We start from the raw sequence: 115,343 nt of genomic DNA on the forward strand, positions 1-115,343 counted from the left end.
CTTTTCACGCTTTTCCACCTTCCTAGGCAATTCTAGGAATTTTTCCTAGCCGATCTAGGCAACCATCTCATGTGCCTCACAAAACCACTCTCTAGAATTCCGCTCAGTCAAAGGTAACAAGAGCACATAACGGTCTCCGTTGTGTTTCTAAAACAATTACAAGAGAGTTCATCATGTTAAAATTCCTCGAACAGGTGCGGAAGCCGACCCTCGATCTTCCTGTCGAAGTTAGAAGAAAGATGTGGTTTAAACCGTTCATCCAATCTTACTTGGTCGTATTCATCGGCTACCTAACCATGTACTTGATTCGTAAGAACTTCAATGTCGCGCAAAACGACATGATCTCAACTTACGGTTTGAGCATGACAGACCTAGGTCTTATTGGCCTTGGCTTCTCCATCACATACGGCATCGGTAAAACCGTTGTGTCTTACTACGCTGACGGTAAGAACACCAAGCAATTCCTCCCTTTTATGCTGATCCTTTCTGGTCTTGCAATGCTTGGTTTCAGCTTCAGCATGGGCGGTGGTAGTGCAAGCCTGTTCTTGATGGTGGCTTTCTACGCTCTAAGTGGTTTCTTCCAAAGTACTGGTGGCCCTTCTAGTTACTCAACCATTACAAAATGGACACCTCGTAACAAGCGCGGCTCTTACCTAGGCTTGTGGAACATGTCGCACAATGTTGGTGGTGCGGGCGCAGCGGGTGTTGCTCTTTTCGGTGCTAACTACCTATTCGACGGCCACGTAATCGGCATGTTCGTGTTCCCTTCTATCATCGCGATCATCGTCGGCTTTATCGGTATGCGCTTTGGTAGCGACTCTCCAGAAGCTTACGGTCTAGGTAAAGTAGAAGAACTTTTCGATGAAGCAGTGAGTGAAGAAGACACCGCCGCTGAAGAAAACCAGATGACCAAAAAAGAAATCTTTGTTGAATACGTTCTTAAAAACAAAGTTATCTGGCTACTTTGCTTTGCCAACATCTTCCTTTACATCGTTCGTATCGGTATCGACCAATGGTCAACGGTATACGCGTACCAAGAGCTTGGTCTGTCAAAAGAAACGGCAATCTCTGGCTTTACTCTATTCGAAGTCGGTGCGCTTGTGGGTACTTTGATGTGGGGTTACTTATCTGACTTAGCAAACGGTCGCCGCGCATTGGTTGCTTGTGTGTCTCTTGGTTTGATCATCGTATCGCTTGAGTTCTACCAACACGCCACTAGCGAGTTCATGTACTTAGCCTCTCTATTTGTATTGGGCTTCTTGGTGTTTGGTCCGCAACTTCTTATCGGTGTTGCCGCGGTTGGTTTTGTCCCTAAAAAAGCAATCAGTGTGGCTGACGGCGTAAAAGGTACTTTCGCTTACCTAATCGGCGATAGCTTTGCAAAACTAGGCTTGGGTATGATTGCAGACGGTACACCTATCTTCGGCTTAACAGGTTGGAAAGGTACCTTCGCAGCCCTAGATACCTCCGCCATGATTTGTATTGTTTTACTTGCTTTCGTCGCTATCGCGGAAGAGAAGAAGATTCGACACGCGAAGAAGCTTCAACTTGCACAAGACCAAGCCTAACTTCTCTGCGCGCTTTACTTCGGTAAAGCGCGTAAGATCATTAAAAAGCATGGTTCAATTCAGTATCATTAAAGATTTTTCTATTGGCTCCTGTTGGAGCTTATTGTTGTTAGTCGTCTGCTCTATTTGGTTGTAATAATGATTCATGTTGCTCTAGTTGATGATCACGTCATCGTGCGTTCGGGTTTCGCACAATTATTAAATTTAGAAAGTGATATTACCGTTGTTGGTGAATTCGGCTCTGTCGCAGAAGCACGCACAGGCTTGCCTGCGGTACACCCACACGTCGTCATCCTAGATATTTCCATGCCAGATGAAAGCGGCTTAAACTTTCTCAGCGAAATACCAACTGGCATTGCCTGCGTGATGCTTAGCGTACATGACTCCCCTGCGATGGTGGAAAAATCACTAAAGCTAGGTGCAAAGGGCTATCTTAGTAAACGCTGTAGCCCAGACGAACTTATTCAAGCCGTGAGAACCAGTGCTTCTGGTGGCTGTTACCTCACATCAGATATTGCACTTAAACTTGCAACGCCTAGCGACAACACCACCTCTCTATGCCAACTGACAAAACGTGAAAACGAGGTATGTCAGCTACTTGCTACTGGGTTAGATGTCAAGTCAGTCGCGGCAGAGCTTGGCTTGAGCCACAAGACCGTGCATGTTCATCGTGCGAATGCCATCGACAAACTCGGCGTGAAAAACAACGTTGAGCTCGCCAAACTATTTTCTCAAGAGTCCTTTTAATGCGAGCTTATGCTGTTACCACCATTTGCGGACTTTTTGTTATGGCTTGCGCCTGGTTCTGCTTATGGGTGATTGCCTATTACTTTGTCAATGATCCAGAACTAGCGATCTTATTGTTTCCTTTCGCTTTACGATTAGGCGTCGCCCTGCACACTCGCACCGCTTATTGGCCAACGATTTATCTTTCAGAGTGGGGGCTTTCCATCGCACTTGCGATCTTACTGGGTCAACCGCAGTGGCTTACCGTGCTGATTGCGAGCATTGCCAGTATCCCGGTCACTCTGATTGCGAAAAAATACTACTACGGAGACCAAAACCGCCATTTAGCCGTGATGAGCGTTGTCATTATCATTAGCGCGTTTATTAATGTGATGGCCGTTGGTTTTCACGTTCCTTCGGTTTACATGGTGTGGCTGGCTAGCATTTCTGGAGGCTTGCTCGTGGTGCCTATGTGCTACTTGTTATGGAGTTATTTGTTCCAAAGTCGTTGGTCTCCGCTTAGCTCTCTCCTACTTAGTAATGCCGTTGTATTTCAGGTGCGTCATATCGTGCTTTATGCGCTGCTTTTGATCGGCAGTATTTTGGTGCAAACCAGTTTGCCTGAAGAGCTAAAACGATTTGCGCCATTTTGTATGGCGATTCCAATCATCGTGCTTGCTCTGCGTTACGGCTGGCAAGGTGCCCTACTCGCCACCATGCTCAACAGCATTGCGCTGATTGCGGCTCGCAGCGGCGTATCAAATCTAGAAATCACCGATTTGTTATTATCTCTCTCGGCGCAAACCATCACCGGCATTATGCTCGGTTTAGGGGTTCAGAAACAAAAAGACCTCAATCACAAACTGCGCGGCGAACTTGCACGCAATCAGAATTTGTCTCGCCAGCTTATCAAAGCGGAAGAATCCGTAAGACGCGATATTGCGCGCGAGCTACATGACGAAATCGGCCAGAACATCACGGCAATCCGCACACAAGCCAACATCATTAAGCGGGTAAATAACACAGAAACACGCGTGGGTTGCGCCGACATGATCGAAGGGCTTTCCCTCAACGTGTACGACACCACTAAGCGACTGTTAAGCAAGCTAAGACCAAAAATGCTGGATGATTTGGACTTAAAAGAATCCGTCGAGCAACTAACGCGAGAAATGGAGTTCGCCAATCACGGAACCAACGTTCAACTGAACTGGCAGGGCGATTACACCAGCCTGAGTGACACACTCAAAGTCACCCTATTCCGTTTATGCCAAGAATCATTAAATAACGCAGCCAAGTACGCAGAAGCGCAGTTGATCAATATTGAACTGACAATTGGAGAAGCTGCGGTGTCACTGATGATTCACGATGATGGTGTCGGCTTCAAAGTTCAGGACAGCATGAAAGGCATGGGCGTTCGCGGCATGCAAGAGCGTGTGCACGCGTTAGGTGGAAAAATGGTTATCTACTCCACCAGCGATCAAGTGATCGGCACACAAATCAGCATTACTTTACCTAAGGTGTAACTCAAGATGTTTGGATTTTTACGTTCACCTAAATTTACTCAACCGAGTCTGAGCAACGAGCAAATCGACCAGCGTTACCGCCATTGGCGTTTGCACATTATGTTGGGGATGTACATCGGCTACGCAGGTTTCTACTTTACCCGTAAGACCTTTAACTACGCCGCACCAGCGATGATTACCGACCTTGGCTTAGATAAGGGCGATTTGGGTCTAATCGGTACGCTTTTCTACATCACCTACGGCTGCTCGAAGTTTATTTCTGGCACGATTTCAGATCGCTCTAACCCTCGTTATTTCATGGGGCTAGGCTTGATTGCTACAGGTCTGGTCAACATCGCGTTCGGCTTTTCTAGCTCACTCGCGGCTTTCATTACTCTGTGGATCTTAAACGCCTGGTTCCAAGGCTGGGGCTGGCCTTCATGCTCCAAGCTGTTAACCACTTGGTATTCACGCTCCGAGCGTGGCTTCTTATGGGCGATTTGGAACACCGCACACAACGTTGGTGGCGCGCTGATCCCTATTTGGGTGGGCTATTTAACGTTGCACTACAGCTGGCGTGAAGGCTTTATTCTACCCGGCATCATCGGTGTATTACTCGGTCTATTCGTTTGTTGGCGATTGCGCGACAAACCCACAACAATGGGCTTACCAAGTGTCGGACAATGGCGCAACGACGCACTAGAACTTGCGCAAGAAAATTACGGACGTGGCCTCACCTACCGCGAAATTCTGAAATCGTACGTATTTAACAACAAATACATCTGGCTGCTCGCGTTCAGTTATGTGTTGGTTTACATCGTCCGAACCGCAATAAACGACTGGGGAAACCTGTATTTAACCGAGCAGCATCACTATAGCCTGATTAACGCCAACGCTGCTCTGTCGATGTTTGAAATCGGTGGTTTTGTTGGTTCATTGGTTGCGGGTTGGGGCTCAGACAAACTCTTTGGCGGTAACCGTGGGCCAATGAACTTGCTGTTCGCGATTGGGATTTTCTTATCTGTCTCTGCGCTTTGGCTGATGCCTCTGACCAACTTTGCATTCCAAGCGGCGGGATTGTTCTCCATCGGCTTCTTTGTCTTTGGGCCACAAATGCTGATCGGTATGGCGGCGGCTGAGTGCTCTCACAAAGATTCTGCAGGCGCGGCAACAGGATTCGTGGGCTTGTTCGCCTACATGGGCGCAGCATTGTCTGGCTATCCACTGGCGTTAATTCTTGAAGAATATCATTGGACGGGTTTCTTCATCACCATTTCAGTTTGTGCAGCCGTCATTGGCCTTTTGTTGCTGCCATTTTTGCAAGCGCAACCATCACGAAAACCACTCGAACCAAAACCTCGGTTGTAAATCGACTTATCGCCCTTCGGGCAAATTGGCGAGTGACCTAACCGCGCTCGCCATCCTTATTTAACGTATCTCTGCTCAATTTTTCTTCCGATTCAGTTCGGAGGGTTAACTATGGGAAAAATTCATGAATTTGAACACTATTTCATCGCATAGCTTCTTTCAAATGAACAACAAAATCCAAAACTACGCTTGGGGAAGCACCTCTTCTATTCACGATTTGTTTGGCTTTTCTAACGAAACGAATGAGCCTCAAGCAGAAGTATGGATGGGGACTCACCCAAACGGCTGCTCTGAAGTTCAGATTGAGCAAAACACGCTGCCTTTGTCTGAACTGATCAAACAAAACCAACCCGCTTACTTATCAGCAGAAACCGCAGCGAAATTTGGCGACCTGCCCTTTCTGTTTAAGATCTTAGCGGCCGAACACGCACTGTCGATTCAAGTTCACCCAAGTAAACAAGATGCTGAAATAGGTTTCGAAAAAGAGCAAAGTGCTGGCATCCCACTAAACGCGAGCCATCGTAACTACAAAGATCCAAACCACAAACCTGAGTTGGTATACGCACTGACAAGTTACCAAGCCATGAACGGTTTTCGCTCGTATGCCGAGATTATTGAGGCATTTAGCCTTTGTGATATCGATGAGCTACGCGCGCCATTAGATGCATTCAAACGCGAAATCAACTCACAAGGTTTGCGAGATTTCTTTGTGCACATTCTGACCATGGAAGGAGAAACAAAAGAGCGAGCACTGAAACAGCTTCTTGCCCACGCTTCACGTCAATCGGAGCAAGGCACTGACAGCGACGTTTTCCAGCTCATCTTGGATCTATCCACTCAATACCCCGGCGATGTCGGCTTGTTTGCGCCATTACTGTTGAATGTCATCACGCTGCAACTTGGCGAAGCGATGTTCCTGAGCGCAAGAACGCCACACGCTTACATTAAAGGTACGGGATTAGAGATCATGGCGAACTCAGATAACGTTTTGCGTGCAGGACTCACGCCGAAACATATGGATGTTGAAGAACTGGTTAAATGCACAGACTTTGTGCCTAAGCCGTTTAACAGCCTTATTCTTGAACCCAATGCAAATGGTTGCCAGAGCCTTTACCCCGTTCCAGTGGCAGACTTTAGTTTCTGCATTCTAAACCAACCGAACAATGAAGTGGTTGAGGCAAACAGCGCAGAGATTTTGATGGCGATTGATGCCGACCTGACACTCATCAGTGATAACGGTGAGACGTTAACCGCCGCGAAAGGACAATCGGTATTTGTTCCTGCTTACGTTGGCCATTACCGTATTCAAAGTGCGGGATGTGTGGCTCGCGCCTTTAACTAACTTCTGAATAACGGATTCAAGCTAGCGTCTGACCCAAGGGACTGGGTTAGACAATTTATTCCTCTCATAGATTGAGCCTGTCCGGTTTTAAGACACTCATTCTTACACCTTATCGACTCAAAGCCGCTGCGGTCTAAACCATCTAAGTTCTCTGAGAACCATAGATTCCTCTATTCACTGCAACATTCATTGTCAAAACCCATTTATTTCCGGTAAATTCGCCGCTCCAATATCAAATCACTTGGATAATAAAAGCGCTTGCACAGTGGTATTTGTTGCAAAACGTATAATCAACGTTGTAATCAAAGCCTCAATCACTACAATCTTTGGTTCGATTTTTCAGTTAACGTTTGTATGCCGAAGTTAAACCAAGATAACCCTGTTCAAAGCTCCGCCCTTTCCGATATCGAAACCAGCAGTAAGATTCAATCGGCATTAGAACCGAAGTTTCACAAGCCAGAGAAACGTCTCTGCTTAAGCCCTGGCCTATCGGATAAGCATTTGGCGCGCCGTTGGCAAGTATTGGAACACGTGACCAATAAAGATCATCTTCTTGATCCTTTCACACAGTCACATTGCGACGCTTACTCCAACAACATCGAGCACTTCATTGGTACTGTCAATGTGCCGGTCGGCATCGCAGGTCCTTTACGCGTCAACGGTTTGTATGCGAACGATGACTTTTTGGTTCCGCTCGCAACGACAGAAGCCGCGTTAGTCGCTTCCTACAACCGTGGCGCAAATCTTATTACCGCCGCTGGTGGCGTAAGCGCATTGTTACTGAGTGAAGGGGTGAGCCGAACACCAGTGTTCGCCTTTAATAACCTTGCAAGCTCTGGCCAGTTCGTCAGTTGGGTTGTTACCCAGTTTGAAGTATTTCGTCAAATTGCGGAATCCACCACCTCACATGGCAAACTCAAAGATATCAATGTAAATATCGAAGGAAACCACGTTTATTTGGTCTTTGAATACGTGACCGGTGACGCTTCCGGACAAAACATGGTGACCATCGCAACAAACGAAGTGTTCCATCATATTTTGGCGACCAGCCCAATCAAACCAACTCAAGCATTCTTGGATGGCAACTTATCAGGCGACAAAAAACCAAACGCGCACACGCTGCGCTCGGTACGCGGTAAGAAAGTATCCGCCGAAGTGACCATTCCAGCAGAGTTGGTGGAAAAATATCTGCATACCACGCCGGAGTCTATGGTTCAATTTGGCAAAATGACCACGGTGGGCGGTTTACTCAGCGGGACAATTGGCGTCAACGCGCATTACGCAAACGCTCTTGCCGCGCTGTACATTGCTTGCGGTCAAGATGCCGCTTGTGTTGCAGAGTCTGCCATTGGTATCACTCGTATGGATGTGGACGCTCAAGGCAACTTGTACGCGTGCGTAACCTTGCCAAACATCATGGTGGGAACGGTTGGCGGGGGCACTGGCCTTCCTACGCAAAAAGCATGTTTGGATATTTTAGGTTTGCACGGCAACGGCAAAGCGAAAGCCTTAGCCGAAGTCGCAGCTGCGCTTTGTCTGGCTGGCGAACTCTCGATTGTTGGCGCATTTTGTGCCGATCACTTCTCCCGGGCTCACCATAAACTTGCTAGAAAATAATCCTTTTACTTTGTACACGAGAACACCCATGCGGTTTTCTCTTGTGCCAATAAAACAACTTTATTTATTAGCTCATAAATTAGTTTAAGTTATATTGCAGACTTAATGATTGCATCACTCTCACGTTGACCGCATTATTGCAGTATCACCACACATTCCTCGCTATATCACTGTTTGACCCTATTCTCACGCGATATTAAATATCAGTACGTTACCTAAATAAGTATCAAAAACATCTAGCACTAAAGTACCAAATTCATAGATTGAGTTTTTTGTTAGTCACTTATAGAGACTATACTCGTTCCTGCAGCTGCTTGATTTTCCTAAATTTATTATTTAGCTCAAATGAGCTTAATCACTCCCGTTAAATGGATTTAAGTCGTTCCCTCGGGTAAGCGAGTTAACTATGAGACGTCAGAAACAAAATGAAATCTCTTGTTGGGTACTAGGGTTGATTATCTTATTACTAAGTTACGTCCCTTCAGTACCAGCAGAAATGGAACTAACGCCCTCCGATCAAACCGTTGCGCGTTTCCTCTATCAGAGCACTTTTGGGCCAACATCAACATTAATTGATGAGGTAGAAGAAGTCGGGATGGAAAGTTGGATATCTCAACAAATCCACCTTCCTGCCACCTATCATCAACCGCTCTATCGGACACCTTTTTCCAAAGGCGCACAATCCAATCGAGAAAACGCTTGGTATCAAATTGTTATTACTGCTGATGATCAACTCAGACAACGCATGGCGTATGCATTAAGCCAGATCTTAGTGGTCTCTCGCTATGGCGGTGTTCTTTCCAATAAGCCCACTGGTCTAGTCGACTACTATGATGTATTGATTGCTAACGCTTTTGGCAACTACCGAGATTTATTATATGACGTTTCCATTCATCCTGTTATGGGCAGCTATTTGTCCATGCTCGGTAGCGCAAAAGAGAACAACACGACGGGGGCATTACCTGATGAGAACTTCGCTCGAGAGTTGATGCAGTTGTTCACCCTAGGCTTGTATGAACTGAATATCGATGGCAGTAAAAAGCTTGATCGTACAACGGGTAAGCCTATCCCCACATATACCCAAACGGATATTCAAGAGCTCGCTCGAGCATTAACTGGGTGGAAAAATGCCGATTTAGCGTTTGTTGAACCGATGCGAGTCATCAGCCACCGACACGATGGTGGCGAGAAACGATTGCTTGGTAACACAATTCCTGCTGGTTTAACTGCGCAAGAAGAGCTTTCAAAAGTGATCGATATTTTGATGTCTCATCCAAACATGGCGCCGTTTGTTTCTAAGCTACTTATCCAACGTTTTGTAACTTCGAATCCAAGTCCGGAGTACATCGCACGTGTTGCTTCGGTATTCAATAACAATGGCAAAGGAGAAAAAGGAGATTTAAACGCGGTCATTCATGCCATCTTGCTCGATTCTGAGGCTCTAGGCATGACAGATACCCCGCCAATAAAAGTGAAAGAGCCAATACTGGTCCTAACTAATTTTCATCGAGCAGCGGGTTTTACAATCAAATCTACACGTTACGAAGACGCTACTACGATGATGAATATCGCCAATCAAGGACCTCTTCGTTCTCCTTCCGTATTTAATTTTTACTCTCCTGACTACCAACCATCTAACGAGTTTACGGAGTCTGGTATTAGCTCTCCGGAGTATGAGCTACTGAACTGGTCTGTTTATACCGATTTGGTCAACTATATGTTGACCAGCACTCGCAGAGGCGGCGGTGATTCCTACACTCTCGATCTCGGCGAGTTTTATCTTCTTTTGGATGATCACGATGCCTTAGTCGAGCTGGTTAACGCACGCTTCTTTGCTGGAACGGCCTCGGCGGAATTAAAAAAACTCATGCTCACCGTGTTAGATGAATATCGTGAGGACTATGTGCCAACAACAAAGCTCGCCTTGGTGATTTTTACCGCCATTTCCGGCGATGAATTCTATATTCAGGATTAGGAGTGGATTATGGATATTTCACGACGACATTTTATAAAAAGCACTGCATCGATGGGCGCTTTAGCTTCGCTTGGTCTACCGGGTTATTCTCTCGCGGCGCCATCTAATGACTTTCGAGCATTAATATGTGTCTATTTAGCAGGTGGAAACGATGCGTTCAACACTGTACTGCCGTTGTCTGACGCGCACTATAACCAATATGCCAAAGTCAGAGGGGCTCTTTCTGTCGCCAAAGACGACATACTCCCTATCAATTTGCGTACCACCGATGGCTCGGATAACCTAGTAGAACTTGGCTTACACCCCAAACTAAAGGCGCTGTCTTCAATTTTCGAACAAGGCGATGCCAATATCGTGCTCAATAGCGGCATTCTCAACCATCCCGTTACAAAACAAGCGATTGAGCTAGGTGAAGCGTCACTTCCCGAGCAACTGTTTTCCCACAATTCACAAACTGACGCTTGGTTACTTGGTGGTATGCAAGAATCTAGCAACTTGGGTTGGGCAGGAAGAATGTTGGACGTATTAACTTCTGAATCAGAAATAACCCCGCTATACAGTGTGCACGGGAACTCGCTTTGGTTACGCGCGATGGAACACCGCCAAACCGTGCTGAAAAAAGACCGTGCGGTTCAGCTTACCGCGATTGATAACCCGCTATACAAGGGGATCTATGACCAACTGCTTTCTCATCAAACAGAGAATCCGTTTAGTGGTCACTTTAATTTGATGGTTGATGAGTCGATGATGATGAGCCGCGTGCTAAGCGAGCAACTCAATCATATTGATGACGCGCCGCTGTTCACCTCATCAACACTCGGCAAGCAGATGCAAACCGTCTATAAATTGATCGCAAGCCAAGATGTGTTAAAGCAACAACGACAAGTCTTCTTCGTTAAACACTCTGGCTACGACCTACACGATTCTCAATTAGTTCGACACCCCGTACTACTCGAAGATCTAGCGACTAACCTCTTAGCAATGTATCGTGCGATTACGCGGTTGGGGCTAAACAAGCAAGTCACCTCTTTTACAATGTCTGACTTTGGTCGACGGATGACAAGCAACGGTAACGGCACCGATCACGGTTGGGGTGGTCATCAACTATTGATTGGGGGCGCGGTGAATGGTCAGCGACCTATCGGCACATGGCCTGAACTAGTATTGGGTGGTAACGATGACTATTCTCAAGGTCGACTCATACCCCAAATTGCAGCTGATCAAGTGGGCTCAACCCTCGCGCAATGGATGGGCGTGAGTGATAACGCGGCATTGGAATACGTGTTCCCGAATATCCGCAATTTTGCTAGCTCAAACCTTGGTTTTATGGCTTAAGCTGCTTTAATGAGCTCTTAATTAACGTGTCATGAAAAAGGGAGCATTTACGCTCCCTTCTCAATATCATTCCCGCTGAGTGTCCGTTACGCTTCGTCGCGACGGCGCTCGTTACACAGCTTAATGGCACGCTCAAGTAATTCTAGCGCGGATTGCTCACATTCAGGCAGAGCCGCATCACTTTCACCAATTGGCGTTACGCGGTCACCCCATTTCAATACTGCCGCCCCCCATGTCAAACCTGCACCAAATGCAGCAAGAAGCATGTTATCACCTGGGTTAACTCGGCCTTGCTCTACCGCTTCACATAATGCAATTGGCACCGTCGCTGCAGAAGTATTACCGTAGTTTTGGATGTTCACAAACGCTTTGTCGTGTGGGATCCCAGATAGGTCACATAGGGTTTGAATAATACGAATATTCGCTTGATGAGGAATAACAACGTCGATTTGGTCGGTAGTTAACTGTGATGCTTTAAGCACGGTTTTCGCAGCTAGCCCCATGCCTTTTACCGCACGTTTGAAAATTTCTTGTCCTACAAAATTGAAATCCCAGTAACCGTTGTCTTCCGCAAAGCGATCCATACAAGTACCAAACTTTGGCACGGATAGAATATCGCGACCTTTAGCGTCACAACCAATTTGAGATTGCAGTAGACCCGTTTCTTTTTCTGTTCTTGATAACACAACGGCGCCCGCGCCATCACCAAATAGAACAGCGGTATCTCGCATGGCCCAATCGATGTAGAAAGACAATCTTTCCGCGCCAATAATGATCGCGTTGCGATAGTTACCTGATTGAATCAAACGTGTGCCCGTTTCAAGGCCGTAGACAAATCCCGTACATGCGGCATTTAAATCAAAGGCCGCCGCAGAACGAATGCCCAAGTTCTGCTGTATTTTAGATGCGATGTTTGGAATAAGTGAATCCGGAGAACAAGTCGCCACAATGATTAAATCAACGTCGCTTGCGTCAACGCCCGCGCGCGCCAATGCGTGTTTGGCAGCAACGGTTGCCATGTCTGAAGTATTTACATGGCTAATACGGCGGTTTTCGATACCGGTGCGGGTACGAATCCACTCATCTGAAGTATCAAGGAAAGTGCTAAGATCATCGTTAGAGAGCACGGCAGGAGGTACACATTTCCCCCAACCTGTAATTTCAGCGTAGTAATTTGTCATCGCAGACCTATTTATTGTTGTATTTTAATAAAATTTCTTAGAACCTTAGGCTCAAATACAAACCTGCTCTGCGTTATTTCGGCAGGTTAAAAAATAAGTATACAAATAATGAGGCTGACTGGTAAGTCATGTTTTCATCAATACGTAATTAAGGAAGAAGTCATGTCATCGTTTAAAACTCGCTGCCCTTCATGCGGCGGTCTGAATCGTGTCCCTAATGAGCGTGTTGCAGAACCTGCAACTTGCGGTAAATGTAAAAGTGCACTTTTTGATGGCGCGCCTATCGAGGGAACGCAAGATAACTTTTCTGCTCTATTACAAAGTGATACGCCTGTTGTCGTCGACTTTTGGGCCCATTGGTGTAATCCGTGCGTCGGTTTTGCCCCTGTTTTCTCGGATGTCGCTCATGAACAAGCAGGAACGGCTCGTTTTGTAAAGATTGATACAGAAGCACAACAAGCGCTCGCTGCACAATTTGGCATTCGAAGCATTCCTACCATCATGGTTTTCAAGAACGGTCAACGCGTTGATATGATCAATGGTGCGCTGCCTAAGAGTCAGTTTGATCAATGGTTAAATCAAGCACTTAATAAGTAATCCTCCACGCCAACCTCACTGGTAGGTTGGCGTTTTTATGCAACTTATCGACCTATCTATTTAACAAATATTATTTGTCGAAACGACTTAAATTAATCATTTTACTTGCCTAACTATTAGCCTCATATTCGCGCCGAATAACCCATAGATTTCATTTAACTTATAGGCGCAAAACAGTGGAAAACACAGTCGTTCCTGCAGCATCACCACGAGTTACAGTTCCAGTCGTCGCACTGTCTCTTTATGCGGTGGCTTCGGGCTATTTAATGAGCTTGATCCCTCTCATGCTCGGTGAATACAACATCTCAGCAGATTATGCGAGTTGGTTGGCGAGTGTTTTTTATGGCGGCTTATTGGTTGGCGCGATGTTTATTGAACGTGTCGTGCGTCAAGTTGGTCACCGCAAAGCGTTTATTGGCTGCTTAGCGGCATTCTCGCTAACGATTGTCACGCTACCCATTTTTGCTAATGGGTTAGTGTGGCTTGCTGCTCGTTTTATCGCAGGTATTGCCGTTGCGGGCGTTTTTGTCATTGTTGAATCTTGGCTAATGTCTGGCGACGAAGCATCACGTGCAAAACGTTTGAGCTTGTACATGCTATCGCTTTATGGCGGTTCTGCATTAGGCCAATTTGGCATTGGTGTACTTGGCGTAAGTGGCGGTGTTCCGTTCATTGCAATCACAACGCTGATCCTAATGGCGATGTTGGTGCTGATGTTTATTGAGTGTGAACAACCAAACAGCCATGAATCAACCGCTTTGTCATTTAAGCAAATTGCCAAGCTAAACCATGCTGCAATTATTGGTTGTGTTGTATCAGGTTTGACCTTAGGCGCGATATACGGATTAATGCCTGTTGAGCTAACTAACCGTAAAATCAACCATCAAGACATTGGTACATTGATGGCACTAGTGATCCTAGGTGGCATGTTGGTTCAACCAATGGTGACCACATTGAACAAATACATGAGCCGCACAGTGCTAATGGCGTTCTTCTGTATTTTGGGTATTTTTTCGATCGGTTTGACCTTTATTTCATCGTCAGCCGTGGTATTAGCTGCTGCTTTATTCTTTTTAGGTGCAGCTACTTTTGCCTTGTACCCAATTGCGATCAACTTAGGTTGTGAAGGACTTGATGAGCGCTTTATTGTCTCTGCCACACAAGTCATGCTGTTCAGCTACAGCATTGGCTCTGTTGCTGGCCCGGTTGTGGCTGATAAATTTATGGGCCAAGAACATGGCTTACTAGGCTACTTGTTTGCCGCTTTGGTTGCGACTGGCGTATACATGCTACTTGCAGCGAGCAAAACTAAGCAGCGTATGGCCGCTGGCCTCTAACCACGCAACTTCTACTCAACGAAAACGAGGGCATGTCGCCCTCGTTTTTTATTCTTCGCTTTTTTGTTTAGATAAACGTTTGTGACGGTTTGACGCGTTCGCTACAGGTTTTTCCGGTACCGCGCGCTTTTCATGAAGTAAATGACGAACCGCCAAGATGGGATGTTTCAGTAGCATTCTGGGGCCAGAGTAACGCATCACCAAACGCATTTGCTCTTTCGGATCCGGTTTATAACAGTGAATCGGACACTTGTTACACGTCGGTTTATTCTCTCCATAAGGACAGCGGTCAAGACGAACTTCTGCGTATTCAAGCAGCTCACGACATTCTGAGCACAAGTCACTTTTTGTTCCATGGTGATCGTGACAGTAAACCTCTACCATGGCTTTTACCGTCTTAAATTCAGTGGCGAGCTTGCCAAGTAAAATATCGCTCATGAGCTTCCAAAAATCACAACGTCATTGTGTAAAGTTCTAACGTTCGACCATTATCGTATTGCTGCTCAACTCGTTCAAACTCAAAGCCCAGTTTTTTGAGCAAACTTATACTACGAATATTGTCATTGTTGGTGATGGCAGCCAACTTATCGAGTTTCATTCTCTCTCGAGCATATTCCAGCACCGCGGTTGCCGACTCGACTCCGTAGACGCAACCATAAGCAGAAGGTAAAAAACCATACCCAAGGTCGTAGTGTTGCAATGTGTCACGTTTAACTAGCCCACAAATACCGATCGGTTGTCCATCGTCTTTTTTCTCTACTACGAGTAAACTCACACCTTTAACTTTTTGCATGCGTAGCATGTTTTCTTTTATATAACGCGCCGCTTCATATTCAGTACGAATTTGTTTATCTCCGACAAAACGGTAAAAGTCTGGGTGGTTATAAAGTTCTAATATGAATGGTGCATCATCTACACTCACAAGACGTAATATCAAACGTTCAGTGATCAGTGTTTTCATTTTGACTCCATTAAAACGCGAGAGATGATTGGACATAGAAACGTACTTGAATCTTGCGACCGACGTAAGGGCTTATTTAGTTGTAACTTGATAAAAAAATAACTATCCTGCCCCGCTAAATTAAAGGACCACCACCATGAACCGCAAGAAGAAAATCAATCAGATCTTAAAAGCGAAGCAGAAGAAGCATAACGCTAAGCTACATAAGAGCAATAAGCCGCGTTATATCTCCAAAGCTGAACGTGCAAAAATGGAAGCTGAAGAGCAAAACCAAGCTTCGGAAAGCACGGAAAATGTTGTAGGCACAGTGCCGACAGATCAAGCCTAAAAGAAAAGCCGCTTTATGCGGCTTTTTTGTTTATTGTACGGAGAGAATTGACTTTAATATTCAACACTGTAGTTCAGTGTGAATGTGCGACCTCTTCCTTTGTAGTCGTAAGCTGCTGCATCGTAGTGTGCCGCATAAAGAATCTGCGCACGTTGACCCCAAGCGGTTGTGTAGTTTTCGTCAAATAGGTTTTGAATACCAAAGCCTAACTGCCCAACAGGTAGTGTTACATTACCCAGAAGATCAAACGTGGTGTAGCCCTCCAACTTATTGTTGGCGTCATCTTCGTAATCAAACATCGTCTGACTTTGTAGACGAATCGAGTACGAATCTTGGTAGTATGCAGCCCATGCATTAGCCTTAGACGTACTGGCTTTACCTGCGCTCAAATCTTCCCATTTACCATCGGTTTTCAGCTCAGAAACTACGTAGTGTCCTGATGCCCCTAACAGGATATCGCGGGTCACCCAGTAATTGATGTTTGCTTCTGCACCGTAAACACGCTGCTCGTCGTCAACATTCGTAATCAACAACGTTTTTCTATCATACTTGATGGAGTTGTCGGAAAGCGAGTAGTAGCCTGCCGCCTGAAGCGCAAGAGAGTTGGTATCAAGACGGTAACCGATCTCATAGCTGTCCGTTTTAATACCTGACATTTTTGAGTCAGACACATTAATGCTGTTGTTCAACGCATAGTGCCCGTTTGCATCCACAGCGTCATAGCTGCCTTGACCATAGTACTTCGCAGGGTCAGCAAGTTCGAAACCTTGGGAGAAGTTTGCCCAAAGTTGAGATTCATCATTAAGCTGATAAATGGTGCCCAAATTAAACAGACTTACAGAGTAGTCGGTGCTGCCACCCGGTACCGCATCCGCTGACACCCCCTTACCCGAGGCAATCTTCTTTTGTACGCTATAGGCAACAAAGTCATCAATCTTGTTGTCCATGTATTGATAGCGGTAGCCTGCTTGAACGGACCAATCTTGATTAATTTGATAGTCACCTTGAACAAACATTGCGTAAGACGTTACATCTACACCTGGGTAACGACCAACTTCGGCGTACGTTTTATTAATCAAGTTTCCAGAGTTGTTTGCAATGCTTGGTTCGAATAGAGCTTGATTGCTCTCAAAACGGTCTAAATACGCATCAACACCATAAACAAGGTTGAATGATTCCCAGTTTTTTGCCAGTGCCAAACGTCCAGCAAAAACCTCTGTCTTTTGCTGAGAAGCACCTTGGTAATAAGGAGTAAACGTTTGGTCTTCACTTCGGTAAGATAACTCGCCAATCAGTTGATGGCCGAATACGCTGTCGTGAGCGTAGTTCGCGCTTAAGAGAACTCGCTCTGTACCGTGTTCACGATCGGAATCGAATCCCTCTCGTACATCAACAAATTTATTGTTAACAATGTACAAGCCGTATGGCGAATCTTGCTGGCTGTCATAGTATTGTGCGAGAAGGTTTAACTTGCTGGCTTCGGAGATTTGAATCTCTGTCGATCCCATCACATCAAGCGTCGAGTTGTATTGCAGAGAACCTTGGGAAATATCTGGGGTGACAATGTCGCCATTTGCGTCAAATGCACCTTGTGTCTCGGTGTACACAACCGAACCCCTAGCGGCAATTCGATCGTTACCACCGGAAATAGACTGGGCTAATTTGTAATCAAAATCGTCGCTGCTGTTAAAACCTGTAGAGCCACTGACATACGATTCAAATGACAAGTCATCGGAGTAAGCTTTCTTGGTGATAATGTTGATAACACCACCTGTAGCGCCAGCACCATAAATGGAGGTTGCACCAGATAGTACTTCAATTCGCTCGATGTTGAATGGGTCAATCGCATCAAGCTGACGACTAATTGGGCGAGAAGACTGCAGTGAGACACCATCAATCATCACCAACATCGCTCTGCCACGCAGGTTCTGGCCGTAGTTAGTTCGACCACCCGTACCAACGTCTAACGAAGGAATGGTTGCAGAAAGAATGTCACCAAGTGTCTTGCCCGCGCGATATTGTTGGGCAATTTCCTCTTGCCCTACAAACCAAACCGTTCCTGGAATATCAGAGATCGATTTCGGCATCACACTGCCCACGACCACCATTTGTTCATCACTTGGTGTTGATGTTTGTTGAAGTTCTTCCGCAGCTATTGAGCTAACTGCGTATCCACTGCTCATCGCAAGTACGATGAGATTAAGAGAAAACGTCCTTTTTATCATTGTATTTATCTTTTGTTGTCAACAAGAGCATGCAATGATACTTATTCTCACTCTCAAATCGAGCACTGTTACATAAGTTAACCAAATGTTAATTAGGATTATGCTTGCTCATAAACTGTCGATTTTTTTCTAAACGAGGACAATCTTCACAAAGCTTTCTGCCTTCACACTTATAGACTAAACAACAGCTTTTTCTGACCAATTTGAGCGGCTGATCCAGTGACGTCTCATAAAGTGAATGACTATTGTTGGCATCTAAACCCAATGCCTGTAACCACAAGATGGCATGCTCACGCAATGTCGTGTTGGTCATTTGCGGAAAACGCTGTTGAAGACGAATCAAACAAGCCATGATCCCATCCGACATCAATTGATAAGTGAAACCTGGGCGAATGCGCGTCCATTGACTCATTTCTTTTTGGTAGAAATCGAACAACTCTCGAATTTGACGTCCGGCCTCTTTTATTAATTCTTCTGGCTTACCATGTATATGTGTTTCGTCAGCGAATCGATATCCAGACACAAAACAAGGCTTGAGGTGCTGCGCCATCTCACAAATGTTTGGCAACGTGTGGAAACCGTAAATAGAAATGAACGCAACATAAACAGGCTGCCAACACAACAAATCCCACGTTCTCGTCAACCAATACGCTTTCCCCGCTTCCGGATGAGCCTCAGACAACTGTTGGTAAAGGCCCTGAATGATCGGATTGATATCGTTTTTGATATGAATAACTTCTTGCCCTATTTCGCCAATATCACCGTGAAGGTAAGGCGTAATCTCACTCGAAGTTTGAAATAGTTGCGGGAAAAATTGCTCAGACATGATGGTTTATTTTTGGTGTAGTCATTCTGACACCTTTATACCCAAGCACCAATCGCAATGCAAACTATTATCTTTTGTGTTCGCATGGCAAGAGCCTATTCTCATGTGTGGTTTATGTCTCTATTTTCAAGCTCTTTGCGCCTGTAAGGTCTGGTTACGTATGCGATGAATAGCAACAAACTCTTAAACCTCTTCGCATTTAGCGCTGACATGATCGCAAAAATACACAGCATAAAAACACCCTGATAAAACTGTGTTAACAGTTTCCCTGTGTAGCGTGAGTTATTGCCAATAATTGAATATTGCTGTTTCTTATCCAAAGGAGTGTGAACAACATGAAGTATTTTCTTTCTGAATATCGGGACAATGTAATTAAGTAATTTGGCTATATAGCCCCCTGTTTTGAATAAGGAAATCCACATGTTGTATCTTGAGTTTCTATTTTTGCTCGTGATGCTGTATATCGGCTCACGTTATGGTGGTATAGGCCTTGGGGTCGTATCTGGTATTGGTTTGGTGATTGAAGTCTTCATCTTTAAGATGCCACCAACCTCCCCTCCTGTCACCGTTATGTTGATCATCTTAGCGGTGGTAACATGTGCATCCATTCTTGAAGCGGCTGGTGGTTTGAAATACATGCTGCAAGTTGCCGAACGTGTGCTTCGTAAAAACCCAAAACGCGTCACCCTGATCGCTCCTTTTGTTACTTACTTTATGACCTTCTTGCTCGGTACAGGTCACGCGGTTTACTCCATCATGCCAATCATTGGCGACGTTGCACTGAAAAACGGCATTCGTCCAGAACGTCCAATGGCAGCCGCTTCCGTCGCTTCGCAAATCGCGATTACGGCCTCTCCAATTTCAGCGGCAGTGGTTTACTACTTGGCCCAGCTGTCCGATATTCAACACGAGATCACTCTGCTTTCTATTCTGCTCGTTACTGTTCCAGCGACGCTATTCGGTACGTTGCTGATGTCACTTTACAGCCTAAAACGCGGTAAAGAACTGGAAGACGATGAAGAATACCAAGAGCGTTTAAAAGATCCGGTGTGGCGTGAAAAGATCCTCAACACCACTGCAACGTCTCTTGATGAAGTGCTACCAACAAGTGCTCGTAACTCTGTGTTGCTGTTCATCGCTTCTATCTTGGTTATCGTCGTTATCGCGATGTGGCCGGACATTCGTACCATCGTGGATGGCGCGAAACCAATCAGCATGGCCGTTGTGATTCAAATGATGATGCTCTGCTTCGGCGGTATCATTTTGCTTGCAACCAAAACTGACCCACGTGACGTACCAAACGGCGTAGTATTCAAATCAGGTATGGTGGCTGCCATTGCTATCTTCGGTATCGCTTGGATGTCAGATACTTACTTCCAATACGCAATGCCTCAGTTCAAATCTGGCATCGTTGAGATGGTAACCAACTACCCTTGGACGTTCGCGCTTGCGTTGTTCATTGTATCGGTTGTGGTGAACTCTCAAGCAGCAACGGCTCGTATGATGCTGCCTGTTGGTCTTGGCTTGGGTCTGGATCCGGCACTGCTTATCGGCCTAATGCCTGCGGTATACGGTTACTTCTTTATTCCGAACTACCCTTCAGATATCGCGACAGTGAACTTCGATACGTCAGGTACCACTAAGATTGGTAAGTGGTACTTCAACCACTCATTTATGTCGGTAGGCTTGATTGGTGTGATTGGTGCTTGCTGTCTGGGCTACTTGTTAGGACAAATGATCATTCCTTCATAATTAGCCAAATCAACAATAAATTAGAGGCGAGTCATTGTACGTTAGCGTACAGCCTGAATGACTCGCCTTTTCTTTGTCACGTTAGTGATTACAATAAGAAGTCATCATCAATCGCGACAAAGTTATCTGCACAATCAATCAGAGTTTGGGATGTTAGCTTAGGCACACCATAAACGGTCACCGTTTTATTGAAGCGCTTCTGAATTCGTTCCACCAGAAGACTAAAGTCCCCATCTCCAGAAACGAGAATCACTTCTTCAACTTCAGGGGCAATTTCAATCGCATCAAGAGTAATACCGACATCCCAGTCGCCTTTCGAGCTGCCGTCACGACGCTGAATATAGGGTTTAAGCATTACCTCGAACCCAACACCGCGTAAAATGTGATGAAACTGACGCTGTTTTGGATCGTTACTCGCGATGGCATAAGCACGGGCACTCACCACCTCTTTCCCTTGTGTGGCAACATACCAAAACTGGTTGTAATCAAAATTACTGCGATACGCTTCGCGACAGGTGTAATACACATTCTGTACATCAACCAAAATGGCGATCTTTTGTTTTCTTTCTGAATTCATCTTTTCTACGCTTGTTTTATTTGCTGCCTACCCTAAGTCAGTTTTGGAAAAAGCACAATGAGCCAATTCCACTAAACTTAACGTATAAACGGTATTTGGGTTTCTAGGGGAACTGTCATGGGCGGAAAGTTACTAGTGATACTACTTTCTTGTATCTTGTCATCGACAGCATTCGGTTATCCAGCACATTCAAAGTACTGGCCGCATCGGAGTGTGCTTTACTTCGCTCCAGAAAACGATGAATACGTTAAACAATTCTTACTAGAAACACTCATGAATGAGTGCGAGTTGGAAGACAGAGACGTGGTCACATTAGTCATTACAGAACAAGGTTACACGTCTCCAGCTTGGCTCAAAGAAGAGTTTGATTTGAAAATGCTTGCCAAGCTGTATGAAATTGAAAAAGGCTCACATACCGCAATTTTACTTGGTAAAGATGGCCAAGAGAAATACCGATGGGGCGCAGAAACGGATTGGCCATTTATCAACAACTTGATTGATCAAATGCCAATGCGTAAGCAAGAAATGCAGAGACGTCATAGCCCCTGCAAAATCTAACCATTAGACGAACTTATTTTCTAAACCAGTCTAGTTTGTTGTGCAACTGAGTCACGCTGCCAACGACGATCAATGCTGGACTGATCGCCTTCTCAGCCAATTCAGAAAGTTCGTTCAGTTTTCCTTGGAACACGCGCTGCTCTGGACGCGTACCATTTTCAATAATGGCGCATGACATCTCTGGATCTAATCCATGAGTGATCAGGTTATCCATGATATGACCGCTTTGCTTCAAACCCATGTAGAACACAAGTGTGTTGTTAGATTGCGCTAGTGAATGCCACTCAATTTCTCGACCGTCTTTTTGCACGTGACCCGTAATAAATTGAACACTTTGCGCGTGGTCACGATGCGTTAATGGAATACCCGCGTAAGCTGTTGCACCCGCCGCAGCGGTGATCCCCGGCACCACTTCGTATTTGATGCCATATTCTGAAAGCTCTTCTAACTCTTCACCGCCGCGTCCAAAGATGAAAGAATCACCACCTTTTAGGCGCACAACGCGTTTACCTTCTTGTGCTTTTTGTACCAAGATTTGGTTAATTTGATCTTGAGGTACACAGTGAAAGTCCAGTTTCTTGCCTACATAGATCATCTCAGCAGATGCGTGAGCCAGTTCAAGAATGTCTTTCGACACCAATCGGTCATACACCACAACTTCAGCCACTTGAATGGCTTTCAAACCTTTGACCGTCAGCAAGTCTGGATCGCCCGGACCTGCACCAACTAAAGAAACAAAGCCGCTGTTTAAAGATGAGTTCGCAGTAGTCATATCAACGCCTATCGGAAATTTGGATATAAAGAGTAACACTCACGTTATTAATTTAAGGTTTAAACTACCCCAAGGAGTTATTACTTTTTATAGCCAAATCAATACAATATCTATTGAAAGTTAAATGAGTTGAATAGCCCTACCCGCAAAAGATAGGGCCATATAAAGCGGTTTATTTTGCGATTGCAGGTTCTGCTTTTACTTCTTCTTCAACTACGTTGATAGAAGGCGCTGTTTTCGCATGAGTTAGATACAGTGGCAGACAAGTCATTACGAGACCACCAACGATGTTACCTAAGATGGTTGGGATAAGGTTGAAGTTCAACCAAGTCGCGATACCAAAATCCGCACCTAAGATCATACCCAGTGGGAATAGGAACATGTTTACCACGGTGTGCTCGAATACTAGCGCGAAGAAGATGAAGATTGGGAACCACATCATCGCTACACGACCAGATACTGAACGTGCCGTCATGTTGCCGATCACGCCTAGGCACACCATTAGGTTACAGAAGATAGCGCGTACAAAACACGTGATCCATCCGTCCATACCCATGTTTTCAAAACCAAGGCTACGTGCGGTAGAAACTGCCACAAATTTCTTCGCTACTGCGTTCAGTTCTAGAGAGAAGTTACCGGTTAGTGAGATAGCCACTAGGTAAGCCACAATTAGAGAACCGATAAGGTTACCCAAGCCTACAAGACCCCAACAACGGAAGATACGACCCCAAGTGATACCAGGACGGTTTGCAAACTTAGCCAAAGGAGCAAGACCAAAAACACCTGTGACAAGGTCGTAACCCATCACACTGAGAATCACAAAGCCCACAGGGAAAACAAGCGCCCCCACAAGGCCAATGCCCGTTTGTACAATCGCGGTAATAGCAACCACCACTGCAAGAGACAGAATAACACCTGCCATCGTGCCGCGAAGCAGAAGATCTCGAGTGCTGGTATTAATTTTCGCTTCACCCACGTTGATCATGGTTTGCACGAATTCAGCAGGTTTAAAGTCTGTAGACATGAATGTGTCCTTATTCAAAATTGAAAGTTAAAAAGTTAAAGATTGAATAGAGAAAGGCTTCCCGTTGACACCCACTGCTGTCGACATCATCTCGCTTCCCTGTTCCCCAAAGATGACGCTTGGAAAGCCTTTGTCTATTGAATCTAAGTACTCAGTGCATTCCCTCCCCTTAAGGAGGAGGGAATGCAAACCAAGCTTATGCAGAAATTTCTACTTCACCGTTGGTTACGCGCGTTTTGTACGCTTTCACGTTAAAATGCTCGTCTTCCATACAAGCACCTGTTTTCAGGTTAAAGCGTTGCTTTTTAAGTGGGCTTGCTACCCAGAGTTCGCCTTGGTGCTCACAAATCAAACCGCGAGAAAGCACGTTTGATTGGAAGAACGGGTCTGTGTTGCTGATCGCCAGCACTTCTTCTGCTTGTGTTGGGCGGAATACCGCAACTTGCTGACCATCAACCAGTGCACAAACGCCAGTGCCCGGTACGATGTCGCTGATTTGGCAAATCTTTTCAAATGACATAATCAACCTTCCCTTATGCTTCAGTGATCGCTACGTGTAGGATGTCGCCTTTCGCTTCAGGGTGTTTTTCCGTGAAAGTTGCCGGGCGGTGCTGTTCACGCTCTTGTACAAACATAACGTTGTCATCGCGCTTGTCAGAGTTGATGAAGTGTGCGAAACGAGTCAGTTGTGATTCGTCGTTGATAGTCGCAGTCCACTCACACTCGTACTCGTCTACAAGCTTCGCTACGTCAGCTTCTAGTTGAGCGTTGATGCCAAGTTTGTCGTCAACAATCACTTCGCGTAGGTAGTCAACACCACCTTCCATGTTTTCCATCCAAACTGATGTGCGTTGTAGTGGCGCAGCAGTACGGATGTAGAACATCATGAAGCGGTCGATGTACTTGATTAGCGTTTCTTTATCTAGATCGCTTGCTAGTAGGTCTGCGTGACGAGGTTTCATGCCGCCGTTACCACAAACGTACATATTCCAACCTGCGTCAGTCGCGATAATGCCAAGGTCTTTACCTTGTGCTTCCGCACACTCACGAGTACAACCAGAAACACCGAACTTCATCTTATGAGGCGTACGAATGCCTTTGTAACGGTTCTCGATGTAAGAGCCTAAACCAACAGAATCTTGAACACCGTAACGACACCATGTTGAACCAACACATGTCTTCGCCATACGAAGTGCTTTCGCATACGCTTGACCTGTTTCGAAACCAGCGTCGATAAGCTTGCGCCAGATCTCTGGAAGATCGTCTTTTTGAGCACCAAATAGACCAATACGTTGAGCACCGGTTACTTTGGTGTATAGGTTGTATTCAGCAGCAACGTTCGCTAGCGCACCCAGTGCTTGAGGTGTTACTTCACCACCCGCCATACGTGGAATGACAGAGTAAGTACCGTCCTTTTGGATGTTACCTAGGAAGTTATCGTTCGTGTCGTGAAGCTTAACCAGTTGTGGCTTAAGGATGTGCTCACCCCAGCAAGACGCCAAAATAGAGCCCACAAGTGGTTTACATACTTCACAGCCGTAACCTTTACCGCATCTCTCCAGAAGCTCATCAAACGTTTTGATCTCTTCAATACGGATTAAGTGGAATAGCTCTTGGCGTGAGTAAGCAAAGTGCTCACAAACGTCGTTCTTCACTTCAATACCAGATTTAGCAAGCTCTGCGTTTAGAACAGAAGTGACTAGAGGAATACAACCACCACAGCCTGTGCCAGCGCCAGTCACTGCTTTGATGTCGCCCAATGTATGGTGGCCATCAGCAACCGCTTGTGCGATCTTGCCTTTGGTTACATCGAAACATGAACAGATCACTGCGCTTTCTGGTAGAGCGTCTGCACCTAGTGCTGGTTTCTCAGCGCCTGCGTGTGCAGGAAGGATCAATGCGTCTGGGTGTTCTGGTAGGTCGATTTCGTTCAACATCAATTGAAGCAGATCGCCGTAGTCAGACGTATCACCCACGAGTACTGCACCTAGCAGCTTCTTGTTGTCTTCAGAAACGATAAGACGTTTGTAAACTTCTTGCTCTTCGTTTTGGTAAACGTAACTCTTACAACCTTCAGTACGACCGTTCGCGTCACCGATTGAACCTACTTTTACACCAAGAAGTTTCAGCTTCGCAGACATATCAGCGCCTTCGAATTTGCTTTCTGTGTTACCTAGTAGGTGATCAACCGCAACGGTCGCCATCTTGTAACCCGGAGCAACAAGGCCGTAGAACATTTCATTCCAAGACGCACACTCACCAATCGCGTAGATGTTCTCATCAGAAGTCTGGCAGTGGTCGTTGATGGCAACACCGCCACGAGGGCCAAGTTCTAGCTCCATTTGGCGTGCCAGTTTGTCTTGTGGGCGAATACCCGCTGAAAATACGATGAAGTCTGTTTCTAACTCAGTGCCGTCAGCAAAACGCATAACGTTGCGAGCACTTTTACCTTCTGGCGCAATCTCAAGCGTATTTTTGCTAGTATGAACGTTCACACCCATACGCTCGATCTTTTGACGAAGTTGGTTACCACCAGCAAGGTCAAGTTGCTCAGCCATCAGCTTTGGTGCGAACTCAACAACGTGCGTTTCTACACCCAATGCTTTTAGTGCGCCTGCCGCTTCAAGACCTAGAAGACCACCACCGATAACCACGCCTGATTTGCTGTTTTTCGCACACGCTTCAATCGCTTTTAGATCTTCGATCGTGCGGTAAACAAAACAGTCTTTGCTTTCATGACCTTTGATAGGCGGGACAAATGGGAATGAGCCTGTAGCAAGAATCAGCTTGTCGTATTGAACTTCACGGCCAGTGCTTGAGTAAACAATGCGGTTTTCACGGTTAATGTTAATCGCACGTTCACCGATCAACATATTGATGCCGTGTTTCTCGTAGAAGCCTTCTTTCACTAAAGAAAGTTCATCTGCAGTGTGGTGAGAAAAGTAAGAGGAAAGGTGCACACGGTCGTATGCGACACGAGGTTCTTCACAGAAAACGGTAATCTCCATATTAGAGATATCAGCTTTCTCGACTAAGTCTTCAATATAACGGTGCCCTACCATACCGTTACCGATGACTACTAGCTTCAACTTGCTCATTATAATTCCTAAGGGTTAGGTTCTTATCACTGAGCTCATTGTTAATTGTGAAAGAAAATTAATACATGATGTAAATCAATTACAATTTCAAACTACCCTAAAGGGGTAGATGAACGTTTTTATCTTGATATTGAAGAGTAAAAGGTAATTTATTAACGGATGTTGGTAGTTTTTACAAAATGAGATAACCGCAGTCATGCTCACAAAGGGCTATACAGTTTTGGCTTTTACAGAATGGCAATGATTGTCGAGTTAAACCACGCTAACGATAAACCCTGCTTTGTTTAAAAACAAAGCATTCGTTTTAACCTAGCAGTTTCAAGGCTATTAAAGGTGAACAACTGAAGTGACTGAAAGTTTTAGAAAAATCAAGTCTCACAACAAAAATCTTTTACTAGCTAAGTCGCACTATAAAGACTAGAATCTGATTTAGTTCATATGGAATAAAATCCATATGATTGATACCGTAATTGACATATAGAGTGCCGTCCCATGTTTGTGAGGCGGCCTTTTATTTGGGAGTCATAAAATGTCAGAAAACAATTCTATCTACATTTCAAGCTTAGATATGAACCGAATCACGGCTTTGTTGGATAAAATGCCAAACATCGCGGCGGAGCTTGTTGAGCTAGAAGCAGAGCTAGACCGTGCGACGGTTCTTGAGCCAGAACAAATGCCAGATAATGTGGTCACGATGAACTCAACTGTAGAGTTTAAATTTGCAGGTGAAGATAGAACCATGACAAAGACACTGGTTTACCCATCTGAGCTGAAAAGCAGTGATGATATTTCCATTTTTGCGCCCGTAGGCAGCGCACTGATCGGTTTGTCTGTTGGTCAAAAACTTGAATGGCCAATGCCAAATAATCAAGTGAAGACAATTGAAATTGTCGATATCACCTACCAGCCTGAGCGTTGTGGTGCACTAAACCGCTAACCCTCAGTAGTCCCGGTGCAAAGGCCTCATTTATGACTTTGCACCAGGAGAGCCCCTCGCTTATCCCCTATTTCCCTCTTTGTTTTTCCAAGCATTTACTTTGCTGCTCTTAAGTAACATCACCGATTCTTTATTATTTACCGCATATTCAATACTTATATCTCCAAGCTCAATCATAGAAATTGCAAAGTATTTTTCGTATATTGTCGCTCCGAAAACGACGTAAATTATGCGCAAAATGGAAGAATATCTAACTCGAATTGCCGTCTTAGAAAAAGAAAATGAAGAGCTGAAGCGGAAAAATGCGCGACTACAAGAAAAGTTGAATGCTGCACTCGACAGTAATGGACTGTGTTTGTGGGAGCAGCATATTCCTTCAGGTACTTTGACGATATTCAATATGCAGTGGGGCAAAATGCTAGGTTATCAGCCCCATGAGTTAACCGCGACGGTTGAAACGTGGAAAAACAATCTCCACCCTGAAGATTATGATCTTGCGGTGGGTGCATTTGAAGATCACCTAGCTGGCAAAACCGACCTTTATGAGGTAGTTCATCGCATGATTCATAAAGACGGCAGTGATAGTTGAGTCTACGATCGAGGGCGCATCGTCGAGTATGGTTCTGATGGCGAACCACTACGCATGATGGGCACTCATATCGATATTACAAAAGAAAAGCGATATGAGCAGCAACTGGCTAAGTTAGCTTCGAGTGATCCATTGACCGGACTGTTAAATAGAAAAGCAATTGAGGAAAACTTTAATCATCAACCTCAAACCAAGCCGTCTCAGCAGTCTGCCTTAGTGTTTGTTGATATAGATAATTTTAAAGCAGTTAACGACCAGCTAGGCCATCATACTGGTGATACTCTCCTCATCAATATCGCCAATAGCTTAACAGAGCTTGCGCCAAGCAAGTCTCAAGTCGGACGCATAGGAGGAGATGAGTTTGTCGTTTTAAGCTCTTATTCAAATCAAGAAGAAATATCTCAACTTTGTGATCGACTCTTAAGTTCCATCATTCCTGCGATAAATCAGGACTTAAATAAAGTAACGATTGGAATGAGCATCGGTGTTTGTCTATTTGATAAAGGAAAACAACAGTTTAATGAAGTTTATCAAAAAGCCGATCATGCAATGTATGAGATAAAGAAAAATGGCAAAAATGGCGTTGCCTATATCCAGATATAATAAGTCTCTTGTTTTTCTAAATTAATATTTCTTTAATTTGACAATTTTCTCTATGGAATTGATAGCGTCTTATTTTAATAATTTATTTATATAGGAAACAAAAGAAATAACAAACAATTAAGAATGTTGCATATTACACGGTGTAATATTATTACTGTCTTTGTAACTGCTTTTGTTGCATACAATATTATTTCTTATTATTTTTATAAAAACCACTAATAAGAAGTAGTTAAACATTATAATTCATAAACTTATAAAAACCGAAATGCATGGTTGAATTTTAACCACCCCTTCTGCTAATATCTCGCCTCGTGTTTAAAAGTAATAAACATACACAAATATAAAACAAACTTTATAAAACATAATGCACACTTGATAATTACTGGTTCTATTTGGGTAGAGCTCGGTATTTATTTAAAACATTATGAATTTGTAATTTCATTTAATATCAAAATATTAAGTAGGTATATAAATTGAAGAAGGTCATCCTCCCTCAATTGGGCTTTGTTGCGTCAAATTTACGCTTGCTAGCTCTTGGCTTTGTAACCCTCGTGTCAGCATATTCTTTTTCATCAGAGGCTTATGCTGAGCAAGTGGCTAGTGGTGAACAAAAAACATTAGTTGTACTCGTCAATTTCCAAGAAAACCCTCAAGAGATCCCGATCTCTAAAGAAGACGCCCATCATGTTGTTTTTAATACCGTTAGCGACTTCTATTCGCAAATGTCCCAGGGGCAACTTTGGCTATCTGGTGATGTTGCTGGAACATTCATCTTACCGATATCAAACCAAATTTGCGATGATGATGCTGTAGCAGCGGAAGCCAACAAAATGGCTGAAACTGCGGGATATCAACTATCAAACTATGACCGTTTTATCTACTTAACAACCAAAACTGGATGTGCATCAGAAGGCTCTGGTAGTCAAGGAGTAACTCCCTCTAGAGCGTCAATAAATGCGGTTTTCGAGCCTCGAGTTATCGCCCATGAATTAGGACATAATTTTGGATTGCATCACGCTTCCGCACTCGACTGTAAAGACGGTACGTTGGCTGGTGATTGCCGTGTCATAGAGTACGGTGATAGCTACGATACAATGGGTAACTACGATATGGGTTACTTTAGCGCCTTCCAATTGGAAAACTTAGGGTGGCAGACCTCCCCTGCTCAAATCATTTCTAGTGATGGTGTTTACTCTATTGATGCCTATGAAGATTTTGAAAGTACTTCATCAAAAGTTTTAAAAATCCCAAGAGGTACCGATCCAATTACAGGCCAGCGCCAATGGTTTTACGTTGAATATCGACAAGCTCTTGGCTACGACAGCTTTTTACGTGACCGTTCGTACATCGTATACCGCCAAGATGTGACAGAAGGTGTGGTTGTGCGCCTAGCGACAGACGGTGATCTTAAAAGTAGCCGCTTGCTACACATGAAGCCTGACTCCACTTTCAAACAATTATTTGGGAGTAATGACTGGGAAGACCCTGCTCTTCCAATTGGTGGAACGTTCACCGATCCCAAAACAGGTGTGTCGATTACTTTGGAAAGTGCTAATGGTCAAAACGCACAGATCAGTGTCATATTTGGTGGTGAATCCGGGCAATGTGTTGCGACATCGCCTCTACTCTCTCTAACCCCACTATCAGGTTCTGATGCAAATGCTGGAGAAACGTTAGCGTATAATCTTAAAGTGACGAACCAGAACAATACAGAATGTGCAGACGCGACCTATACAACGGCTTTAAGCGTTCCTGACGGATGGAATTATGACGCAAGCGCCTTGACGGTTCCTTCCGGCATGAGTGAAGAAACGACGGTCATGGTTACGTCAAACAGCGATGCTCAGCCGAACTCTTATAGCATAGCCGTTGACGTTATAGATGCTGAAAATGAACAATCAGCCAAAACCGAGCTATCTTACACAGTGTTGTCTGAGTCGACGTCACCACTTGAGGCGGTGAATGATAGCGTAACGATCAGTGATAAATCCGTCGTTCGCATCGAGCAGTTAAATAATGACTCGTTTGAACAATCGACCTCTCTTGCCATTACGGTCGCTAAGCCAAACAAAGGCAGCGCCCGTGTACTGAGTGATGGCTCCATTGAATACACACCTTCGAAGAAGTTTAAGAATAATGATTCATTTACTTATACGATCAGTGACGGTCAATCTTCTTCAACCGCGACGATTAGTATCACCTTACAATCGACTTCTGGTGGGAATGGTGGTGGAAACGGTAAAGGGAAACCGAACTAAATCACGCAATTCATATGAAAAAGCCTGGAGAATACTCCAGGCTTTTTATTCACAAGACGTCAATTAGTTGCTTGGTGCAGGACAAATATCACAGTCTGCAGAAGCTGTATTCGTCGCTTGAGTATTATCGATTTTCAAGAAACCAACCGCTGTCACAGTATCACGGAAAGATTGCGTTTCTGCATTGCTAAATGCCGTTGGGATATAACTACCAGTATAAGACTGACATTGATCCGAAGCGAGTTCGATATTATCCACTACTGTCACGTCATCAGAAGCATCCTCAGGCGTACCTGAGTCATCCACAACAGAAACATTCACTAAAGTAAGTCCAGGCGTTGTGTTACATACCATTCCCGAGAAGCTCACTTCTGCAATGATACCGTTTTCAGTAAGTTTGAAGCCGCTTTCACATGATTTCGTTACACTAATCATTGGAGACAAGCTCAATGACTCACATGGATCACTTGCGGTATCACTAATGGTCGCTTGGCCACCCGGAGTCGCAGCTGCTGTGACTTTCACCGTATTAGTTAGACCATTGCTTGTACTTTCAAAACTGCCGCTGTATGAAGCACTGTCACCTGAAGCAATGGCACCTAAGCTATGTGTAGTACCTGCTTCTAAATCCTCTACAACAACATCGTAGAGCGTACCGACACCATCATTAATCACGTCGCCGCTGTATGAGTAAACGTAACCATCTTCTGTTTCATTCACGACCGCTTGATTACATGTTTTAGTGATATCAACACTACACAACTCAAAGTCACCAACCACAAAGTCTTTCAACTGAGCGGTAATACTGCTTGATGCTCTTGTTTCGGCTGCAAACGAGCTAAAACAGGTGTCTGTTTGTAGAAGTTCAGTAAGGTTTACACCACCTTCAAAGAAGGTTTCTGGAGGGAAGACATTTTCGACACCACTTTTTGGCGTATACGCCCATGGTGCAGGTGAGTCAGTTGTATTGGTTGAAGCACACACATCTTGCGCGCCTGGTGAACACAGTGCATTTGTCTTAACTTTCAAACGTAAGTTTGTCGCAGCACACTGACCATCTTGTGGATTATTGTTAGCAGCTTTCGCACAAGTTGTGTCCCATTCAAGAACCAAAATTTCAGGGCCATCGTTTGCCCCTTGCAAATAATTCACCTGAATCAAAAGGTCGCCAGCAATATGTTGACCAGTGAATGTACCGTCTGGGTTTGTACTGACTGAGTCTTGATAAAACCAAAAACCTAAGAAGGCATCACCGCTGTTACCAAAGCGGTCTGCACCAAAGGTGAGTACAAGGTCATTATTAATGTTGTATGCCGCTGCATACGCATGAAGAATGTCCCCTTTATCAAGTACCGTACCAGTCTTCCAACCGAGTTCCGGTATGTCTTTGATGTCTTTATTACCACCAGTAAAGGTTGTATCCGGTGTTGCCGTGTCATTCTCAAAGCTAAATACTAATGCTCCACCACTGTTTGGCGGCGTTGACCAGTCATCTGGAGCACCTACTCCAGAGTCATCTATCGCATTAGCATTTGCTTCTAACTCAAATACGCCATCTGTTGGTGTTGCAAATGCAGAGCTACCTATAAGCAAGCTTGTAAATATTGCATAAAGAAAGCTCTTCATCGTATGCCAGATACCTGACTTACAAGAATTCATAACCTACTCCTTAGAACGCTTCTAAAGCTAGACGAAGGTCCCTATGTCATTAATTGCCTTTTAAGAAAAAGTGAAAGCGAGATACAACTTTCGTTTCGAGCTCGTATAACGCATAGAGCATGCCACTACTTAAGGTTATGATTTTATTAAACTAAATATTTTCAACAGCGAAGAGAATGAACAGAGTGTTCAATTTTAAAGAAAGAGAAAGAAAATAAAAGAGACAAAAAAACCTACGATAACAAAGATATATACGTGTTCTAGGATAATGTTACAGATTGACACTTTATTGTTTACACCTGTGACAGATGCGCAAAAGCGACGGTATTGAAACTGTCCATTATGAAAATGAAATAGACGCTTAGTCACCTGCTCCCACTAATGTGAAGGTGATGTGTAACACCTGTGTGCATAGTGTTACACCCTTTACACATCTAATTGAATACTCATTTAACTAAAACATATTCAATCGTTTAGCGAATAAGTTTTAGCTCAACCATTTATGAAAATATAAACAAACTGTTCACCCCTCTGTACAAAAATAAAAAATAATCAACAAATACAAAAGGTTAAATATGGAACACTCTATGCTAGTCAACTGGCGCAGTTTAACTCTGTGAGAAAACTATCACGTATGTGGGCTCAAGGACGTAGCGAGCCCACTTACACAAGGAGGTTTTATGAAAACCATATTTAACTCTTGGTGGGGCAGTAAGAGTTACCGTTGTTCCACTTTATGTAGCCAGAATATACTTACAGCGATCAATATCAGCAGCATGTTTAAGCTGTTTACTTGGGTCATAGCGGTTAGCTTAGTGCTGAGCTCTCAAATTGTTTACGCATCCGCTGGCGACCCTTCAAGCCGAGGCGTGCAACCAATATTTGTTGAAGGGAATAACACCTGTCAACAATTACTTCCAGAGATCGATGGTTTGATAGAATACAAGCTTGAGCCAGTTACAGACGGCACTTTCGGTGATGGCATGCTTGAAGTGGTTATTGATGAACAACCTGGGGCAAAAACCTTCAGTTGGGATCAAGGTGATAGCCCTGTGATTATGCAAGCTATCTTTGTTAAAGGTGGTCCTGACGGAAACCTATATAACTACTTCACAGATGGATTATTGTATCAAGATGATGCCTTGCTGCATTCACCTGTAGGGAAAAATGGTAGATACTATGGCTTAAGTCATATTTCATTCTGTTACACACCAGGCGTACCAGACATTAAAATCACTAAAACTTGTACATTTGGTGATGTTGTCAATGGTAACACTTTGAAATACAACTATAAACTCACTGTAGAAAACACCGGTGACTTTGCATTGTATGATGTTGTGGCAACAGACACTACAGCCGTTGACAACGATATGGCTGCTGGTGACCATGTGTTCAATTTAGCTATGCTCGCCGTTGGACAAACGCAAGAGTTTAATGGTTCGTTTATTATTGACCAAAACGGTATCACTAACTACGCAGAAGTAAGCGCAGCACTTGAAACTGGTGGTGGTGTTGCGGTTTCTGACAACGCAGATTGGGAATGCCCAAGCCAAAACATCCCTGGTTCATTGTCTCTAGAGAAAGACTGTAGTGTCGTCGTCGTGAATCGATTTGAAGATACTGGTATTAATGAATACGGTCTTCAAGTCAATTACAGTGGTAGTGTATGTAATACCTCCAATGTCACCATTGACGGCATTGTCGTAATCGACAACAAAGACTCGAATCCAATCCAGGTTGGTATGCTTGCGCCTGCTGAGTGTTACGACTTTACTGGTAACTACGAGCCAATCCCAGGAGATGGTGAAGGCCTTCCATTACCGGGTGAAGAGGTCAGAGCGTTTACAGATACTGTGGATGCGAGTGGTGAAACTATCTTCGGTAATGTTGTCGTAGAAGCGATAACAGCGTCTGCAGAATGTACGCTATGTCCAACTTGTCCAGAGCCTGTTAACTGCCCTGAATAAGGTCTACTTACAACTTAATAAAACAACGCCTGACGTTAACTCGTCAGGCGTTTTCTTTCGAACTATATCGTTCTATTTATTCTTACCTTTCCCATTGTTACCAGAGTTGCCAGAATCGCCACCAGATGAGGACTCTAACTTCACTGAGACCTGAGCGGTCGAGCTGCTTTGACCATCACCTATGGTATAGGTAAAGCTGTCGTTATTTTTGAATTTCTTTTCAGGTGTGTAACGTAGGGTGCCATCTGATAACAGCTCTAGTCGCCCCTTGCTTGGTCTAGTAAAAGAAACCACGTTTGCAGAGTTTTGCTCTCCAACAATATCGTTTGCCATCACATCGATAGTCACCGACTGTTTCGAAGACATAGTCACCTGATCATCAACAGCAACGAGCTCTGGTGATGGCGAGATTTCAGTAGTTACAGAGTAATTCACGGATGCTGCGGTTTGCACACTTGAGTCCTCTCCGTGTGTCACGATCATATTCAAAGCATAGTCTTTATCACTAGCGTCAACCGAAGATACGACTGATATCATTACTTGTCCGGTTTCACCTGCTGCTAGCGTGATTGCATTGCTGCTTGCTTTCCAACCAGTTGGCACTGACGCGTTTACAGAAAAACTGCTCGCTGAACAATCTGCACTATCTTTGTTAGTAATAGTGACCTGATATTGAACCTCATCGCCGGCTGCAACCGAGTTGTTTGTTGCAGCTTTCGCAGTCACTGATGGAGCATTAACAGTACAAGTCCCGATATTACCGTTGTCAGAGCCGTCAAAGACAACGCTTACTTCGGCGATGCCGTTCGCTGCACTCACCAAACTCAATGTTACACCTGAGTCTGGGTCAGTATAGCTACTACCGACCGGCATAGATGGGTCAAACCAGTCATTTCGGCCAAAAACCGCACGATATTCAGAATCAGTTTTAAAGTGAAGCAGATTACTGCTGCGCCCATCGCCTTCTACAGCGCTTCGAATGATGATGCCATCCGTAACGTCCCCACGATAGAACGAGTAAGAACGAGCATCTAAAAAGTCGTCAAACCCAATAGACTGGCGGTATTCAATGTAAAACCATTTTTTTGCACCTGTAGAAGGATCAGTACCACGAGGTACTTTTATCGTAACTGGCTGATCACTAGTCGTCTCGTAATTCGCGATGGAGTAAGTACCATTTTGAGTAACTTCCAGTGTCTTTGAAGCGTGCTCTCCCTCTAGCCATCCTAGTCGCTCGCGCTGGAAAGTATTCAAATAGCCGATGTCTGGACCACCCATTACATCATAGGTATCACCGTATTCACGCAACGTACAGTTGTCTGAAAGTGTATGTTCGCCGCAATCAAGTGCACGAGAGTGATGCAAACCAAAGTTATGTCCAAGCTCATGAGCGATGTTCATCGGAGAAAAATCACCATTGATGTGCGCGCGTGAAGGCATGCCATCAATAGTTGCCGATCCAGCGACACCACATGCCGTTTTTGTCATCAAGTAAACAATACGATCGTACTCTTCAAGCTTCACTCCCGCAGCGATGGCTTCTTGATCCGCTGCATCTTGAACAGCGGTAAAATCACAAACCTGATTAGACAACGGTAGATTAAACCAACCCACGACTTTCCCAGATAGCCACATTTGCTCAAAAGAGCTTTCACGGTAGAAGTCATTCACTGTGCCAAAGATTAGATTATTTGCTTCTGACAAAGTTAATGGCTGCTCATTTGGGTTTTCTTTGAAGTTCAGCAGGATAACCAATGTATTTTGCTGTCCCGTCGTACTTCCTGCTGCACTGGCGTAATGGATGCTCTGTAAACAAGCGAATATTACTAATAAAAATGACAACCCTTTATTTAGGATTGTTCTATTTATTTTAATATTTTTTATCACTGCTTCACCTAATTTTAAATTAATAACTAGTTCAACTTCCCGCCAATATAAGCAGAAATGGTAGGGTAAAATAATATAAATTTTAGGCAATAAAATGCCCTAGCCTATAAAGCCAAATATGTTCCTATATACATCAACATGGTTATAAAAGGATAACCACCAAAAATATAAGAGCCGGAATCATAGCAAAGCAACCGGTCAAAATTCAACCAGAGCGATAAGTAATTTAGGTTAAGTTTGTGTAATAATAAATTTGTCCATTTTTGTCAGTTACTTAAAATAACCTTATGATTGTTTTATATGAACAAACTTTGTATTCAACAATGACTTTAATAAATCACTTGCACTACAGCCAATTTAAATCATTAAAAATCAAACAAGTAGAAATTGAACTAAAACAACCTCAATTTCATCGCATGAAATTATAACCTTTAAATTCATTAACTTAATAACGAGTCATTCGAATAATATACCTCAACAACTCTTGAGTAATATTATCCATCTTTAATTGTTAAATTTACGTTAAATTAAAGTGGTGAAAAGTTTTTTGCTCACCTAGTTTTATACTCGATTAAAAGACAGACTGAGCGATACAGTGCAATATCAACTAGAGACATATAGAGAAACAAGCAGGATATATGTGCAACTTTATTTTCAATATTGAACTAATATCACATTGATAATATAACGCTATAGATAGCAATTCAGGAAAACCAGTTAAAGGGTGATTAACTGATAATTGAGGTTGGTATTTGTACAAAAATTAATTATTCAATAATAAATGTGTATTAGAATAGTTTGACAATACCAGATAGTAAAAAACCGGCACAAGGCCGGTTTTTAGAAATAGTGGAGGCGCCTCCCGGAGTCGAACCGAGGTCCACGGATTTGCAATCCGCTGCATAGCCACTCTGCCAAGGCGCCTTTCTGATTTTGTATCTCTGTCACCAAAGATTTTGATGGTGCCCCGGGCCGGACTTGAACCGGCACAGCGCGAACGCCGAGGGATTTTAAATCCCTTGTGTCTACCAATTCCACCACCAGGGCAACGCAATCATGCGATGGGTTAGACACCATCTGTCTCTGCGGCCTTTGCCGTGAGAACGAGGCGTACTTTAACGGATTAATTTATCTGGTCAACAAAAAATTAGTCTTTTTTATTCAAATGGTTAAAAAGCCAACTCAAACGAACAAAGGGCGATCATTTTGCTCACAAGAACATCAGCATGCTTTGCTCTCGTTTACTTTGCTTCATCACTTCATGTCAATGAGGAATCGACAAGTCGCACAAATTGGCAGTATGGGTATAAACTTAACTCGTACTGCAGGGGACAAATAAGCGCTCATCATGTTTCGAAAGTCATCATTTCAATTACCGCTACATACTGATTCCGAACTCGACTTCGTAGTGTCCCACTTCTTACTTACTGAATTTGATTATGCACGCTCTCTGGAACAGGGGATCGTCCATGACTTGGACCCTGAATATACACACCAGTATCGCGTCACACTAAGGCGCATACGCTCACTATGCGTACTACTTCGCGAACTGATACCTCCTTTTGAACTGCGTATTTTGAAACCTCATTTAAAAATAATGATGAAGAAAACAAATAGGCTGCGTGATTTGGACGTATTTATCTTGGACAAAAGCCAATACATTGAAATGCTCCCAAACCATAAACCCTCTCTTGAGCAGCTTTTTGGCTTTATAGAATCCGAACGTGCTTACGAACAGGCAAAAGTTGCGCGTTGGCTAGCGACACAAGAATACACTATGCACTGCACTTTGGTCAGGAATAGTCTGCTGCGAAGTACAAAGCACGCACGAGTGGATAACAACGCACCTGCGTTACTCTTCGCAAGCCAAAAAGTCTCCGAGCAACTTAAAAAGATCGGCAAAGCACGGAGCAAGATCTCGGACAAAAGTTGTGACAACGTGATTCACTCGATGAGGATAAAGTGCAAAGCGCTGCGTTATTTGCTAGAAGGGTTTTCCGCACTCTACCCTTCCCCACAGCACAAAAACAACGTGAAACAATTAAAACTATTACAAGACAAGCTCGGTGATTTTAACGACACTTCAAGTCAAATTGAATTTTTCACACAGCTCAAAGAGGCAGTAAACCTCAATAAAAAAGATCGTAAGACCCTGAAAAAGCTGCTTAACGTGCTTAGTGAACATTACGATACTTCGCGCCAGACCATCTTAACGCACTTAGACCAATTTGAGGCTTTCATCCACGATACCAACACACAAAGCCTCTACCAGCACTAACCTAGGTTCACGTATTTTTAATATTCATTAATTACAGTCAGTCGTTAGGCTCCATAAAGAAAGATAACGTGAAACCATTAAAACGATACCAATATGAGCGCTATGCCGTACTCTGTAATCTCGCCTATCCTCGCGTCTTCAGACAAACTCAATACGGATTCGATCCTAATGGGCAACGAGTCATTAGAAATGAACACGGTAAGATTATGATTCGCGTGCTCTGGAGTAAAAAACAGAGTGAAGTGGTCGTAGTAATTAAAGGCTCACACAGTATCAGTGATTGGTTGTTAAACTTCGCGATGTGGACGAGAAGCTGTCGACGGTTGGGACTGAATTACCGCATTCACGCGGGTTTCTATCATCTTCTGTTTCAAGAAAGTTTACCGAGCCGAAATGAAGATCGGTTGGGGTTGACCGTGCTCGAGCGCCTCGAAGGTATCGTTGTACCGCTCATTCTTAGGGGAAAAAGAATCACCATTACTGGTCACTCTTCAGGTGGCGCAATTGGCAGTGTTTTTGCCGACTATATTGAGAAAAAATACCCAAAAAGCATTAAACGCGTCGTGACTTTCGGTCAGCCCGCAGTTGGAGATTGGACCTTCAAAAAACGCTACCGTTTGGGGCACAAAACTTACCGGATTTGTTGCGATATCGACATCGTGACATTCATGCCGCCAGTGCCTTTTCTCTATTGGCATGTAGGCAAAATGTTATGGTTGTATAACGGGAGAATATACGAGAATACGCCAACGTTCATTCGACTTGGCCGTTCTCTATTTAGTTGGTTAATGCGACCATTCTCTTATCACTTTATGAGTAAATACATCCGCGATAAAGACTTCTTTGACGAACGCTGAGCTAAGTACCCTAAAACTATGATGTACAGGCACTAAAAAGCCGGACTCAGCCGGCTTTACGTTTTTGTGGTGAATTACAGAGAGGCAATTTCTTTTTCAAGTTGATATTTGCTATCTGTGACTATGCGCTCTAACACTTCAACGCGTCGCTTCAAGTCACCAATTTGCTTGTTAAGGTTATCTTGTTCTTCTTGGCTCATCGTATTACGTTCAGATATCTCCAAGGCTCTTACTTCTTTACGATGATTCAAGATTAACTTAATTATCCCGCCCCCAAATATGGCACCGAACACAATAGCCACAACCAATACATCAGCAATAGATTCCATTCTTCATCTTCCTCTAGATAATGCTCAAATATAAGTTACTCATTTGTTATATGAATATCAAATAACGTATTGATTCACTGCAAAGTTTCATCAAAATTTGCCTGTTCTGTATCAAAATCACAAGAATGGATTACTCAACGCTAACCCAAACCGAGACAGATCCACCATTTACAGGGAACTCAGCCCACCCGTTCGCATCTGTCCAAATGTCTTCAGTTCGGATGCCCAACTTGTCGACATAGCGTGTACTTGGCTTGCCCGTAAACATCCACTTCGAGCCACCTGGTCCATCACTCATGATCACTGCCATTGAATGTGGATGTTCTGCATCGCCCTCGCGAGTCCAGCCAATTACATCCCAATGGTCGAGATAAGAATGTTGTTTGCCATACGCATAGTCTTTACGCAGTGTTACGAGCTCTTCGATGTAAGGCACTTTGACCATATTGATGTCATGCCCTTTATCACTGTACTGCGCGCCGTAGTAATCTGCATAAAACACGGATGGATAACCTTCTTCACGCAATAAGATAAACGCGTAAGCGAGCGGCTTAAACCACCAATCAACCGTCGACTCCAACGCCTGCAAAGGTTGAGTATCATGGTTTTCTACTAAGGTTACCGCTTTGACTGGATTGTCCTTCATCAGCGTACCATCCATGATTTGACGCATATCGTAGCTACCACCCGATTTAGACGCATTGTAGAAGTTCATATGTAACGGTGCGTCGAATAGAGACATGCTGCCAGAAGTTTTGGTGATAAAGTTATGCAGCTGATTCACATCGTAGTTCCAGTACTCTCCGACCGTGAATAGTTCTTTCCCTGTTTTCCAACGTAGGTGATCAATCCATTCTTGAAGATATTGGTATTTGATGTGCTTCACCGCATCCATTCTAAAGCCATCAACACCAGTCATGTTGATGTACCACTCACCCCAATCTTTCAGTTCTTGTTTAACTTCAGGATGATCCATGTCTAAGTCAGCATACATAAGGTAGTCGTAATTCCCCTTTTCAGAACTGACTTCCCAATCCCATGCCTTACCTTCACCTTTGAATTTAAAAATGGCTTTTTCTTTACCTGCATCGTCCCAGTCCACGCCATCAAAATGGTACCAAGTCCAATGGAAGTTAGAGTACTTGTCGTTGCGTCCAGGGAAATCAAACTCCACCCACGCTTCAATCCATTTATCACCAAGTTCAATGTTGCGGTTGTTCCAATCTACCCGCTTAGTATCAACCCAAGATTTCCCATCTGCACCACCACGGTGGTTAAACACCACGTCACCATAAACCTGGATATTGTTATTGTGAGCGGCATTGATAGCACTAAGGTACTGATCTTTCGTGCCGTATTTGGTGCGCACTGATCCTTTTTGATCAAACTCCCCCAAGTCGTACATATCATAAACGCCGTAGCCGACATCATTACTGCCACCCGCTCCTTTGTATGCAGGTGGTAGCCAGAGCGCTGTGAATCCGTTTTCTGCTAGCGTTGGAGCGTTATTTTCCACTTGAGTCCACAGTGTGCCATCGTTAGGCACATACCAATGGAAATACTGCATCATTGTGCCATTCTCAGCAGCCAATGCAGATGAACTTAGCAGCAAGGTTAAAGGTAAAATAGTGCGTTTTAATTTAAATGTTTTCATTATTTTTCTCTCACGTTAAGGACTAAAATCCTCCTTTCTGCTCATACACACCAAGCATTGCCAACGGTCACGCTAGCCAAGTTGCTGCCTGTGATACAAAAAATTCGGATTACAATCGAAGAGAAATTAGCACCAATCACCCTATACAATTATTGAGTTATTTAACATTTATAAAATCAATGACTAGTGCATTGAAAATATTGAATGGTGATCAAAACATGGGAGGAATTTAGAGAAGCGTGAACAAGTATAGAATGATGGATTTAAAGCGAAGAAAGCCAGTCATTTAAGACTGGCTTTCGAAATAGTGGAGGCGCCTCCCGGAGTCGAACCGAGGTCCACGGATTTGCAATCCGCTGCATAGCCACTCTGCCAAGGCGCCTTTCTGATTTTTATATCTCTGTTACCAAAGATTTTGATGGTGCCCCGGGCCGGACTTGAACCGGCACAGCGCGAACGCCGAGGGATTTTAAATCCCTTGTGTCTACCAATTCCACCACCAGGGCAACGCAATTATGCGATGGGTTAGACACCATCTGTCTCAGCGACCTTTGCCGTGAGAACGAGGCGTACTTTAACGGATTAATTTATCTGGTCAACAATAAATTTTATCTTTTTGATTTAAGTGCTTAAAAAGCGTTCCAGACGGTACAATTGGCATTCAATTAGGCCAAGAAACACTCGTTAGCTTTCATCAACTCTAAGTCACACACATGTTGATGCCCATAACTGCTTAGCTTGTAAACGCCTGACTAACGCGGATCGTAGTCACCACTCTCTTCAGCTCTGTAACATCTGTAACAATTGGAGCCCCTACTCTTGGCACTGTTTCACACGAAATATCATATTTTGTTACCGATAACTTTGCATCGAATGTGGTCGTACCTTTATAAAATCATTGACATTTTTTATTTTCAAAAAAAGCTCAATTCATTATCGAAAATATCAATAAATAATGATAGCTTACACTCGTTGCAGTAATTTAATGGACATATATCACATATAAGGACGTGGTTTACTTTGGCGACACACCATAAGAAAAACAAGGTATATCACTAATGTCTATCAAGAATCTTTCTATAGCGAAAAAGATATCGCTATCGTTTTTACTCATTGCCATCGTCAACATTGCGTTTGGCGTATTTTTATCTACAGAGCTCAAAAGCATTAAATCTGAGCTTTTAAACTATACCGATGATACGCTTCCTGCTATGGAAAGAGTAGATTCGATCCGAGATCACTTGTCTCGCTGGCGCCGAGCTCAATTTGCTGCGTACACTTATGAAGACGCAGACCAAGTCAAAACTAAAATTTCTAACAATATTAGAGAACGCGAAAAGATCACTAGAGAGCTCAACGCTTACGGTGAAACGATTTGGCCTGGTGAAGAGCAACAAACTTACCAGCGCCTTATGCGTCAGTGGAAAAAGTACCTGGTCACTATGGATCAGTACAACGAAGCGATGCTAGCTAACGACAAAAGCAAGGCCCACCCTATTTTGGCGAACTCTTTACCTGCTTTCGAAGCGGTTGACTCTGAGCTCGGTGAACTGATCCGTCTACTTAAAAATGCTATGGACAGTAACAAAACTCATATTCTTTCTTCTGTAAATGGATTGAGTAACTCGTCAATTGCGAGCAACGTGATTATTCTACTTATCATGGTAGGCATGACGTACGTGCTGACACGCCTTATTTGTGGCCCACTAAAACTTGTTGTCGAGCAAGCAAATGCCATCGCAACAGGTGACCTATCAAACGACATCGATCGTAAAGCCATCGGCAATGACGAGCTAGGTGAGCTGGCAGATGCGACCACTAAGATGCAAGATGACTTGCGCCAAGTTATCGACAACGTGATTGCTGCGGTCACACAGTTAAGCAGTGCAGTAGAAGAGATGAATCAAATCTCTGATATTTCTGCGTCTGGTATGAAAGATCAACAACTGCAAATCACACACATTGCTACGGCAATGACAGAAATGAAAGCAGCAGTAGCCGATGTTGCACGTAATACTGAAGATTCAGCGAACCAAGCTAACGAAGCAAACCGTCGTACGCAACACGGTGTTCGTGAAACGCAAGGCATGGTTGACGCGATTCATGAAGTTTCAAACGTAATTGGTGCTGCGGGCGATACTGTGGCAGAGCTTGAACAGCAATCGAATAAAATTAACGTTATTGTTGATGTTATCCGTGACATTGCCGATCAAACCAACCTACTTGCGCTTAATGCAGCCATTGAAGCTGCGCGTGCTGGTGAGTCTGGTCGCGGTTTTGCCGTGGTTGCGGACGAGGTTCGAACGCTCGCAGGCCGTACGCAAGATTCAACCAGCGAAATTACGTCGATCATTGAACAGCTACAATCGCTTGCAAAAGACGCGAAATCTGCAACAGAACTTTCTAGAACCAGTATCTCAGAATGTGCAGAGCAAGGCATTCAATCAAAACAGCTGATGAGCGACATTGAACACTCGATTTCTGATATCTCAGACATGGGCACCCAAATCGCCACGGCTTGTAACCAGCAAGACTCTGTTGCAGAAGAGCTTAACCGCAGTATTGAAAACATACACTTGGCATCTCAAGAAGTATCACAGGGCTCAGAGCAAACCGCACAGGCTTGTCGTGAGCTAAGCCAGCTGTCAATTTCTCTTAAAGATGTAATGAGCCGCTTTAAACTGAGTTAAACTCAGTTGATACCTTAGTTGATATTGAATCAACCTCGATTTGCACAAATTGAGTGCAATCACTGAGGTATATTGAATCATGATCTTCAAAAACGCTCCAAAGCACTACTTGGAGCGTTTTACTTCGTCAGGTACTTTCCCCAAGTACTCAATAACATAACCAATACAAAAAACGCGTACGGAGACTTTATGCGCTTAAATAAAACCTTACTATCACTGACTATCGCTGCTGCAACCGTTGCTCCTGCGATGCAAGCTACTGCTGCCCCTCTTCAAATTAGCAACACTGTAGTAAAAGCAGAGCAAGTTCAAGGCGCTAACGCTTGGCTGGAAATAAACTTAGGTCAGTTCCGCGATAATATTGAGCAGTTTAAATCGCACATGGATGGCAAAACGAAAATCTGCGCCGTGATGAAAGCCGACGCATACGGTAATGGCATCGCGGGCCTGATGCCAACCATTATCGAACAACAAATTCCTTGCGTTGCCGTTGCAAGTAACGCTGAAGCACAGACCGTTCGTGATAGTGGCTTTAAAGGTCAACTTATGCGTGTACGTTCGGCGGATATTGGCGAGATCGAAGCTGCAATCGACTTAAATATTGAAGAGCTGATTGGCACTGCAGAGCAAGCCAAAGTACTGTCTAAGCTAGCAGAGAAAGCGGGTAAAGAAATCAAAGTTCACCTTGCTCTTAACGACGGTGGTATGGGACGTAATGGCGTTGATATGACGACAAAAGCGGGCAAGCAAGAAGCGCTAGAAATCGCTCAACAAGCTGGCGTTAATATTGTTGGCATCATGACTCATTTCCCTAACTACAATGCAGACGAAGTTCGTCAAAAGTTATCTTCGTTCAAAGACAGCTCTGCATGGCTGATTAAAGAAACGGGCCTAAAACGCGAAGATATTTTGCTGCACGTGGCCAACTCTTACACTGCACTCAATGTTCCTGAAGCACAGCTTGATATGGTTCGTCCTGGTGGCGTTTTATATGGTGATCTGCCAACCAACCCTGAGTACCCTTCTATCGTGTCTTTCAAAACACGCGTGGCATCCGTTCACCACCTGCCAAAAAATAGCACTGTCGGTTACGACAGCAGCTACAAAACGAGCAAAGAAAGCCTAATGGCGAACATTCCTGTTGGTTACTCTGATGGCTACCCACGAAAAATGGGCAATACAGCAGAAGTACTGATCAATGGCCAACGAGCAAAAGTGGCGGGTGTTGCTTCAATGAACACCACCATGGTTGATATTACAGGTATCAAAGATGTTGAGCCTGGTTCTGAAGTTGTACTGTTTGGCTCTCAGCAAGGCAAAACGATTTCGGCAGCAGAAATGGAAAAACATGCAGAGGTTATCTTCCCAGAACTATACACGGTTTGGGGTGCTGCGAACCCTCGTGTCTACGTAAAATAAACCCTTTCAGTTGTTCGTAACAGAACGAAAAAGCGAGCCTCGTGCTCGCTTTCCTACTCATATACTAATCTGTAACAATCCGTGCTCTTCTCAATTGAACAGAGCTTGCTATTTGCGTTGCGTTACTTTCCTTGAGCCCTAGTAAGTGACAAATCCTCTAAACCCTTCATCTTAAAATCGTTCAGGTATACTTGTTTTTTATATAGCACTTAGTGTTTGAAAGCCCTTTCAATTGATGTTAAACATGAAGTTTACAAAAGAATAACAAACGCATTTATAAGGCACTGCCCTTTTTGCCTGCTGGCTAGGTATCTCTATGACAGAAAATACTCAACATCTTCAGCGTTCCTCATCAGAGCTGCACGAATTTACTCGGGTCGACGTGTGGAACGGTTTCACCCAACTTTTACCTCTGTCCATGTTTGTGGTCATATTTGGCCTCGCATTCGGTGTTGCCGCCGTACAAACTGGACTAGATGTATTTCCCACTATGTTGATGAGCACACTGGTCTTCGCCGGTGCTTCACAATTTGCCACGCTAGAAATGTGGGGAGCAGAAGTACCTCTGATTCCAGTACTTATTACTGTATTTGCTATTAATGCTCGTCACCTCTTGATGGGCGCTACGCTTTATCCATGGTTACGACAACTCCCACCGACAAAACGTTACGGTGTAATGCTAGTGGCATCAGACGCGAACTGGGCAATGGCACTCAATGCATTTGGTAGAAAAGAACCAGGTTTTGGTTTGCTTGTTGGTGGCGGCTTAGCAATGTGGTCGTTTTGGATTGTTGGCACCTGGGTCGGCATTTATTTTGGTAGCGCAATCAAAGACCCGGTGGGCCTCGGGCTCGATATGGTTATGGGATGCTTCCTGCTGTCTATGGTGGTGGCAGGGCCGAAAGACTTAAGAATCTTTGCGATTTGGGCCACAGCAGCAGCCTCTTCTATGTTGGCGTATTGGTATTTACCAGAGAATAGCCACGTAGTGGTTGGCGCCATTACTGGTGGAGTCTTAGGTGCTTGTTGGAAGGAGAAAAAAGCATGAACATCGAAACGAGCGTAGGTGGAACACTGCTTATCATCATCGCTATGGCGTTAGTCACGCTCATAACCCGCTGGGGCGGAGTATATGTCATGTCATTCATTCCAATTAGCGAACGGGTTCAACGTTTCATTACTGCGATGTCAGGTTCCGTATTGGTTGCCCTTTTAGCCCCACTAGCGGTTGAGGGTGATTACGGTGCTAGAGCAGCACTTTTTTCTACTGCTGTCGTCATGTTCATCGTGAAAAAGCCTCTGCCCGCAATTGCAGCTGGCATCATCGCAGCCGCCGCGGTACGCGCTATTTAACCGTTGTTTCGACGTCAATACCAGTCATCAATAAAAAGCCCCAAAACACGAAGCCCTGATGTCACGAGTGTCATCAGGGCTTATCTTATGCTCATTATTTTAACGATGATCAACGATATTAATCACGGTGAGATAGCAAATTACGCACAGCAGTTACAATTGCGCTTGTATTTGTCCATTTTGCCAATACCAGGGTTAAAGGTGTTGGTTGGATCTAGCTCGTGGTAAAACTTCTGCAGCGAATTTTCAGCTTCGTACAAGTGACCCACATTATGTTCTGCTGGGTATTTAGCACCACGGCTATTGAGGTGTTCTAGCATCAGCTTTTTCATCAACTTCGTGTCGGTCCCTTTTTTGAAAATGTAATCTTGATGGAATACATAACACATAAAGTGACCATAATAGAGCGCTTGAACAAGGTTCTTACTCACCTCTTCCGGTAAAGTTTCTAGCCACTCTTCATCATTACGTCGCAAAGCGATATCAAGTGCAACGATGTCTTCTACGTCTTTTCGGTGAATCGTCTCGTAACGAATTGCTGCACCTGCTGCTGCAAAGCGATGTAAATAAGCTTTTTTACCCTCTTCCGGCGTACACTCGAAGAAATCACAGTCATCTTCAACAGCCCAAACTTCATTGAGGTATTTTTGCGCCTCAGCAATACCACTATCACTCATTTTTAATACCAGGTGATGCTCATACTTGTCGCGGAAATCCAGCATTCGTTCTGGTAAATGTTGTGGGAACAACTTACTCGCGTAGTACAAAATGGTGTCTGGCAGGTATTTACTAACAAACGGGACGCGCTCTAAGACATTTTCTACTTTAGCTTTAAGTGCAAACATTTTTGGCAGCTTATCTGTGCCTAGCAAGTCGATGGATAAAAAGACGTCTTTGCCGTACTTCTCTGCCATGTTGAAGATATCTCGATGCAAGTATTCTCCCATCTCAGGCAAGTTCTCAAACGTAGATAAGAAATCTTTTCGCAGCTTCGTCAGTTTCGCAGGATCATTGGTGCCAAGGTAAAAAACCTGCTCTTTTTCGGGTACTGGGTAGCTATCAACTCGAACGGCGAAAACACCCAATTTACCAGCGCAGCCACTGGCTTCAAATAAACGACGTTCATCGGCATTAAAGCGAGAAGGAATGTCAGAAGTCACGTCTCGAACACGTTCATCGTATTCTTTGTCTGATGCCATTCGCTCGTCATGAATGATCTTAGCTGGGTCAAAGTTTCCTTCTTGCAGGTTTGTCAGAATTTCTTCTGGCGTTTCACCTAAACCTTCAATACCAAGGTGATTAACCAGGTGTAACTGGCCTTGCTTATCGACCTGCGCATAAATCGCCAACTCCGTGTAAGCAGGACCACGCTTGACTAACGCACCGCCTGAGTTATTGGCGATACCCCCAACCACAGTGGCACCTAATGATGAAGAACCGATGATAGAGTGCGGCGCTCGGTTCACCGCCTTCAATTCTTTTTCCAATGAGTGCAAACTTGCACCAGGCAAGCATACTGCCTGCTTACCGCCATCTAATAAGTGAATCTTCTTGATTTTGGTAATATTGATCACGACCACATCACGGTCATAATCATTACCACTTGGAGCTGAGCCTTCTGTTAAACCTGTTTTGGCAGCCTGCATAATAATAATGCAGTTTGCTTCAACGCACTGTTTAATGATCTTCCATTGTTCTACAAGAGTATTAGGAAACACGATAGCAAGCGCAGTGCCACTACCTGAGCGAAAACCCGAACGGTAGTATTTTGTTTTAACCTCGTCGGTTAGGACATTTTCTTCCCCAACGATAGTTTTAAATTCGTCAATCAGCTGCTTTTGTTTCATATCCGTATCTCTAGTTATTGTACTTCGCTCACATCACCGTTTAGTGACGGTAATGGGCGTTTGAGCCACTATAAGCAGTCCATTTCTCGGCGTCTATGTCAGGCAGGCGAGCAATACTTAACCAACAGACAACAAACAAAATAATTCTTTTATTTTTCTGTCACTTATCTTTCACATTCGGAAAATTTAACGCAAGAAACAGACCGTTTCTTAAAAGAAACAATAGCAAAACCATTTGTTAACAGTTGTGCGCAGCATCTTGTTATCAATATTAGTGATAAAACAAGGAGAAGGCTTAAGCTTCTAAATTTATAAGAATTATTAGAAATGAAGATGGAAACAATAACTCAACACCAACATAACGATTGGTGTTGAGTTATTGTCTTAAAATCGATGATTTTGACTTTGAAAGCTGGTGTATAGATGATCAATGAAGATCTTAATTTTTTCTGGCTGTTGACGAGTGTAAGGATACACTGCATAAATACCCAAACATTTGGCGGTTTCGTCTTTGAACAATTGAATCAGGCGGCCTTGCTTTAAGTCTTCATAAACCAAGACACGTGGCACATAGATGATTCCCTGCCCCAACAGTGCGACGTTTCTCAATACCGAAGAGTTGTTGGTACAGAGGTTACCGTCGACTGTAATTTGATACACCTCGTCTCCGTCTTTAAACGCCCACTCACGCGCCCCGGTTTCTTGGTAGGAATAAACCAAACAATTGTGCTTATCCAAGGCTTGAGGTTGCTTAGGAATGCCATGTTTAGCAAGGTATTGAGGTGACGCACAAACAATCCAATTCGCATCCACCAGCTTTCTTGCAATCAGACTAGAATCTGGCAACACACCCGTTCTAATTGCCAGATCAAAACGTTCATTCACGATATCGACGAAACGATTATCTAGATCCATATCGATATTGATGTCAGGATATTTCTGATTAAACTCATTGATCACTTGAGGAAGAATTAACTCACCAGAGATAGTGGGTACAGAAACTTTAATGTTTCCAGATAAATTCTTACCTAACCCCACAATGGATTCTTCTGCCGTTGCCACCGCTTGATAAACGGCTTTTGCATGAGTAAAGAACGCTCGCCCTGCCTCCGTCAACGTTAACGTTCGCGTTGTTCGGTAAAGAAGCTGTACACCAAGCTCTTGCTCAAGCTTCGCGATGCGTTTACTGACAACCGATTTGGTCAATGACATGTGTCTTGCTGCAGCGCTAAATGAGCCTTGCTCGATCAGGTGATAGAAAATGATGTAATCGTCGGTATTTCTCATGCGTCTTCGTCAAATCCTTTGGAGACCGACATTTTAAACTGATATTGGTCAATCTGCGAAATATCGGGTCACACTTAACAGCATAACTGGTGACAGAAACAAGTGTTATACCCACAGTTCAAGAAATTGGGATGGCGTAAATTTATCAATATTCAGATACAAAAAAACCAGCTTTCGCTGGTTTTAAGTTGATGCATTTGGCATCGAGATACCGCAATTGCCATATCTTAATAATAATTTGGAGCGACACACGAGGTTCGAACTCGTGACCTCAACCTTGGCAAGGTTGCGCTCTACCAACTGAGCTAGTGTCGCATTGATTCTCGAAAGCCATTCACTCTCAAAAGAATAATGGAGGCGCCTCCCGGAGTCGAACCGAGGTCCACGGATTTGCAATCCGCTGCATAGCCACTCTGCCAAGGCGCCTTTTTTACTTCGCTTCAGGGCTCTTCCCCGTTGCGTTGGTGACTACTTTACGGATTGAGAGAAGATAGTCAAACAAAAGTCTTTCATTTTCTGTTTGTTTGATTTCTTTTAAGCCAATTAGACCAAAGTTCGATCTTATCGGCTTAAAACGAAGCAATATAAATCTAGCTTTCTGTACGTTTTACTCAATAGAATTTCAATTTCACTTAATAATTACCGACCCGTTTAAGCAACCTGCCCACAACATTAGGATGATAAGACCACGTGTGATCAAACATCGACATCAATGCTGGGTTTCCGTATTTAGATAGGCTGATCGCGTGAAAACGGTTTTTCTTCGCTTTAAGCGCATCCACTTTGGCAAGCAACTCGTCTTGTTGTTTTGGCGCGATAAAGTCGGAAATGACCACCATATCGGCATTTTTGTACTTATCACCGCTCATCAAGTCGATAGATTTGATCAAAGTTGGCTCTAAGTCTGTACCACCATGGAAGCTATAAGTTAAAAAGTCCGCCGCCTCGCGCAGACCATCTTGTTTGGTTAGCTCGTACGTAATGTGTTCCGTCGAAAAAATAATGACATAGCAGTCACGTTGCTCCGCTAATGCGATTTGCATCAGAGCATAAGCCATGGCTTTGGCGCATTGCTCAGGAAACCCGCTCATGGAGCCGGACGCGTCCACACACACAATAAACGGTCCTTTTTCGATATCTACCGCTTTGTTGTCAGGTCGGTGAGCTTTAACTTTACGTAACGTGCGCGATTTGCCTTGTGTACGGTAGTTCATAAGTCGTTTATCGACTAAGTGTTTATAGAACACGACCTCGAGTTCAGGATACGCCAAAAACATCGTTTCGTTGGGAAGTAGCTTATTTAAATCATCGCTTTCGTGAATGCCGACAATATCATCTGTCGCTTCATCACTCTTCTCTTCGATCATTTGTAGCTCTTCAGTAGGCGCGCGGTTAAGTTCGGGATCATTCACTTGCCCCGCCATACGGCCAAGTTGCTCGGCTATTTCTTGCAAGCCTTGGTGCTTCTTCAGAAACTCCGCATGGCGTTTCATCACTGTTAAGTCAGTTTTGCTCAACTTGGCAGATGCCATATCCCATAAGCGCCCTACACTTTCAGCATCACCCGACTCCGTGACCTTATCCATATTACGCATGGTCTCCATACGCTGATACAGGTCATTCAGCACTTTCTCTTTATTGGCCTCAAGCTCGCTTACTTGCGCTTGCTTAATCGCATCGGCTAGGCTTTGGTACCATTGATCACAGAAGTAATGTGGGAACATGGGATTATTCATCCCCTTGTTCTTCTCCATCATTCGGCGAGCCTGCATATAAAAAGCGGAGTGCCACTCAAGCTTTTTAATCACATCTTCGATGTTTTCGAAAAACGCCTCTTCATCCCAGTGAATGACCTCTTGATATAAAGACAGCTCTTGTTGGAAACGCTCTGTCTCACATACCTTGGTAATCCGTTTTTTAACACTGCCTCGCCACTTTAATAAGTGGCCTTTGACTGAAGATTTAACGCCTCGGTTTTCCGCCATCATCATGACTTGTGAACGCGCCATTAAATCATTAACTGCGCTATCGATGATGCCAGAGTCGGCTACCATCAGCGCGAGGTTAAGTCCGTCTGCACCTAGCATGTCGTCTCCTTATGAGAAAAACTGATGTAAGTTTTTAAAGCGTTGAATAACTTTCTCGCTTTCAGCTTGGATAGACTCAAGTCTCTGACTGACCTGCTGCAGACTCGACTCCATTAGGCGTGGTAGTTCAGGATCAACAAAGCTATGCGGAAGCGCATCATGGAAATTCGCTTTTACCTTGCGCATATGGTGCTCTGCTTCACTGAGTTGATTTACGGCTTTTTCACTCTGCGTTAACCACTTTTGGTAAAGCTCTACATCCAAGCCCTCTTGAGTCACTAAGCTCACCAGAATGCCTCGGTTTGCGATATCACGGATAACTAGGTTATTTGCGGCATCAACATCAAATCGTAAACGACACATGTTGGTGTTTTGATTGACGTAGCCATACACATCACCGTGTCCCTCTTTGATGACTCGGTCTAGTTCATCTTTTGGCACGTAAACCCAGCGGCTATCGCCTTTCTCTGACTCTGAAACCGACATGTTGCTTTGCAAAATAACCAGTTTAACTAAGTTAACGGCTGCGCCAACTTTGTAGGTCTTAGCTTTAGAGGTATCAAAACGCATGGTTTCTTTGCGCAGAATACCCGTTGCCGCTTCAGACGTTAACGTCATGCGGTAGGCATCTTCAAGCTCATGCTGAACATCGACCAAAGACTCGCGACAGTATTCAATTTCCTGTTCGGCGTCTTGTTGGTCAAATGCATGTTTTAGGGCGAACTCTTGGACCACTTCGCGTACCACGTCTCGCGATTCAGGGCTGTTCCATAAACAATCTTGCAGCAACAGTAGATCAAGTGGGTTGATTTCATCGCGTCCATTAAAAAACGCGCTCGCTTTTAGCAATTTCACGGCTTTCTTCCAGCGGCGGTCAGACACATACATGTCGGTATTAGCGACATCGCCAAACTGAGCTTCGACTTTGCTTTCTAACATCGTTTTAAGCTGGAAAAGCTTCTCGAATGCATTATCGGTTAACGTCAGCTTGTCGAGCTGCTGTTGCCATTGATGATATTCTTCATCTGTTATTGCTAGCCCTTCTGGCACTTGTGCCTCTTGTGACGTGCCTACCGTCAACATCGACTTAAAGTTTTGTTTATTCTGAATTCGATTCACAAACACGCGCACCAACATGCGGTCATAGAGTGCATCCAAACCGCTGTCTTCATCTGGCAGTTCATTGGACGCCGATACCAACAAACGCATTGGCACACGCTCAATATCGCTGCCATTTTTGAACGTTTTCTCATTGACCACTGTCAGCAATGTATTCAGAATGGCGGGGCCCGCCTTCCAGATTTCATCTAAAAATACGACTTGTGCGGTTGGCAAATACCCTTTAGTTAAGCGAACATAACGACCGTTATCTTTGAGTTCTTGAATACTCAGTGGCCCAAAAACTTCTTCAGGTGTTGAGAATCGAGTCATCAGGTATTCAAAGTAACTGCTATTATCGAACGCTTGGATAAGTCGCTTGGCAATTAAGCTTTTTGCAATGCCAGGTGGGCCTAAAAGAAAAACACTTTCACCAGCAAGTGCCGCAAGGAGGCAGAGCTTGATGGTATGTTCGCGTTCATAAACGCCATCCGTTAACGCTTTAGCCAACTTGTTGATGCGTTCTGAGAGAAGCGCTTTTTCGGCATTTGAGGCAAATAAGGTTTGTGTCATACGTTCTCCGGCTGCTGAACTGGTATTGCGTTAACATTTTTATACACTTGTTATAACTTTGTTACAAATGTATTTTGTTGAATTCCCCTTATAGCAGATGCTTACCCCCTTCTTTAGCCAGCAATCAAAGTTTCCATTTATGAGACATTGCTCACTTAAAGTACAAACGCTTTCGTCGTGTTGCAGTATTTTTTGCTTTTGTTTCCCACCATTTGTGGTTAATGTCGAAAAACGTCAAAAATGCGGTAACAGCTAGGGTTTATAACTGCATGAGCAAGATAATTCATAAATGGAAGCAAATTTCTCTGATTGAAGAAGACGTTATGCTTCCTACAGGACAGACAATTACGCACACCACAATCCATCATCCGGGTGCTGCGGTGATTCTCCCTATTACAGCGGAGGGTGAGATTGTCCTTGTCCACCAATTTCGTCCTTCACTTAATAAATGGCTTCTGGAGCTCCCTGCTGGTACAAGAGAAGGCAATGAAGACCCTCTCTGCTGCGCGAAAAGAGAGCTAGAGGAAGAAACGGGCTATAGTGCAGAAAAATTCACTTCTCTCGGCCAAGTCACTCCCCTTGCCGGATTTTGTGATGAGATACAGTACCTATTTGTTGCTGAGAAGCTCAGCCAAACCAACCGTTACGAATGTGATGAAGATGAAGTGATTGAGGTTGTTACCTTGTCACTCCAACAACTCGAAGACAAGATTATTGATGGCACAATTACCGATGCCAAAACGATCGCTTGTTTAAGCAAAGCGCGCCTTTGCGGATATATTTAGGACTTTGACCAAGGAGACATTCATGGATTTTCGATCAGATACCGTTACACAGCCTACCCAAGCCATGCGAGAGGCCATGTTTAAGGCCCCCGTTGGGGATGATGTTTATGGTGATGACCCTACGGTCAATGAGCTTGAGGAGTTTGCCGCAAAGCTTGCAGGATTCGAAGCGGCTTTGTTTACCACTTCAGGCACGCAAGCCAATCTGCTCGGCTTAATGGCGCATTGTGAACGCGGAGATGAATATCTGTGTGGGCAGCAAGCACATAACTACAAGTACGAAGCTGGCGGCGCAGCAGTACTTGGGTCAATTCAACCTCAACCAGTCGAAAATAACCCAGATGGCACACTCCCATTTGATAAACTGGCAGCGGCGATTAAGCCAGATGATTGTCACTTTGCTCGTACCAAGCTGCTCAGCTTAGAAAACACGATTAATGGTAAAGTGCTGCCTCTGTCTTACTTAGCAGAAGCTCGTGACTTCGTGAATAAGAACAATTTGAAGATCCATCTCGACGGCGCAAGAGTATTCAATGCAGCGGTTGCTTTAGATGTTCCGGTAAAAGAAATCGGTCAGTATTTTGATTCAATGACGATTTGTCTGTCGAAAGGTTTGGCTGCCCCTGTTGGTTCGTTACTGCTTGGTAGCAAAGAGTACATCGCAAAAGCACGTCGCTTAAGAAAGATGGTCGGCGGTGGTATGCGTCAAGCGGGTATTCTTGCCGCAGCAGGCAAACTCGCACTTACCGAACAAGTGGAACAGCTAAAACAAGATCATATCAACGCAAAAAATTTAGCAGAAGGTTTAGCAGAACTGCCTGGTTTTTCAGTCAACCCTGAATTTGTTCAAACGAATATCGTATTCGCGAAGCTTGATCCTCAAGTGGATATAGTAAATATCGCTGCGAAACTAAAGGAACAAAATATCACGATAACACCTGGAAACCCCATTCGTTTCGTGACTCATAAAGACATTTCAGCGCAAGATATCGACAATTTCTTATCAAGCATTAAATCTCTGCTTTAGTTTGATTTTGATCATTGAGCTTCCCCTAAGGGGAAGCTTTATTGTATCGATATGACTTTTTAGCGAATAGACAATCTTCATGTTCAGATTTGTACTTCTAACCTCTCTTATTTTCTCTTCCGCTAGCCATGCCGTGCCTTTTGGTGATGCTGATAAAGGTAAAATCAAATCCCCTAGCTGCGTCTATTGTCATGGTGCCACAGGCATCGCAGGAAATAATGCCTACCCAAATCTTGCAGGTCAAAATGCTCAGTATCTATACGATGCGATGAAGTCTTACCAAGCAGGCGAACGTAAAGGGCCGCTTGCCGAAATGATGGGCGCACAGTTAAGAATGTTAAATGATGAGGATCTTCGTGATGTCGCTGCATTTTATGCAGAACAGACGCAAGACAAATGATTTGTTTATCTCGGCTCACAACAAGAGCTTGTGAGCCCCCGAACCGAGCCAAAACATTTAACCAAACTTTGCTTGTAAAACAATCACAATGACTTCACTTCAAATATTTGATGAATTTATAGTTCAATATTTCCATTAATATTGACTTTTTATTCTGGTTTATTGATATTTCATGCTTCATTGAATTTAACGTGAAGTAAGTTATGTCTCACACACATGCGCAACCAGCAGACTCGGTTGCTACACCCAAATCATGGCAGATGCCAGATACCCTCATTTTGATCTTCATTGTTGGTATTCTCGCTGCGATTCTTACCTACTTAATTCCTGCTGGCCATTTTGACAGTCAGCAAGTGACTTATATGGTCGATGGTGCAGAAAAAACTCGCACAGTTATCGATCCATCTTCTTTCTCTTATGCAACCGACGAAAACGGTGAATTGGTTTACAACAAGGTTGGCCTGTTTGCTTCTGGTGGTGGCATTGGCCTCATGAACTTCCCTTTCGAAGGGCTAGTTTCAGGCTCTAAATGGGGCAGCGCGATCGGCGTGATTATGTTCATGTTGGTTATCGGTGGTGCTTTCGGCGTTGTAATGCGAACAGGCACCATCGACAACGGTATCTTGCGCCTTATCGATAAGACCAAAGGAAACGAAGCGCTATTCATTCCAGTGCTATTTTTGCTGTTCTCTCTGGGCGGTGCGGTATTTGGTATGGGTGAAGAAGCCGTAGCATTTGCGATTATTATCGCTCCGCTTATGGTTCGCCTTGGTTATGATGGTATCACTACGGTAATGGTTACCTATGTTGCGACTCAAATTGGTTTCGCAACATCTTGGATGAACCCTTTCTCTGTTGCTATTGCACAAGGTATTGCGGGAGTACCTGTTTTATCCGGCATGACAGTGCGCATGGGGTTATGGGCTGGCTTTACGTTAATCGGTATCGCCTTCACCATGATCTACGCCGCTCGCGTGAAGTCAAACCCAGAACTTTCTTACAGTCACCGCACAGACAAATACTTCCGTCAGCAAGAGCTTGGCAATCAAGATTCTCGTTGGAATATCGGCGATACACTCGTCATTCTTACGGTCATCGCGACCACAGTATGGGTTGTTTGGGGCGTGGTCGCTAACGCATGGTACATCCCAGAAATCGCTTCTCAATTTTTCACTATGGGCTTTGTTGTCGCGATCATCGGTACGATTTTTCGCTTAAACGGTATGACGCTCAACTGCGCAGCCGATGCGTTTAAGGAGGGGGCGGCTATTATGCTTGCTCCTGCTCTATTGGTTGGTTGTGCGAAAGGTGTGTTACTTATCCTAGGTGGCGGTACGACTGATGAAGCGAGTGTACTGAATTCTATTCTGAACAGTGCTGGCGGCGTGATCAGTGGGCTTCCTGACGTAGCTGCGGCATGGTTAATGTATGTATTCCAATCTATCTTCAACTTCTTCGTTACTTCCGGATCTGGACAAGCGGCACTGACGATGCCTTTATTAGCACCATTGGCGGATATTGCAGGTGTCACGCGCCAAGTTGCCGTTTTGTCATTCCAACTTGGAGATGGCTTTACCAACGTTATCGTCCCTACTTCAGCATCCTTGATGGCAACGCTTGGTGTTTGCCGCATCGACTGGGGTGATTGGGCAAAATTCTGCTGGCGATTTATCCTATTACTCTTTACCCTGTCGAGTGTCGTCGTTATCGCAGCTCATATGATGGGGTTTGCGTAAAACGAAATCAATTGGCACTAAGGCGAGACACGTTCTCGCCTTATTAATACTCTTCGTATGGCGACGTTAAGGTTTTAGATTGGCTTATGGTTTTGGAGTGGTAACTTTAATGGCAACACAACTTCTCGATGACATGATTCAAGGTCATCAAGTGATTCAATCTCTCAATGTAGCAGACCTAGGTCCGGGTGAGCATAAGTTTTGGTTCCGCATCGCGACCAACGCGATCTCTCAGTGGCAACATCTTCCTGTTTTGGTATTCAAAGGTGAAAAACCTGGCAAGAAAATCATGATCACCGCAGGGGTTCATGGTGATGAATATAATGGTGTGTTAGCAGCGCAGAAGACCGCTAGAGAACTCATTGGCACTGAAGTCGCTGGTACTGTCACTATTATTCCAACCATTAACATGCCAGGTATGCTAAACCACAGCCGCGATTTCTATTCCGCAGACCCGGATGCGTCTCCTGCAAACTTAAACCGCTTTTTCCCTGGTGACCAAAACGGCAATGAGGCACAACGCTACTTATATGCATTGTGGAATGATCTGCTCAAACCAAATGCTGATTTAGCCATTGACCTTCACACTCAAACCAGTGGTGCGGCCTATCCACTATACGTGTTTGCAGACTTCCGAATTGAGCAATCATTAGAAATGGCTCGTCTCATTAATCCTGATGCGATTTTAAATGATCCCGGAGATGCTGGCGTCCTTGAAACAGTTTGGAATAACCATGGTGTCCCAAGCATTACGGTTGAAGTGGGTATGGGGCGCTACACAGAGCAAAAACTCATTAGTCGAACCGTATCAGGCATTTTTAATGTGTTGAAGCAGCATAACGTCGTAGAAGGTGAGATAGAGCCTATCACTTCATGCTTGGAAGGAAACGAGATCGTCAGTGTGAAAGCGACACATGGCGGCTTTGTACTACCTCATGTTGGTTTGATGGATTTTGTCGAGCAAGGCCAAATGGTTGCTATTCAATACGACAGCTTTGGCACTGAAGTTGAGCGCTACACTGCCCCAACAAGTGGTACAGTGCTCAGCCACAATGTGGAATCTATTCGGGCGCCTGGCTCTCTGATCGTTCGTTTGATTAAGTAAACCATAACCGTTTGTCGATAGATCTACCTTTCGACGCTCACTCAAATTTATATAAGCCCCATCACGAGTAATCACAAATGATGGGGCTATATTTTTTGACTACATGAGGTTACAAGGTAACAAAAACATTCCAAGCAAAACTCAAAACCGCTAGACAGAAACTTCGCTTCTGTTGATTTTAGAAGTCACATTGATGAACTTAAAACTGTCGTCCACTCTCTTGACCAACGAGAATTAGCTCATCTAACGCGAAACCTTTCTCTTTAGCAACCTGCTTAAAACGCTCCAGGATTTTCTCATCAACGTTGGGTGTTCTAGACAATAGCCACAAGTAGTCGTGGTTGTAACCGGAGACAAACGCATAGTCATAGTTTTCACCTAGCTCAAACACAATGTAAGAAGAATAGATTGGCCCAAAAAAGGAGACTTTTAAGTACCCAACCGTTTCGTCTTCAACAAAATAAGCTTTACCTTCAGCTTCGGACCACTGTTGCTCTTCTTCTGAATATCCGCGGTTTGTCACCTTAACCCCACCATCCTTGCGAAGCCGATACTCGGCCGTAACGTTGGATAGACCACGCTCAAACGAATGATCGAGCCGTGCGATTTCGTACCACTTGCCTAGATAAGGCTCTAAATCAAAATTGTTAACTGGCTCCACCCCATCAGGTTTAGAGGTACAGCCAAATAAAGTAACAAGTGATAAAAGTAATAATGTTTTTAGCGATTTCATACAACACCTAAATTTGATTTAGTGATTGATTTTACTGTAGAAGGTAGCAAATCGATCACTAAGTCGCACCACTGTCCCAAAGGTACGTAGCTACACATCACAGTTCTTCATTATCAATAGTATGCTGAACACCAAAACCTCGTTATGTCAGCAATTCCCTAACAATATTGTTCTATGTTTTACTTACAAGTTGGGCATACTTGTATATTTTGTCAGCATTTAACCGTATGCATATAGAAACTTTGCACAATATAGACATACGCTGTCATATCCCCCTCCTATAATACGTCGCGATATAGACAGAGGTTATTGTTATGAAATTAAAAACAGTGTTAGTTTGTGCACTTTTGGTATTGCTTGCAGGTTGCCAGCAGGAAAACCCAAGCCAAGCGACACAATTAACAACCTCGGCAGATGTATGTAATACACAAGGAAACATGCCAGGTGGGTGGAATGAGTTTAATGCTACCCCTGATGCACAAAAGGCAATGGCTTTTGTTTTGAAAAGAATGGACACAATAGCGTCGTTCAAACAAATACTGAACGTTCACGCGCAAATCGTTAGCGGCGTCAACTATGCCATTGAGTTTGAATTGGATGATGGCTCTATTTGGAATACAGTTGTTTATCGCAACCTAGATGGTGAGTATGCGATTATCCAGTCGCCAAAAGAAGGCCACTTTTGCGAACAGTAGCGATTAAGTAAGAAAGCCCCTAGATAGGGGCTTTGGGTTTTGTGATAGCAACTGAATTAGACAGCGAAGCTACATTGAGATTTGACCGATACTGTCGAACCGACTTTTGATGGTTCAACATCAATCCTCTGCGCCATTTGTTCTTTTAACTCAGAAACGTGAGAAATAACACCGATCATGCGTCCAGTCTGTTGTAAATCCACTAGCGTTTGAATCGCGAGATCCAAAGATTCTGGGTCTAAACTACCGAACCCCTCATCAATGAATAAAGTGTCTAAACGGATACCACCACTATAGGATTGCACAACATCCGACAAGCCAAGCGCCAAAGCGAGCGCTGCCATAAACGATTCACCACCGGAAAGTGTCGCAACATCACGTGTTTTTCCTGTGTAGCCATCTTCAACCATTAAGTCTAAGCCGCGACCCGCAGCGCCTTTGAAGCCCTCTGTTTTTCGAGCAAGAATATAGCGCCCTTTACTCATGAGGCTTAAACGTTGAGAGGCCTGAATCAACACATCATCCAACAGTACACCAAGAACAAAGCGATGCAGGCTAACCCTGCTGCCTGTTTTACCGCTGGCAACGTCGTATAACGTACCAAACACTTTGTACTCTTCTTCTAACTTGCTATTTTTCTCATGCAGCGTAGCAATATCTTTACGAACCTTTTCAATTCGCTCAAAGGTTGAGCGTGTGGTATCGAGTTGATTCCTTACTTCAACATATTGAGCCTGCAGAGTGGTTAAGCTGTCGTTAAGCGAATCCAAGTCCGGTCTTTCAAGCGCTTTCAATGCATGGTTTAAATCATGTAGTGTTTGTTCAAGCTTGGTTTGTGTCTGTTTGAAGTTGTCTATTTCTTTCTGCCACGCTTGAAGCTCATCATCTGTCACTCTGCTATTTAGATAACTGCTTTCATCCTCAAATTTACTCGCCTGTAATGCCTCGTTCCACGCTAATTCTGCTTGGCTAAGCTTTTGTTCTGACTCAGATAGCCACTGCTTGTTCGTCACTAACTGACTTTCAGCATTCGATTGCGCTAATACCGCTTGCTGCAAAGCGTTTTGCGCCTTTTCTAAACCTGTATTCAAGGTCAGAATTTGCTCTTTTGTGAGCGAAATGTCACGCTCAAGCGCATCAACGGAACTGTATTTCGGATCAATGGAAGCTTGTAATTGAGTCAATTGTTCTTGGTTTGCTTGAACGGTTGATTCATTTGCCGCCATTTGATTCTGCAACTCATGAATTTTATTTTCACCCACTAAGCAGCGTTGATTAAGCTGTTCAACGTTCTTTTCTAGCTTTTCAATATCAATAGATTGTAGACGTAGAAGTTGATCATTAAGCGCCTGCAACTCAGTTTGAACCGTCGAGATCTCAGATGCTGCATGCTCACCAAGCTCTTCTTTCAACTGGTTACATTGATTCTGATACTGACTAATGACAACGTTATGTTGTTCTAGCTGATTACTTAGCTGGCTCAGTGAGGTTTGAGCTTCTCTTTCTTTCACTCTGGCAGCCTGAACTTGCTCTTTTGTAACGACTTCTTCAACAAACGTTGCAGGGTTAGGATGCGCTTGGCTGCCACATACCGGACATGCTTCACCTGCCTTTAGTCGCTGCGCTAATACTGCCGCTTGAGCATTGTGCCACTTGAGCTCTATGGTATCAGCGGCGTGTTGACACTGCATATAGCGCTGACTAGCTTCCTGTAATGACTGCTGCTTGCTTACGGTTAACGCCGTGAGTTTAGAGAGCTCCAAAGTAAGACCATGCAGCTTTTGTAGATCCTGTAGTAGTCGTTGTTTTTGTTTTATTTCCGCATCGATGCTTCCAACAAGCGCAACATCTACTCGGGCTTGCTCTAGATCTTTCTGGCCCTGTTGCGCCTGAAACGCTAACTTGTCTTTCAGCTCTATGTACTGTTTTAACGTTGCTTCAAATTGTTGTTTTTGTTGATGACCAGCCGTTATTTTTCTTTCCAAGTTAGCTTTTTCAACCAACTTGTCTTTCATGCTTTCAAGTTGATACTGCAGTTGCGTTAACTGTGGGACTTTTGCCGCGGCTTCTTTTGCACTTTGCTGCAAGTTTTCTTTTTCTTTCGTAACAGCATTGGCTGTATCAAGACTCTCTTTCAAGGCAACTATTTTTTGTCTGAGCTCTTGAGTTTGAGTTTTTGCATTTTGTAATGAGACGTAGGGTAATTCTATCTTATTGGCATTTTTAGCATTTTCTAATTGCTGTTGACGAACTTTTATCGAGTCTGAGTGTTCTAGATGCAGCTTGAGTGCGTTTTCTGCTTGCTCTCGTTTCGAAAACTCTCCATTAATAGTTTCCGCTTTTTGCAATTCAGATTTAGCAACATTTAGCTTATCTAACGAAGCTTGTTCTTTCTTTCTATCGACCTCTAGCTGCTCAGTTGCTTGTTCAAGCTGGTGTAATAATTCCTGCTCTGAACTCACTCCTGCAACTTGTAAAGCGCCTCGAATTTGATTATCAAATTCATCTTTCGCTTTACTGATTGCGCTCGCTTTATCTTTGAGCGCGTACTCAATTTTTTTATATATGTCCGTTTGAAAGAGCTGACCAAAAATTTCTTCGCGCTCTTTAGAACTAGCAAGCAACAGCTCCCGGAATTTTCCTTGAGGCAATACCATTACTTGGCGAAATTGCGTTTCATTCAAACCAATAATATTGCTCACTTCTGTTTTAACTTGAGTCGTCTTGCTAGTGATGAGCTTTTCGGTCTCGCCGAGTTCATAAAGAGCCGCAGTGTGCTTTTTTACCGTCATCCCTTCACCACGCGCTTTGGGCGCTTCCTGCTCTGGAGATCGCACAACTCGGTATTGTTTGCCATGTAACGAAAATTCTAGAACGACTTCGGTTGGTAAGTCTTGCGCCGATAAGTCACATCGCATCTGGATGCCTTGCCGCTCATTACCGGTAGTTTCACCGTAAAGGGCAAAGCAAATGGCATCTAAGATCGACGTTTTACCTGAGCCTGTAGGACCATTAATCAAAAACAGAGGGTTACGGCCAAGCTTTTCAAAGTCAATGACTTCGGTTTTTGCAAACGGACCAAAGGCTTGCATGGTAAGTTTAATTGGTTTCATCTTTGGTCCCTATTGCTGTGATAATTGCTTAATAATGTCAGTAACGGCTTGTTCTTGCTCTTGGGATAATTGACTATCTTGTGCCTCAATAAAAAAGTCTCGGAACATATCAATTTCGCTTCGGGCCAACTTTGCTTGCGCCATTTCCTGCTCTACCCCAATTAACATACCCGGTTTCTCAAGATGTAAAACGTTTGGATACACCGAACGAAGCTTTTCCATTGGATTTAAAATCGCATGTTTATCCATCAAACGAACTAACAAATAATCTTCATTTTTAGGGTCAGTCTTGCCCTGCTCTATGACTTTATCTAGCTCTCCCTCAACAATGCGCATTTCATGAGGGGCAATTAGCTCAATATGTTTAGCAGAGACAAATCCTTTCTTGTCTAGTTCGACTAACGTGAAGCCTTTCTTCTGGTTCTGTTCACCAAAACTATACTTCATAAGTGAACCAGAATAACGGATATGCTCTGCGCCTTTCTTTTGAGGCTGATGTAAATGACCAAGTGCGACGTAGTCGAAATCTAAGAAATGCTCATGACTTACGCGATCAGAGCCACCAATAGATAGTGGTCGTTCAGAGTCAGACTCAATAGCACCATCAACAAAACAGTGGCTAACGAGAACACGCCTTTGCTCTGAAATGAAATGCTCTCTTATTTGCTCTACAAGCAGTTGATGTGCCTCATCATGAGTTGATACCGAGGTTTTGTAGGCAAATCTGACCTGTTCAGGGTCGTTATAAGGCATGCCATAAAACGCTACCTCACCCGCAGAGTCCGTTTTTATGATGATGGGAGTTAGCATATCTTCAAAGTTACTAACAATATGAAGGCCTGCATTTTTCATTTGCTCTGAGCCAAAACCTAATCGTTCTGCACCATCATGGTTGCCAGATATCAATATCATCGGTGTTTTCAGTTCAGTACAAATACGCTTCACGACTCGATTTAGCAGTTCTATTGCAACCGTTGGTGGCACCGAACGGTCATAAATATCTCCCGCCACTACAACGGCATCGACGGGGTTGTGTTCAATATAGTTAATCAGTTGTTCGAGTACTGCTTGTTGATCTTCGAGTAGTGATACATTGTGGAATTGTCGACCAAGATGCCAATCTGAGGTGTGGATAAACTTCATTCGAATTCACTTTCCGCCAAATCTTTAAGCAAGGTTTGCTCCTGCAAGAATCCGAATTTCAGCCGTGTAAACATCAGAGTATTACGTGACTGGCTGAATCTGGCACAAACCAAAGCTCAATTTATTTAATTTGGGTTAGGATATCTTGAGTCGAACAGCTTTTCATGTAGTTTATGTTCTATGGTTCACTATTTCACCGGAAAGCGAGAAGAACGTTGTATAAACACCTTTTAAGCAACATTAAGTGATGGTCTAGAGTAAACAAACCGTCACATTTAAACCATTAAAAGCCAACGTTTAGAAGGGACAAACTAGCTCAAGAACTACTCGTTATGCCAATTGTATAGAACTCCCACCGTATAACCATCTGGCTCGATATCGGCTTGCAAAACGTGGAAGTCTGAGTTGAGGCTGCTTCTTTGATGCTCCTCAATCATTAACACTTTTAAAACACCTCCGCATGCGCCCAGCCCTCCTAGTTTAACATCAATAAATTGATACTGAGTTTGATCGGTCACCCAGGGAGACAAGAGTTGCATAGCATTTAACCATCGAGGCTCATCTCCATCAATGGATAAATGCAACTCACTAAGTGAGTGATCACACCCTACTCCAAGTTGTTTGAACACTTTATCGACAGCAATGCTTTGTTGTTTGGTATCTAAATCAATTCGAACATCATCAGTAACAAGGCCGGACTGTTGAAAAAAGCACTTCGTCAAAATGATCGAGTTTTGAGATTTGGCATGCTCTTCTGCATCGCGAGCAATTTCTATAGCCAGTATCCAAGTTGCTTGTGTTTCGTTAACTTCACGGTTTATCCGATTTAGCGCCATCAAGAACGCCGCTTGACCATAAGGATAAAAATAAATTTCTCTATTGGCAGAGTTACCAAGGATAAGAGAAAACTCGTTTATCAATGCCTTAAGCAAGCTTTTATCTACCGAAGACGGTAAAAGAACACAGATATTCCCTTTGATATCACTTTGCTCCAATATCTCGCGCTTAGAGCGCACAAGATTTAATATCTGCTCATACAGTGATTGATCAGGATAGGATCTTGGTGTTTCTGCGGGCAATCTAAAACATTCGTTAGCTATATCACGAACAGTGTATGGCCTACCATTAATGGCAAGAAGATGAGTTTGAAATGCGAGTGGCATCTAGCCTCCGATTAAAACCGTAGGCATGCCAGACAGAATTTTACCACCATGAGACGTTGAATCCCCGACCCTTGCCGCTGGCTTACCGTTGATTGTAACGCTAGAAGAGCCTGCTGAGATGCTATCCGGAGGACCTATACAGATAAGCTTATCTCCCTGCCTAGCCGCTGGAATGCCGCCAATTGTCACGTTTGGCGAGCCAACTACGACGGGGCCACCTACATGAGGAATTTTTCCTGTTTTTTTAGGACAAAGATGAAAGCTGCCCAATATTGCGGCTGGTTTACCCACTTTAAATCACCTTAGTTCAATGAAATTTGCCCAGCTTTAAGAGCGATAGCAGAGCCGTTAATAGATATTTTATTGCCTTTGATGTTGATTTCTCCGGAACTAGACATCTGAATCGAAGCGCCACCGACTTTGATCTCGATACTCTTTCCTGCATTAAAAGACAGCACTTCACCCGTTTCATTAGAAAAGTTTTTACCTACTTTCAAGGTCGCATTCTTGCCAATCTCTTGATTGACATCATTCGTCACTTTTTCGGTTTTACTGTTTTCAACGGCAATATCAACACAGTCTTCAACTAGCATTTGGAAAAGTTTTTCGGCATGAAGATAGATGTGTTCTTCACCGGGTTTGTCATCAAAGCGCAACTCATTAAAATTAGATGTGCCTTTTTGTACAGAACGCGATTTATAACCACTTTGAGAGCTTTGCTCTGGTAACGTGTAGGGAGGGAGTTGACTACCATTGTACAGTGACCCCGTAACAATTGGCTGGTCAGGATCGCCATTGACAAACTCGACGATGACCTCTTGTCCTACTCTAGGATGAAACACCGAGCCCCATCCGTTACCCGCGATATTTTGCGCAACACGAATCCAACATGAGCTGTTTACATCGTATTTACCAACACGATCCCAGTGAAACTGAACTTTAATACGACCGTGTTTGTCTATGTAAATTTCGCCATCTTTGTTTCCCGTTACCACTGCGGTTTGCAAACCTTTCATCTGAGGTTTCGGATAGTTCACTGAAGGGCGAAGGATTGTTTTTGAGTCAACACAACTAAATGATACTTTAACACCTTGCGCAGCAGTGCCACCTTGACCAGTCTGATTATAAACAGCCGCAGATAAAAAAACGGAGGACAGTACGTATTCTTTGCCGACTCGAGACTTATCTTCATGCTTTTTAAACTTAAAGCACTTTCCCACACTGAACGTTCGACACGTTGCCTCGCCACGGCACAGATATGCGTTTTGCTGTAGTGCTTCTATAGCGTGCGTGTTTCTAAGTGCGTATTGGTCATCACTTTCCGTTTCACCCATGTATTCAAAATACTCGCTTTCAGGCACGGTAAAAAAATCACTTTCACCCTTGGCAGTATTTTTAGGATTAGACGAAGGCTTAAGCATGTTATAGCCAGACTTTTGGCTTGCTTTAGTCGTCAAAACTTGGGTTTCATGCCAAGAAGAAATATGGCTAGACTTAGCCGTACCTGTATCAAAATCGACTAAAAACTCTGTACCCGGCTTATAGAAACTGATGTCGTCAAAAATCTTAAGCGTGTGGACAGACTTAGTGTGTGTGAAACAGAACGATAGCCCTTCTTCTGACAATAAGCGTCGGACAAATTCAAGGTCTGACTCTTCATATTGCACTTTGTATGTGTATTTAGGGTACGACTTAGTTAACTCAAAACTAAAGGCGACACTATGCTCCGAGAGTACTTCGGAGATAATTTCTTTTATATCTTTATGCTGAAATATTCTGCAATTTTTTCTATAATCGGCGAAACGTAATTTAGGCTCTATTAATAACTCTATATTTTTATAATTCTCACCATTATGAGCATTAGAAACTCGTTGCCCTTCCAATCTTGCAGCAGATACATAACCATGTATATAACGAGGTTTTGAAGAAACATCCTCACTATTTTCAAGGGTAATTGTTACTTCTTTACCAATTATTTCGTTTAACTCACTTCGTTGATCATTAAAGTAAGCTTTAGCACGCAATGAAAAAAGTTCTGAGATCTCTTCTCTATACTCAAATGAGTTTAGTATGATGGCATCTTTTCCGAATGGAGAGGAAATTCGGATGAAATTGTTATCTTGAGTTGCTCTTTTCATTAAATACTTCTTTCAAAAAATGCGGGGGAATATTCCCCCGCATAAAAATTACATTTGTTGACCTTTAACACCGCTGTAGCCGTATACCAATGGCGCAGAAGTGTTGTTTTTATCGTCAGTAGGAGTCACTGTCATCATCATTTCAGTGTAAGAAATAGTGATGGTTTCAACTGGACGATCATCCTGGATAGAAACTGAGTAGTTAGAAATCATCGCATCAGTCAGTTCGATCTTCATGATTTCTTCAACTTTCTCACCCTGCTTAGTAATATGGAAAACCGCAGGTTTACCTTTACCAATTGTCGCTTCTTTAAATAAGTCAGGAGAAGAACGGTCTTGAAGTTTAGTGATAGTCAAATCATATAGACGAGTAGCGCTCGCTTCACGGTCCATCGCTGTACCAGTGTATGATGAGATCTCACGACCTACACTCCAATCTACAGATAGTAGTGTAATCAAATCTTTATATTGCTCGGCAGTTGCCTCACCCTTAATATCTGCGTATTTAAGATACGTATTAGACTGCATGCTAATCTCCTATAGCATTATTAATTGACATATATCGTAGTAATTTAATTATCTGACGTTTGATGATAATTAGTGATTAATGTATCAAAAACTTCATTTTAAATACGCCCTGTTATATCTTTAAATAAGACTTAATTTAAGCGTTTTTTATAAAAAATAATAGTTAATATGAACCAACTCCCAATTATTATTGAGAGTGTAAAGGATGTTAAACTATTGAGACATCAAGTCCACTAGTTGTACCTTTAACAATAATTTCATCAAACGTCTTATCATTAAGAATTGCATGCAATATTTCATGAGAAATCTTAGGAAGTAATGTGTTTTCTATGGTTGTCTGTACCACACGTGCACCGCTCCCCGACTCATTACTATTGTCTACAATATCATTAATTAGTTCTTCATCAAAAAGTAGGTCAGCGCCGTAATTTTTACGAATGCGATTCGTAACTTTGGCTAATTTTAATTTTGTTATTTCTATCAATACTTCTCTTGATAGAGGCAAATAAGGTAATACATTAACACGTCCTAAAAATGCAGGTTTAAAGTCAACCAACAAATCGTCACGCAAAGCATCTTTTAGTGCTGAAGGTTCTGGAGATAAATCAGGATCAGAATACAAAGACATCGTCGTTTCGGTCCCTGTATTCGCGGTCATAATAATAATAGTGTTTTTAAAATCTATATCGCGACCTTCACCATCTTTAATTGAGCCTTTATCGAATACCTGATAAAAAATATCTTGAACTCCAGGGTGTGCTTTTTCCATTTCATCCAAGAGAATCACACTATAAGGTTTGCGTCTGACGGCTTCAGTAAGTACACCACCTTCGCCATACCCAACATAACCTGGAGGCGAGCCTAATAATAAGGAAACTTTGTGCTCTTCTTTAAACTCGGACATATTGATAGTTGTGACATTCTCTTCACTGCCGTACACTTTCTCTGCAATAGCTAAAGCAGATTCAGTTTTACCCACTCCACTTGGTCCCGTGAGAAGAAATACACCATTTGGTCGTGTCTCATCCGTGAGCTGTGCACTGGCAGTTTTTATCACTTCAGACATGACTTCCAAAGCGTGATCCTGTCCGACAACTCGTTTACACAAACTCTCTTTCAAACTCAGTACAGCTTGGATTTCATCATCCTGAAGTTTGCCCAGTGGTATCCCGGTCCAATCTGAAATTACTTCTGCAATAAGCGCTTCATTGACATGCGAAAATACTAATGGCTGCGAGTTAGCGGAGAGGCTACTTTCGAGCTCTTGTAACTTGTCCCTAGCAGTCTCAGAACCCTCCTTGATTATTTGAGCTCTAAGTGACTTAGCTTCACTTACCCACTCTTTTTCTTTCTCCCACAGCATCTCTAGTTCAACTATTTCAATAGATAGAACATCAATCTCTTTTCTGATATCTTGCAACTGCATATCAAGAGGTGCTCCTAGCTGACTTTCTTGGCTTAGGTGCTCATACTCAGCTTGCTTAGCTTTTAGTTTATTCCTTTTCGCATCTAGACCTCCCGGTGTAGACGATTGACTTAACGCGACTCGCGAGCAGGCTGTGTCTAAAACAGACACAGCCTTATCTGGCAGTTGTCGGCCATTAATGTATCGAGCTGAGAGTTGAACGGCAGCATTGAGGGCCTGGCTAGTGATGTGGACGTCATGGTGTTGTGCCATTACGTCAAGTAAACCACGTAACATCTCGATCGCTAGCTCCGGCGCTGGCTCGTCGACCTTCACTACTTGAAAGCGTCTGGTAAGAGCCGCGTCTTTTTCAAAATACTTTTTATATTCTGCCCAAGTTGTTGCTGCGATCGTTCTGAGTTCACCTCTCGCTAACGCTGGCTTTAGAATATTCGCTGCATCACCTTGTCCTGCTTGTCCCCCACCACCAATCAGACCATGTGCTTCATCGATAAACAAAATAATGGGTTGTGGTGCGTCGTTAACTTCTTTCACAAGGTTTTTAAGTCTGTTTTCAAACTCACCTTTCATGCCAGCACCAGCTTGCAATAACGCCAGATCCAAAGACTTAATCGCTACATTTTGTAGAGCAGGAGGTACATCGCCATCAATAATCTTTTGCGCCAAGCCTTCAACAACGGCTGTTTTTCCAACGCCAGCTTCACCAGTTAGAATCGGGTTGTTTTGTCGACGTCTTAATAAGATGTCGATCATTAAACGGATTTCATTGTCTCTACCAATAACCGGATCTATCTTACCTTCCCTAGCCTGCTCAGTAAGATCTGTTGTAAATTGATTCAGCGCAGAATTCGCGTTTGATTTCCCTAGGTCATTCGAACCTGGTTGACGCGTATTACTTTCTTTAAAGTTCAATAACCGAGATGGTTCTATCTTGTTTAGCTCAGGGCTAATCGAACCAGCCATGTTGACTAACGTATTATCGGACAAGTAGGCAAATAAAAGATGAATGCAATCCAACTGCTCCTGATTGAATTCAATCGTTGCCGATAGCAAAGCATTTTGCATCACAGTCACTGTGTGAGCTGAAAGACCTGGGACCGATTGACATCCCGTTTTGTATTTTTCAAGTGTCTTTTGAAGATCAGTTTCAACCTTGATTTTATCGACATCAAATTCGTCGAAAACTTCTGAATAAATATCGGCAGGATGTTGAATAATCGTCATTAACCAGTGAGACATTTCAATACTGTGATGGGTTCGAGAGCTTGCCATCGCAGCTGCTTGTTCAAGTGTTTCCTTAGCCTGAGGAGACAATCTTTCGACCAACGCTGAAAGTGAGAGTGAAGCCATTATGTTTCCTTTAAATAGTAATTGTTATGGTTCGATCTTTTGTGCGTTTATGTTTTTTAAGTACAGAACCAACACCTAACTGACCATGTTTTTTTGATAAACAAACTTGAGGTAATAAACTATGTTTGGTGGTGAGCTGCCATTTCACTTGCTTATGCTTACCAATAAATTCATAAGCCGCACGTTTAATAATTTCTACATTTGGATGGTTAGGCAGTAATTTACTAACCAGATCTTTGTGCTTTGGCAGAAACTCGATCGTTGTTCCTGCGTTTATATTCCAAGCTTTCGAGCCTAAGGATGCTCCGGAACCAAGTTGAGCAAACTGCCCTTCAGGCATAGTTCGAGATGAAAGACGTGTTTGCTCTTCTTTTGCAAGATGTAGCCACTGCCCTTGAAACTCATGAATCTTTACTTGGCATCCAGATAAACATTCAAGAACACTTTTTAGTCCAGCTTTGCTTCTCGTCGGTGAAGCAAAAACACCACCATAATGCAGGGACAACGAACTACCCTGGCCAGTTAATGCCGACTTACAATCTTCTAAAGGTGAACGTAATCCCTGTGCATGAGCACGAGACTGAACGGTCAATTGACTCAGTTGCCAGCATCGATAGTAAAGAGACAGTAAACGATGGTTAAAAATATCGTAGAAGTCCACCATTGCCGTATCGCCTTCTTTTTGACGATGCAAAGCTAACTCGCTGTAGTGCTGAGGAAGCACCCCCTGCTCACCCGTTAGGCCTATTAAATTGGTTTCAAGTGCTAGCTTGTGGCTATCAATATGTTTTAGATCGCAAAGCTGCGCATTTTCAAAACCTAACGATGGATTGACCTTTAAGTTTAGTTTTTCATGCTTCGGTAGAGCATCTGTCCCTATTTGTGCCTCGGCTTGCAAGATCTCGTGTTCGATAAGGTGAATTGCTTCAAACAACGGATGTTGCTTTAGATCTCGATAAAATTGCTCCGCGCTCATAGCAACACCTTATCGCCAGTTAATGCAGGCCATAAGTGGAAGGGCTTTCCCGTTGACTTAAGTCTTATTTCTAGCTGCGTAAAAATGTTAATTTCAGCATATTGTGCAAAGTAAACGGATAGCACACTACCTAGGAGGAAGATTTGCTCTTTAGGTAAAATTTGATCAGAAACCGTCAAAATGATTTTTATACCGTGCGCAAAACCAACTTTACCTTTCTGACTGACTCTACCTGTAGTCGGCTCGAACTCTAGCTTCGCTAAAGCATCAATTACCGCTTTCGTTTCTGCGGTCCCAGAAAACGCGTAGAGATTCAGAGTTTGCTTCAAAGTTGTTAATCCATCTTCTTCGGTAAAGTGGTTTAAAGTTAGAAGCTTAGTTAGCTGCCATCGTGTACTTTCATCCATTTCTGGCCGGAGGGTTTCTGATATAGAAACTAAACAACGAACTGACTCGAAGTTGTCATTTACTTCCGGCAAAGAGACTTTTGGAAGACCGCCTCCAAATGGAAGCTTCTGCGCTAAATTACGATTGCAGCACTCCGCTTCAACGTACATTAACCAGTTTTCTCGGCTCTCTGGACTGAACAATTGATGCCTTTTATCAACAAAAGAAATGTAAGTTTCCCTGCCCGGCTCATCGTATCCACCAGCCCAGTTTTTATCCTCACGTCTCATCAACCAATAAATTTCACTGGCGTTCATATAATGCGTGTGCTCACCAGCGTGATAACATGGCAGGTTGTGATACGTTTTGTTCCAGTTTCTCAATGTTACGTCAGAAATAGAGACAACCTCGTTACTCTCGGCTTCCTGGTATTGCGGTGATAAGTGGTAATCGTACTCGGTTGGTAGAATACGCTTGGGCTCCATAACACTTTTAAATAAGTTGACGACTGGCACACAACCAACCATCAAGCTCTCTTCATCCACTTGCTTAGGAAGCCAATCATCATTGGTATCAAAGTAAAAATACAGTTCAGCTTGCTCTCCAAGAGCTAGCTCTGATAATCCAAGTTCAGTGATATCAAAGAACATGAACTTCTCAGGAAAGTGCAGATACTCAACAAGTAATCTTGCTCCCGAAAAGCTTCTCTTACTGTATGGAACAACCTTCTCATCTTCTGAAAATCCCACTTCAATAAGATGCCTTTTCGTTAAAGCACGAACTTCTTTGCCACCCGCAACGACAGATAAACCAATTAGATTTTGAAATAGCATTTGGTAAAGTTTAAACGTCAACTGAGATTGCCCGTTTAAATAAAAGCGCAACCGTTCTAATCCCATGTCACTCAGAGATGTCTCTTCATCTTGGGCGGTGAGCTGGATTTTCAAAACTGAATGAGCATGGCTTTCCCATTGGGAGCCCACCGATTTAAGCGGTGCGTTTTTGAAAGCGCCAGAGGTCACATCAACAGGGTACATTCTGACCGGATAACAGGTTCTAAACTCGCATTCGTGGTATCCAGGAGCACCGATAACGACTCGCTCACCTTCTTCTACGTCAAAAAAAGAGGAAGTGGAGCTAGAGCAGTTCATCTTAATGACGGACATTGATGGAATTGGTGCGTGAAAATCCGGATATAACTGCCCCATCAAAGATTCAGTGAACTGAGGATAACTATTGTCTAAACTTTGTCTAATCCTTGCCGTTAGAAATGCACAGCCTTCTAGCAATCTTTCTACATGTGGATCGTCAACCTGCTCCTCACTGATACGGAGCCTCGCGGCGATCTTAGGATACTGCTCCCCAAACTCTTGTCCTTTGTGACGTAAATAAGCTAACTCGCGATTATAGTATTTGAGAAACTCTTCACTCATTTCGCTCTACTCAGTTTCATACCTAAATTTACCGGCTCTACTTCAGAATTGAATCGCACTTCATGAATGCTGTTATCAATTAAGCAAGTGGCGCTGATTTGTAACCTCAACACCCTATCAATAGCGTTTTTCTCGTCCGAAATCTGGACATAAGGATTCCTTAACCTCGGCTCGAACTCTTTAATTGCATCATGAACAATGTCACAGAGCTGATTCTGCCCCTCTTGGCTGCTATAAGGCATCGAGGAAAAATCTGGCAGACCATAATTCAATATTGAATAGCGAACCTCTAAAAGGTCATCAGGAATGTTTTTCCATCCGATACGACTATTTAACATAGACTCCAGATCTCTAAGCAAGCTGTTCAACATCTGTTGTTGGCTCGTAGGGAAATCTTTTTCATCTCTAGTTGAAGGATCACTATCCATCAATTTGTCCAGCAGAGAAACGGTTAAAGACATGTTCTTGTTACGCTATTTGTTTCGATTCTAACAATGTAGTCAAGTCACAGATTGGGAGGGCTGAATCACCAACTAGCCAACATTTTTGGCCTAAACCCACGAAGGATTCTTGCTCACCAAGCTGTTTCCAATCTGTTTCTCGACCTAGCTTTTGTGCGTCAGTTTCTGAGTCAACATAGGTCAATGGCATATGGCCTTCTCCTTCGCCAAGTCCGTCAATATCAAACTCTACAGGTCGCCAAATACTTTCTAATAAAGAGGTAGGTGCTTTTATTTCTAGCGCTTGAATGCTAGAAATTGGAACAAGAAAATAGTTACCCGCGGTGGAAAACAGTTCAATGTAACCACCTAAACGATCATCAATATCCCTAGCATCTTCATAGTTTGTACCGTTTATGTTAAAGCCTTTAATAGTACGATGCTCTTCAATGCTATGCGCTAGGTGTGACGCTTCTGCATAGTCTTGATTTTTGAGAGCGAGGTTAAAGCGAACAAGCTCTTTAGTGAATTCCTCGTCACCTAATACCTTGGCACTAGCCGCACCGTCGATAAAATCTTTTCTAGCCTGGGCCGCTTTCACTAAATGTCGCAACTGACTTGCACCAGGTAGATACTCAGGAAACAATTTGATCGATTGCATAAGTTGCTCATCCGCACGCTCGAAGTCTCCATCAATGCAAAGCAGCTCAATGAACGAGCTTCTCAAGCTTGCATCTTTAGGCGCCGCTTTAATTTCATCAATTAATAGTTCTAGAGCTTGTTGCAATTGGCCTTGGGACAAAGCATTTTTCCATTGGGTCATTGTTATTTCCTTACACCAAGTGCTCTGGTGATAATTCAGTAATTAATTTAATGCTAGATACCATTTGATCGAGCTGGAAGTGCGGTCGCAAATGGATGACAGAGTAATAGTGTCCTGGAGTTTCTCTTTTCTCTCGAACCGTAATTTTCGCTTCATTTAAGGGGTACTTCGCCCTAAGTTCATCAGATGCTTCATCCGACGCGGTAGTGTACTGATGCAACCATCGTTGAAAGTCCCGCTCTAGGCTTTCTGCATCTTGATACCCACCAATCTTGTCACGCCCCATAACCTTGAGATAATGTGCGACTCGCGACACACACAACGTGTATTGCAACATCGACGTGAGCTTTGCATTCGTTGAAATGTGTTTTTCTGCATATTGCTTAGGCTTGTAGAGAGATACATTCGAGGTCATTCCTACCATATCGGTTTCAGGTACAGGAGAAATAGAAATGAAACCGCATTCAGACAACTCTTGTTCTTTTCTCTCAGAGATCTTTAAGTTTAAAGGGCATCTTTCACGGTCATTCTTGCCATTAACGCGCATTTTGTTCCTAGTAGGAGCGACGATAATACCCTGACTATAATCCCCTTGCTTAATGCCTCGCATGTGCGTAAACCACCCATGCTCCTGAAACGCTCTAATTGATACGGCTGCAAAACAATACGCACTACTCCCCCATAGCAAATCGCGATTAGAGTCGTAGACATGCTCTTGAAAGTCGAACTGATCGTTGCGTGAACCATCACTTTTATATGGCTGACGGAATAAAACATTCGGCGCAGTCAGACCAATAAATTTGGTATCATCGTTGTCTCTCAAACTGCGCCATTTTGCGTAATCTGCCTGTTCAAATTGGGCCGCAATATCTCTTATCGCAGAGAGCTGTGAAAAACTGTCAACACCAAACATCTCCGGCGATGCTGACATAATGAACGGGCTGAATGCTGCCGCTGCAGACTGAGAGATCTTGCTTAGCACAGACAGATCTCTATCAAAATAATTTTTACTCGCATCACAACGAAGTTGATAATCGCCAACTACCACGCCAAAGGGTTCTCCCCCGGCCATGCCATATTCATTTTGATAGAGCAGCTTAAATAGTGCTGATTGGTCAAACTCGATGGCTTTTAGTGCATCTTTACTGACTTCATTCCATGTTGCCGCCAACACCTTGACTTTGACGGAGTCTGATGAGCGAGTGTCGACCTGTTCGCATAAATACCTCACGCCGATCCAACCTCTTTCGAGTTGTTGAAACTCAGGATGATGTATTATTTCGTTTAATTGAGATTCTAATAGCTCATCAATTCGGTTTATCGTGTTCATCACACTATGACGAAAACTGTCCAAATCTCTTGAACGCGTACCTTCTAGCCAAATTCGAGCTGCCTCTACAAGATCAGAAGATTCATTGAATCGAGTCAACCACGGGCTATCAAGCTCAGCATAGCCCCCTGTGCTGAATTCATGCTTTAGCTTACTGGGATCGCGAAAGTTAAGTGACACTGCTATTTCCATCTAGAACATAACGATTTGGTATGGCTGGCCTTACGACCAGCCAATTCATTTCTTATCCACCCGACTGAGGGATCTTTGCAACAAGTCGCAAAGATGTCGTCAATTCTTCCATTTGCAGCCAAGGCTTAAGCCATGCTACAGCATTGTAAGAACCTGGTGCGCCAGGGATTTCCTTAACCTGGACACGAGCATCTGCTAGAGGGTATTTCGCTCGGATCTCTTGACCACCACCCTCAGAAGCATTTACATAGCCTAGAATCCAGCGGTTCAACCAAGACTCAACGTCTTCTGCTTCCATAAAGCTACCGATTTTATCTCGAGCCATTACCTTCAAATAATGCGCAAAACGAGATGTCGCCATCATGTAAGGTAGACGTGCTGAAATCGCCGCATTAGCCGTTGCTTCCGGAGATTCGTGGTTCGCCGGTTTTTGACAGGTTTGCGCACCGAAGAACACCGCATAGTTGGTGTTTTTGTAGTGACAAAGCGGCAAGAAACCAAGTTTACCCAGCTCTGCCTCACGTCGGTCGGTAATACCAATCTCTGTTGGACACTTCATATCAGGATCGCCATCATCACTCATGAAGAAATGTGTTGGCAAATTATCCACTCGACCACCACCTTCTGCACCACGGATAGCTGTACAGAATCCATATTTTGAGAAGGCGTCTGTTAACTTAACACCAAGAACATACGAAGAGTTCATCCAACAGTAGTCATTATGCTCAGCATTGACAGCAATACCTGACACTGGATCTACTTCGAACTCTTCAAATCCAAATTCCTCAACTGGAGCAGTGGCTTGTCCGTATGGCAAACGAGCCAGAACTTTCGGCATAGTCAGGCTAACAAAACGTGAATCAGCACTCTCACGGAACGAACGCCATTGAGCGTATTCTAGCGACTCAAAGACCTTGTCTAGATCGCGTGGTTTTGACAGTTCAGTCCACTCATCAAAACCAAATAGTGCTGGTGAGGCCGCGGACAAGAATGGGGAGAAGCCTGAAGCGGCTACATTTGACATTAGGCGCAGCGACTCAATATCCTCTGGGTGGTTGGTAAACTCATAGTCACCAATTAATGCACCATAAGGTTCACCACCTGCACTGCCAAACTCAGACTCGTAAACTTTCTTAAAGATCTGGCTTTGGTCAAATTCAACCGCTTTACTCAAGTCTTTATGTAACTCTTTCTTAGTCATACTCATCATGCGAATTTTCAGAGTAGAGCTCGTCTCTGAGTTCATCACTAGATAATTTAAACCACGCCAAGAACCTTCAAGTTTCTGTAATTCAGGATGATGCATTACTTCAGACAACTGATCAGAAATCTGTTTATCAAGTAAATTAATCGCTTCACGAAAAGTTACCGTTAGGTTTTTGTTCCAAGTAACCGTCCCTTTCATCGCTTCTTCAGTGAGCGTTTTAATTAGCTCTTCAGCACGAGAGGCTTCTGTCTGCTTAGTTGCACCAATAGCTTGATCTAAAAATGAAGTTGTTTGTTCATTAACAGTTGGATCTAACTGCTTTTCAGCTTCAGTCGTCATTATTCCGCTCCTTCAGTACTGTCTGACTTCGCTTTCTTGCCAAGATCTAACTCGCCCGCAAGTTTTGCCAGATTGTCTGTGTTGTTCAAAACATCCTCTAAGATGTTTTCAAGCTCTTCAGAACGGTCAACTTTTGTCATCAAATCACGCAGTTTATTACGCGTTTCCATCAGTTGGCGCAGTGGATCAACTTGATTTACGATCGCAGCGGGCTCAAAGTCTTGCATTGATTTAAAGTTCAAATCCACCTCAAACTGTGAATCGTCGTTCGCAAGCTTGTTCGCAACTTTGAACTTAACCGATGGGTTCATCTTTTTGAGCACATCATCGAAGTTGTCTCGATCGATCTGAATAAAACGGCGGTCTTTCAAAGGCTTCAACGCTTCAGTGTTTTGACCAGCGAAGTCACCCATTACACCTACAACAAAAGGTAGCTCTTTCTTAAGAGTTGTACCTTCAGTTTCAACATCATAGGTAATGTGGACACGAGGCTTCCGTACTCGTGACAGTTTCGAGTGGATACTCGTCATACCATTCTCCCTTTATTAATTTTCATTTTGTTCTGCTATGCCAACCAAACGGAAGTAGCTTTTCTTTGCATCTCCGTCGGAGATAAGTTCCGCCAGTAACTCCGGCAGAGGCATTCCACACCAACGAATGATCTGTTCGATGGAGTAAGAAACTGGTGAGTGAGGCTCACTCTCTCTGAAGAAATCAGCCACTTGCTGCAATTGTCTAATCGCCTGCTCTCGTGATTTCATGTTTGTCGCTAATAGTGCATCAGAACTTTGTGAACTCACTTGTTGTTCCGAAGAAGAAGATTCATCCACCTCCTCCAGTTCTTCAAACACAGCTTGTGGTTGATTAAAACGCTCTCCAAGGAGATGCTTTAATGCCGAGTGTATTGATTCAAGCCTTTTTGATATATAAGAGCTAGGAGTAACATCACCTACCGCTTCATCTAATCGCTGACTGAATTCATTAAATGACTCTGTGGCGAACTCCAGATCAGCGATTAGCTCACGATAAAAGGAATCAGAGGTAGATTTAACTGTAGTTGTAATATCAGATAGCTCTATAGCGCCAAGATCGACTCGATTTCGGCGCTTATCTTCATCTAAACGCTCCAACTCAATAGCTTGCTGATATTCCCAGTAGGCATACGCTTGATCAACGCCTACGTCAGTAAGCGGGATACAAGCAATAGGGAAAATAAGTGTTCCTTCGCTATCGATACCATTGAGGCCAGTAATCGCCGATATTCTTGTTTCAATGCCATCCTCATCAGGCATTGGATAGAGATCATCCCAAAACTTCTCGATGAACTCAGTAGCGAGTTTGTACCCAACGCCCATACCGCGAAAACCATACAATCGAGTTAGAGCCTCTATAAGCCAAGCAACAAACTCAAAATCTTTAGATTGATTCGTAAGTATCTCTGGTACTTCTTCTATAAATACCCGCCATAAGTTACTGTGGGTATAAATACTTTCTTCTTCTATAAGTGCATTGCGCTCTGCATTTCGCGCAGCCATACGCTGATCTTTTAATCGGTAATAAGCAGACTGTGGCGATACATCTTCTCTAGGGTCAACACCTGTGGGATTCTCTTGAGATATCGGAGTCAACGCTTGTTCATACCAATCGAACATCTCACTATTCATAAGACCTCCCTCTAAGAAAAACGGGGATCGTCGCGTCTTCTCTCGTTACTGCTTCAAATTCCGTCTGCGCTTGGCGAACTTTGACTAACGCACAAGTAACGTTATCACTTGCACCTCTCACTAACGCCGAATGCATGAGTGCTAATCCTGCTTGATTTACTGAGTCCGCATACAATGTCCGGTGAATTTCATCACTCGTTAATTCTTTAGAAAGCCCATCACTACACAGAAGAAATTGATCTCCATCAGCCAACTGCCCTGAAACTTGATCGATAGTGATACTCTCATCTACCCCAACAGCTCTGGTAATAACATTTGCGAGAGGATGTGACTCAGCATCTTCAAATGCCAATAACCCTTGATCGACTAAATCCATAACTTGACTATGATCGCGTGTTTTTTGAGAAAAATGACCATTTCTAAGCTGGTAAATTCGGCTATCACCGACCCAAAGACAGTGGTAATACCCGTCCTGGATAAACAACAAAACGAGAGTTGTTCCCATCGTTTTACCGTCTAAGTGATTTTGTGCGTATTGATAAATTTCTAAATTCGCGGCTTGAACCACACTCCGGATATCATCGATATTGGTATTTGGGACATCCTGCATATGGCGCGCGATTCTATCCACTAGCATCTGGCTTGCTATGTCGCCAGCACTATGCCCACCCATTCCATCGGCTACAACCCAAATATGCTGCTCTGTCATATCTAAAAGAGCATCCTCGTTATAAGGGCGTACTTTTCCTGCGTGCGATTTAGCAAAGGTAAAATAGTTCCAATTCATTCTTCTATCCTACCAATTCCACTTTTTCCAACCGCCATCAAGCATGGCAGAAAATTGACCAATAGAAGGGAACCCGCTGGTCATAAACATACATGGTTCAACTAGAGTCGAGCCTTCAGTCCACCAAAAGCATGGTTTACTCAATTTTTCTTTAATGAGGTAATTCAAAAGTGCGCTTTGATCTGCTCCACCTTGATCATGAAAAATCGTAGATATTTGGCTTTGATAAAGAAACTTAAGAGGCCGCACTTCACTTTTTACATTCGCCACTAAATCGTTTTTTTCTTGCATGCTCTTATGCCAAACATCAAATACAAAGTCGTCCTCAAGTACTGCTAGGGCAAGAGATGCACTGTCCGCGGTCCAAGCTTTGTTCCCCCAATATTGCGCAGCTTCACCTTTTACAGCACGAGCTATAGTAAAGAAAAAGTATCTACCGCATGCATCTACACTAGGAATCATGCTACCAATGTATGTTGAGTCTTCTAAGTAACTAACATCCAGAGCAAAATGCCACACAGGCGCGGTTAAAAAGTGCTCATTCCAACTTTCACCCAATTGTTCTCTGCTGACTGCAATAACAGCCTGCAGCCAGTCATGCCAGCGCTCTGAAAAGTCTTGTGATAAGCCATCCTTCACAAAGTCGCCTTTTGCAGGCATTTTACCGATATAACCCCAGGCTGATGTTACAAGGTTCGTGGACATCTGAACCTCTCCATTTCATTTGACCAAAACGGATTAATGGCACTAGACGGAATAAGCTCTAGTTGCACCTTATTTCCCTTTAAATCAATCATAACTATGTTGTCTTTACGCGATTCTGGTCTTGCTTTAAGTGATTGATCTAGCAGTTTGAATATGCCCCACTCACCTTCATAAGTATGGGCAATCTCACGTTTAGATTCTGGTGGTGTGAACACTATTCGAGTCTGGTCTTGACCCGCAGGCCAGCTCAAGGATTTAGCTCGTGCTGGTCCATGCTTATAAACCAAATCTTGCTTACCTAACTCTAGAACAAACCGAGTAATGTGCTGATCCAGATACACTGGTTTCATACCGAACTCTACGCGCAATGAATTATCAGATTCAAAGAAAGACTGCCTGATACGCTTCGCTCTTTGAAAGACCATCAGCGTTTCTGGACGAACTCCAATTTCCTTTTCTAATCGCCAACGACTTTTCGACGTATCGACAAACGGTTCAAGATACTCTTGGAAGAATGAGTCAAGCGTACCTCCATAACCAAAGAAACGTTTGAAGTCCTTCAGCCTTACTTCTCTGCTCGCATTTGGCTCGAATGGGTATCTACCCGCAATCGTCCGCTGATAAGGGCGCACCACTTGCGTTACCCAAAGCTGATTTAGATGATCTTTCGACCCGCTCTCCGCAAACTTAACTGACTCTTGAGAAAGTTCACCTAGCCATTGATTAAATGGCCTAGGCAAAAGTTCTTTAGCGCGAGCAAAGGAAGCAGCCACATCTTGTGTAACGGTCCCATCTAAAATACTTTTGTAAGCAATTTTCTGATTATTACCCGAGCTTGATAAGTCGCTTAAGTACGAGCGCAAGTTAACCATAGCTTGTTGAATATCATCAAAGTCTTGTTCGCCGAGACGTAAGATCTCCGAAAAATGAGATTCGACTTCTTTACCTGGCAGTGCAACATTGAAACCATTTTCTTCAGGCAAGTACATGTCTAGTCTATCTGCCGTATTCGAAAATTTAACTTTGGCAACCTTACCAGCAACTTCAGAAGCGGCCTTCTGATTTTCTGACAATGATACTTTCGACAAACCAACTTCTTTTTGGATTGCCCTCAACAACGATTCGATTGGTCTTTCAACTCCAGATAGAACTCTAGCTTGTTCTGTTGCAAGCTCTAGGCTCGGAGCCTGCTTAAGTTGAATATCTTCGATCAGAGTTTTCCATTCATTCACATAATCTTGATAGTATCGAGATTGGACTCCTTGAATAGCGCTATCTTGATCAATTTCATGAGCCTTAAGATCGTCACCATAAACCCAGTTCTCTTCCATTAGGCTTTTTACTGTACGGTTGATCTGAATCTGAAAAATGCTATGAAAGCCATTGTACGTATAAAAGCCCGAAATGCCTTGTGATAACGGCTTTCCACTCGCTCGTTCAAACTGCTCAAGCCCTTTAGGCCCCAAGACATCAGTCAAACGAAATGAAGGAACATGACTCTTCGAAAATTGTATCTTCATTCGCTGGTAAGCACGTTCTGGTAGAGACATTTGTGTCAAAACCTCGCGAGCATTAGTCACGGCAGCAGTATTATAAGAAAAGCCTTGTCCATTATTCTCTAATAAATTTTGAGTGTGCTGTAACAGACCTTTTCTTAAGTCTATATTTAGTTCACCCGGATATTGACGTTCAAAATAGAAGTTAAACCAAGCCAACACTTCATCTTGTTGGTATTTGTCTGGATTAAATAACATCAAATAAGTTTTCAACGTTTCATACAAATACTCTCGATGCTGTTGATTACTTTCCATTTCCGTTACCAAGCTATCAAGAAGCAAGGGAGCGTAATATTGGGTCAACGCATCAGAATATGCATTGTTTGCCGCCTGTGAGACTTTATCTCCTTGATAGAGACCAAACCTTTTTACGGAATCAGCATCGCCGTAGTTGCTTTGTTTTCCTAGAGGAAGCGTCATCAATCGGTCTAATGTCTCTACGGCTGAGATAATATCCGCCTCAAAATCTAGGCTCTCAGCACCAATCATTGCTTCAATATGGCCGGCTTGCTCATTGGTATCGACAATCAACTGAGAATTCCACTTGTAGCTCATAAGCCAAAGTGCAGACGCACCTAGCAGTAGAGAAGCACAGCCAATGTAAACACCTCGGCGCATCCACCCTGACTGCTTTTGATAGTGACGATTAACCGTTCCTAACAGTTGTTCCTTGAAAATAACCTTATCAAACAAGTTCTTCACGAAATAACTATGAGACCCTGTGTGGCTCTTTGCTAGAGCGAGGCGATTTAGTCCAAGTCCATTGGTCGATTCATTCATTAACTTATCGACTGGTAAGCCTTCTTGGACCGAGCTCAACATAAACACACCACGAATCAAGGCTGGCTCTTCAAAACTATTTTGTGCAAATATTTCCGCTAAAAATTCATCAAGATTAGCTTGCAATACCCTTAGCTGTTTAGGAAATTCAAAAATAAGTGCTCGCTTCTCTAAATCATCTTCAGTTTCAAGGATTCTCAGCATTCGAGCATCAAGACGCTCCAACATGCCATGAAATTCTTTATTGAATAAAGAAATAACCCCTCTTTCATCAGCCACTTCACGCGGAAACATGAAACCGAACAATTCCTCACGCTCTTCCTTACTTAGATCAGAGAAGAACTCATTGAAACCCGCAACTAAATCCATTTTGGTCAGTAGTACGTAAATAGGAAATTGCATCCCTAACTGATTCTTCAGTTCTTGAAGGCGCGACTTGATAGCTCGGGCATGAAGGCTTCGCTCGGTTCTTGTCTGCGACATCACACTGGCTAAACTGATCGTGACAATTGCACCATTAATTGGCCTTTGCGTTCTATATTTTTTCAACAACCCTAAGAAGCCGTGCCATGCTTTAGAGTCGACTTTTTCTTGACTGTCTTGTGTCGTGTATCGACCGGCCGTATCAATCAGAACGGCTTTATTTGCAAACCACCAATCACAATGACGAGTTCCACCAACACCAGCAATAGAGTCAGAACCAAGGCTATCCGCTAACGGAAACTCCAGCCCTGACTGCTTTAGCACTGTTGTTTTCCCTGTCCCTGGAGGGCCGATCAACACATACCAAGGCAAGTCATATAAGCTTCGCTTTCCTTTATGTGTTTTCGTTACTACTTTGACAGCTTGCTCAATACGCTCGCGCATTAAGTCAATTTCACTCGCCGCTTCTTTATCTGACTGACTATCAACCTCAAGTAACGTTTGAATACTTTCATCTTCTTTAACTTTTTGCTTGTGCTGCTTAGTCACGTTGAATAAAGCCCAGACAAACACTAGCACCAAAATCGTGACGAGTCGTTGGAAGTCGCTCTTTAGTGGCTCATATCCCGCTATCGTGATAAGTGGACCAACAACCCAAATAAAAATTGAACAAGCAGCGACACCGATAAGACCGAGAAACCACCTTTGAGTAGATATTCTGCCAATTTCTTTAATACGCATCTCTATCTACCTGTTATTAATTCGCGACAAGGAGGTCGATTTCAATTCGACGGTTAATAGCTCGGTTTTCGTCACTATTGTTTTCAACCAATGGTCTTGCATCACCCAGCCCTTCTGGTATGACTCGACCTTCTAGTGCGCTATTCGAGATAAGTTGTTCAGACATAGCAGTAGCTCGAGCTAATGATAGATGCCAGTTCGAAGGATATTTACTCGTGAAAATTGGCCTATCATCGGTATGACCTGTAACAATGATCTTGCCTTGGGTCGACTCCAGCGTTCTAGCGAGTTTAGAAATTACGGGTTGGATATACGCGACAACATCAGCACTACCTGATTCAAATAGATCTTGCGACTTTAACGAAATTCTTACCCTATCTTGCAACGGCTCGACGTTGATTAGCCCCTTCCCGATCTCAGTTGCCAGATACATAGAGATCCTTTCTGCAATTGGCGCTGATTTTGATTCTGACGTTGTATCTTGGTTAAGCTGTTGCGGTTGAACCAAATTTACTAATTGAGAAAAGGTGCGGTTGGAAGCCTTGTTTAGCTCATAGCTAAAATACATAAATATACAAACCAATAATGCAGCCGTTACGGAGCACACAACCCAGAGAGGAGCTCTGTCGGAAGCCTTAGAGCCATTTAAAATGTGTTGTTCGATACTATTGCTTAGCTCTTGAGGTATCCCTCTTCCGTAAGACTTAAGAATAGCGATAATCTGCCTTCTCAGTTTTCGGTGAGACTCCAGTCCGTTTTTTTCCAAACGATATTGGCCGAGAAACCCAAGCGATAGGCACACGTACATCAATTCAAGCAAATCTAAATTTGTATCTGGTTGCGCCATGCACTTATCAAGGTACTTAAAGAACGCTTCCCCACCCTGGCTGCTGGCATAGAAAGAACTAAGCAATGAGTCATGGCTCCAAAATGAATGCCCCCCCCAATTAGTATTGAGCACCGCTTCATCTAACGAGCAACACAAACAGTAACGAGCCGTATCAATAGTGTCCAAATCAACGTCGTGGTGACGTAGTCGGTTCTCATAATCTCTAAGTTTTTGTGCCAACGTCTCTTTTAGAAACAACGGGTCAGAATGAGTCGCTGTCGCTCGAATTTGACCAATAATGGATAAAAGACCATTCGCTTCTGCCAATAAAGGGTTGTTCCCATAAGCGACCACTGAATCGTTATTCACCAATTCAGGACTTTTTGAGATAACTACCGTATTATCTGCTGACTTTTCTGATTGTGGTTTCGGTGCGGGCGCTCTTCCACCCGGTGTTGGTTTTACGATCGTTTGTTCCATACTGAGCACACCTATTGACTAATACTCCACAGCTCAAGGTCAGCATTCGGAAAATGCCCCGATAAATGCAGCGCAATACCACCACTGTCTTTCAGCCTCATCCAAAACGGGCCTTTCTTGACTACTTCGAAGTAGACATAACCCGTTTGGTAAGGGATCTGCCTCGGTACTACACTCAATGGCGCTACGTTTATGCCATTAATCTGATTGTTGATCAGATCACGAATCTGCTCCGCTGGTCCAAACTTGAGCTGCGCCGGGACTAAACGTCTGATTTCATCTGTTGTCGTATCAGCTTTGACCGCAAGCACAAACTGGCATGATTCAAGTAAACGCTTATCTGGAAGTGGCGTCACTTGAATTCCATATTGTCGTGGCTCCAAAGGAAGTTTGCTTGCTGTTTGATCAAGGACAACGCTCAGATATTGACTCAGAACTTGATTCAATTCGCTATAAACACTTGATACATCTAAGTGATCGTATGGAAGTAAGCTTGGCATCCTCTTGGTTTTGTCAGAAAACGTAGCTAATTCACCAATATAACCTTTCAGGGTCGTAGCTAATTCCAATGGATGTAGCCTGTCTAGGTCACTAAAGTGCTTTAACATCGCCTCATACCTGTTCAACATTTGTAGCATGATGAAATCAACAGCAGATGCAGATGCGGCTTTGCCCTTAATCAACCGCTGCGCAATAACGTCGGCACGCATCTTTGTCATCGCAATAACGTTACGCAAGTAAGCCGACATAACTTTGTCGCTAAGTAAATTGATAAGCGGTGGAACATACGAATCGTCTAGTATTACTTCGCCTTCTGCCGTTACCTCTTTTATTTTCAAAATCGGTAACTCAACATAACCCGCTAATTTGTCATTGCTGGCTTTCAGTTCCAGGTTTAGGGCTGCGACTTGAATCGTTTCTTCATCCTGCCCAGTGAGATTATCTATAACGTCAACGTCTTTAAGTACATAACGAGAAACGATCGCCTCACTTACATCAGAAACATTTTTACCTTTGACATTTGAAAGGGGAAGAGTGATTTTTACTAACGTATTTTCTACGTCTTTATCAATAAATAAAGGCACAACCGAATCGCTGGCTGTTAAGGTATTAACCAGAGTCATATCTGGCAAAACTGCCTCAAAGTGATCTAATTCAATCAGACCATCTTTTAATGCATGTTCTTTTACTCGACATTTCCAAACCCCCCAATTATAAGCCCCACCAAACTGATGTAAGCCTTTGAATTCTTGAGAGGTTGCGCGTTCATGTTGTTGAAAGTGCTGGGGACGTAAAAACATCCCTTCGCACCAAGCCGTCTTGGAGTATTGCGTCATTTATAATTAGCCAACTAAACGTTATTTTACGACCAAAGACAGATCTTCTAACAGAATTTGATAGGTGTTGTAACCGGTCTTATCCACTTCAATGATTTGTCGCCAATTTGAATTTTCAATATCTCGAAACGCTGCGACAATGCCTAAGTATTCAGTCTTTGGAGACATACTTGCCTGATATGTTTCTTTCTGACCTGGAGTTAATGATATTTCATATTTATTCACTAAATCAGGGCCTAAGACTTTTTCACTTTCTTCATAAATTGAAAAAAAATCCTGACTTTCAAAAAGGGTATTTGATGTTAATTCAAAAACATACACGACTACAGGGGATGGCCTACCATTGGAGTCAGGGTTAATATTGTGATTTGCTGTTATTTCTAAATCTGAATATGGATCAACAACTAAATTGGCTGCTGAGCATCCAAATAAAACCATTGAAATTAATAACAAAATGTACTGATAAACTCTTTTCATCACCCTATTTCCTAGCTTTTATTTTTTAATGCTAACTCATAGTGTTTAGCGAAATCTTCTAAATAAAATGGAGATTCTTTATTGATAATGTCATCGGATAGCTTTTCATGAATATCCTCAAACCGCTTCCAACTTTGAGCATATTTCCTTGCTGGAATAACCTTATTAATAACCGTGTCTTTAGCTAAAGCTTCTGAGTATATCGACGTAGGTTCAACAAGCGACATAACACTTGAAACCGTACCCTCAACACCTTTCATTAACGCTTGTTCATGACTTTCTATATCACTAAACGCTTCTTTAATGGCTGCACTTGGCTTTAGGAAACTTGCAGTTTGACGGTTATATAAGTTATGAATTGCATCTTCTAAATTCGCAGAGAACTTCAGAGGATTATTTTCTGACTTCCGAAACGCAGTATGACTAAGTCGATTTGTTTGTTTAAATACCGCACGATTGTGCAGCGTTTCCATTAAACCAACTAACATCAAAGAAAATGATTCCCCCAGCTGTTCAAACCATTGTTCTCTGTTGTCGCTGGGAATCATCGTTGGATCAATACCCGCTCCTTTAATGAACGCCGCAAGCTCGCTCCCTTTACTATCAAATTTGGGAGTTGGCTGACGTTCTAGCTGACGTGGGGTTTCCGGTACAGGTGTAGGATCTACACTCTGTTTTTCTGGTTTGGGGATATCAATGAAATCATCGACTAATCCAATATCTAATTGAAAGTCAGAAGGAACACTCTCATTCAAAAGCTCACTGGCACTAAGGCCGAGGTCTACAAACTCTGCTTCAGATGAACTCGAGAATGCTTCAGGTTCTGAACTGGAACGAAAGTTACTTTCCTGATTATTGAATGCCTCAGTGCTCGTTTGAATACTTACTGAAATTTGGTAATCCCCTAAACTAACCGTATCGTCGTCGCTTAGTGCAATCTCATTTCCTTGGCCCACAGGTGTCACAGCGTTATTAACAAACGTGCCATTAGTTGATAAGTCTTTTATCAAGTATTTATCACCAAACTTGATGAGCTCTCCGTGAGTTCCAGATACTACTCTTTCAGGGTCTGGCAGTGTCCAATCACATTGTTCAGACCGACCAAATGTAACCTTGGCATGCTCATCACTTGATTCAAACACAAACTCACTCTCTATCTCTGGAGTAAATTTGTGAAAACTTGTTATGGTTAAAACCAACTTCATGTAAACCTCGCCAAAGACCTGCTAAATATTATTTTTAATTTTATTATTAGTCACTTTCTTATTAACAGTAAGATTAATAAAAATCTTAAATCTGCCATTGAAAATCATGCACGGAATAATGAATCATTTTTTTATCAAAGCAATCACGTATTGTTCAACAATTTTAATTATCCAACCAAGTTCAAATTTTTGACACTTAGACTTTCATCAATAAAAAAACGAATGTTAGTTTGGCCGCGAAATTCTAACATAATGACTTTTCATTGAGCAGAAAGGTATATATTCCCCCATCATTTATACGGAGTTCTTGTGATGGAAGACAGCAATAAAAACAATTCTATAAATAATAATGATAGCGGAGACAAAACTAAAATTGTAAAGACTCAAAAACGAGACAATGCAATTCAATCAAATAAAGTTGCTAGCAATGAAGGCTCCGTTCAAAATAAAAATGAAACAAATACAAAACTGTCTCAAAAAGAAAACACTCCGTTAGTTAATAAGAAAATAAACAATAAAAATAACAAACCAAATAATGACAAAGATGTTATTAATGAAAATTTAATAGGCACAACTGTCAAAAATCGATATGAAATCGAGTCGGTTCTTGGCCATGGCGGACTTTGTGATGTTTATTTGGCAAAAGATAAGATATTAGAATCTTCAGGTTCAGAAACCCCTTACGTAGCATTAAAGATTTTACAAAAAGAGTTTGCATCTCAACCAGAGACTGCACGCATGTTGATACGTGAAGCTCAGCAAACACAAAGATTAAGCCACCCTAATATTATTAGGGTTTTTGATTTTGGTGTTGATGGCGAAATATATTTCTTAGTGATGGAATATATTAACGGGGAAACATTAGAGAATTTAATACAACGATCTAGGCCGCATGGGCTGAAGTTTAATGCAACTTTATCGATTCTAAATCAGGTACTTGACGCGCTGTCTTACGCCCATTCACTTGGTGTCGTGCATGCCGATTTAAAGCCCGCTAACGTCATTTTAACGTCTGAAGGTAATGTTAAATTACTCGACTTTGGTGTATCTAAAACTCATCAATTAAAGCAAGATCAATACGCAGCTAAACGTAAATCCGAAAATGTGGAGACTCTTGGTTATACTCCAAACTACGCATCGCTCAACTTGTTGTCGGGTAAAGAACCAAACTTAAGCGACGATATGTTTGCGCTATTTTGTATTGCTTACGAGTTATTGAGTTGCAAGCATCCTTATTCAAGAACTCCTGTTAATGAAGCTCTCAAAAAGAAAATGAAGGTCTCGAAACCTGCTAATATGCCAGCATCTAAGTGGCCTATCTTTGCACGCGTGTTTTCAACTGGCATCATCCCCAAAGACCTTACCCCAGAGCAGTTAAAACAAAAGTTGAACATGCGATATTGGCCTATCGTTAGCGGTGTAGCTGCAAGCGTACTATTGGTTACCGGAATCGTATTTGGCTATCAACAACAACAAGAAACCATCTCTGATTTAGAAATAGCTATTAACAAGCAAAATGATCAGATTAATGGGCAGGAATGGTTGCTTGATACACCGCCAGAAAAAAGCTTGTCACTGATTAATAGTGAGAAAAACTTACACCCGGTGATTAAAGCTGGCTTACTACGTCAGCACAAGAGCTACCTTCTAAGTGAGTTTGAATCTGAAATTGATCAGGTTCTGAATTCTGATGCTAACAACTATCCAAATTATGATGAAATCGAGTCTGTACTAAACAAAGCAAAAGCCTACTACCCTGACTCACATAAAATTGAAGTTCTGGCGTTAGATATTCAATCAAGCAAGCACTCCACATTGCTTTCGATAGCCAGACAAATCAATAGCCAACTGGAAAAGTCTCGATACAGTAAAGAAGAAGACAGTAAGTCCATCTATGAACTGAAAGATGAGTTAAATCAAATTCATCAGGATTACCCATTTACACCAAGCTCATTATCTAGCGATGTTTTTGGTAAACACCTAACTGAAGCACTCAAAAATAAAGATGCTGCAGCACTTGTTGCGCTAATTAAGGTTGGGAATACTTTCTTCTCAAACGTTGAAGAGCATCAAAACAACTTAAAAATAAGCAACGCGATGAAAGATGCAGTCCTCGAGATGAAACTGTATGAGACCGCGCTAGACTCTAACGATCCTCTACCATTTCCGGACGAGGCTGCTCGAATTTTGTTCCAAGAGGAATTTGAAAACTTCTATTACCGCCTAGAAAAGGCAAGAACAACAACTCACCTCGATAACTTAGTGAAAGATGTTGATCAGTTTTCGAAGAACTTTCCTATCGGTTTTCAAGATATTAACGATTTGAGATTCAAAACTGCAGATAAATACCTGCGCTTCTCCGACATACTGCTCAATAAGAGAAGGACCACAAGCGCAAGGCGCGCAATGAAGAAAGCGAACGAGTTAATGAGGCAGGTAGAACAGGACTCCAAGCAAAGCTAATTGTACAAAAGGGGCGCAAGGCCCCTTTTTTGCGTCAAGCCACTTGCCATTATGCAACTAGGTTGCTAGCTTGTATTTGTACTCGACTAGGAGAGTTAACCTTGACTGAAGGAATAGTCAAAGTTGGCGAGCGCTTGGCTTACTTGTTTGATGATTGCTTTAAACTAGGTAGACAAGACTGTTCCCAACCCAGCATTTTACTTGGAACCCACTATCACGTAACTTGTGTTGCCACGACACGAGTGCAAAATGCTTTGCACAAAAGACTAGATCATAGACACTTGTATATAAGTCAAAGTGTACCGAACAATAACTTTGTTTTTATGAGTCTAGCTCAAGTGATAAGCACACTGTTCAGCGCTCAACTCCCCCCACTTCAACGTTCCTATCCGATACATTTTTCTACCTCGCGGTTAATCAGAGGTAAACATGATCAATTTTGATGTTCTCAATAAATACATGGAGAACGACGTAGATCTTATCGTCACAGTTTTTTCCACATACTTAGAAGACCACGCCAATGACATACAGCGTATCAATGAGTTGTACGCAAACAAATGTTGGCCGGAACTCTACTTATTGGCTCACAGTCTAAAGGGCATTCTAGAGAGCTTTGGTGAAGAAACCGCTGTCATTGTTTTCACAAAAATAGAAGCAGAAACAAGAAACGATAACGAGCCAGATAGCTCAGATATAGCTATAGTTACTAAAGAGCTAGCTGCAATTAATCAACAAATCTTTGCTTACTTGAAGAATATGCAATAAAACAAATTAAGGCTTAACTGGGGGAAATATGGCAATGAACAATAGCAATTTCAAGGAGCTGATTGAGTCTCTCAAAGACTTAACGCCAACTCAAAAGAGGTACTTGCTTAGTCGTACAAAGATGGCGTTAGATGATGAGAGCAATATGCTAAACATCAGTGATATACTGACACCAGAAGAGTTGGAAGCATTGTTGTCGCCTGCACCAACCACAAATACAAAATAACAATGATATACAACGTAACCGTCAGATTAACGCTAGGGACCAGGTGGGGTGAATAGATCTTGCTTGGTTGTTAGTTTTTCTCCGTTCCTCTTCACTAAAACAAACGTGTTTTTTCCAATCTCTTTTTCTAACTTGAACTGGTCAGATAATTGAGCGACTAACATCAGTCCACGACCTGAAGCAGACCAACTATCATCATCCATTAAGTTAGGAGCCTCAATCTGTTTATTTTTATGTTGGTTGAATGTCATTTCATTGATTGACGCTCCGTAGTCAGAAACCCTAAGTTCAATGAAATCTGACATTGGGTCACATCTAATCCTACACTCCACGTCTATCGGCTTGCCTTCAATTTCACTGTAAGAATGGATGTAAGCATTGTTCATAAGCTCAACAACACAAAGCTCCAACGACTGAGCCGTACTTAACGATACTTGATTATCCATTAAAAACTTAGCAACCTCTTTGCTCGCACTTCGAGAGTGAGTAAGGGATCCACCGTAAGTTCGTTTAAACTCGCTCTGGAACATTCTTTTCCTTTATCCCTAGGCTATCAGCCACGCCACCTTACTTGTAAAAGACTCGCATCATCATCAAACTCATCTTTGTTCTGCCAAGATTGTACTTGTTCAAAGACACATCTAGCCTGCACTTCTGCTTCTAATTGCGAAGTACAAACAGCTTTTATACTTGATGCCAACCTTTGTACTGAAAACATCGCCTCGCCTCGCCTCGCTTCTATCAAACCATCCGAATAAAGCCATACTACATCCCCCTCACTCAGAATAATTTGATTACCAACGTACTCCATCGGCTGCAAAGCGCCAATCATAAAGTTGTCTTCACCCGCCAGCTCTGTAGTTTCGGTGCTCGCTCGCCAAACAAGGAATTTAGGATGACCAGCAGTACAATAGCGAAGTTGTCCTGATTCTGTATTAAGAATGGCATAAACCATAGTGAAATAAAGCTGACTGTTTCTAGTTTGCTGATACCGTCGGTTTAGCCGATCAATAACGGCTGCTGGTTCACTGATACAGTAGTCGCCATCTCTTAGCTCCATGGTTATCGAATCAGGTCCCAGATTTTGAGATAACGTCTGTTGGATAGAAAAAGCCATCAAAGCAGACGAAACACCATGACCTGAAACATCGAAAACATAAAATGCGACATGTTGTTCATCAAGCTCAAAATACCCCAACATGTCACCACCAATCTGGGAGCACGGTTTGTAGGCGTAACTAAATTGCATGTTCTTGATAGACGACTCCGCTGGGAGTAGTTGCTCCATCAGGTGACTAGCAGACTGTAAATCTTGATGGATCATTCGATAGGCTGCATCTAACTCTTTATTTCTATCAACGAGTTTGTTGTGCAGCTGCAGAGTGCGAAAACCTGCTCGAATTCTCGCTTGAAGTTCTTCGACAGACGTTTTCTTATCCACAAAGTCATCTGCGCCAGCATCGATGCCTTTCACGATCGAGCTTTGGTCATTTCTAGAGGACAATAAAACAAAGAAAATGTAACGTTCGCTAACTTGCGATTTTAATTGCCGACACAGCTCAATACCATTAATGCCAGGCATCATTAAGTCACTAAGTACAAACTGAATATCTTTGCGATAAGTCAGCACTTCAAGTGCGGATTGTCCGTCTTCAACAGCAATAACTTCATAGCCCTGCTTTTCTAATGCACTACTGATATAAAGTAGTACTGTTTTACTGTCATCGACCAAAAGAATGGATTTCATTCGCCTCCTTAAGACGGTAGTCGGGCACGCTAACGCAGAACACTAGTCACTGATTGCTCATTTCTAAAACGACTATAATCTTCAGCTAATAACTGGTGTTGATATCGAGTGTAAGACAGCGCCTCATTGGAGATTAATATCTGATGCTCTTTCTCTATTAACTGACTTTGCAGTTTTTCAATCTGTTCATTCTGCTGTGTGTTATTGAGGTACAGCGCGACGAGACCAAAGACCGAAACCATTAAAAGAGCAATAAGAACATTATTGATAGTTTTAACTTGAATACGCATGACCTCTCCTTGTCTATTAATAGACTTCCCACTATGAAAAGAACGTCTACAGACTAAGAGCGCTAGGCTCTAAAACGCATTGAAGCCCATTGAGGTTGTTTTTCCAATTATAGGCGATAGGAGACAAAATAAGAAAAAAGCTGAAGAATTTGAATATCCTTGTGAATTCGAAAGGCAATAGCAGCGAGCAATGATCTACTCGCTGCTGGTACATCAACCTAGAAATGCAGGCCGAGCTGAAACTTGCTCATACCAACGCGCAATGTTTGGTGCAGTAGTAAGCACATCGATTTCTAGGCCTTTAATTGCAAAACCAATCAAAATAAAGCCTGTAATATCGACGATAGTAAAATGGTCAGCGGCAATGAACTCGCTTTCACCAAGTCGCTTATCTAACAACGGTAAAAACTCTTGCACGCGCTGCTTGGACTCTTCGCCCCACTCTTTAACACAACGCTCTCTATCTTCATAGATAGCTGTGATGTTTCTAAATGCTTGAAAAGCGGCATATAGACCTTGAAACTCCACCACGCGATGCCACATTTCCACTTGCGCGCGCTCAAGTTGGTTTGCCCCAAACAGAGCTAAATTATTTTCAAACGCTTCATCCAGATAACGACAAATTGCGACGCTCTCACAAATCGTCGTGCCATCTTCAAGCTCAAGCAATGGCACTTTTCCATTCACGCTTTTTTGCTTGAAATCTTCCGCTAGATTTTCGCCGTCACGCACATTTAAAGCGATGCGTTCAACATCGCCACCAATTTCCTTTAAAAAAATGCTAACTCGCTTACAACTTGGAGTTATCGCGGTTTCGTAGAGCTTCATTTTATATCCTTTTTCTTTTTCTAACCGATTGGTTAGGATATACTGTAGCCAGTTTATAAACGATCAGTCAAGAACTTCATTTCCCAAAAGTTGTTCAATAAGTTTAGGAGTGGTTTGAGAAAAACCGCTCAGGTAGGTACGCATATGGCAAGAAAAGCCAACTTCGATCGAGAAGAAAAACTATTAGTCGCTATGGACGTTTTTTGGCGCAAGGGCTTTGCGAACACGTCAATCTCGGATCTCACCGACGAGTTGAACATCAACCGCTTCAGTCTTTACAACACCTATGGTGACAAGCAACAGCTCTACTACGAAGCGCTTGATACTTACTTGAAAAAGGTTTCGCTACCGTCACTGAATGATTTGGAAAAAGACGACGCGTCTTTACCCGAGTTGGAATCGTTCCTCAAATCTTTTGCTGAGCTGCAACGCAAACGCAACTGTGGGTGTTTTATTCAAAATGCGTTGATTGAGCACGCTGGCGAAGACGATGACGTACTGCGCAAAGGGCATTTCTTATTTGACCATCTTATCGACATCATTGCGGATGCGCTGACTAATGCGCAGAAAGAAACCTTAGTGCCCAAAACGCTTAAGCCAGAAGAGCTCGCTCGTTTTGTTCTCAACAACATGCAAGGTATGCGCGTACTGGGCAAAGCCAAACGTTATGCCGATTTGGATACGGCGCTTTCCTGCTTGCTGGTTTTGATTAGGAAGTAATATGTCGATTGAAGTGATAGCAGTACGTCTTACCAAAGGCATGGACTTAAAGCTGAGCCTAGCGAAATTAGTCGAGCAGCACTGTATCAAAGCTGGCTCGATTGCTTCATGCGTTGGCTGTGTCTCTGACCTCAACCTTCGTTTGGCAAGTGCAGAGAGTACGTTAACCAAGCAAGAGCCATTTGAAATCGTCTCTGTGATGGGAACCCTAACGCCTGAACATCAACACGTTCATATCTCGGTGTCTGATCGTGAAGGACGAGTCTGGGGCGGGCATTTAATGGAAGGCACGGTTATTGATACCACCGCAGAATTGATCATCCATTCTTACTCAGAACTTGAGTTCACTAGAGCGATGGACGACTCGACTGGCTATACCGAACTACAAGTGAATCCTTCCAAATAGTAAAAAGCTCCAGAGCCATACTGTACTGTCTCTGGAGCTTTATTCGCTTGTCTCTTACGCCAATAACTTATTCATATCGAGCAAGCTAATTTCGAGGATCATTCCTCGGCTAAGTAACAAACCTGATTATCGTCGACTGTTACTTGCCACGTTTTTAGACAGTGCACATCGTCTTCCAAACATTGCCCACTCTTTAAACTGAAGTGCTGTTTATACAGTGGTGATGCAACACACATCTCACCATCGATATCACCGACAATCCCTCGACTCATCACATAAACCTTACCTATTGGGTCCCAATCTTGAACGGCGTAAACACCGCTATCTGGAATGTAGAATAACGCAACGTGCTCGCCTTCAATCAATACAGTAGCACCGATAAACGGCATTAAGTCATCAAGCTGACACAATTTAACTTTGGTTAAAGCTGCCATTTACACCTCCTGTTTCACGGGAATACGCTGACCGCGCACACGTTGGTACGGCAAGACTTTACTGCCCGACGTGCTGTTCAAGAAAGGACGGAAGCGTTGCAGTTTTTGAGGATTATCCAGCGTACTCTTCCACTCACATTGATAGGTATCTACGACTCGCGCCATTTGTTCATCCAAAGAATCACATAAATTCAGAGAGTCATCCAAAATCACTTGTTTAAGGTAATCTAGGCCCCCTTCCATGTTCTCCATCCACAACGACGTGCGCTGCAAGCGATCAGCGGTGCTGACGTAGAACATCAAAACTCGGTCAATCATGGTGATCAACTCTGATTTGGATAGGTCGGATGCAAACAAATCCGCGTGTCTTGGTCTCATGCCGCCATTACCGCAAACGTATAGATTCCAGCCGTTTTCGGTGGCGATCACCCCAATGTCTTTACTTTGCGCTTCTGCACACTCGCGAGTACAGCCCGATACGGCAAACTTAAGCTTATGGGGCGCTCGCAATCCTTTGTAGCGGTTCTCTAACTCAATGGCTAATCCAACTGAATCATCAACACCATAACGACACCAAGTAGAACCCACGCACGATTTCACGGTGCGCACCGATTTACCGTAGGCGTGCCCTGTTTCAAAACCGGCATCGATTAAGGTTTGCCAGATTTCAGGAAGCTGTTCTAACTGCGCGCCAAATAAATCCACCCGCTGACCGCCAGTGATCTTGGTGTACAGATCGTATTGCTGAGCAACTTCGCCTAGCACGATGAGTTTGTCTGGTGTGATTTCGCCGCCCGGAACACGAGGTACAATCGAGTAAGAGCCATCTTTTTGCAGGTTCGCCATAAAGGCATCGTTGGAATCTTGCAGAGATTGATGCTGTCGCTCCATGATGTGTTCATTCCACAAAGAAGCAAATACAGATGCTGCTGTCGGCTTACAGATATCACACCCATGCCCTTTGCCATGCAGTGCGATTAAGGTGTCGAAGTCTTTGATTTGTTCCACTTGGCAAATATGGAACATCTCTTGGCGACTAAGCTCAAAGTGCTCACAAAGGTGGTTGTTAACCTCTATCCCCATGGCTGCCAATTGAGTATCCAATACCGATTTGACCATATTGCTACAGCCACCACAGCCAGTACCGGCTTTGGTGTTGGCTTTAAGGTCCGTCAGATTACTAGTGCCAGCTTGAATCTCGGCAACTAAGTCGCCTTTTGTGACGTTGTGACAAGAACAGATGATAGCGCTGTCTGGCATCTCTCCGTCCAGCATTCCGGTATCAAACAGCAGGTTCGCCGCGTGGTCTGGCAGGACCGTTTTGTTCAAATAACACTGTAAGAGCGCGTCGTAGTCGCTGTTGTCACCGACGAGAATCACACCAAGCAATTGGGTGCCGCTCGCATCAACCACCAGCTTTTTGTAGATGCCTGCAACCGCATCTTGCAAGAACATTTCCTGTGCGCCTTCGGTTTGCATTTGTGCATCGCCGATAGACGCCACATCCACCCCAAGCAGCTTAAGTTTGGTGCTCATGTCTGCACCTTTAAAGCCTTCGCTCGGCATACCAGTCAAGACATCGGCAGTGGTTCTCGCCATGGTGTAACCGGGGGCGACTAAACCAAAGATCTTCTGCTCCCAAAGAGCACATTCGCCAATCGCATAAATATTCTCATCGCTGGTTTGGCATTGGTTGTTAATCACAATGCCACCTCGCTCACCTACTTCTAGCTCAGCCAGCCTTGCCAACTCATCTTGAGGGCGAATGCCTGCGGAGAAGACTATCACATCAACTTCGAGAGGATCTTTGTCTTTAAACACCATACGATGCTTAGCCGTTTCACCATCGCAGATTCGTTCCGTACCCGTTGAGGTGTGTACTGTTAGCCCTAGCGCTTCAATCTTCTCTTTCAGCACTAAGCCAGCACCATCATCTAACTGTACGGGCATCAGACGAGGCGCAAATTCAATAACGTGAGTTTCTAGCCCCAATAGTTTGAGTGCATTTGCCGCCTCTAAACCCAATAAGCCACCGCCAATTACTGCGCCTGTTTTTGCGCCTTCACATGCTTTTTTGATTTGTGAAAGATCATCAAGCGTACGGTAGACAAACACGTTGTCGCGGTCTTTACCTTCAATTGGCGGCACAAATGGGTAGGAACCGGTCGCGAGCACAAGTTGGTCGTAACCCAGCACATCTTCACCATCAAGCAGAATACGCTTTTGCTCTCTGTCGATGCCTGTTACTTGGCTGCCAAGTACTAGTTGGATGCCATGCATGTCGTACCATTCTTGGTTACTCAGCATCAAATCATCATGGGACTTACCCGCAAATAAAGAAGAGAGTTGTACACGGTCATACGCGATAAAACGCTCCGCACCAATAACGGTAATTCGGTGCTCCAAATGCGCGTTTTTCTGCACTAATTGCTCGACGAGGTGTTGTCCGACCATACCGTTGCCTACCACAACGATGTGGCTCAATGCGTTCTTTACTGGAATCGTTAAAGGACTGTTCATCGCTGCCTCCTTATGCCGTTTGCGCTGCGGTTTTGGGCTTGTCTTCTTTCGAAGCAGGAATCTCGACTTTGGATTGCTTCTCGTAAAGGAACTTCAGCACCGCTTGTCGACACTTCTGATACTGCACATCATCCGCCAGTGCCACACGCTCACGAGGGCGCGGTAGATTCACTTCTAACACTTCTCCAATGGTTGCTGCCGGTCCGTTAGTCATCATCACGATTTTGTCGGATAGCAACACCGCTTCATCCACGTCATGGGTAATCATGATGACGGTGTTGTTTAGCTCGGCTTGGATCTTCATCAATGCATCCTGTAAGTGCGCACGTGTTAACGCATCCAACGCGCCAAATGGTTCATCCATCAGCAAAACCTTTGGTTGAAGTGCCAGTGCTCTGGCGATGCCGACTCGCTGTTTCATACCGCCCGATATTTCATCCGGCTTTTTGTGCGCGGCATGCTGCATTTGAATCAACTCCAAGTAGTGATTCACTTGTTCCTGAATCCACGCTTTGCCCTTTTTGCCGGCAATTTGTTTTACTGCGAGCTCAACGTTTTGATACACGGTGAGCCAAGGCAATAATGAATGGTTTTGGAACACCACTGCGCGGTCTGGTCCCGGTCCAGCTACTTCTCGTCCATCGACGATCACGCCACCGTCTGTTGGCATGTGTAGCCCTGCGACTAAGTTCAATACCGTTGATTTACCGCAACCAGAGTGACCAATCAGCGATACAAACTCGCCTTTATTGATTTGCAAATCGACGTTCTTAAGCGCGATGAACTCACCATCTGGCGTTGGGAATCGCATCCCTAATCGCGTTAGATCTAATAATGCTTTTTCCATGATCGTTTCCCTTATCTCAACGCTTGTTGTTTATTCCAAGACAACCACTTTTGAAGTTGCAGCATGCCTCTATCGAGCATCAGACCAATAAAACCAATGGTGATGACTGCCACCATGATGCGACCCAATGATGCTGAACTGCCGTTTTGAAACTCATCCCAAACGAACTTGCCTAACCCAGGGTTCTGCGCGAGCATTTCTGCCGCAATCAACACCATCCAAGCGATACCCAAAGAGAGACGTAAGCCGGTGAAAATCATTGGAATGGCAGAAGGTAAAACGATGGTACGAATGTGCTGCCACCACGAAAGTTGAAGCACTTTACTCACGTTGATTAAGTCTTTATCAACGCTCGTCACACCCACAGCTGTATTAATCAGCGTCGGCCACAAGCTACACAGCGCCACTGTGATCAGAGAGTTAATGAACGACTTAGCAAACATCGGATCGTCACTCACATAAGTGGCACTCACCACCATGGTAACGATAGGCAGCCAAGCCAAAGGTGATACAGGCTTGAGCAATTGAATGATTGGGTTGAACGCTTGATACAGCCCTTGATTGAGACCAAGCACGATACCAAGCGGAATCGCAATGACCGTCGCCAGAAAAAAGCCCGCAGTCACAGTCACTAAGCTTGTTATGATTTGATCGAAGAACGTCGGCTTACCTGTGTAAGGACGAATCTTCACTTCAGCGTCCGGATTCTTGGCTAACTTCGCAGCATTACGTTTTTCCTGACGTTCGATAAACGCTTGTTCTTTTTCTCTCTCTTGCCAATGGTCATCGACAAGGTTGCTAAACTGCTGAAAAGTTTGCACTGGTCCCGGCAGCGTACCTAATGAGGTTTGCACTTCTCTCGCCGCTAAGTGCCACATTGCCAAAAAGATCAGCAAGCCAATGACGGGCAAAAGCACCAGCCGACTTCGGTTCACTACCTGCTTAGCAGGAAACAGGGAAATGACATTACTAGACATACTCACTCCTAAGAAATTTACATCCTTGTTATTGCGGGCAGACTCACCTGCCCGCTGTATTTTTTGTAGGACTGCTAACCCTAAACTTTGTCTTTTCCTTTAAGCCCGATAGAGAACTTCTCTAGATATTTATTTGGCTCGCGACCGTCATAAACGATGTTGTCGATAAAGTGTGTTTGTGGCGCACGAAAACCATCTTCAGCACTGAAATCTGGGAAGTCTTTTTTGCTCAACACACCATCTTCAATTAGCGCTTGAGCTGCTTGTTGGTAGATATCTGGACGGTACACCTCTTTTGCCACATCCATGTACCAATCATCGGATTTTTCGCTAGAGATTTGTCCCCAACGACGCATTTGGGTCAGATACCAAATCGCATCGCTGTAATACGGATACGTGGCGTTATGACGGAAGAACACGTTGAAGTCTGGTACGTCTCGTTTATCGCCTTTCTCGTATTCAAACGTGCCGGTCATTGAGTTGGCGATAACTTCGGCATCGGCTCCCACATACTCGCTTTTTGATAGCATCTTCACTGCTTCTTGGCGGTTGGCATTGTCGTTTTCATCCAACCAATGTGCCGCTCGAATCAAGGCTTTCACTACGCGAATGTGCGTGTTTGGATACTTCTCAGCCCAAGCTTTAGAAACACCAAACACTTTCTCTGGGTTGTTCTTCCAGATCTCATAATCGGTCACGACTGGTGTACCAATGCCTTTGAATACGGCTTGTTGGTTCCATGGTTCGCCTACGCAGTACCCTTTAATCGTGCCCGCTTCCATTGTGGCTGGCATTTGTGGTGGCGGTGTAACACTCAATAGAACGTCAGCATCCAACTGGCCACTGTTATCGCCTGATTCTGGGGCATAAAATCCTGGATGAATCCCACCTGCCGCTAACCAGTATCGCAACTCATAGTTGTGCGTCGATACAGGGAACACCATGCCCATGTTGAACGGTTTGCCTTTATCCAGATAGCTGTCCACAACTGGTTTTAAGGCATCCGCTTTGATTGGGTGAACAGGTTTGCCATCTGGTTGTTTTGGAATGTACTGCTTCATCTGTTCCCAAGTATCATTGGAAACCGTGATTGCGTTGCCGTTCAAATCCATACTGAACGCGGTAATCACTTCTGCTTTTGTGCCGACACCAATCGTTGCGCCCAATGGCTGACCAGCAAGCATGTGCGCGCCAGCAAGCTCACCATCGATGACTCGGTCTAAAAGCACCTTCCAGTTTGCTTGCGCTTCTAAAGTGACGTACAAGCCTTCGTCTTCAAAAAAGCCTTTCTCATAAGCAACCGCCAGCGGTGCCATATCGGTTAACTTAATAAAACCAAACTTCAGGTCTTCAATTTCTGGCTCACCCAACTCTGCCTTTACGCTGACCGTGGTGAATACCGATAACGAAATTGCTGACACTTTCAGCATCGAACTCCATTTCATTGGTTTGCTCCCATAAAAAAAGCGCCACTACTCCGAAGAGCAGTAGCGCCGTTGCTAAGTCTACAATTACCGCCGTTGATAATTGAGATAAGCGATTCAACAATAAACCCATACCTAGTAATCCAATTACTGTGCCAACTTATTTTTCACAGTAAATACAATGAATTAGTTTATTCTACCGTTTCTTATTCCCTGCTATTGCTTGCTGATAGTGCAACACGCACCACGTTAGAAAATTCACCCCAACCCCAAAGTGGTAGAGCAACTAATCCAACACTTCCAAAGTTGTTATCAAATTCTTGGCAACTTGTGCGAGCGTTTGGCTCGATTGCATGGCTGAATTTCTAAGCGCTTTATAAGCCTGATCTTCATCAACGCAGTGCATCTTCATCAGCAGACCTTTGGCTTTTTCCACCAGCTTGCGCTCTTCGATCTTATGGGTCAGCAATTCAATTTCCGATTGCATACTTTCGAATTTCGCTCTCACTAATGTCGCATGTTCAATCCAAGGTTGAAGTGCAAACTCGCTATCGTTCGGCATGAGCACATAGTCCATTTTTTCTGATAAACGATTGATATCATTGGATGATAATTGCTTTAAGACGATAAGGAGTGGTGCCGATTTTCTGCGGCAGAAATCGACAATTAGACGCAGCTCTGCGGTTGGTTGCTGCCATCCAACCACAACGCTTGCTGACGGTTCTCGTTGCATTAACGTTTCTAGTTGTGCCAATTGGCAGCCGATGATGTTGTCGTAATCTTTGCTCAATAAGCCGGATAATCGAGCCTGCTCTTGGAGGCTATCACAGCATACTATGATGGGTGTTTTTGACGTTGATTGAGTCATGCACATTCCTTGTTTATATCTCACTCACTAAGAGAGACATAACAAGGACTGTGCCAATTAAAGTTGAAGCGTTTTAACTAGAGGCGAGATGTTCTTTAAAGAAGCCTAGTGTGCGTTCCCACGCGAGCGCCGCTTCTTCTGGTGCGTAGCGTGCCGTTGAGTCGTTGTGGAAGCCATGATTGACGTTTTCATACATTAACGCCTGATATTGCGCATCGTTCGCGATTAATTGCTGCTCATAGGCAGGCCATGTGTCGTTAACACGCTTATCGAGCCCTGCGAAGTGAATCATCAACGGCCCTTTGATCTGCTTTTGAATCTCTTGCGCCGCTGGTGTTCCGTAGAAAGGCACACCTGCATCCAGCTCTTCTGGCATTACCGCTGCAAGCATATTGACGATGTATCCACCGAAGCAGAACCCAACTGCGCCCAATTTACCGTTCCCACCCTCGTAGTGTTTAATGAAATTAGCAGCAGCAATAAAATCTTGTTCGATCTTGGCTCTGTCCATCTCTTTCTGCATGGCGCGACCTTCATCGTCGTTCCCCGGATAGCCACCGAGTGGATAAAGTGCGTCAGGAGCAAAAGCAATAAAGCCATCTTTCGCGAGTCGCCTGGCGACATCTTTGATGTATGGGTTTAGACCTCGATTTTCATGAATCACCAACACTGTCGGCGATTTTAAGGTCTTCTTTTGTGGCACAACCAAATAGCCGCTACCTTCCCCATGTCCATTGGGCGAGGCAAAGGTTTCATAGGTTGCTTTGATCTCAGGATCATTAAAGGAAACTTGCTCTGCGAGTGCATAATTTGGAGTCAGAGCATCAACCAGGGCCGTCATACTAAAACCTAAAACAGCGAGGCCACCAAGACGGTTGAGAAACTCTCGACGAGAGATTTTGCCATGTGCGTATTCGTCATACCAATCGAAAGCTTCTTGTGGAATGGGATGTGACGCCTTGTTGTTAGAATTTGAGTGCTTTAGAACCATTATCCTTGTCCTCATTTCTTATCGAAAAGTAAACTCATCAGGCCTCACTGATGTTTGCCCCAACCAGCTGTGAGACACTTCAAGTGATAAATACATCACTGACAAGCTTACACAAACAATAGATAAAGGATTCCGATCCAACAACGTTTCGCGGTTAGCTCGTCACAGGATTAACTGCCACAACAATAGTTTTCCCAATAAGTAAACGCACGTTCAAAGGCCTGTTCCCTGTCGTGCATTTGTGCAAACAAGACCACTGTCATCGTAGCGAGAACCGTATTTGCCATTTGGTTCATGTCGTCTTCTGACGTCCCAAACGGACAGTTCGCAGGCATTGGAACCTCAGACAGCATTTGCTCCGTCCAGTAATGCGATGTCACACCGCTTGTTTGGCTTAACCATACCGTTTGGCTTACTTTCGGGTTGTATTCAGACTCACCCGATTGTCCTTTGAATGACACAACGGCATGAGCGGTTTGACCAATCTCGTGTTCGACTTCAGCATGAAGTTGTTGGAACCCAGGATGGAAGCTACCACGAATACCAACCGTCGCCTGCCCCGGATTCAGAGCTCGAACCACGGTATTAATCGGCGTTCTAAGCCCATAACGATTCTTCCAACCGATCATGGTTTCTGCTTGAGGAGCAAACGCACTCAACGGCAGATACACGATGTTTTGTGTTTCTAAGACACGCTTTGCTTGTTCTGCTGATTCCGCTTTCTTGATAGCAAACTTGTCGAGGTAATCTTCAGCGTGTAAACGACCAGATTGGCAGTCGTGATAGCCATGCATCAGCACTTTATGACCATTGTCGGCAAGGATCTTCGCTGCCAACAGGTACCAAGGCTGACCTGCCGCTTCACGTTTGCCTGCGTAACATGGACAGTCGATGTCTACAACAATAGCAGGCATGCGGGATTGGAATGCTTTCACAAAGCCAGCGATTTCTTGTTGAGTCTCGTTTTGTACGCGGATCAGCATCAGCAGCATTGCCATTTGATCATCATCGCACTCTCCGTTTAGGTATTCATCCATAACTCGAAACGCTTGGTCAAAGTTCAGTGGTTTTCTACCACGTTCGCCACGACCGACTGTTCTGATACACTCCAAAATGCTGCTCATATTCCCTCGTATTCCGTCACTGACTGTACGGTTTCTATTAGTTGTTCGCGCAGTTTGACAACTTCTCCCATCACAATCAATGCTGGGCTCACGCCTTTAAGTGTAATCGATAACTCATTGAGCTGATTGAGTTGGGTAACATGAACTTGTTGCTGAGGGCTGCAACCATGAGTGATGACCGCAACAGGGAAATCTTGGTTCAAACCAGCGCCGACTAAACCGATTTGTATGTCTGCCGATTTTTCTAATCCCATGTAGAACACCAATGTTTGTCCGCTTTGCATCAGTTGGCTCCAAGCCTCAAATGCGCCTGTTACCACCTGCCCCGTCACAAAGGTAACGCTACGAGCAACGCCGCGATGAGTCAGCGGAATCAAGCTGTTTGCTGAACACCCAATCGCAGCGGTAATGCCGGGTATGACTTCGTAAGCGATTGAGTGTTTGACGAGCGCTAATGCCTCTTCGCCTCCACGGCCAAATACGAATGGATCTCCCCCTTTTAAGCGCACAACTCGCTTTCCTTGCTGAGCGAGCGACACCATCAAATTACAGATTTCTTCCTGATCAATACTAGGTTGTCCACATCGTTTGCCCACGTAAATCCAATCGGCTTGTGGCGAAGTCAACTCCAAAATACCTTTGTTAACCAGACGGTCGTACAACAGTACCTCTGCCGACATAATCGCTTTCACTGCCTTCACGGTTAACAAGTCTGGATCGTGCGGTCCTGCTCCGACAATCGAGACAAAACCTTTGTGGTTCGCATCTAGATCTGCGGAGTGATTTTCTAGAAGTTGATTCAGTTTGCTTGCTTGGTCATGCTTAGAAAAGCGAGACGAGCGTTCTTGATTCTGACTCGCTTGCCCTTTCTTAAACCAAGACTTTTGATAAGGCGCTTCCATGTGCTTATCCTCTTTATGATTTACTTTATTTGCATCGCCAGACTTTGCTGGCTCGCTTGCTGTTTGCCCTTTTGATGCTGATGGCTGTCGACCATTTGTTTGATTTGAGAAGCGCACGAGCCACAGTTGGTACCGCATTTGAGTTTGTTTTGAAGTTGGTTCAGTGAAGTGCAGTCTTGTTTCTCCATAGCATCATGTATTTGTTTATCGGTGACGCGGAAACAACTACAAACCAGTTTGGCACTGCTTTGCGATTGAGTGATGGTAAGCAATTGCGATAGCTCCATCGGCTTACCAATCAAGCCGGTAAAGTTGGTGTAGTCGGTTTGAATCGGTTCACTAGACACCACCAAAACAGAACGAATGATACGAACATCTCCAACAAGATCGTAATCCACTGCTAGCCAACCTTGGGCAATATCAATCGTGATCCTGCGGCTCTTTTCCGTTCGACAAAAACTCTGCTTTTTTGGTCGTTTATCGTGTGCGAAGCGCCAGATGCCCAAATTACTTTCTGCTTGAAATGCGCTGTAGAGAAACTTGCCGGAATCAAACTGTGTCCCGATGAACATACCGTAGGTTTTTACCGCTGCGTCTTGCACTTCAACATAAGACGACTTAAACGCAGGTTGCCCAGAAATAGGGTCTTTTGCGCTGTTTATTATCGCGTTAACACTGCTTTCACCGCCATATCGGCCCGCCCAGTGCATTGACATAAACAGATCCTGAAAACCTAAACCTTCATCAATGGCAACTTTGGCATAAATACCGGTGTTTGAAGTAGGCTGAAATAGCTTGGTGAGTTGTCCTGCTTTTAAGCGATTTTGAGTGGCGGAGAGTGTATTCATGTACACGGTTGGCTCTAACTCAGAGGCGGCTAGGTGTGCGATATGCCCTGTACGCGTCATGGTATGCCATTGGTCACGTTGCCTGCCCGTATTGAGCCACCAGCCTTTTGTTCTCTCTAAGCGTTGAGGTAATTCGCTGGTGACGACAAAACGCGCTTTTCCATCTGGGTGTGAATAGATTCCATCAGCAAAAGGGCGCCCTCCTCCCCATTGAGTCGGTACCCACTCTTCGTATTCTTGCTCGGTTAAGTTTGCGTGTTGAGACAGGTCGAGCTTCAATGGCGAATCTGCATTCATACCTGTCATCGCCGCATATTCCCTGAATACCGCCCGCTCAGAAGTAAACGCAAAGCCATTTTGTGTTTTTTCCAATGTACACAGAGCTTGTCCGACTTGGCTTATCGCCCACCAATCTGGTTTTACTTCACCAGGTGGTATTTGAAACTGACGTTGACGAGACATTCTACGTTCAGAGTTAGTCACCATGCCTTGCTTTTCACCCCAACCAGCCGCTGGCAATAAAACATCTGCATATTTAGCAACGTCCGACTCCGCGGTAATATCAGACACAATCACAAAAGGACAAGCCTCTAACGCGCGCTTAACCATCTGATTATCAGGCAAAGAAACCACGGGATTGGTTGCCATGATCCACAGAACTTTAATCTCACCACGTTCTACCGCCTCAAACAGTTCAACGGCTTTTAAACCGGGCTGAGTGGCAATTTCTGGTGAATCCCAAAACGCTTGGACTTGCTTGATAGAATCTGCGTCAAAAGCGCGATGAACCGCTAGTTGGTTTGCCAAACCACCGACTTCTCGCCCACCCATCGCATTCGGCTGACCTGTAATAGAAAACGGCCCACAACCTGTCTTGGCAATTTTACCTGACGCCAAATGTGCATTAATAATGGCATTGCCTTTATCAACACCATTTTCGGCTTGATTAACCCCTTGGCAAAACAACGTGATTGCGGTTGGGCTTTGCGCAAACCATTGGAAGAATGTCATGAGTTTTTCTTCTGAAATGCCAATGGAAGACGTCAAATTAGTGACATCGTAACGCAAATCAGAAACTTCTTCTGTAAGTGCATTAAATCCGTCGGTATAGGAGTTTATGTATTGAGAATCAATGCATTGCTGCTCAATAAGAAACTTAAGCAGCCCATTAAACAGTGATACATCTCCATCGTTCTTAATCGGTAGATGCAAATCAGCTTGCTGCGCGGTGACCGTTTCACGCGGGTCAATAACCACCAACTTGAGATTAGGATTGTTCTCTCTCGCTTGTTGAATGCGTCGAAATAAAACAGGGTGCGTCCAAGCGGTATTCGCGCCGCAAATTATCAATAGCTCAGTCTTATCAATGTCATCGTAATTGACGGGAACGACATCTTCACCAAATGCTCGTACATGAGCCGCAACCGCCGAAGACATACACAAACGGGAGTTAGTATCGATGTTTGCGCTGCCAACATAGCCTTTCATGAGTTTGTTGGCGATGTAATAGTCTTCCGTCAACAACTGACCAGAAACATACATCGCGACAGAATCTGGTCCAAACTCCGCTTTTGCTTGATGGATCTCTTGTGCAATTAAGTCTGTGACCGACTGCCATGACACTTCTTTTTCCCTTAGCTTAGGGTAGAGCAATCTTGAAGGCATTTGTAAGCTTTCTGCTAATGCGACACCCTTTACACACAGTGAACCGGAATTGGCCGGATGAAGCGCATCTCCAATAATCTTGTTATTGCTGATTTCAATTCCGCAGCCTACTCCGCAATACGGACAAGTTGTCTTTCTACACCCTTGTGACATAACGCCTCCTGCGCGACTAATCCTAAATTACAGGCAAAAAAAAAGCCTCTCCCGAATCGAGAGAGGCAGCAATGCCTTTAACGCTGTTAGTACATTTTCAAAAGTAATACCCTATCCCGCTCTCGCCTGCTATAGAGAGCGGCGCATCGAGTTAACGATGAACATTTATCTCAAAGCAAACGAGATGCCAAGATTGAAAATCTTTAATTTACAAAACGTTAGAATGTAAACAACTATTGCAAAGTAATACCGCGCACTGATTGAGTGCAAGTTTCGTTCATTATCGTGCAGGGTTACTTTACCAATTCCATGACCAATCTAGACTCTTCGTCGCCGAAATAATGCGCTTCTTCTTTTAATACTTTGAAGCCAAGGGAGAGGTACAAAGACAATGCAGGCTGATTATTCGGATCGACCGTCAACTTCACACTTGAACCCAACTTCAACGGCGCGATGGTACTTTCAATCAGAGAACGCGCAATACCCTTACCACGATGTTGAGTATCGACAGCCAGTGACATGATCCAATATTGCTGCGCATTTGTGCTTGTCGTCAGCAAAATATACCCTGCGACTTGCTCCCCCTCTTTCGCCACTAGTAAGCTTTCCCCCCAACAATCAAAAGCTTGTCGAAAGAAAAATTGAGGATAGGCATGTTCTCCAAATAAAGTATTTTCAAGCGTATATACAGCCAATAAGTCGTCTTTATGTGCAGACAGAATGTCCATTCAATGATTCCTCCTTTAACATTTGTGGCGGCAGTATATACCTAAAGCTCATCTAAATGCAGGACTCATAGACCTGCCACTTGCTAACTCTCCAATATGCACCATGGCACATTAAGTAAGAGCAAGCTTCTTTAGCATATACATCCATGATTAAGTTTTAACCACAAAATCAAAAACCACCCATTAGTAAAAATTTGAAATATAACACCAATTTATTACTTGAATTTTAGATTAAAACTCTAGTTTTTAAAAAAATTCATAGTTTGATAAGTTACAACCACCCCTTATATTCAGCATGATTCACCACACTTCCGATGTGATAACAAACACCAAAACCTATACCATTCTCCGCATTATTATTTTTATAAAAGCGAGTTTTAAGTGAAAGAATCTCGAAATGCGTTAAATTCCAGTGAATTAAACACAACAACATCTTGGTCAAAACACGATACACATTGGGTCCTTAGTCTGTTTGGAACAGCCGTTGGTGCAGGCATTCTATTTCTGCCGATCAACCTGGGTATTGGCGGGTTTTGGCCGTTAGTCGCAATGGCTGTGCTTGCTTTCCCAATGACTTATCTTGCCCACCGTGGTTTAGCTCGCTTTGTACTGTCTTCCAAGATCAAAAATGCAGACTTTACTGATGTAGTGGAAGAGCACTTTGGCGCAAAAGCGGGTCGCTCTATTTCACTGCTGTATTTTCTTTCGATCTTCCCGATCCTGTTAATTTACGGTGTCGGTATTACCAATACCGTAGACAGTTTTATGGTTAACCAAGCTGATATGGCTTCTTTGCCTCGCCCTCTGCTTTCAGGTGTACTAGTGTTTGCATTAATTGCCATTATGATGGCGGGCGAAAAAGTCATGCTACGGGCTTTTGCCATTATGGTTTACCCATTAGTGGCTATTCTTGCCTTTCTTTCATTTTACTTGATACCAAACTGGACCATGCCAATCATGGACGTCCCAGAAGCGTCTGCTTTTGCTAGCACTATGTGGTTAGCGGTTCCTGTGGTTATTTTCTCGTTTAGTCACGCTGCTGCGATTTCAAGCTTTGCAAATGTGCAACGTCGCCATTATGGTGATCAAGCGGATGCGAAATCCGAAGTAATTCTTCGACGCACTAGCATCATGTTAATTGCGTTTGTGCTTATTTTTGTCTTTTCGTGTGTATTAGCGCTGTCACCAGAGCAATTGGCTCAAGCTAAAGAACAAAACGTGTCGGTGCTGTCTTATTTAGCCAATGCAACAGACAACCCATTTATCGCAACGCTTGGTCCTTTGGTGGCTTTTGTTGCTATCACTTCCTCTTTTCTTGGGCACTTTTTAGGTGCACGCGAAAGCTTAAATGGTTTAATTACTAAACACTCTAAACTGTCTGAAAAGCGAGTTGATCGTATCAGCGTTGCAGTACTTTTCTTTTCAATCTGGGCAGCAGCGATCATGAACCCAAGCATTCTTGGTATGATGGAAGCGTTGTCAGGGCCTGTTATCGCGATGATCTTATTTATTATGCCAATGTTAGCGGTATACAAAATCGATGCATTGAAACAATATCGTGGGAATGGCTCAACTTACTTTGTTTTAACTGCGGGCATTGTAGCGGTAAGTGCATTGGTTTTTAGCTTCTTCAGCTAAAAAGTAGTTATTAGGTTGGATTTTCAGGGGAATACCTTATACGAGATTAAGGTGATTCCCTGAATTTTCTTACTTTTAAGCGGGTAACCATCGTTACCATTGACTCTTAGATAAGAGCAAAAACGCCCGCAATCATAAGTACTGAAGCGATACAAGTGCGGCCAATAATACCGAAGTGTGAAGGTTGAATCATTTCATTATGCATAGTTAATCTCCTGTTTATTATAAAAGCCATTTTTTATTGGCTTAATAACACTATGTCTAATATCGAGTTTTTTAACAACCCATACAAACATTAAATATTTATGACAGAAAGATAATTTTTTAGCGAACCAGCCATCTTTCGAGATGCGAATCGCACCGACTAAATGATGAAATTTACACCACTAACAATGTTCGACACACTAGATTCGTCGCACTGTTTATCTTGTCGTTAAATCAATCTTTCCACTTTTGAGCATATTTATCATTATAAATCATAATATTAGCCTCACCTTTCGCGAAACTTTCTTCACAAGCCGTTTGTAACTCGGAATCCATCCGCACTTAGCCAATAAGAAGTGATAGACTTACCTAGTATTAGGGTTAAACGAGATCACATTTTATTAATAAGCTCATGCACTTTCCGATTAAAACGCTAACTTGCGCGCTGTTCTCAGTACTTGGATTCTTCTTCCATCCAACCCATGTACTTGCCAACACAGAAAAACAGGGCTATCTGGAAGAACACATTTCTCCTCAAAGCAGCTACATGCTCAATCTCTATTTTCGTTCAATGGGTAAGCCGCGCTCAATTGAAGAAGATGAATTAGTTGCGCCACAGAATGCGTCAGCGGAATCTCTTGCCCTTTATTACTTTGCGCGCCTTTACCTAAAGCGCTACGAAGGCGTTCCGCTGCCCAAAGATATGCCTGATTTAATTGAGTTTGGGACAGAGCATCATTTACCATGGGTAGTCGCTGAAGCACAGCTTAATAAAGCGGTAACCATGATTGAACTAGACGATAATTGGAATGCAGAACTTGTACTCCATGACATCATCGCTGAAGCCCGCGATCTCGGCTACTTAGCGCTAGAAGGAAGAGCATATCGCTGGCTAGGGAACTTAGAGGTTTCACGGAATCAACTACGTAGCGGACTCAAGTATTACCGAACCGCCTATGAGTTGTTAGAGAGAACCGTATTTGAAATGCAAGTTGCCATGACGCTGAATAACATCGGTACCGTCTATATCGATGCATCCGATTGGGCTCGCGCCAGTAGCTACCTTACGCAAGCACTCGATACCTATTTAAACAGCAAATATCAATATGACAACAGCCTTTTCATTGGGGTTATCTACGCAAACTTAAGTATTGTTCACTTAAGCAGTGGAGATAGCGAAAAGGCAGAATACTATTTTAATGAAGCAATCCGACTCTCAATGCAAACGGGGTCAGACGTCATCAAACACTATTCATTATCCAGCTTCTCACAAATGTTAAGTTCGATAGGGAAAATTGATGAAGCGTTGATGGTTGCACAGCGTTGCGTAGCTCTCCCTATCACGGGAAACGTAGAGGCGAAAAAAATGCCTTGTTATGAAGCATATGCAGAAGCATACCTCGCAGATGAACAATACGATAAAGCTATTTCGACAGCTATCAACGTACTTGAGCAAACTAAATCAACCGATGAGCTAGAAATACGACAGCGCATTGATATGCTGTCGGTCCTAGTAAACGCGAATCAAACCCTTAATAATTTTGAAGCGGCTTTTCGTTACTTAACTCAATTAAGAGAGCTAGAAGCTGAATTTTCTCATCATATTCACGGCGAAGAGATGATTAACATTAAGTTTGACCTCGAAGCTAAGTTAGCTCAAAAAGAACTCAAGCTACTAGAAACGAAAAATGCGTTGCAAGCCTCAGAGCTGCGCTCACAACGCTATAGAGAAATGTTCTACTTTATCGCTATCGCAGCGATTGGTGTCGTTGGCTTTCGTTACGTACTGCGCGTTAGGCGTATTAATAAGGCACTCACTCAAGAAAATACTACCGATCCATTAACTCAACTGCACAACCGTCGCTACCTTCCCATTTGGCTGGATAAAATGGCTCGTAGAAGCCCAGATAGAACGTTTGCCTTAGCCGTATTAGATATCGATCATTTTAAAACGTTTAACGATGAATATGGGCATGATATTGGCGACAAGATGTTAATGCATATTGCCAGGTTATTTAATGAATCGACTCGCTCTGGTGACCTACTCATCCGTTGGGGTGGAGAGGAGTTTGTCTTATTATTTGAAGTCAACAGAACTGAAGATTGCGCTAAATTCTTGGATCGATTGAGATATATCGTGGAAAACACGCCACTAGTGGTTGACTCTAAGTCATTAAACGCGACAATTTCTCTCGGAGCTGTCGACAGACTGTCCGTAAAAACTATTCAACAAGAATGGGATCAATGGTTTTTCTTCGCAGATCAAGCTTTGTATGACGCAAAGCAAGCAGGAAGAAATCGCTTCGTTATTCACCCGACGTCATAAGATCAAAATGAAAAAAATCCTAACCATCGCTATTTTTGCGCCTGCACTTCTCACTGCGTGTAGTAACCATCAAGCCTCTCAACTGGGAATGCGCAGCAGCAGTGTTAACGTATATGCCCAACAAATGAGTAACACTCAGTTGTGCGAGACCCTCTACTACAACCGTGCAACCAACCAAACCAAAGTTGCGATTGGCGCTGAGTTTAACCGACGTGGTTTAAACAAGAAGTGGTGTGATAGTGAGTTCAATAAGCTATACATCAAAAAGTGGATTGATAACGTGTTACCCAAAGAAAAGGCCAAACCGAAGAAACCAATGGCGACAATTCAACCCGCTTCAACTAAATAATCCTTCCTCTCAAAGCAGACAGTACGACCGTATTTTCTGCTTTTCACTTTTCATGCGTGCGCCATTCGACATTAAAAAACCCTATAATTTCAGTGAATTAACACTGACTCATGTTGTTCGTCGAACTTTTGATGTAAACAAGTTGTAAATGGTTTTCGTCCTTATTCTTTGTCGTTAGCTTTGTTTATTCCTGTTAGAGGAATATGAAACAGGAGCTAAAAAATTCCAAACAAAGACATGAGGTCAAAAATGGAAATACGCATTAACCGCCTATTTGCTGCTATGTTGGCAGTAGGCATTGCACCTGCCGTCTCGGCGTTTGATCCACTCTATTCTGAACAATGGCACTTAGACAACACAGGGCAAACTGCTTTTGCAGCTAACCCAGCTGTTGCTGGGAACGACC

93 protein-coding genes, 6 tRNA genes and 1 pseudogene (1 of these 100 only partly in view) are annotated in these 115,343 nt (G+C 43.6%); 38 read left to right on the plus strand and 62 right to left on the minus strand.

Features of this window, described 5'->3' with window-relative positions:
- Nucleotides 1-173 precede the first annotated feature (173 nt).
- From uhpT to LIX84_RS04245, 8 genes are all read left to right on the plus strand, one after another.
- The gene (gene uhpT, locus LIX84_RS04210; protein ID WP_104970731.1) at nucleotides 174-1,568 is read left to right on the plus strand and encodes a hexose-6-phosphate:phosphate antiporter; all 1,395 of its coding nucleotides are present in this window, start codon (nucleotides 174-176) and stop codon (nucleotides 1,566-1,568) included.
- A gap of 138 nt (nucleotides 1,569-1,706) precedes the next feature.
- Complete coding sequence (gene uhpA, locus LIX84_RS04215; RefSeq protein ID WP_046875403.1) at nucleotides 1,707-2,315, plus strand: transcriptional regulator UhpA; 609 nt, start codon at nucleotides 1,707-1,709, stop codon at nucleotides 2,313-2,315.
- A complete protein-coding gene (gene uhpB, locus LIX84_RS04220) occupies nucleotides 2,315-3,817 on the plus strand; it encodes a signal transduction histidine-protein kinase/phosphatase UhpB (protein ID WP_226420721.1) in 1,503 nt (500 codons plus the stop codon). The genes uhpA and uhpB overlap by 1 nt, the downstream gene beginning before the upstream one ends.
- A gap of 6 nt (nucleotides 3,818-3,823) precedes the next feature.
- Nucleotides 3,824-5,164, plus strand: a complete 1,341-nt coding sequence (locus LIX84_RS04225; RefSeq protein ID WP_005394568.1) for an MFS transporter — start codon at nucleotides 3,824-3,826, stop codon at nucleotides 5,162-5,164.
- Between the two features lie 124 nt (nucleotides 5,165-5,288).
- Nucleotides 5,289-6,506: a mannose-6-phosphate isomerase, class I gene (manA, locus tag LIX84_RS04230; RefSeq protein WP_226420722.1), complete on the plus strand. Its 1,218-nt coding sequence runs from the start codon at nucleotides 5,289-5,291 to the stop codon at nucleotides 6,504-6,506.
- A gap of 354 nt (nucleotides 6,507-6,860) precedes the next feature.
- On the plus strand, nucleotides 6,861-8,123 hold the full coding sequence (locus LIX84_RS04235) for a hydroxymethylglutaryl-CoA reductase (protein WP_226420723.1): 1,263 nt from the start codon (nucleotides 6,861-6,863) through the stop codon (nucleotides 8,121-8,123).
- A gap of 406 nt (nucleotides 8,124-8,529) precedes the next feature.
- Nucleotides 8,530-10,098, plus strand: a complete 1,569-nt coding sequence (locus LIX84_RS04240) for a DUF1800 domain-containing protein (protein ID WP_226420724.1) — start codon at nucleotides 8,530-8,532, stop codon at nucleotides 10,096-10,098.
- A gap of 9 nt (nucleotides 10,099-10,107) precedes the next feature.
- A complete protein-coding gene (locus LIX84_RS04245; RefSeq protein ID WP_226420725.1) occupies nucleotides 10,108-11,433 on the plus strand; it encodes a DUF1501 domain-containing protein in 1,326 nt (441 codons plus the stop codon).
- An 86-nt stretch (nucleotides 11,434-11,519) separates the two neighbouring features.
- Here the strand turns inward: LIX84_RS04245 and LIX84_RS04250 are convergent, their stop codons facing one another.
- Entirely contained in the window at nucleotides 11,520-12,614 is a 1,095-nt protein-coding gene (locus LIX84_RS04250) for a ketoacyl-ACP synthase III (RefSeq protein ID WP_005394577.1), read from the minus strand.
- A gap of 162 nt (nucleotides 12,615-12,776) precedes the next feature.
- Between LIX84_RS04250 and trxC the strand changes: the two genes are divergently transcribed.
- Nucleotides 12,777-13,211 carry a thioredoxin TrxC gene (trxC, locus tag LIX84_RS04255; protein ID WP_085343773.1) on the plus strand — a complete coding sequence of 145 codons (435 nt, stop codon included), beginning with the start codon at nucleotides 12,777-12,779 and terminating at the stop codon, nucleotides 13,209-13,211.
- A 176-nt stretch (nucleotides 13,212-13,387) separates the two neighbouring features.
- Nucleotides 13,388-14,548: an MFS transporter gene (locus tag LIX84_RS04260; RefSeq protein WP_104972631.1), complete on the plus strand. Its 1,161-nt coding sequence runs from the start codon at nucleotides 13,388-13,390 to the stop codon at nucleotides 14,546-14,548.
- A 48-nt stretch (nucleotides 14,549-14,596) separates the two neighbouring features.
- Here LIX84_RS04260 and LIX84_RS04265 read toward each other — a convergent pair whose 3' ends face one another.
- Together LIX84_RS04265 and LIX84_RS04270 are read right to left on the minus strand one after the other, a co-directional pair.
- The gene (locus LIX84_RS04265) at nucleotides 14,597-14,986 is read right to left on the minus strand and encodes a nitrous oxide-stimulated promoter family protein (protein ID WP_226420726.1); all 390 of its coding nucleotides are present in this window, start codon (nucleotides 14,984-14,986) and stop codon (nucleotides 14,597-14,599) included.
- 13 nt (nucleotides 14,987-14,999) lie between these two features.
- Entirely contained in the window at nucleotides 15,000-15,509 is a 510-nt protein-coding gene (locus LIX84_RS04270) for a GNAT family N-acetyltransferase (RefSeq protein WP_226420727.1), read from the minus strand.
- Nucleotides 15,510-15,645: 136 nt separating this feature from the next.
- Here LIX84_RS04270 and LIX84_RS04275 point away from each other — a divergent pair, with 136 nt between their 5' ends.
- Complete coding sequence (locus LIX84_RS04275) at nucleotides 15,646-15,837, plus strand: DUF2986 domain-containing protein (RefSeq protein WP_226420728.1); 192 nt, start codon at nucleotides 15,646-15,648, stop codon at nucleotides 15,835-15,837.
- A 53-nt stretch (nucleotides 15,838-15,890) separates the two neighbouring features.
- Here the strand turns inward: LIX84_RS04275 and LIX84_RS04280 are convergent, their stop codons facing one another.
- Both LIX84_RS04280 and LIX84_RS04285 read right to left on the minus strand, forming a co-directional pair.
- Nucleotides 15,891-18,062, minus strand: a complete 2,172-nt coding sequence (locus tag LIX84_RS04280) for a TonB-dependent receptor (protein ID WP_226420729.1) — start codon at nucleotides 18,060-18,062, stop codon at nucleotides 15,891-15,893.
- Between the two features lie 88 nt (nucleotides 18,063-18,150).
- Complete coding sequence (locus LIX84_RS04285; RefSeq protein WP_226420730.1) at nucleotides 18,151-18,888, minus strand: siderophore ferric iron reductase; 738 nt, start codon at nucleotides 18,886-18,888, stop codon at nucleotides 18,151-18,153.
- 420 nt (nucleotides 18,889-19,308) lie between these two features.
- On the opposite strand from LIX84_RS04285, the gene LIX84_RS04290 reads away from it, so the two are divergent.
- The gene (locus tag LIX84_RS04290) at nucleotides 19,309-20,640 is read left to right on the plus strand and encodes an anaerobic C4-dicarboxylate transporter (RefSeq protein WP_005394592.1); all 1,332 of its coding nucleotides are present in this window, start codon (nucleotides 19,309-19,311) and stop codon (nucleotides 20,638-20,640) included.
- 88 nt (nucleotides 20,641-20,728) lie between these two features.
- Here the strand turns inward: LIX84_RS04290 and LIX84_RS04295 are convergent, their stop codons facing one another.
- The gene (locus LIX84_RS04295) at nucleotides 20,729-21,217 is read right to left on the minus strand and encodes a LabA-like NYN domain-containing protein (protein ID WP_226420731.1); all 489 of its coding nucleotides are present in this window, start codon (nucleotides 21,215-21,217) and stop codon (nucleotides 20,729-20,731) included.
- Nucleotides 21,218-21,334: 117 nt separating this feature from the next.
- On the opposite strand from LIX84_RS04295, the gene LIX84_RS04300 reads away from it, so the two are divergent.
- Complete coding sequence (locus tag LIX84_RS04300; protein ID WP_012842228.1) at nucleotides 21,335-21,775, plus strand: DUF4174 domain-containing protein; 441 nt, start codon at nucleotides 21,335-21,337, stop codon at nucleotides 21,773-21,775.
- Between the two features lie 13 nt (nucleotides 21,776-21,788).
- Here the strand turns inward: LIX84_RS04300 and cobA (LIX84_RS04305) are convergent, their stop codons facing one another.
- The 4 genes from cobA (LIX84_RS04305) to nirB (LIX84_RS04320) form a co-directional block, all read right to left on the minus strand.
- A complete protein-coding gene (gene cobA, locus LIX84_RS04305; RefSeq protein WP_226420732.1) occupies nucleotides 21,789-22,547 on the minus strand; it encodes a uroporphyrinogen-III C-methyltransferase in 759 nt (252 codons plus the stop codon).
- A 172-nt stretch (nucleotides 22,548-22,719) separates the two neighbouring features.
- Nucleotides 22,720-23,571 carry a formate/nitrite transporter family protein gene (locus LIX84_RS04310; protein ID WP_005394601.1) on the minus strand — a complete coding sequence of 284 codons (852 nt, stop codon included), beginning with the start codon at nucleotides 23,569-23,571 and terminating at the stop codon, nucleotides 22,720-22,722.
- Nucleotides 23,572-23,767: 196 nt separating this feature from the next.
- Complete coding sequence (gene nirD / locus LIX84_RS04315; RefSeq protein ID WP_005394602.1) at nucleotides 23,768-24,091, minus strand: nitrite reductase small subunit NirD; 324 nt, start codon at nucleotides 24,089-24,091, stop codon at nucleotides 23,768-23,770.
- Between the two features lie 13 nt (nucleotides 24,092-24,104).
- The gene (gene nirB / locus LIX84_RS04320; protein ID WP_226420733.1) at nucleotides 24,105-26,669 is read right to left on the minus strand and encodes a nitrite reductase large subunit NirB; all 2,565 of its coding nucleotides are present in this window, start codon (nucleotides 26,667-26,669) and stop codon (nucleotides 24,105-24,107) included.
- A gap of 529 nt (nucleotides 26,670-27,198) precedes the next feature.
- Here nirB (LIX84_RS04320) and rnk point away from each other — a divergent pair.
- The 3 genes and pseudogenes from rnk (at nucleotide 27,199) to LIX84_RS04335 (ending at nucleotide 31,056) form a co-directional block, all read left to right on the plus strand.
- Nucleotides 27,199-27,606, plus strand: coding sequence for a nucleoside diphosphate kinase regulator (gene rnk / locus LIX84_RS04325; protein WP_005394604.1), 408 nt, complete (start codon nucleotides 27,199-27,201; stop codon nucleotides 27,604-27,606).
- A gap of 238 nt (nucleotides 27,607-27,844) precedes the next feature.
- A pseudogene (locus LIX84_RS04330) lies at nucleotides 27,845-28,798 on the plus strand (diguanylate cyclase domain-containing protein).
- 473 nt (nucleotides 28,799-29,271) lie between these two features.
- On the plus strand, nucleotides 29,272-31,056 hold the full coding sequence (locus LIX84_RS04335; RefSeq protein ID WP_226420734.1) for an Ig-like domain-containing protein: 1,785 nt from the start codon (nucleotides 29,272-29,274) through the stop codon (nucleotides 31,054-31,056).
- A gap of 63 nt (nucleotides 31,057-31,119) precedes the next feature.
- Here the strand turns inward: LIX84_RS04335 and LIX84_RS04340 are convergent, their stop codons facing one another.
- The gene (locus tag LIX84_RS04340) at nucleotides 31,120-32,715 is read right to left on the minus strand and encodes a DUF11 domain-containing protein (RefSeq protein ID WP_226420735.1); all 1,596 of its coding nucleotides are present in this window, start codon (nucleotides 32,713-32,715) and stop codon (nucleotides 31,120-31,122) included.
- A 680-nt stretch (nucleotides 32,716-33,395) separates the two neighbouring features.
- Here LIX84_RS04340 and LIX84_RS04345 point away from each other — a divergent pair.
- On the plus strand, nucleotides 33,396-34,682 hold the full coding sequence (locus LIX84_RS04345) for a DUF11 domain-containing protein (RefSeq protein ID WP_226420736.1): 1,287 nt from the start codon (nucleotides 33,396-33,398) through the stop codon (nucleotides 34,680-34,682).
- Nucleotides 34,683-34,754: 72 nt separating this feature from the next.
- Here LIX84_RS04345 and LIX84_RS04350 read toward each other — a convergent pair whose 3' ends face one another.
- The 3 genes from LIX84_RS04350 to LIX84_RS04360 form a co-directional block, all read right to left on the minus strand.
- Nucleotides 34,755-36,437 (minus strand): Ig-like domain-containing protein, encoded by a 1,683-nt coding sequence (locus LIX84_RS04350; RefSeq protein ID WP_226420842.1) that lies wholly within the window; start codon nucleotides 36,435-36,437, stop codon nucleotides 34,755-34,757.
- A gap of 982 nt (nucleotides 36,438-37,419) precedes the next feature.
- Nucleotides 37,420-37,493: transfer RNA gene (locus tag LIX84_RS04355), tRNA-Cys, on the minus strand.
- A 36-nt stretch (nucleotides 37,494-37,529) separates the two neighbouring features.
- Nucleotides 37,530-37,616: transfer RNA gene (locus LIX84_RS04360), tRNA-Leu, on the minus strand.
- A gap of 301 nt (nucleotides 37,617-37,917) precedes the next feature.
- On the opposite strand from LIX84_RS04360, the gene LIX84_RS04365 reads away from it, so the two are divergent.
- Nucleotides 37,918-38,847, plus strand: a complete 930-nt coding sequence (locus tag LIX84_RS04365) for a CHAD domain-containing protein (RefSeq protein WP_226420737.1) — start codon at nucleotides 37,918-37,920, stop codon at nucleotides 38,845-38,847.
- A 68-nt stretch (nucleotides 38,848-38,915) separates the two neighbouring features.
- Nucleotides 38,916-39,704 carry a lipase family protein gene (locus LIX84_RS04370; protein WP_053808369.1) on the plus strand — a complete coding sequence of 263 codons (789 nt, stop codon included), beginning with the start codon at nucleotides 38,916-38,918 and terminating at the stop codon, nucleotides 39,702-39,704.
- A 74-nt stretch (nucleotides 39,705-39,778) separates the two neighbouring features.
- On the opposite strand, the gene LIX84_RS04375 is transcribed toward LIX84_RS04370, so the two are convergent.
- From LIX84_RS04375 to LIX84_RS04390, 4 genes are all read right to left on the minus strand, one after another.
- The gene (locus LIX84_RS04375; RefSeq protein WP_012842214.1) at nucleotides 39,779-40,033 is read right to left on the minus strand and encodes a hypothetical protein; all 255 of its coding nucleotides are present in this window, start codon (nucleotides 40,031-40,033) and stop codon (nucleotides 39,779-39,781) included.
- 130 nt (nucleotides 40,034-40,163) lie between these two features.
- A complete protein-coding gene (amyS, locus tag LIX84_RS04380) occupies nucleotides 40,164-41,687 on the minus strand; it encodes an alpha-amylase (protein WP_170902538.1) in 1,524 nt (507 codons plus the stop codon).
- A 308-nt stretch (nucleotides 41,688-41,995) separates the two neighbouring features.
- Nucleotides 41,996-42,069, minus strand: a tRNA-Cys gene (locus LIX84_RS04385).
- Nucleotides 42,070-42,106: 37 nt separating this feature from the next.
- Nucleotides 42,107-42,193, minus strand: a tRNA-Leu gene (locus LIX84_RS04390).
- A gap of 552 nt (nucleotides 42,194-42,745) precedes the next feature.
- Between LIX84_RS04390 and LIX84_RS04395 the strand changes: the two genes are divergently transcribed.
- From LIX84_RS04395 to LIX84_RS04410, 4 genes are all read left to right on the plus strand, one after another.
- Nucleotides 42,746-44,377, plus strand: coding sequence for a methyl-accepting chemotaxis protein (locus LIX84_RS04395; protein WP_170902539.1), 1,632 nt, complete (start codon nucleotides 42,746-42,748; stop codon nucleotides 44,375-44,377).
- A gap of 189 nt (nucleotides 44,378-44,566) precedes the next feature.
- On the plus strand, nucleotides 44,567-45,796 hold the full coding sequence (gene alr, locus LIX84_RS04400) for an alanine racemase (protein WP_226420738.1): 1,230 nt from the start codon (nucleotides 44,567-44,569) through the stop codon (nucleotides 45,794-45,796).
- Nucleotides 45,797-46,112: 316 nt separating this feature from the next.
- Nucleotides 46,113-46,844 carry an AzlC family ABC transporter permease gene (locus tag LIX84_RS04405; protein ID WP_134645708.1) on the plus strand — a complete coding sequence of 244 codons (732 nt, stop codon included), beginning with the start codon at nucleotides 46,113-46,115 and terminating at the stop codon, nucleotides 46,842-46,844.
- Complete coding sequence (locus LIX84_RS04410) at nucleotides 46,841-47,149, plus strand: AzlD family protein (protein WP_005396412.1); 309 nt, start codon at nucleotides 46,841-46,843, stop codon at nucleotides 47,147-47,149. The genes LIX84_RS04405 and LIX84_RS04410 overlap by 4 nt, the downstream gene beginning before the upstream one ends.
- A 140-nt stretch (nucleotides 47,150-47,289) precedes the next feature.
- Here the strand turns inward: LIX84_RS04410 and dld are convergent, their stop codons facing one another.
- The 6 genes from dld to LIX84_RS04440 form a co-directional block, all read right to left on the minus strand.
- Nucleotides 47,290-48,996, minus strand: a complete 1,707-nt coding sequence (gene dld, locus LIX84_RS04415) for a D-lactate dehydrogenase (RefSeq protein ID WP_046875379.1) — start codon at nucleotides 48,994-48,996, stop codon at nucleotides 47,290-47,292.
- Between the two features lie 384 nt (nucleotides 48,997-49,380).
- Nucleotides 49,381-50,283, minus strand: coding sequence for a LysR family transcriptional regulator (locus LIX84_RS04420; protein WP_104970754.1), 903 nt, complete (start codon nucleotides 50,281-50,283; stop codon nucleotides 49,381-49,383).
- Nucleotides 50,284-50,522: 239 nt separating this feature from the next.
- A tRNA-Gly gene (locus LIX84_RS04425) sits at nucleotides 50,523-50,598 on the minus strand.
- Nucleotides 50,599-50,635: 37 nt separating this feature from the next.
- Nucleotides 50,636-50,709: transfer RNA gene (locus tag LIX84_RS04430), tRNA-Cys, on the minus strand.
- A gap of 206 nt (nucleotides 50,710-50,915) precedes the next feature.
- The gene (gene viaA / locus LIX84_RS04435; RefSeq protein ID WP_012842207.1) at nucleotides 50,916-52,370 is read right to left on the minus strand and encodes an ATPase RavA stimulator ViaA; all 1,455 of its coding nucleotides are present in this window, start codon (nucleotides 52,368-52,370) and stop codon (nucleotides 50,916-50,918) included.
- A 9-nt stretch (nucleotides 52,371-52,379) separates the two neighbouring features.
- The gene (locus LIX84_RS04440) at nucleotides 52,380-54,041 is read right to left on the minus strand and encodes an ATPase RavA domain-containing protein (protein ID WP_005396405.1); all 1,662 of its coding nucleotides are present in this window, start codon (nucleotides 54,039-54,041) and stop codon (nucleotides 52,380-52,382) included.
- Nucleotides 54,042-54,310: 269 nt separating this feature from the next.
- On the opposite strand from LIX84_RS04440, the gene LIX84_RS04445 reads away from it, so the two are divergent.
- The 5 genes from LIX84_RS04445 (at nucleotide 54,311) to LIX84_RS04465 (ending at nucleotide 59,094) form a co-directional block, all read left to right on the plus strand.
- Nucleotides 54,311-54,826 carry an NUDIX hydrolase gene (locus LIX84_RS04445; RefSeq protein ID WP_226420739.1) on the plus strand — a complete coding sequence of 172 codons (516 nt, stop codon included), beginning with the start codon at nucleotides 54,311-54,313 and terminating at the stop codon, nucleotides 54,824-54,826.
- Between the two features lie 22 nt (nucleotides 54,827-54,848).
- Nucleotides 54,849-55,853, plus strand: coding sequence for a low-specificity L-threonine aldolase (gene ltaE, locus LIX84_RS04450; protein ID WP_226420740.1), 1,005 nt, complete (start codon nucleotides 54,849-54,851; stop codon nucleotides 55,851-55,853).
- A 79-nt stretch (nucleotides 55,854-55,932) separates the two neighbouring features.
- Nucleotides 55,933-56,253 carry a c-type cytochrome gene (locus LIX84_RS04455; RefSeq protein WP_226420741.1) on the plus strand — a complete coding sequence of 107 codons (321 nt, stop codon included), beginning with the start codon at nucleotides 55,933-55,935 and terminating at the stop codon, nucleotides 56,251-56,253.
- A 203-nt stretch (nucleotides 56,254-56,456) separates the two neighbouring features.
- A complete protein-coding gene (gene yfcC, locus LIX84_RS04460; RefSeq protein WP_161445603.1) occupies nucleotides 56,457-57,989 on the plus strand; it encodes a putative basic amino acid antiporter YfcC in 1,533 nt (510 codons plus the stop codon).
- Between the two features lie 109 nt (nucleotides 57,990-58,098).
- Nucleotides 58,099-59,094: a succinylglutamate desuccinylase/aspartoacylase family protein gene (locus LIX84_RS04465; protein ID WP_226420742.1), complete on the plus strand. Its 996-nt coding sequence runs from the start codon at nucleotides 58,099-58,101 to the stop codon at nucleotides 59,092-59,094.
- 199 nt (nucleotides 59,095-59,293) lie between these two features.
- Here LIX84_RS04465 and LIX84_RS04470 read toward each other — a convergent pair whose 3' ends face one another.
- Nucleotides 59,294-59,827 carry a lipocalin family protein gene (locus LIX84_RS04470; RefSeq protein WP_226420743.1) on the minus strand — a complete coding sequence of 178 codons (534 nt, stop codon included), beginning with the start codon at nucleotides 59,825-59,827 and terminating at the stop codon, nucleotides 59,294-59,296.
- Between the two features lie 314 nt (nucleotides 59,828-60,141).
- Between LIX84_RS04470 and LIX84_RS04475 the strand changes: the two genes are divergently transcribed.
- Nucleotides 60,142-60,522, plus strand: coding sequence for a cystatin family protein (locus LIX84_RS04475; protein ID WP_226420744.1), 381 nt, complete (start codon nucleotides 60,142-60,144; stop codon nucleotides 60,520-60,522).
- A gap of 56 nt (nucleotides 60,523-60,578) precedes the next feature.
- Here LIX84_RS04475 and LIX84_RS04480 read toward each other — a convergent pair whose 3' ends face one another.
- The 22 genes from LIX84_RS04480 to tagH all read right to left on the minus strand — a co-directional run bounded on the left by LIX84_RS04480 (nucleotide 60,579) and on the right by tagH (nucleotide 89,494).
- Entirely contained in the window at nucleotides 60,579-63,635 is a 3,057-nt protein-coding gene (locus LIX84_RS04480; RefSeq protein ID WP_226420745.1) for an AAA family ATPase, read from the minus strand.
- Nucleotides 63,636-63,644: 9 nt separating this feature from the next.
- Complete coding sequence (locus LIX84_RS04485) at nucleotides 63,645-64,778, minus strand: exonuclease SbcCD subunit D (RefSeq protein ID WP_012842192.1); 1,134 nt, start codon at nucleotides 64,776-64,778, stop codon at nucleotides 63,645-63,647.
- Between the two features lie 323 nt (nucleotides 64,779-65,101).
- Nucleotides 65,102-65,941 carry an NAD/NADP transhydrogenase subunit beta gene (locus LIX84_RS04490; RefSeq protein ID WP_167427554.1) on the minus strand — a complete coding sequence of 280 codons (840 nt, stop codon included), beginning with the start codon at nucleotides 65,939-65,941 and terminating at the stop codon, nucleotides 65,102-65,104.
- A complete protein-coding gene (locus LIX84_RS04495) occupies nucleotides 65,942-66,232 on the minus strand; it encodes a PAAR domain-containing protein (RefSeq protein ID WP_005375969.1) in 291 nt (96 codons plus the stop codon).
- Nucleotides 66,233-66,243: 11 nt separating this feature from the next.
- Nucleotides 66,244-68,079, minus strand: a complete 1,836-nt coding sequence (gene tssI, locus LIX84_RS04500; RefSeq protein ID WP_074189668.1) for a type VI secretion system tip protein TssI/VgrG — start codon at nucleotides 68,077-68,079, stop codon at nucleotides 66,244-66,246.
- Nucleotides 68,080-68,127: 48 nt separating this feature from the next.
- Nucleotides 68,128-68,607, minus strand: coding sequence for an Hcp family type VI secretion system effector (locus LIX84_RS04505; protein WP_005375967.1), 480 nt, complete (start codon nucleotides 68,605-68,607; stop codon nucleotides 68,128-68,130).
- A gap of 208 nt (nucleotides 68,608-68,815) precedes the next feature.
- Nucleotides 68,816-71,383, minus strand: a complete 2,568-nt coding sequence (gene tssH / locus LIX84_RS04510) for a type VI secretion system ATPase TssH (RefSeq protein ID WP_226420746.1) — start codon at nucleotides 71,381-71,383, stop codon at nucleotides 68,816-68,818.
- 10 nt (nucleotides 71,384-71,393) lie between these two features.
- A complete protein-coding gene (tssG, locus tag LIX84_RS04515) occupies nucleotides 71,394-72,359 on the minus strand; it encodes a type VI secretion system baseplate subunit TssG (RefSeq protein WP_114322985.1) in 966 nt (321 codons plus the stop codon).
- Nucleotides 72,356-74,179, minus strand: coding sequence for a type VI secretion system baseplate subunit TssF (gene tssF, locus LIX84_RS04520; RefSeq protein WP_085343745.1), 1,824 nt, complete (start codon nucleotides 74,177-74,179; stop codon nucleotides 72,356-72,358). The genes tssG and tssF overlap by 4 nt, the downstream gene beginning before the upstream one ends.
- Nucleotides 74,176-74,640 carry a type VI secretion system baseplate subunit TssE gene (tssE, locus tag LIX84_RS04525; protein WP_012842186.1) on the minus strand — a complete coding sequence of 155 codons (465 nt, stop codon included), beginning with the start codon at nucleotides 74,638-74,640 and terminating at the stop codon, nucleotides 74,176-74,178. Before tssE ends, tssF begins: the two co-directional genes overlap by 4 nt.
- Before the next feature lie 7 nt (nucleotides 74,641-74,647).
- Entirely contained in the window at nucleotides 74,648-75,442 is a 795-nt protein-coding gene (locus LIX84_RS04530; protein ID WP_074189670.1) for a type VI secretion system accessory protein TagJ, read from the minus strand.
- Nucleotides 75,443-75,452: 10 nt separating this feature from the next.
- On the minus strand, nucleotides 75,453-76,964 hold the full coding sequence (tssC, locus tag LIX84_RS04535; RefSeq protein WP_046875358.1) for a type VI secretion system contractile sheath large subunit: 1,512 nt from the start codon (nucleotides 76,962-76,964) through the stop codon (nucleotides 75,453-75,455).
- 52 nt (nucleotides 76,965-77,016) lie between these two features.
- On the minus strand, nucleotides 77,017-78,510 hold the full coding sequence (tssC, locus tag LIX84_RS04540) for a type VI secretion system contractile sheath large subunit (protein ID WP_005396386.1): 1,494 nt from the start codon (nucleotides 78,508-78,510) through the stop codon (nucleotides 77,017-77,019).
- Nucleotides 78,510-79,040: a type VI secretion system contractile sheath small subunit gene (gene tssB / locus LIX84_RS04545; protein ID WP_005396385.1), complete on the minus strand. Its 531-nt coding sequence runs from the start codon at nucleotides 79,038-79,040 to the stop codon at nucleotides 78,510-78,512. The genes tssC (LIX84_RS04540) and tssB overlap by 1 nt, the downstream gene beginning before the upstream one ends.
- 15 nt (nucleotides 79,041-79,055) lie before the next feature.
- On the minus strand, nucleotides 79,056-80,174 hold the full coding sequence (gene tssA / locus LIX84_RS04550) for a type VI secretion system protein TssA (protein WP_226420747.1): 1,119 nt from the start codon (nucleotides 80,172-80,174) through the stop codon (nucleotides 79,056-79,058).
- Complete coding sequence (locus LIX84_RS04555; protein ID WP_005398381.1) at nucleotides 80,167-80,961, minus strand: PP2C family protein-serine/threonine phosphatase; 795 nt, start codon at nucleotides 80,959-80,961, stop codon at nucleotides 80,167-80,169. Before LIX84_RS04555 ends, tssA begins: the two co-directional genes overlap by 8 nt.
- Nucleotides 80,962-80,970: 9 nt before the next feature.
- Nucleotides 80,971-81,666 carry a type VI secretion system-associated protein TagF gene (gene tagF / locus LIX84_RS04560; RefSeq protein ID WP_226420748.1) on the minus strand — a complete coding sequence of 232 codons (696 nt, stop codon included), beginning with the start codon at nucleotides 81,664-81,666 and terminating at the stop codon, nucleotides 80,971-80,973.
- The gene (tssM, locus tag LIX84_RS04565; RefSeq protein ID WP_226420749.1) at nucleotides 81,648-85,166 is read right to left on the minus strand and encodes a type VI secretion system membrane subunit TssM; all 3,519 of its coding nucleotides are present in this window, start codon (nucleotides 85,164-85,166) and stop codon (nucleotides 81,648-81,650) included. Before tssM ends, tagF begins: the two co-directional genes overlap by 19 nt.
- A 16-nt stretch (nucleotides 85,167-85,182) precedes the next feature.
- On the minus strand, nucleotides 85,183-86,475 hold the full coding sequence (tssL, locus tag LIX84_RS04570) for a type VI secretion system protein TssL, long form (protein ID WP_046875354.1): 1,293 nt from the start codon (nucleotides 86,473-86,475) through the stop codon (nucleotides 85,183-85,185).
- Nucleotides 86,476-86,486: 11 nt separating this feature from the next.
- The gene (gene tssK / locus LIX84_RS04575; RefSeq protein WP_226420750.1) at nucleotides 86,487-87,812 is read right to left on the minus strand and encodes a type VI secretion system baseplate subunit TssK; all 1,326 of its coding nucleotides are present in this window, start codon (nucleotides 87,810-87,812) and stop codon (nucleotides 86,487-86,489) included.
- Nucleotides 87,813-87,833: 21 nt separating this feature from the next.
- Complete coding sequence (tssJ, locus tag LIX84_RS04580; protein WP_226420751.1) at nucleotides 87,834-88,289, minus strand: type VI secretion system lipoprotein TssJ; 456 nt, start codon at nucleotides 88,287-88,289, stop codon at nucleotides 87,834-87,836.
- 11 nt (nucleotides 88,290-88,300) lie between these two features.
- On the minus strand, nucleotides 88,301-89,494 hold the full coding sequence (gene tagH, locus LIX84_RS04585; protein WP_005395675.1) for a type VI secretion system-associated FHA domain protein TagH: 1,194 nt from the start codon (nucleotides 89,492-89,494) through the stop codon (nucleotides 88,301-88,303).
- Between the two features lie 312 nt (nucleotides 89,495-89,806).
- Here tagH and LIX84_RS04590 point away from each other — a divergent pair, with 312 nt between their 5' ends.
- The 3 genes from LIX84_RS04590 to LIX84_RS04600 all read left to right on the plus strand — a co-directional run bounded on the left by LIX84_RS04590 (nucleotide 89,807) and on the right by LIX84_RS04600 (nucleotide 92,948).
- The gene (locus tag LIX84_RS04590; protein ID WP_226420752.1) at nucleotides 89,807-91,957 is read left to right on the plus strand and encodes a serine/threonine-protein kinase; all 2,151 of its coding nucleotides are present in this window, start codon (nucleotides 89,807-89,809) and stop codon (nucleotides 91,955-91,957) included.
- Between the two features lie 429 nt (nucleotides 91,958-92,386).
- On the plus strand, nucleotides 92,387-92,722 hold the full coding sequence (locus LIX84_RS04595) for an Hpt domain-containing protein (protein ID WP_005395669.1): 336 nt from the start codon (nucleotides 92,387-92,389) through the stop codon (nucleotides 92,720-92,722).
- 34 nt (nucleotides 92,723-92,756) lie between these two features.
- Complete coding sequence (locus LIX84_RS04600) at nucleotides 92,757-92,948, plus strand: hypothetical protein (protein ID WP_012842175.1); 192 nt, start codon at nucleotides 92,757-92,759, stop codon at nucleotides 92,946-92,948.
- A 32-nt stretch (nucleotides 92,949-92,980) separates the two neighbouring features.
- Here the strand turns inward: LIX84_RS04600 and LIX84_RS04605 are convergent, their stop codons facing one another.
- The 4 genes from LIX84_RS04605 to LIX84_RS04620 form a co-directional block, all read right to left on the minus strand.
- Complete coding sequence (locus tag LIX84_RS04605; RefSeq protein ID WP_226420753.1) at nucleotides 92,981-93,478, minus strand: ATP-binding protein; 498 nt, start codon at nucleotides 93,476-93,478, stop codon at nucleotides 92,981-92,983.
- Nucleotides 93,479-93,501: 23 nt separating this feature from the next.
- Nucleotides 93,502-94,695, minus strand: a complete 1,194-nt coding sequence (locus tag LIX84_RS04610) for a PP2C family protein-serine/threonine phosphatase (RefSeq protein ID WP_226420754.1) — start codon at nucleotides 94,693-94,695, stop codon at nucleotides 93,502-93,504.
- 29 nt (nucleotides 94,696-94,724) lie between these two features.
- Nucleotides 94,725-94,985, minus strand: coding sequence for a hypothetical protein (locus LIX84_RS04615; protein WP_005395662.1), 261 nt, complete (start codon nucleotides 94,983-94,985; stop codon nucleotides 94,725-94,727).
- 213 nt (nucleotides 94,986-95,198) lie between these two features.
- Complete coding sequence (locus tag LIX84_RS04620) at nucleotides 95,199-95,813, minus strand: glutathione S-transferase (RefSeq protein ID WP_225461144.1); 615 nt, start codon at nucleotides 95,811-95,813, stop codon at nucleotides 95,199-95,201.
- 144 nt (nucleotides 95,814-95,957) lie between these two features.
- Between LIX84_RS04620 and LIX84_RS04625 the strand changes: the two genes are divergently transcribed.
- The gene (locus LIX84_RS04625) at nucleotides 95,958-96,533 is read left to right on the plus strand and encodes a TetR/AcrR family transcriptional regulator (protein ID WP_005395660.1); all 576 of its coding nucleotides are present in this window, start codon (nucleotides 95,958-95,960) and stop codon (nucleotides 96,531-96,533) included.
- A gap of 1 nt (nucleotide 96,534) precedes the next feature.
- Nucleotides 96,535-96,939, plus strand: coding sequence for a PPC domain-containing DNA-binding protein (locus LIX84_RS04630; protein WP_226420755.1), 405 nt, complete (start codon nucleotides 96,535-96,537; stop codon nucleotides 96,937-96,939).
- A 98-nt stretch (nucleotides 96,940-97,037) separates the two neighbouring features.
- Here LIX84_RS04630 and nirD (LIX84_RS04635) read toward each other — a convergent pair whose 3' ends face one another.
- The 11 genes from nirD (LIX84_RS04635) to LIX84_RS04685 all read right to left on the minus strand — a co-directional run bounded on the left by nirD (LIX84_RS04635) (nucleotide 97,038) and on the right by LIX84_RS04685 (nucleotide 110,420).
- On the minus strand, nucleotides 97,038-97,373 hold the full coding sequence (nirD, locus tag LIX84_RS04635; protein WP_226420756.1) for a nitrite reductase small subunit NirD: 336 nt from the start codon (nucleotides 97,371-97,373) through the stop codon (nucleotides 97,038-97,040).
- Nucleotides 97,374-99,893, minus strand: coding sequence for a nitrite reductase large subunit NirB (gene nirB, locus LIX84_RS04640; RefSeq protein WP_226420757.1), 2,520 nt, complete (start codon nucleotides 99,891-99,893; stop codon nucleotides 97,374-97,376).
- A gap of 10 nt (nucleotides 99,894-99,903) precedes the next feature.
- On the minus strand, nucleotides 99,904-100,740 hold the full coding sequence (locus LIX84_RS04645) for an ABC transporter ATP-binding protein (protein ID WP_005395652.1): 837 nt from the start codon (nucleotides 100,738-100,740) through the stop codon (nucleotides 99,904-99,906).
- 11 nt (nucleotides 100,741-100,751) lie between these two features.
- Complete coding sequence (locus tag LIX84_RS04650; RefSeq protein ID WP_104970776.1) at nucleotides 100,752-101,717, minus strand: ABC transporter permease; 966 nt, start codon at nucleotides 101,715-101,717, stop codon at nucleotides 100,752-100,754.
- An 80-nt stretch (nucleotides 101,718-101,797) separates the two neighbouring features.
- Nucleotides 101,798-103,162 (minus strand): CmpA/NrtA family ABC transporter substrate-binding protein, encoded by a 1,365-nt coding sequence (locus tag LIX84_RS04655; RefSeq protein ID WP_005387573.1) that lies wholly within the window; start codon nucleotides 103,160-103,162, stop codon nucleotides 101,798-101,800.
- A 265-nt stretch (nucleotides 103,163-103,427) separates the two neighbouring features.
- Nucleotides 103,428-104,009 carry an ANTAR domain-containing response regulator gene (locus tag LIX84_RS04660; protein WP_226420758.1) on the minus strand — a complete coding sequence of 194 codons (582 nt, stop codon included), beginning with the start codon at nucleotides 104,007-104,009 and terminating at the stop codon, nucleotides 103,428-103,430.
- A gap of 73 nt (nucleotides 104,010-104,082) precedes the next feature.
- The gene (locus tag LIX84_RS04665; RefSeq protein WP_226420759.1) at nucleotides 104,083-105,000 is read right to left on the minus strand and encodes a dienelactone hydrolase family protein; all 918 of its coding nucleotides are present in this window, start codon (nucleotides 104,998-105,000) and stop codon (nucleotides 104,083-104,085) included.
- 170 nt (nucleotides 105,001-105,170) lie between these two features.
- Nucleotides 105,171-106,124 (minus strand): glycosyl transferase family protein, encoded by a 954-nt coding sequence (locus LIX84_RS04670; protein ID WP_226420760.1) that lies wholly within the window; start codon nucleotides 106,122-106,124, stop codon nucleotides 105,171-105,173.
- Nucleotides 106,121-107,026, minus strand: a complete 906-nt coding sequence (cobA, locus tag LIX84_RS04675) for a uroporphyrinogen-III C-methyltransferase (RefSeq protein WP_226420761.1) — start codon at nucleotides 107,024-107,026, stop codon at nucleotides 106,121-106,123. Before cobA (LIX84_RS04675) ends, LIX84_RS04670 begins: the two co-directional genes overlap by 4 nt.
- 20 nt (nucleotides 107,027-107,046) lie before the next feature.
- The gene (locus tag LIX84_RS04680; protein WP_226420762.1) at nucleotides 107,047-109,692 is read right to left on the minus strand and encodes a nitrate reductase; all 2,646 of its coding nucleotides are present in this window, start codon (nucleotides 109,690-109,692) and stop codon (nucleotides 107,047-107,049) included.
- Between the two features lie 293 nt (nucleotides 109,693-109,985).
- The gene (locus LIX84_RS04685; RefSeq protein WP_170891792.1) at nucleotides 109,986-110,420 is read right to left on the minus strand and encodes a GNAT family N-acetyltransferase; all 435 of its coding nucleotides are present in this window, start codon (nucleotides 110,418-110,420) and stop codon (nucleotides 109,986-109,988) included.
- A 381-nt stretch (nucleotides 110,421-110,801) separates the two neighbouring features.
- Here LIX84_RS04685 and LIX84_RS04690 point away from each other — a divergent pair, with 381 nt between their 5' ends.
- From LIX84_RS04690 to LIX84_RS04705, 4 genes are all read left to right on the plus strand, one after another.
- Nucleotides 110,802-112,058: an aromatic amino acid transport family protein gene (locus LIX84_RS04690; RefSeq protein WP_005395639.1), complete on the plus strand. Its 1,257-nt coding sequence runs from the start codon at nucleotides 110,802-110,804 to the stop codon at nucleotides 112,056-112,058.
- Nucleotides 112,059-112,674: 616 nt separating this feature from the next.
- Complete coding sequence (locus LIX84_RS04695) at nucleotides 112,675-114,588, plus strand: tetratricopeptide repeat-containing diguanylate cyclase (protein WP_226420763.1); 1,914 nt, start codon at nucleotides 112,675-112,677, stop codon at nucleotides 114,586-114,588.
- 7 nt (nucleotides 114,589-114,595) lie between these two features.
- Nucleotides 114,596-114,937: a hypothetical protein gene (locus LIX84_RS04700; protein ID WP_012842508.1), complete on the plus strand. Its 342-nt coding sequence runs from the start codon at nucleotides 114,596-114,598 to the stop codon at nucleotides 114,935-114,937.
- A 249-nt stretch (nucleotides 114,938-115,186) separates the two neighbouring features.
- Nucleotides 115,187-115,343 carry the 5' end (the start) of a S8 family peptidase gene (locus LIX84_RS04705; protein WP_226420764.1) on the plus strand. It continues 1,622 nt past the right edge of the window, so 157 of the gene's 1,779 nt are visible here — the first part of the coding sequence; its start codon is at nucleotides 115,187-115,189; its stop codon lies off the right edge, out of view.

Origin of the sequence: Vibrio sp. E14 (assembly GCF_020515785.1) — a bacterium.
GTDB lineage: Bacteria > Pseudomonadota > Gammaproteobacteria > Enterobacterales > Vibrionaceae > Vibrio > Vibrio diabolicus.

Coding starts and splice junctions, on each gene's coding strand:
- LIX84_RS04485 (WP_012842192.1), bottom strand. CDS start 64,778: ATGAAGTTTATCCACACCTCAGATTGGCATCTTGGTCGACAATTCCAC.
- tssG (WP_114322985.1), bottom strand. CDS start 72,359: ATGAGCGCGGAGCAATTTTATCGAGATCTAAAGCAACATCCGTTGTTT.
- nirD (WP_226420756.1), bottom strand. CDS start 97,373: ATGGCAGCTTTAACCAAAGTTAAATTGTGTCAGCTTGATGACTTAATG.
- LIX84_RS04365 (WP_226420737.1), top strand. CDS start 37,918: ATGTTTCGAAAGTCATCATTTCAATTACCGCTACATACTGATTCCGAA.
- tagH (WP_005395675.1), bottom strand. CDS start 89,494: ATGAAGTTGGTTTTAACCATAACAAGTTTTCACAAATTTACTCCAGAG.
- LIX84_RS04265 (WP_226420726.1), bottom strand. CDS start 14,986: ATGAGCGATATTTTACTTGGCAAGCTCGCCACTGAATTTAAGACGGTA.
- LIX84_RS04240 (WP_226420724.1), top strand. CDS start 8,530: ATGAGACGTCAGAAACAAAATGAAATCTCTTGTTGGGTACTAGGGTTG.
- tssM (WP_226420749.1), bottom strand. CDS start 85,166: ATGCGTATTAAAGAAATTGGCAGAATATCTACTCAAAGGTGGTTTCTC.
- ltaE (WP_226420740.1), top strand. CDS start 54,849: ATGGATTTTCGATCAGATACCGTTACACAGCCTACCCAAGCCATGCGA.
- LIX84_RS04665 (WP_226420759.1), bottom strand. CDS start 105,000: ATGGTTCTAAAGCACTCAAATTCTAACAACAAGGCGTCACATCCCATT.
- LIX84_RS04605 (WP_226420753.1), bottom strand. CDS start 93,478: ATGTTCCAGAGCGAGTTTAAACGAACTTACGGTGGATCCCTTACTCAC.
- nirD (WP_005394602.1), bottom strand. CDS start 24,091: ATGTCATTTGAAAAGATTTGCCAAATCAGCGACATCGTACCGGGCACT.
- dld (WP_046875379.1), bottom strand. CDS start 48,996: ATGAAACAAAAGCAGCTGATTGACGAATTTAAAACTATCGTTGGGGAA.
- LIX84_RS04555 (WP_005398381.1), bottom strand. CDS start 80,961: ATGAATTGGAACTATTTTACCTTTGCTAAATCGCACGCAGGAAAAGTA.
- LIX84_RS04280 (WP_226420729.1), bottom strand. CDS start 18,062: ATGATAAAAAGGACGTTTTCTCTTAATCTCATCGTACTTGCGATGAGC.
- LIX84_RS04275 (WP_226420728.1), top strand. CDS start 15,646: ATGAACCGCAAGAAGAAAATCAATCAGATCTTAAAAGCGAAGCAGAAG.
- LIX84_RS04285 (WP_226420730.1), bottom strand. CDS start 18,888: ATGTCTGAGCAATTTTTCCCGCAACTATTTCAAACTTCGAGTGAGATT.
- LIX84_RS04225 (WP_005394568.1), top strand. CDS start 3,824: ATGTTTGGATTTTTACGTTCACCTAAATTTACTCAACCGAGTCTGAGC.
- amyS (WP_170902538.1), bottom strand. CDS start 41,687: ATGAAAACATTTAAATTAAAACGCACTATTTTACCTTTAACCTTGCTG.
- LIX84_RS04465 (WP_226420742.1), top strand. CDS start 58,099: ATGGCAACACAACTTCTCGATGACATGATTCAAGGTCATCAAGTGATT.
- uhpA (WP_046875403.1), top strand. CDS start 1,707: ATGATTCATGTTGCTCTAGTTGATGATCACGTCATCGTGCGTTCGGGT.
- LIX84_RS04455 (WP_226420741.1), top strand. CDS start 55,933: ATGTTCAGATTTGTACTTCTAACCTCTCTTATTTTCTCTTCCGCTAGC.
- tssI (WP_074189668.1), bottom strand. CDS start 68,079: ATGAAAAGAGCAACTCAAGATAACAATTTCATCCGAATTTCCTCTCCA.
- LIX84_RS04290 (WP_005394592.1), top strand. CDS start 19,309: ATGTTGTATCTTGAGTTTCTATTTTTGCTCGTGATGCTGTATATCGGC.
- LIX84_RS04595 (WP_005395669.1), top strand. CDS start 92,387: ATGATCAATTTTGATGTTCTCAATAAATACATGGAGAACGACGTAGAT.
- tssE (WP_012842186.1), bottom strand. CDS start 74,640: ATGTCTTTAACCGTTTCTCTGCTGGACAAATTGATGGATAGTGATCCT.
- LIX84_RS04405 (WP_134645708.1), top strand. CDS start 46,113: ATGACAGAAAATACTCAACATCTTCAGCGTTCCTCATCAGAGCTGCAC.
- LIX84_RS04395 (WP_170902539.1), top strand. CDS start 42,746: ATGTCTATCAAGAATCTTTCTATAGCGAAAAAGATATCGCTATCGTTT.
- LIX84_RS04600 (WP_012842175.1), top strand. CDS start 92,757: ATGAACAATAGCAATTTCAAGGAGCTGATTGAGTCTCTCAAAGACTTA.
- uhpT (WP_104970731.1), top strand. CDS start 174: ATGTTAAAATTCCTCGAACAGGTGCGGAAGCCGACCCTCGATCTTCCT.
- LIX84_RS04615 (WP_005395662.1), bottom strand. CDS start 94,985: ATGCGTATTCAAGTTAAAACTATCAATAATGTTCTTATTGCTCTTTTA.
- alr (WP_226420738.1), top strand. CDS start 44,567: ATGCGCTTAAATAAAACCTTACTATCACTGACTATCGCTGCTGCAACC.
- LIX84_RS04645 (WP_005395652.1), bottom strand. CDS start 100,740: ATGGAAAAAGCATTATTAGATCTAACGCGATTAGGGATGCGATTCCCA.
- tssC (WP_005396386.1), bottom strand. CDS start 78,510: ATGACGACTGAAGCTGAAAAGCAGTTAGATCCAACTGTTAATGAACAA.
- yfcC (WP_161445603.1), top strand. CDS start 56,457: ATGTCTCACACACATGCGCAACCAGCAGACTCGGTTGCTACACCCAAA.
- tssK (WP_226420750.1), bottom strand. CDS start 87,812: ATGACGCAATACTCCAAGACGGCTTGGTGCGAAGGGATGTTTTTACGT.
- LIX84_RS04680 (WP_226420762.1), bottom strand. CDS start 109,692: ATGTCACAAGGGTGTAGAAAGACAACTTGTCCGTATTGCGGAGTAGGC.
- LIX84_RS04655 (WP_005387573.1), bottom strand. CDS start 103,162: ATGAAATGGAGTTCGATGCTGAAAGTGTCAGCAATTTCGTTATCGGTA.
- LIX84_RS04375 (WP_012842214.1), bottom strand. CDS start 40,033: ATGGAATCTATTGCTGATGTATTGGTTGTGGCTATTGTGTTCGGTGCC.
- LIX84_RS04235 (WP_226420723.1), top strand. CDS start 6,861: ATGCCGAAGTTAAACCAAGATAACCCTGTTCAAAGCTCCGCCCTTTCC.
- LIX84_RS04475 (WP_226420744.1), top strand. CDS start 60,142: ATGAAATTAAAAACAGTGTTAGTTTGTGCACTTTTGGTATTGCTTGCA.
- tagF (WP_226420748.1), bottom strand. CDS start 81,666: ATGTCCACGAACCTTGTAACATCAGCCTGGGGTTATATCGGTAAAATG.
- LIX84_RS04685 (WP_170891792.1), bottom strand. CDS start 110,420: ATGGACATTCTGTCTGCACATAAAGACGACTTATTGGCTGTATATACG.
- LIX84_RS04245 (WP_226420725.1), top strand. CDS start 10,108: ATGGATATTTCACGACGACATTTTATAAAAAGCACTGCATCGATGGGC.
- LIX84_RS04440 (WP_005396405.1), bottom strand. CDS start 54,041: ATGACACAAACCTTATTTGCCTCAAATGCCGAAAAAGCGCTTCTCTCA.
- LIX84_RS04700 (WP_012842508.1), top strand. CDS start 114,596: ATGAAAAAAATCCTAACCATCGCTATTTTTGCGCCTGCACTTCTCACT.
- tssH (WP_226420746.1), bottom strand. CDS start 71,383: ATGGCTTCACTCTCACTTTCAGCGTTGGTCGAAAGATTGTCTCCTCAG.
- trxC (WP_085343773.1), top strand. CDS start 12,777: ATGTCATCGTTTAAAACTCGCTGCCCTTCATGCGGCGGTCTGAATCGT.
- LIX84_RS04270 (WP_226420727.1), bottom strand. CDS start 15,509: ATGAAAACACTGATCACTGAACGTTTGATATTACGTCTTGTGAGTGTA.
- LIX84_RS04340 (WP_226420735.1), bottom strand. CDS start 32,715: ATGAATTCTTGTAAGTCAGGTATCTGGCATACGATGAAGAGCTTTCTT.
- tssA (WP_226420747.1), bottom strand. CDS start 80,174: ATGAATAGTGAGATGTTCGATTGGTATGAACAAGCGTTGACTCCGATA.
- tssB (WP_005396385.1), bottom strand. CDS start 79,040: ATGACGAGTATCCACTCGAAACTGTCACGAGTACGGAAGCCTCGTGTC.
- rnk (WP_005394604.1), top strand. CDS start 27,199: ATGTCAGAAAACAATTCTATCTACATTTCAAGCTTAGATATGAACCGA.
- cobA (WP_226420732.1), bottom strand. CDS start 22,547: ATGACTACTGCGAACTCATCTTTAAACAGCGGCTTTGTTTCTTTAGTT.
- LIX84_RS04620 (WP_225461144.1), bottom strand. CDS start 95,813: ATGAAGCTCTACGAAACCGCGATAACTCCAAGTTGTAAGCGAGTTAGC.
- LIX84_RS04345 (WP_226420736.1), top strand. CDS start 33,396: ATGAAAACCATATTTAACTCTTGGTGGGGCAGTAAGAGTTACCGTTGT.
- LIX84_RS04490 (WP_167427554.1), bottom strand. CDS start 65,941: ATGCCACTCGCATTTCAAACTCATCTTCTTGCCATTAATGGTAGGCCA.
- cobA (WP_226420761.1), bottom strand. CDS start 107,026: ATGGAAGCGCCTTATCAAAAGTCTTGGTTTAAGAAAGGGCAAGCGAGT.
- LIX84_RS04660 (WP_226420758.1), bottom strand. CDS start 104,009: ATGACTCAATCAACGTCAAAAACACCCATCATAGTATGCTGTGATAGC.
- LIX84_RS04250 (WP_005394577.1), bottom strand. CDS start 12,614: ATGACAAATTACTACGCTGAAATTACAGGTTGGGGGAAATGTGTACCT.
- LIX84_RS04480 (WP_226420745.1), bottom strand. CDS start 63,635: ATGAAACCAATTAAACTTACCATGCAAGCCTTTGGTCCGTTTGCAAAA.
- viaA (WP_012842207.1), bottom strand. CDS start 52,370: ATGCTAGGTGCAGACGGACTTAACCTCGCGCTGATGGTAGCCGACTCT.
- nirB (WP_226420733.1), bottom strand. CDS start 26,669: ATGAGCAAGTTGAAGCTAGTAGTCATCGGTAACGGTATGGTAGGGCAC.
- LIX84_RS04610 (WP_226420754.1), bottom strand. CDS start 94,695: ATGAAATCCATTCTTTTGGTCGATGACAGTAAAACAGTACTACTTTAT.
- manA (WP_226420722.1), top strand. CDS start 5,289: ATGAATTTGAACACTATTTCATCGCATAGCTTCTTTCAAATGAACAAC.
- uhpB (WP_226420721.1), top strand. CDS start 2,315: ATGCGAGCTTATGCTGTTACCACCATTTGCGGACTTTTTGTTATGGCT.
- LIX84_RS04300 (WP_012842228.1), top strand. CDS start 21,335: ATGGGCGGAAAGTTACTAGTGATACTACTTTCTTGTATCTTGTCATCG.
- LIX84_RS04310 (WP_005394601.1), bottom strand. CDS start 23,571: ATGTCTACAGACTTTAAACCTGCTGAATTCGTGCAAACCATGATCAAC.
- LIX84_RS04530 (WP_074189670.1), bottom strand. CDS start 75,442: ATGACCCAATGGAAAAATGCTTTGTCCCAAGGCCAATTGCAACAAGCT.
- tssC (WP_046875358.1), bottom strand. CDS start 76,964: ATGGAAATAGCAGTGTCACTTAACTTTCGCGATCCCAGTAAGCTAAAG.
- LIX84_RS04670 (WP_226420760.1), bottom strand. CDS start 106,124: ATGAGCAGCATTTTGGAGTGTATCAGAACAGTCGGTCGTGGCGAACGT.
- LIX84_RS04625 (WP_005395660.1), top strand. CDS start 95,958: ATGGCAAGAAAAGCCAACTTCGATCGAGAAGAAAAACTATTAGTCGCT.
- LIX84_RS04410 (WP_005396412.1), top strand. CDS start 46,841: ATGAACATCGAAACGAGCGTAGGTGGAACACTGCTTATCATCATCGCT.
- LIX84_RS04445 (WP_226420739.1), top strand. CDS start 54,311: ATGAGCAAGATAATTCATAAATGGAAGCAAATTTCTCTGATTGAAGAA.
- LIX84_RS04650 (WP_104970776.1), bottom strand. CDS start 101,717: ATGTCTAGTAATGTCATTTCCCTGTTTCCTGCTAAGCAGGTAGTGAAC.
- LIX84_RS04295 (WP_226420731.1), bottom strand. CDS start 21,217: ATGAATTCAGAAAGAAAACAAAAGATCGCCATTTTGGTTGATGTACAG.
- LIX84_RS04470 (WP_226420743.1), bottom strand. CDS start 59,827: ATGAAATCGCTAAAAACATTATTACTTTTATCACTTGTTACTTTATTT.
- LIX84_RS04590 (WP_226420752.1), top strand. CDS start 89,807: ATGGAAGACAGCAATAAAAACAATTCTATAAATAATAATGATAGCGGA.
- tssF (WP_085343745.1), bottom strand. CDS start 74,179: ATGAGTGAAGAGTTTCTCAAATACTATAATCGCGAGTTAGCTTATTTA.
- LIX84_RS04630 (WP_226420755.1), top strand. CDS start 96,535: ATGTCGATTGAAGTGATAGCAGTACGTCTTACCAAAGGCATGGACTTA.
- LIX84_RS04420 (WP_104970754.1), bottom strand. CDS start 50,283: ATGAGAAATACCGACGATTACATCATTTTCTATCACCTGATCGAGCAA.
- LIX84_RS04695 (WP_226420763.1), top strand. CDS start 112,675: ATGCACTTTCCGATTAAAACGCTAACTTGCGCGCTGTTCTCAGTACTT.
- LIX84_RS04505 (WP_005375967.1), bottom strand. CDS start 68,607: ATGCAGTCTAATACGTATCTTAAATACGCAGATATTAAGGGTGAGGCA.
- tssJ (WP_226420751.1), bottom strand. CDS start 88,289: ATGAAAAGAGTTTATCAGTACATTTTGTTATTAATTTCAATGGTTTTA.
- tssL (WP_046875354.1), bottom strand. CDS start 86,475: ATGGAACAAACGATCGTAAAACCAACACCGGGTGGAAGAGCGCCCGCA.
- nirB (WP_226420757.1), bottom strand. CDS start 99,893: ATGAACAGTCCTTTAACGATTCCAGTAAAGAACGCATTGAGCCACATC.